We start from the raw sequence: 114,667 nt of genomic DNA, 5'->3' as shown, positions 1-114,667 counted from the left end.
TAGAATCGCGCTGCGCCGCGCCGCGAGGCGCTTAACCACTTGATGCGTCCGCCGATAAACCATGGCGCGCTTCCTGTCCCACACGCCTGCCGCACGCCCTGCGGCCGAACGCTTCGTCACGCAAAAGATGCAAATCGCCCCGCAAGGACTGAACAACTATTCAGGGTGAATGACAAGATAGGAAATGCGTGACGCGTCGCGGCGAGCGGACCGGAGCGTCAGCCAAGAGAAGGTCGCGCCGCTCTCCGGCATCGTCGACGGGACTGGCAAGTCTCGCCCAAGAGAACTGAGAAGGTGAACTGAGAAGCTTCGCACAAAAGAAGAGAGCCCCGTCGATGACGGGGCTCTCGGAAATCTCTGGTTCGTCCGGCCTTACTTGAGGCTGGTCGAGATCGAGGTGAACTTGGTGTTCAGCGTGGTGCCGAGATTGTTGACGACGGTGATGATCGCCAGCGCGATGCCGGCAGCGATCAGACCGTATTCAATGGCGGTGGCGCCGGATTCATCCTTCACGAAACGCGCAACGAGGTTCTTCATAGAAGTGCTCCAAATGAGTACACGAGGCTTACAACTGATCCGGTCTTTTCGGCTTCCCAGCGCCGCCCGACCATGAAACCGAACGTAGGGGCAAAGAATTGCGCCGCAGTTAATTCGACTGCGTAAACAGCTGGCGGGTTGCGTGTATTCGCCGATGGTAAATCGAAATCCAAAACAATCCGTTAAATTGTCGGGACATGAAACCGGCATGGCGCGGCCGGTTTACCCGAAGTTATGACCGCCGTGGTCCAATGCTGCCCGCTCGGACTGAAGCGCGACGAGACGAATGGTTCATCGCGCTTCGGGTTATTGTTGGGCACGATCTTCTCGGAAACGCCGCGACCTACTTTGCGCTAACGCGGCCCTCCGGGTCCGGATCGTGCTCGACGACAAGAACAACAGGACGACGAGGCGGCATGTCCCTTTCCTTTGCCAACAGCATCGCGGTGCAGAGTCGCGCGAGGGCCCTGGTGCCGCTGTGCGTCGGTGCCGGCGCCTATCTGTTCTACCTCTATCTCGGCGACACGCTGCTTCAGGATTCCGACTCGTTCTGGCAGATCAAGATCGGGCAGTGGATCCTCGATCACGGCGCCATGCCCACCACCGACTTCTATTCCTTCACGCGAACCGGCGCGCCGTGGATTTCGACGTCATGGCTGTCGCAGGTGCTGTTCGCCTTCTCCCATGCGCAATGGGGCTGGGCAGGTCCCGTCATCCTCACCGCGGTCGCGGTTGCGCTCACGCTCGCAATCTTCGTCTATCTGCTCGACGCGCAGATCGAGGCGCCGCGCGCCGTGCTGTTCGCGATGCTGGCGTTGCTGCTATCGATCCATCACGTGCTGGCGCGACCGCATATCCTGGCGCTGCCTGTCCTGGTGGCGTGGTGCGGCCTGCTGATGGGAGCCGCCGACCGCAGGAGCGCGCCGTCCTGGACCTGGCTGCCGCTGATGGCGCTCTGGGCCAATTTGCATGGTGGCTTCGTGCTGGGCCTGGCGCTGATCGGCCCGATCTCGCTCGAGGCGGTCGAGCATGCCGAGAAGGGACAACGACTTCGGCTGTTCATGCGCTGGGTGCTGTTCGGAGTCGGCGCGCTGATCGCGAGCTGCTGCACGCCTTACGGCTGGCGGACGCTGCAGGGCGCGACCAACATCCTCGGCCTTGGCGAGCTGCTGTCGCTGATCTTCGAATGGATGCCGGCGAACTTCGCCACCTTCACCTCGTTCGAAGGCGCCCTGCTCGGCCTGATCGCATTCGGCTATTATCGCGGCCTGGTGCTGTCGGCGCCCCGGATCTTCCTGATCCTGTTCCTGACCTGGAGCGCGCTGACCCATGTCAGGAGCATCGAGGCATTTGCGTTCATAGTGCCGCTGGTGCTGGCAAAGCCGCTGGGCCAGATGTTCCCGCGCCCGGCGCCTGACGCCACTGGTGCCGACCGCTGGCCGGCCCGCTATGTCACAGCGCTCGGCGCGCTGATGATCGTGGCGGCAAGCTGGACCTCGACGTCGCTCTACATGGGGCACCACCGCTTCACCTTCACGATGACGCAGACGCCGGTTGCTGCGGTCGACCTGCTCGAGCAACGCAAGGTGCAGCGCATCTTCAACGCCTACCAGTTCGGCGGCTACCTGATCTCGCGCGACATCCCGGTCTTCGTCGACGGCCGCGCCGAACTCTATGGCGAGAAATTCGTCATGGACTTCTTCAAGGCGACGGAGGGCAAGAAGCCCGAGCTGCTGCCGCGCCTGCTCGACGAGTACAAGATCGACGCGACGCTTCTGGTGGCCGATGCGCCGGGCCCGCAGATCCTCGACCAGCTCAAGGGCTGGAAGCGGATCTATGCGGACGACATCGCCGTGATCCATGTGCGGGATCATGCGGACAGCGCCGCCGCGACGCCCTCGAAGTGAGAACCGGCCTGAGGGGTGTTCATTCGTAACCGTGAGACATCCTGTCAAATGCGCCACGCCGCGCCTCGAACCTCAGCCATCCCATGACATGGCTCCTCTCGGCTTGACGACCCCGGCTCGCGTTGGCTCAGAACGGTCCGTGGCGATCGCCGTTCTCGCAGTGCTGGCGGCCGTCTCGTTCCTTCCGGTGCTGCTGACGCCCATTCCCGCGATGGTCGATTATCCCAATCACCTCGCGCGCATGTACATTCTGAGCCAGAGCGGCACCCCCGACGCCAATCCGCATTACGAGGTGGCCTGGGCGTTTTATCCCAACCTTGGAATGGACCTGCTGGTCCCGCAGCTGGCGCGGCTGATGAGCGTCGAGAACGCCACACGGCTGTTTCTGCTGCTGAGCCAATTGCTGATCGTCACCGGCGCGCTGCTGCTCGAATGGGTCCGGAAGGGCCGGGTTCATCTTGCCGGCTTCGCTGCGCTCGCTTTCCTCTACTGTCTGCCGTTCAGCTGGGGCTTCGTGAATTTCGAGTTCGGGCTTGGCCTCGCGCTCTGGGGCATCGCCGTCTATCTGATGCTGGCGGAAGGCCCATGGCCCCTGCGCCTCCTCGCCAACACGCTCTTCGTTGCGGCGCTATATGCGGCGCATTTTTTCTCCCTCGGCATCTACGGCGCGACTCTTGGCCTCTACGAACTCTCGCGCATCCATCATCCGCGAATACCGTACCGGGTCGCGGCCGCGCGGCTCGGCGCGCTGGCCCTGCCGGCGCTTGTGTTGTTTGGGATCATGCAAATGACCGCGGGCACGATCGGAAGCGAAGGGACGAGCTGGTTCTTTGGATTCAAGCCGGTCTGGCCGCTGCGCATCCTGAATGGCTACAGTCTGACGGCTTCGGCCGTGACCGGGCTGGCGCTGATGATCGCGTTGCTTTTCGCCGCAAGGCGCGGCGTCCTCAAGCTCGAGCCGACCGGAATCTGGCTCGCGATCGGCTTTGCGCTGCTCTACTTGGTCATTCCCTCGAAACTGTTCGGGACCTCGTTCGCCGATCTTCGCGTGATCCCCGCCGCGGCTTTGATCCTGCCGGCCTTCTGCTCGCTGTCGCTGCCGAGCCCGGCGTGGAGAATGGCTGCGCTCGCCGCGATCAGCGGCATCATACTGATCAATCTCGCCATCGTCCTCGCAGTATGGCTGCCTTACCGCGCCGACTATGCGGCCATGATCCAGTCGTTCCACAAGATCGATCGCGGCTCCCGCATCCTCGTCGGCGATAGCGGCGACAATGGAGACCCGCCGTTCGCCGATCTCACCTCGTACCCAATGTACTATGCGCCGACGCTGGCCGTGCACTATGCCAACGCGTTCGTGCCCAATCTATTCACGGAAGCGGGCAAGCAGCCGGTGCGGGCACGCGAGGCCGTGCGCCGTCTTGCCATTCCCTACGGAGGGCCGGTGCCGTCGGGTCTGCTCACCGCGATTGCGACACGTCAACCGCCGGCGGATGTTCCGCCGTTCATCCGCACCTGGTACCTGGACTACGACTATCTCTATGTGCTCGGACCGCCGGCGGCGAATCCGCTGCCCGAGCTGCTGGAGGTGTTGGACATCTCAGAGCGATTTGTCCTCTACAAGATCCGCCGCGGGTCCTAGGCCAAAGCCGCGGCTGCACGTATGGTTAATCCCGGTTCACCTTTCGGTGCAAACGCGCCACAGCGCTTTCGATCCTTAACGTCTGCGGCAAGGCGACCTTAACCACCGGTGAACTAGGCTCAAGCCCTGCAACCGAGTTGGAATCTCTCGCATGGCGGCCAATTCCAGACCGATCCGCTACAGCCTCGTCATCCCCGTGTTCAACGAGGAAGCCGTGCTGCCGGTCCTGTTGCGCCGGCTCGACCTGGTCATGTCCCGGCTCGACGGACCGGCGGAAGCGATCTTCGTCGACGACGGCAGCAGCGATTCCAGCTCGATCGTGCTACGGGCGCTCGCCGCGCGCGATCCGCGCTTTCGCTACATCGGCCTGTCGCGAAATTTCGGCCATCAGATCGCCATCACCGCTGGCATGGACGCGACGCAGGGCGACGCGATCATCGTCATGGATGCCGATCTGCAGGACCCGCCGGAAGTGATCGAGCAATTGATCGCGAAGTGGAAGGAGGGCAACGACATCGTCCACGCCCGCCGCCTGTCGCGCGAGGGCGAAAGTCGATTCAAGCGTGCGACGGCTCACCTATTCTATCGGCTTCTCGGCAAGATGTCCTCTGTCGGCATCCCCGCCGATGTCGGCGACTTCCGCCTGATCGATCGCAAGGTGTTGGAGGCCCTTCGGCAGATGCCGGAGCAGGATCGCTTCGTACGCGGCATGATCGCCTGGCTCGGTTTCCGGCAGGCCGAGGTCGCCTTCCACCGCCTCGAGCGCGCAGCGGGCGAAACCAAATATCCGCTGTTCAAGATGGTGCGGCTCGCGATGAACGCCGCGCTCGGCTTTTCCGATTTGCCCTTGCGGCTTGCAATCTGGTGCGGATTGACGGTCTCGGGACTGGCCCTGCTCTACGGCGGCTGGGTGATCCTGTTGTGGCTCGGCCAGGACAGCCATCTCGTCACCGGCTGGTCATCGACAATCGTCGTCATATCCCTGCTGTGTGGAATCAACATGCTGATGACCGGTATCGTGGGACTCTATGTCGGCCGCATTCATGCCGAGGTGAAGCGCCGCCCGCTCTATGTGGTGCAGACGCGCGCCGGCTTCGACCGCAACGAGGCGGCGGCAGCACCCGCGATCCACGCCGTCAACGAGTGACCCGGCGCATGAGCGAGCTCTTCGACGGTTATCACGACAACTACCGCGATGTTGTCCAATCCTCGATCGACTTCTCCGGCTTGCCGCATCATTTCTTCATGCGCGCCAAGGCGGATCTGTTGCGCGATCTGATCGCGCAGCGGCTGGACGCGGCGAGGCCCGACATGCTGGACGTCGGCTGCGGCGTCGGCAGCCTTCATCCCCTGCTGCACGGCATGGTCGGTCGCTTGAGCGGCATCGACGTCTCTTCGGCCAGCCTGGCGCAGGCCCGCGCGGTCAACGGCGGGGTCGACTACCGCGAGTTCGACGGCCGCACTTTTCCCTTCGACGACGCCAGCTTCGATCTGGTCACGGCCATCTGCGTGATGCACCATATCGTGCCGACCGAATGGACGCATTTCATCGCCGAGATGCGGCGGGTGGTGCGGCCGGGGGGACTCGTCTGCGTGATCGAGCACAATCCGTACAATCCGCTGACACGCCTTGCCGTCTCGCGCTGTGAATTCGACCGGGACGCCGTCTTGCTCGGTGCCGGCACGACGCGAAAGCTGATGGCCGCGGGCGGCTTGCGCGAGATCGGCGCCCGCCATTTCCTGCTGCTCCCCTGGGACACCAAACCGGCGCGTCGCCTCGAACATGCCCTGAGCGGCGTGTCGCTCGGAGGTCAATACGCGGCCTTCGGGACCGCCTGACTTATCTCGGCGGCGTATCACGCCGCTTGTGCACGACCGCCACATCGTCGCCGTAGACGCGTTGCCACTGGGGCAGCCGATCCAGCATCGCGACCGCCGGTGTCCGCGGCGCGAGCAGCGTCGCGCCGATGTCGTATTCGTCGAGCAGCTTGAGAAAATCTGCGAGGTCAACCAGCGCCAGGGCACGATTATAGCGGTCGATGAAAGGCCCCCCGTATAGTTCGCCGCGACCATCGACAAAGGTGGGAATGCCGGCAAAGATCAAATAGCCGCCGAAGGAGTAATCGTTGAGGATGCGCCCCGTCTTGGCGAGGCCGGCTTGAGCGATCGCAGCCTCGGGGGTGATATTGGAAGCCGGCCGTATGTCGCGCGCCAGCGCCGCGCCGCTCATTGCGATCAAGACCCCGAACGCCGCCAGACTAAGGCCGCGAGACCAGCCCTCCGCATCGTCCGCGGTTCGCTTGCCGAACTTTTGGCCCAAGGGCGCCGCCAGATAGAGCGGCGCCAGCATGGCCAGCAGATCCGCATTGCGGACCTGCGCCAGTGCGAAATGGAGCAAGCCGATCACCACCAACGTCCGTACGACCGGCAGCGTCACGCCGCGCGACAGCGCAAAGATGCCAGCCAGCAGCAGCAATTCGAAGCCGCCGATATGGCTGAAATCCTGCGGCCGCCATTCCGCGATCCAGGCGAGCGCGGAGCCGAGGCCGAGCGTCGTCAGCGGCATCAGCAGCGGTTCCGGCCCGTGCGGCGTCAGGCAGGACGCGGCGAGGGCAAGGGCCGCAAATGGCAGCCACCGCAGGAGCACGCGCGGCCATTCGCTTCGCTCCTCACGCAGCAGCGCCTCGAGCACCGCCGGGCCAATCAGCCCGAGCGCCAGCACCACGCTGCCATGCAGATTGGCCCACAGGACCAGCAGCGGCAGCGCCCAGTATGGCGGCGGCCCGCCGCGATCCATGCAGCGCACCAGAGAAGCCGCCCAGGTCACCATCACCGGCAGCACGAGGGCGTGTGGCCGCGCCAGCATATGTGGCGCCAACAGGACGACGGCCGCGATCACCATGAGCAGCGTCAGGCTTGGCGAAAGCTCACGCAACAGGAAGAAGGTGAACAAGCCGAAGGCGAGCGCGATCGCGGCGGCTGCGACAACGACGACGCCGGGCCAGCCGGAAAGTGCGTAGGCTCCGGCGTAGACGACTTCCGAGAGCCATTCGAACGTGATCCAGGGCGCGCCAAGCTTCGAAAACGAAAAGGGATCGCTCTCCGGCAGAGTGCCATGCGCTATGATCCAGCGTCCGACCTCGATATGAGAATAGCTGTCGGGATCACCGAGCAGCCGCGGCCCGACGATCAGCAGCAGGCCATACACGCTGAGGCCCACGGCCCAAGGGAGCACTGCACGTGCCGAAAACGGTTGAACCGCGCTATGGACGGCCTGGTCAGTCATGGCGGGCCAAAGTAGGACGCAAGCGTTAAGTTCTTCTTTAATGTTTCTGGCATTTGCCCCATCGCTGCGGCGGAGTTCCGGACTTTCCGGAGCGAATCGAGGCCGTGTCGAAGCCTGACCTGGACCGTCTGGCGCGTGCGCAAATGAGACGAACGCGCGCCACACTTGAAGTGCCGCGACGCTATCGAAGTGGGAACGTCGCTGCAGCGAGTGTCATCATGATCAAGTTGTCGCGCCGTGCTGCGCGACGAACTGGAACCGGGCAAGGACCGCCGCAGCTCCATGCAGGCAATCAAACTCTCTCCCGATTTCCTACAAATCTCCGCCATCTACCAAAGGTAGATTTCTCCCGGTGAAGCGTGGTCAACAACGCGACTTGCAAAAAAACTGCAGGCGTCAGGCGCGCTTCCGACAATGAAATGGGAGTTACGCCATGCAGCATCTGCCGAACGATACGTTCGACGTCACGCTCGACCAATTTGGCCAAATCGCGACCGTATATGGAGATCCCGGCTTTCCGGCATCCACCGACGTCGTAGGCGGCAACGACACCGTGACGGCCACCGTCGCTGCGCTCAATGCAAAGCTCACGATCTTCGGCGACGACAACACGATGCTGCTTGGCCACTCCCAGGGCGGAAACGACACGCTGATCGCCGCGATCGACGGCGGCTGGGACACCGCCGTCGTGGTCGGCGATACCCAGTCGATGATCGATGACGCCAAGGGCGGCAACGACACCATCGTCGCGGATGCCGGCCGCACCGTCTACACGACGATCTCGGCCTTCGGCGATGTCGCAGGCGACATGTCCGGCAATGCGCAGGGCGGCCATGACGACATGACAGGCTCAGTCGCGTGGCGCGGCGGCGCCAACCTGTTCGCCGGCGATGCCGGCGGTTCCATGATGGACACCGCGCACGGCGGCAATGACACGCTCGATGTCAGCGTGCTCACGACGGACGGCGGGGCGACTGTCAGCGGCGATGCCATCGGTTCCCTGAGAGGTCTCGCGCATGGCGGCAACGACAACCTGACCGTAACCTTGAACGGGGACAGCGCCATCTCGGCCGGAGCCTTGTTCGGGGATTCGGCGACATCCCTGATGGATCTCGCCCAGGGCGGCGACGATGTGCTCACCGTCAAGCTCGACGGCCAGTATACGGATGCCGGCTCGCAGATGTACGGCGACGCGCCGACCATGGTGGGCAATTCCCATGGCGGCAACGACATCCTCAATGGCGGCGCGGGCCGCGATTTCATGTATGGCGATGCGCGGATCTATGAACCGGCGGCACCAGGCTCGATCACCGGCGGCGCCGACACGCTGAACGGCGGAGCCGGAGACGACCGGATGTGGGGCGGCGGAAACAGCGACTTCTTCGCCTTCAACACCGGCTCCGGCAACGACACGATCGTCGACTTCGATCAGGGCAACAAGGCCGTCGGCAGCACCGCGGTGGAACACGATCTGATCGACGTGCAGGACTACGGCTTTGCAGACTGGACGGCGCTGTCGAAACTGATCAGCGACAACACCGCCGGCGATGCCGTGATCCATCTCTCCGCCAACGATTCGATCACGCTGGACGGGATTCAGGCAGCGAACCTGCATTCGACCGACTTCATCATCTGAGGAAACAGAGCAAGAGCGACGTCGCCCCGCGACGCGAGGCGACATCGCGATTGACCGCGCGACGACGAGCGTCGCCGCGCGGCGCAGCGGAACTTGCCGCGATCCAACTCTGTCTCGAATTCCAGCAATGAAATGGGAATTACGCCATGAAATATCTACCCAACGACACCATCGACGTCCTGCTCGACCAGTTTGGCCAAATCGAAACCCTCTACGGAGATCCGGACTTTCCAACCACGACGGATGCCTGGGGCGGCAACGACACCGTAACGGCAACCGTCACCCAGCCCGAAACAGAGGTCACGATCTTTGGTGACGCCAACACGACGTTGCATGGCCAGTCTCGCGGCGGCAACGACACCCTGACCGTCAATCAGAATTTCGGCTGGAACGCCTTCCTCGTCGTCGGCGATGCCCAGGCGATGACCGACGACGCCAGGGGCGGCAACGACACGATCAATGTCCAGGCCGACTCGTTGTACACCGACGTGCACGTTTTCGGCGATGTCGCCGGCGACATGTCGGGCAACTCGCACGGCGGCAGTGACACCATCACGGGCGCTGTGGGCTGGCGAAGCTACGACCACGTGTACGCCGGCGATGCCGGAGGTTCCATGAGCGGCACGGCCCAGGGCGGCAATGACACGATCGACATCGACGTGGACACCCTGCAGGGCTTTGCGAAGGCCAGTGGCGATGCCATCGGCTCCATCGGCGGCGATGCGCATGGCGGCAACGACAACATCACCTTCACCTTCGGCACTGACGTCGCCATGACAGGCGGATTCGGCTACGGGGATTCGGTGACGGCGCTGACCGACAATGCCCAAGGGGGAGATGACATTCTCACACTCGCGTTCGATGGCATCGACACCGTCCAGTTTGCGCACCCGGAGCTCTTCGGCGATGCGCGGACCATGTCCGGCAATGCACAAGGCGGTAACGATATTCTCACCGGCGGGGGGACCAACGATCACCTCTATGGAGATGCCGCGAACTATGCCCCCGCAACGCCGGGCTCGATCACCGGCGGCAGGGATATCCTCAACGGCGGCACCGGCGATGATCAGCTTTCGGGCGGAGGAAACAGCGACACCTTCGTCTTCAACACCGGCTCCGGCAATGACCTGATCACCGACTTCGATCAGGGCAACAAGGCGGTCGGCAGCATCGTGACGGAGCGCGATCTGATCAACCTGCACGACTACGGGTTTGCGGACTGGACGGCGCTGTCGAGCCTGATCAGCGACAATGCCGCCGGCGACGCCGTGATCCATCTGTCGGCGAACGATTCCATCACGCTCGACGGCGTCAACGCGGCGAACTTGCACGCGACCGACTTCCTCATCTGAGCAAGTTGCTCTGGGAGCAACGATCTCGCCCCGTCTGCAGCGGGGCGAGACGCGGATCATCATTTCCCAAGCTGCTGAAGCACCGCGAACCACAACGCCAGCGGCTCTCTCAGGGCTCCCGGCTCGGACGGTGTTGGGCGGACGGCCGTGTGCACCATGACGAGTTTCGAGGCCGGATCGACCAGTATGATCTGCCCGCGAATCCCGAGCAGGGCAAATCTCCGCTGCTCGCCAGGAAGAAGCCAGACCTGATAGCCGTAGCCGAAATAGGATGTGGCCACGCCCGGCGCGAGATGACCATCAGCCGACCTGACGGTCGTGGCATCCAAGAGCCATTGCCGCGGAATCAACTGGCGACCTTCCCAGGCGCCGTCATGCGCGAGCAACCGGGCGAAGCGTGCATAGTCGCGCAAGGTTGCGTTGACGCAGCAGAAAGCAATCTCCTGCCCACTGCCGTCGATCGCCCATGAGGCGTCGGCTTCCGTGCCGATCGCATCCCAAATCCTGTCGTGGAGATAGTCGGCAACCGAAGTAGCCGTGGCGGACCGCAGCACCAAGCCAAGGATCTCGGTTTCCACGCTGGCATAGTGCCATCTGGTATTCGGCGGCGCGCCGCGCGTGTTGAATTGCGCGATGGTGGCGGCGGGATCTTTCGCCTCTCCGACGAACAAGGCTCGCCCGAGCCGGGCGATGTCGTCGTGCCCGTCATAAACTTCGGAAAACTCCACGCCCGAGGCCATGTTGAGCAAGGCGCGGATCGATGTGTTTCCGTATTCCGTTCCTGCAAGACCGGAGACATAGGTCGAGACGAGGTCGTCGATCGACTTGATCCGGCCTTCAGAGACCGCGATGCCGATCAGCATGGCCACCATGGTCTTGGCCATGGACTGCGAGAGAAAGCGGTCGCGGTCGGTCCGCGCATATTGATAGTGCTCGTACAGGATCGTGTCGTCCCGGGCGATCAGGAGCCCCGTCACCGGGTTGCGCTTGAGGTAATCGGCAATGGTCAGCCGGTCCGGGCCGAAACTGTAGGCGATGGTCGGCTCTGGTGCGCGCTTGAACTGCCAAGGTGTCGCCGCGCGCCGTATCACACGCGACGGGTAGAGCTCGTCGAAATGGCTGTAGACCCCGACGAGTTTGTCGCGTTCGGTGGCGGTCCCGCGCGAGCCGACCGCATAGCCCAACGCCGCGCCATATGCCGCCGCGTCGGGGCCGCTGTCCGAAAACACCGGTCCAGCTTCCCTTGCGGCAGCCGCGTCCGCCGAACCGCGGGCCTCCTGTGCGTATGACGGCCGCGTCGATATCGCCAAGACGAGAATGACAGCCAGAAAAAGCCTGCCGCGAGCGCGCGGCTTGCAGAGCGCTCCCCAACTCATGGCACATGCCCTCATACGTCCCGGCTGTCCAGTTTCTAGGACAACCTCTTGGGGCTGTGAAGAGATACTTGCTATCACGGCGCGTACAGGACGCCCTCTCGCGCCTGCAAACACCGCCAACAAAAAACGCGGCGTTTCCGCCGCGTTTTTCAATCTCATCTGTCGCCCCGCGATTACGCCTGCGGCTGCGGCTCCAGGCCGGGATCCGCATCGGGCCGCGGGCGCGGCGACTTACCGGCCGGGGGCACTGCGGAGGCGCGCGGCGTGGTCGGCTCGAGCACGGATTCGCGGTTCGGCTTCTTGCCCTTGAGCAGATCGACGATCTCATCGCCGCTCAGCGTCTCGAACTCGAGCAGGCCCTTGGCGAGAGCTTCAAGATCGGCGCGCTTCTCGGTGAGAATACGCGTCGCTTCGTTATAGCCCTCTTCCACGAAACGCCGTATCTCGGTGTCGATCTTCTGGACCGTCGCCTCCGATGCGTTCTGGGTGCGCGACACCGACATGCCGAGGAAAACCTCGTCCTGGTTTTCGCCATAGGACACGGTGCCGAGCGCCTCGGACAGGCCCCAGCGCGTCACCATCATCCGGGCCAGACGCGTGGCCTGCTCGATGTCGGAGGACGCACCCGAGGTCACCTTCTCGCGGCCGAAGATCAGCTCTTCGGCGACACGGCCGCCCATCATGATCGCGAGCCGCGAGGTCATCTGCTCCAGCGACATCGACAGCTTGTCACGCTCGGGCAGCTGCATGACCATGCCCAGCGCACGGCCGCGCGGAATGATCGTCGCCTTGTGGATCGGGTCGGTCGCGACGACGTTGAGGCCGACGATGGCGTGGCCACCCTCGTGATAGGCCGTCAGCAGCTTCTCTTCCTCGGTCATGACGAGCGATTTGCGCTCGGCGCCCATCATCACCTTGTCCTTGGCCTCCTCGAACTCGGCCTGAGTCACCATCCGCTTGTTGCGGCGGGCAGCCGTGAGCGCAGCTTCGTTGACGAGGTTCATCAGATCGGCGCCGGAGAAGCCCGGCGTGCCGCGCGCGATGGTCTTGAGGTTGATATCCGGCGCCAGCGGAACCTTACGGACGTGCACCTTGAGGATCTGCTCGCGGCCGACGACGTCGGGGTTCGGCACGACGACCTGACGGTCGAAGCGGCCCGGACGCAGCAGCGCGGGATCGAGCACATCAGGGCGGTTGGTGGCGGCGATCAGGATCACGCCCTCGTTCGCCTCGAAGCCGTCCATCTCGACCAGCAACTGGTTCAGCGTCTGCTCGCGCTCGTCATTGCCGCCGCCGAGACCGGCGCCACGGTGGCGACCGACCGCGTCGATTTCGTCGATGAAGATGATGCACGGCGCGTTCTTCTTGGCCTGCTCGAACATGTCGCGCACACGGGAGGCGCCAACGCCGACGAACATCTCGACGAAGTCCGAACCCGAAATGGTGAAGAACGGCACGTTGGCTTCGCCCGCGACCGCACGCGCGATCAGGGTCTTACCGGTGCCGGGAGGACCGACCAGCAGCACGCCGCGCGGAATGCGGCCGCCGAGGCGCTGGAATTTGCCGGGGTCGCGGAGGAATTCGACGATCTCCTGCAGGTCCTGCTTGGCTTCGTCGACGCCGGCGACGTCCTCGAAGGTGACGCGGCCATGCGCCTCAGTCAGCATCTTGGCGCGCGACTTGCCAAAGCCCATCGCCTTGCCAGCGCCGCCCTGCATCTGCCGCGACAGGAAGATCCACACGCCGATCAGCGCGATGAACGGCAGCCAGGAGACCAGCAGCGAGACGAACCACGGCACGTTGTCGCCCGGCGGCTTCGCGGTGATCTGGACCTTGCTGTCGTACAGGCGCTTCACCAGCGTCGGGTCGCTCGGCGCATAGGTCTGGAAGCTGGAGCCGTTGGTGAAGGTGCCGTGAATGTCGGGGCCCTGGATCACGACGTCGCGCACATTGCCGCGGTCAACCTCGCTCAGGAGCTGCGAGAAGGCGATGTCCTGCGAGGAGGCCCGCTGACCCGGATTCTGGAAGAGCGTGAACAACGCCAACAGCAGCAAAACAATGATGACCCAGAGGGCGAAATTGCGCAGATTGGCGTTCATCGATCTTCCTTCGTGGTCGCGCGGATCGCGGCCTGGTCCTTCAGGAGTTACTTGGGCAAGCCAGAGAAAATCCCCAAGGAATTCTCTCGGTTAGACGCATACAATTTAGGTGCCGCCCCGGTCGCTGCCAAGGGAACGAGATGGGACTATTTAGCCCATCTTAGAGCGATTCCCGCTGAAATAATGGCGCCCGATGCGGGGTTTTTCCTGCCTGGTTAAGGTGTCCTGACGGGGCGGGGCCGAAATGGCCGGTGTCATGATCCGACCTCCTGCGGCCCTGGGGGCGCCCTTCAAGCACCCTTGCGGCGCCGGGCCGGCGCCGGTGCGATGTGGATACGCCCACCGGCAAGGCTGATCAAGGCTCCCGCAAGGGTCTGCCGCAAGGCCGGCCGGCCATTTGCGGCCGCGCGAGGACTTGCGGCGATGGCCTGATCGAGCACGGCCATGAGGGATTCAACCTTGCCGAGTTCCGCTGGCCCTTCATGTCCGAGCGCGTTGACGGCCCGCAGCAGGAGCCGCAGCCGGACCTCCTCCGGCAGGAGGGCAAAGCTTGAGGCCTCGAAGCTTCGAACGCCCACCTGCGGCGCAACGTCGCGATCCCGCAAACGGAGGAAGCGCTCGGCGCCGTCGGCGAGCACCTCGACCGCCGCATTGGCCCGCGCCAGCCTCGTCGCGAGTCGCACGAGCGTGCGGGCATCGCCGCCCTCGGCCGCGAGTTGCGGCAGTAGCGCGCGCAGCCGCGGCCGGGTGAAAGCGGTGTCGCGGTTGGTGGGGTCGTCGGCAAAGCCGATCTTCGCCCGCCTCAAGGTCGCGATCAGCTGTGCCTTGGGAACGTCGAGCAGCGGACGCGCCAGCACGATCCCGTCGCGCTCGCTGAGGGAAGCCATTGCCGACAGCCCGGCAAGTCCGCTGCCGCGCAACAGCCGCATCAACAGGGTCTCGGCCTGGTCATCGCGGGTATGGGCGGTCAGCACATGGCTGGCGCCGACGGCACGCGCGGCCTGCGCGAGCAGGCGGTAGCGGGCCTCGCGCGCGGCCGCCGGCAGCCCCGTCTTCGGCTTTGCGTCGCGCCAGCGCAGGGTCCGGTGCTCTAGTCCAAGCTCAGTGGCGAGCCGCTTGACCTCGCGCGCCTCACGCGCCGCCTCGCGGCGCAGGCCGTGATCGATCGTGACGACGGTGAGACGCGGGCCGCGCGTGAGGCTGCGCTGCCAGCGCGCCGCGAGCCACATCAGCGCGACCGAGTCGGGTCCGCCGGAGACGGCGAGCACCAGCGCCGGCGCGCGCTTGAGGCCGGCAAAGAGCCGCTTCGCCTCGCGCGCCGAGATCGGAGAATTGTCGTCGTCTGACATGACGCGGGCCCTGACCTCCGCAGGCGGATGGTGACGACGTCTAGCGTAGCACCATCCGCGTTGTCAGGACCCCGGACCTCAGCACTTCACCCGCTTCTGCTCGCGGTCGACCGCGGTTTTGACGCCGGCGGAGGCGCGCGGATATTTGCGGCCGACCTCGCCGAAGGCGGCGCAGGCGGCCTCCTTCTCCTTCAAGGCGGCGAGCGACTGGCCGAGCCGCAGCAGCGCATCCGGCGCCTTGGCCGATTTCTCGTATTTGGTGGTGACCGCGAGGAAGGCCTCCGCGGAATCGCGATATTGCTGGCGCTGGAAATAGCTCTCGCCGAGCCAGTATTGCGCGTCGCCGAGCAGCGGGTCGCTCGGATATTTCTGCGTGAAGTTCTTCATGGTCTGCTCGGCGAGCGCATAGTCCTTGCGCTGCATGTAGCCGATGCCGAGATCGAACTCGTCGCGCGGCGTCGCCGAGGGCGGCAGCGTGGTCAGGCCGGTGCCGCCCGCTGGCGCGGGATAGCCGGGCTGGGCCGGCGGATAGCCGGGCTGCGCGGCCGGAGGCGCGGCCTGCTGCTGATAACGGGGGCTGGTGTTGGCGAGGTCGAGCGGCTCGCCGGCGCCGCGGCCGCCAGGTGCTCCGCTCGGAGCTCCTGCCTGCATCGGCTGCTGGCCGCCGCCGAGCGCGCGTGGCGCACCCGGCGCGGTCGGGTTCTGGTTCGGATCGAAGGCATCGCCGCGACGGCGCGTGCCGGGTGCACCGGGCGCCGGTTGCTCCTGGACGATCGGCGCAGGCGCGGCGACCTGCGGCTGCTCGTAATTCGGGTGCACGGCCTGCTGCTGCGGCTGGCGATAGCCCGGCGCGACCTGACCTGGTGCGAGCTGGGCCGGCGGCATCGCCGCGACATTGGGCGCCTGCCCGGGCGCAGCTTGCGCGCCGCCTTCGAGCGCCCGCAGCCGCTCTTCGAGCTGGCGGTTGCGGTATTGCAGCTCCTCGTTCTGGCCGGTGAGCTGGCGCAGCTGGTTCTCCAGCCGCTCGATCCGCATCTCGGGATCATCGTCCGACTGCGCGAGTGCGGGCGAGCCGAAAGAGAGCAGCGTGGCCATCGCCACGGTGCCGGTAAAGACCTTAAATCTGGATGACATCTTGCCCTGACGACGAAAGCGAAATGGCCTGCGACGGAACATTCGACGCGCCACACATTGAAGGTGAGTACGCCAAAACTGTGACTGGCACCACGGGGTTTCTGTCACGGATTGCTGAAACGAAACCGGCGCCCGAGAGGGCGCCGGCATAATCGGTTTCTGAAGATGAACGGCGCCTGACTGAGTGTCGTATCTCGGCGTCAGGAACTCGCGTTCAGCACGGTGACGGCGCGACGGTTCTGCGACCAGCAGGAGATGTCGTTACAGACTGCGACCGGCCGCTCCTTGCCGTAGGAGATCGTGCGCATGCGGTTCGGATCGATGCCGCGCGAGGCGAGGAACGAACGCACCGACTGGGCTCTCCGGGCGCCGAGCGCGATGTTGTATTCGCGGGTGCCGCGCTCGTCGGCATGACCTTCGACGGTGAAGCTGTAGCGCGGGTAGGTCTGCAGCCACTGCGCCTGCTTCTCCAGGGTCACGATCGCCTGCGGGGTCAGATCGGTCTGGTCGCTTTCGAAGAACACGCGGTCACCGACGTTCACCACGAAATCCTGCTGACTGCCAGGGGTTGCCGCATTGGCCATCGCATCCGTCGCAGCATTCTTGTTGGCGCAGGCGCCCATCGACAGCGCGACGGCGAGCACCGCGACCAGCTTCAATCCCTGGAGGATACGCATAGGATGTTTCATTCCGGAGCCTCCACGCTCACGTTAGTCCACTGCTGTCCGGTCTACAGGGGGTTGGTTAAGCGAACGTTCCGTCAACCTTGACGGAACCTTGCCTCAGCCGATCAAATGCCCCCAACCAGCGAAAAGCACCCGTCATGGTTAATGGGTTGTAAATGTGGCGCGAGGGTGAAGGCAAGCCGCGCCAGCCGGCAAAAACGCCGCCTTTCGCCGGAATTCCGGGCCCAGGGCTTTGATGCGTGGCGGGCGAAAGGTCCAAGTCCCGGCTCAACACCCCAGGTCCAAGCCCGAAGCCAAGCAAGTCAGGGATCCAAGATGGGCCGGCGCGGACTCAGGCGTGCACGGCGTCCGCCACCAGCACCGGCCGCTGCGGCACCTGGCGCTGGCCACCGCGCCCGAACAGCATCCGCCGTTCGAAAGCGGTCGACCGCATGATCGGATAGCGCTCGAATACCTTCTTGCGGAAGGTCGGGAAGTCCGCCGCCATCAATCCGAACGGCTTGGTGAGGCCCGGAACCAGCCGCGGCTCGGCGACGGTCTCGTGCAGGAACACCCGCCGGTAGAAGGCCTGATGCTCGGGACGCACGATGGCAAGGCCGAGATCGGCACTGAAATGCTCGCAGGCCATGTAGGCCAGACGGGTCGTCAGATAGGGCAATTCCGGAACGCGCTTGACCTGGTCGGGATCGGCGACGAAGCGGGTCGGGTCGATCATGACCTCGCCGCGATCGAGCCGCGGCAACAGGACGTCCGGGAAGACATCGGCCGAGGTGGATTCACGCCATTCCGACGTCAGGACGCTGATGCGCACCGAGCTGCAGAGCTCGCCATGGAGATAGACGCCGAAGGTCCACGCGTTGGGCAGCTCGTCGTAGCGGTCGGTGACCCGCGCCTCCGCCGAGGGCTTGACGGCGCCTTCCCGCAGATAGGCGCGGTAGCGGAGATTGTAGATCTCCTCTTTCTCCGCGACGGTTTCCGCAAGATGATAATCGACGTCGGTCAGAAGATCCGCTCCCCGTCCAACAGCCGAAATGACAGATCTGGCTGAGGACTGCATTCCAACTCCTTACCCACACACTCACGCCTGCGGCATCCAAAGCCAATTCCTGCAAGACAACTTGCGCGGGCGAGATGATTTATTAACACCTCCTTAACAAGTATGCAAAGCAATCGAACGGTTAGGGTTAATCACCGTAGCACTACGGTGACACCACAACATTCTGAAATGATGGGACGTTTCAGGAAATGGACTTACGCGAAGCCGACCACCTGAAGCTGGCCTTCGCCGCGCCGTCCATGCGAGGCGTTGAGCAGCTGGCGCATCCGCACGGCCGGCACCGGGCGGCTGAACAGATAGCCTTGCGCCTCGGAGACGGTGCCGTCGGCGCTGATCAGATCGAGCTGCTCGTTGGTCTCGATGCCCTCGACCACGACGGCCATGCCGAGATCGGCGGATAGCCGCGCCACGCCGCGCAGCAGCGTCAGCGGGCGGTCGGTGTCGATCCCCTCGAGGAACGAGCGGTCGATCTTCACCTTCTGCATCGGGAAATTATGCAGATAGCTGAGGCTGGAATAGCCGGTGCCGAAATCGTCGAGCGAGATGCGCACGCCCAGCGCGTGCAATTGCGACAGGATGTCGTGGGTGAGCTGGGTGTTGCGCAGCAGCGAGGACTCGGTGATCTCGATCTCCAGCCGATGCGCCGGCAGGCCCGACACTTCGAGCGCATAGCGGATTTCGCTCAGCACGTCGCGCTGGTGGAATTGCTGCGGCGAGAAGTTGACGGCGACGCTGACGCCTTCCGGCCACTTCATGCATTCCATGCAGGCGCGGCGCAGGATCCAGCGGCCGAGATCGACGATCAGGCCCATGTCCTCGGCGACCGGAATGATGTCGACCGGCGAGACCGTGCCGCGCACCGGATGATTCCAGCGCAGCAGCGCCTCGCAGGTGGTGATCTTGCCGGACTTCAGATTGACCAGCGGCTGATAGAACAGCTCGAACTCCTCGTTGGCGAGCGCCTTGCGCAGATCGAGCTCGAGGATGCGGCGCGCCTCGACGGTCGCCGCCATCTCGTCGCGGAAGAAGCAGAAGGTGCCGCGGCCGTCCGCCTTGGCGCGATACAGCGCCATGTCGGCGTTCTTGAGCAGCGTGTCGGCACTGGCGCCCTCCGGCGAGGTCAGCGCGATGCCGACGCTGGCGCCGATCTCGACCAGGTGATTGTCGATGCGGTAGCGCTCGCTGAGCCGTTCGACGATACGGCGGGCAAGCGCGGCGGCGTCCTCGGGCGAAGAGATGTTCTGCTGGAACACGACGAACTCGTCGCCGCCGAAGCGGGCGACGAAATCTTCGGGGCGCAGCATCTCGCGCAGACGGTTGGCGACGGCACACAGCAGCTGGTCGCCGCAGGGATGACCGAGCGTGTCGTTGACCTGCTTGAACTGATCGAGGTCGACGAAGAGCAGCGCGGAGAGGCGCTCGGCATGATGCGAATTCTTCAGCAGCCGCTCGATCTCGTCGTGGAAGCTGACCCGGTTGGGCAGCGCCGTGAGCTCGTCGTAACGGGCCAGATGGCTGATGCGGGCTTCCGCATTGGTACGCTCGGTGATGTCTTCCAGCAGCAGCACCATGCCGCCGCCGGTCATCGGCTGGAACGTCCAGGCCAGCGTGCGGCCGCGCGAGGAATCCGGATCGGCGGTGACGATCTCGCAGACCCGCGCATGCTCGATCTCGGCCAGGATCTGGTCGCCGCTCTCCGCCGAGATCGACCCGGCGGAAACGCAGGCCGACACGATATCGGCGGCAGTGGCGCCACGCTTGACGAGGTCCTCGGGCAAGCTCATCAGCTCGCCGAAGCGGTGGTTCATCACCGCAAGCCGGCCATCGGCGCGAAACATGCACAGGCCGTGCGGCATGTTGTTGAGCGCGGTGTCGAACTGGCTCGCCAGCGCGGATTCGCGGAAACTCGAGGTCAACGCCTTGACGAAGATCGCATGCAGGCTGAGGTTGATGTTCTTGAGCCCGATGAAGAAGAACACGAGCAGGATGGCAAGACCGATGTGGTAGAATCCGCCGTGCAGCAGCAAGGCGAGCGACATCGGACCGCAGGCCAGCGCGACGTGCCACTGGATCACCCGGGGCTGTCCGTAATTGCGGGCGGCGCCGCCCGCGGTGTAGCCGATGCCGATGGCGACACAGAGCATGTCGGCGACCGGATCGTTGTTGTTGTAGATGACGACGAAAGCCCACACACCGAGCACCGCCGCATAGCTCAGCGCGCCGATCCAGTAACGCGGCTCCAGGTGCTTGGCCTCTTCGAATGACAGCGGCTGGGTGCGGTTTTCGTATCCGCGCATCTGGAATGCACGTGCGGTGCCGATGGCAATCAGCAGGAACGCGAGCGGCCACAGCCAGACGTCGCCCGTCTTCAACGCAGTCATCACCGCGGCCACGGCCGCGGAGGCCGAGCCTAGGAAGATCGCCCAGAAATTCTGCACCATGGAGTTGATGAGCGCGGCGTAGAGAATCGGCTCCAGCTCGTCTCGATCACTCTGCTTCTGGTCGGCCAGTTGCATTGGCTTGTTACGCGTCCTGTTTGGAGCGTACTTTTACCCAGCCCTAGTGAAGTCTTTCTGAGGGAACATCGTTAAAGTCGAGTTGTTTTTCGGCAACGACGAACCTGTTTCTGCTGATATTTCAAGCAACTAGGCAAGCCCTGCCGGGCTCAAGGTGAAGGAAAGCTTGCTTTCCTCCCCAAACCCGAAAAAATCTGTGCATTTTTTTCGACAACATCGCACGTTGCGGGCGCGGGATTTATTGGCCCGCGGTCGAGGACAAGAGCGGCGACCATGCCGGGTCGGAGGCGAAGCCCGGCGTCGGCACCTTCAGCTCATTGCGTCCCGAAATGTCGACGCTGTACAGCGAGGGGCCGCCGTTACCGCCGGGATCGCGGAAGAACATCAGGACGCGGCCGTTCGGCGAGAAGGTCGGGCCTTCGTTGTGGAAGCCGGAGGTGAGTAGCCGCTCGCCGCTGCCATCGGGCTTCATGACGCCGATCGCGAACTGGCCGCCGCCCTGCCTGGTGAAGGCGATGTAATCACCCTTCGGCGACCACACCGGCGTCGAATAGCTGGCGTTGGTGTCGTCCTTCGAGAAGGAGATCCGCTGCGCCTGCCCGCCGCCTGCGGCCATCACGTAGATCTGCGACCTGCCGCCGCGATCGGATTCGAAGCAGATGCGGGCGCCGTCCGGCGAGTAAGACGGAGACGTGTCGATCGCCGGCGTGTCGGTGAGGCGCGTGGTCGAGCGCGAGCGCAAATCCATCACGAATAGATTGGAATTGCCGCCTTGCTGCAGGCTCATGATGACACGCTGGCCATCCGGCGAGAACCGCGGCGCAAAGGTCATGCCCGGGAAGTTGCCGACGATCTCGCGCTGGCCGGTCTCGATGTTGAAGAGATAGACCTTCGGATCGCCCTGGCCGAATTCCATATAGGTGATCTCTTGCGAGTTCGGCGAGAAGCGCGGCGTCAGCACGAGGTCTGAGCCGCGGGTCAGATAGCGCACGTTGGCGCCGTCCTGGTCCATCATCGCGAGCCGCTTGACCCGGCGTTCCTTCGGCCCGCTTTCGTCCACGAACACCACGCGGCTGTCGAAATAGCCCTTCTCGCCGGTCATGCGCTCGTAGATCTGGTCGGAGATGATGTGGGCGATGCGGCGCCAATATTCCGGCGAGGTGAAATATTGCTGGCCGGCGAGCTGCTGGCCGGAGACCACGTCCCACAGGCGGAATTCAGCCTTGAGCCTGCCGTCCGGCTGTCGCGTCATACGGCCGGTGACGAGGGCCTGCGCGTTGAGCGTCTTCCAGTTCTGGAATTGCGGCGCGACGTCCATGTTGCTGATGCGCTCGATGAAGGCGGCCTGGTCGATCGGCGCGAACAGGCCCGAGCGCTTCAGATTGTTGGTGATGACCTGCGTGACGCCGTTGCCGACGTCGCCGTCGGACGGTGAGCCCGGCAGGAAGTTGGTGATCGCGATCGGGATCGGCTGGAATGCCGTCGGATCGATGCGGAGCCGATCCTGGGCGAAGGCACGTCCGCCCCCGAGCATCGCGAGCGTCGATCCGGTCAGGGTCATGAAGCGGCGGCGGTTCATCGATCGGACGTCATTCATTGCAAAAATCTTTTGTTCGGATGTCACAACATATCTTTCAGGCCGAAAGTCATGGGAATGAGCTTCCAGCTCTCGTACTGCTGCTTCGGCATGAACGAGTAGACCTGACACTGCACGATGGCGCGCTTGGCGCTCTCCGCCACCGCCTGCGCGATCGACCGCGACGGTCCTCGCACCGCGACGACAATCGGCTCGGAGGCGAGCGATCCATCGATCTTCATGGGAATGTCGATGTCGGCCTCGTACTGATCGGCATCCTGCCCATTATAGGTGGGCGTGAAGCAGCGCTTGACCGCGCCCTGGAATGCACCACGCCAGGTCGCGACGTTGTTGGCGGCAGTCCCGGTCGCCGATCCCAGCGCGGCCGACGCATTCAGAGCGGAGCCTGTGAGTTCGTGCCGGGTCGCAGCGCGCTTGTCGAGGTCGCGCTGAATCTGTGCGGGGTCGAAGGAGCGCTCCTTGGGCTTGGGCTGCTGCTGCGGCTGCACGGCCGCAACCTTTTGCTCCACCGGCTTCGGCGGCGGCTTCTTCGTCTCCAGCTTCTTCTGGAGCTCGGCGATCGGATCTTCCTTGGCCGGATCAGGCTTCTTTTCCTGCGGCTTCGGCTCTTCCTTCGGCTTGGCCTCGGCAACGGGCTTCGGCGGCTCGGGCTTCTTCTCGACCGGCTTCTCGACGGGCTTTGGAGGCGGCTCGGGCGTCGAGTTGGTCTTGATCAGCTCTTTCTTCTCGGTGACCTTGCCGACGGCGTCTTCCTCGGGCTTGGGCTCCGCGATCTTCTCGACCTTCGGCTTCAGTTCTTCCTTCTTGCCGGTCTTCTGCCCTGCCATCATCTTGGCGAGCTGATCACTGGAGATGATGTCGATCGGGAGCGACTCTTCCGGCGCGAGGTAGGCCTTGCTGCTGAAGGTGACGAGCCCCCATCCCAGCACGAGGACGTGGAGGGCAATCGACGCAACAAGTGTCTTGTCGACGTTCACCTTCACGGCTTACCCCTGATCCGCTTCCGTGACGAGCGCGAGCTTCTTGAATCCGGCGCCGGACAACAGGCCCATCACCCTGGCCACCGTGCCGTAATCCGCCTTCTTGTCGGCACGCAGATAGATGCGCTCCTCGAGGCCGCCGCGGGCGTCCGTGATCGCCTTCAGCTTGGGCACCAGTTCGTTGATCGCAATCTCGGCGTCGTTGATGAAGACCTTGCCCTTGATGTCGACCGACATCTGGATCGGCTTCTGGTCGTTGTTTTCGAGGCTCTTGGCCTGGGTCTGCGGCAGGTCGAGCGGCACGCCGACGGTCAGCATCGGCGCCGACACCATGAAGATGATGAGCAGCACCAGCATCACGTCGACCATCGGCGTGACGTTGATCTCGGCCACGACGGGCTTGCGCCGGCCTCGGCGCCCGCCGCCTCCGGACGAACTCGCAACGTTCATCGCCATGATGGAGTGCCCAAATTGCCCTTCACACTATACATGCCGCCCTTCAGCCCCGCTCGTCGATCTGACGCGACAGGATGGCGGAAAATTCATCGGCGAAGCCTTCGAGCCGCTGGGCCTGCCGGTTCACCTCGGAGGTGAACTTATTGTAGAAAATAGTGGCAGGAATGGCGGCGATAAGGCCGACGGCAGTCGCAAACAGCGCCTCCGCGATGCCCGGCGCCACCACCGCCAGAGAGGTATTTTTCGACGCCGCGATCGATTGGAAGCTCGACATGATGCCCCAGACCGTGCCGAACAGCCCGACGAAAGGGCCTGCGGAGCCGACGGTGGCGAGCACGAGCAGGCGGCGTTCCAGCCGTTCGACCTCACGCGCGATCGAGACGTTCATAACCTTGTCGATGCGCATTTGAAGACCTGCGACCGAGCGGGTGTGGCTCTCGAAGGAGCGCTTCCACTCGCGCATCGCCGCGACGAAACAGGCTGCCATGGAGTGCGTCGGCTTGGCCGAGAGCGTGCGATAGAGCTCCTCGATCGATTCGCCGGACCAGAATGCCTGCTCGAAACGGTCCATCGAACGGCGGGTACGGGCGAACAGGAAGATCTTGTCGATGGCGATTGCCCAGACCCAGACCGAGCAAGACAGAAGCCCGAGCATCACCGCTTTCACGATCCAGTGAGCCTGCCAGAACAGCGCGATCAGCGACACGTCCGCGGAAGCGGCAACCGGAAGGGCTGACTGAGCCACGTCGGCCGGATTCATAAGCAGTATCCTCTCAAGGCGATCGTTACCCGATGTGCCGGCCAGCAAATGGCCGCCGGTTCCCCAATAGCCGCGCTAGAACCGGCGCGGCCGGCAAGCCCGCTCAAAGCCTTGTCTTTCTGGGGTGCAGGGGCTCGTCCAAAGCCGGCCGTCTGCATTCCCTGCCAAGATGTCAAAACTATGGGCCTTTGGCCCCGGGCCTTGACGGGCCTCGGCTTCGGCTTTGGGCGCGACTGTCCGCCCTTACCAGAGCCCGCCGTTGGTTAATGCGAGGTTACCGGGGGTGAATTTGGCTACGGGAAAGGCAGGCGGCGCAGGCGGTTGGGGGCCGGTTTGCCTCGGACGCAGCGCAGCGCCCTTCGCGTTGCGCTGCAGAGCCGGGATCCAGAATCCGATGCTCTCGTGCGGGCAGATTCGGCCCCGGCTCAGCAGCGCACCGTCAAGGAGACCTGCACTGCGTTCGAAGCCACGAGAGTTCCCGCGTACACGCTGCGAGACCCGGAGGAACCACGCCCCACCCGGAAAATTGTACCGAAAATCACTTTCCGCGAGGTTCTGCCATGACCATCAACCCCAAGACGACCGCCGCCATCGGCGATCACCCGCTCCACCCCATGATCATCCCCTTCCCCGTCGCATTTCTGGTCGGCGCGCCCATCGCCGATCTGGCCTTCATTGGAACCGGCGACAATTTCTGGGCCAGGGCCGCGATGTGGCTGATCGGCGCCGGCATCGTCATGGCGCTCGTTGCGGCCGCGGCCGGCTTTACGGACTTCTTAAACGAGCCCCGCATCCGCCGCCTCAACGATGCCTGGTACCACATGGTCGGCAATCTCGCGGCTGTCGCGCTGGCCCTGGTCAATTTCTACCTCCGCTACGCGCAAGGCGCTGAGGCTGCGATCAAGCCGTGGGGCGTGGTGCTCTCCCTGGTCGTGGTCGGCATCCTCCTGTTCACGGGGTGGAAGGGCTGGGAGATGGTCTACCGGCATCACGTCGCGGTGCTGGATGCACCGGGCCAGACCAGCTCCGAGCCGGTCACGCCCCATCATGGCGGCGAGAGCCACCGCCGCGCCGCCTGAGGCAACGGGCATGTCGCCGGGGCAGACTTCGGCGAACATGCCTTCGGTATTGATCGGGCCGCGCCGCGCGCATCTCATGACGTGATGGCGCATCAGGCCGCTGAGGCGGGCTCGGAGCAGTTGGTCAATCGTGCAGGATGTCCGACCGCGGTGCAGCCGCCGGGAACGTCGGAGGTCACGACCGTGTCGGCGCCGATCCTGGCGAAATCACCGATCCGGATATCGCCCAAAATGGTCGCGCCGGCGCCGATGAAGACGCCGCGACCGATGCGCGGCGAGCGCGTCGGCAGCTCGTTGCCGCGGCCGATGCTGACATTCTGAAGGATGGTGACCTCGTCGCCGATCACGGCATTGGCGCCGATCACGATGCCCGTGGCGTGGTCGAGATAGACGGACGAGCCGATGCTGGCCGCCGGATGAATACTGACCTGCAACACGTTCGACGCCTCGTTCTGAAACAGCAGCGCTGCATCGCGATGATCATGATGCCAGAGCCAGTTCGAGACGCGCCAGGCTTGCAGCGCGACATAGCCCTTGAAATGCAGCAGCGGCGCCAACAGGCTGGCGACGGCGGGATCGCTGCGCACGATGGCCTGCAAGTCGCGCCCGGACGCTTCGACCAATTCCGGCGAGTGACGAAAGGCGTCGCTCGAAAAGGCCGTGAAATGCGTTTGCTCGGCGACGCTGCCGCCAAGCCTGCGCCCGATGAGATCGGCCAGGGCCGCCGCAAAGCCGTCATGGGCGAGGACGGGTTCGGCAAGCGACTTGCCGAAGACGAGATCGGATGCGACCGCACGCCGCGCCTCATCGCGTATCTCCTGCCAGAGGCGATCGGTCGTCGCGGTCACAGCTGCTGTCATCGCCGCCTCCGGTGTTTTGGGGCTTCCTTCATGTCTCAAATATAGCCGGTGGGCACCCCGCGCACCACGCCGCTACCTGAGCACCGTGCCGCAGCTCTCCGTGAGGCTACGAGCTTGCGTGGCGGGCATCCGCAACCATATAGTCAGTCGAGCTTTCGGGCTTTGGCCGGGGATATCCCAGGCAAAGCAGCTGGTTCAAACCCCCGCGGTGGTCCGCCATCCGCGGGTTTTTCGTACCCGGCTGCCCTCGATGCTGCCGCTGCAATCCCGGATCCCCGTTACCTAAGGTCACGCTGAAACATGTCGCCTAACGCGCCCGACGACGACCACCACGACGACATCATGTATCCCTCCGCCGTGCCGTTTCTGTTGGTCCATCTCGGATGCTTTGCGGCGATCTGGTCAGGCGTCACCTGGCAAGCCGTCGCGATCTGCGTCTCGCTGTATGTCGTGCGGATGTTTGCAATCGGAGCGGGCTACCACCGCTACTTCTCGCATCGGGCGTTTGCAACCAGCCGGGTGTTTCAGTTCATCCTGGCGTGCCTTGCGCAAAGCACCTCGCAGAAGAGCGTGTTGTGGTGGGCGGCCAAGCACCGGCACCATCATCTGCATTCCGACACCGAGAACGACGTGCATTCACCGCGTCACCGCGGCTTCCTGTACAGCCATCTCGGCTGGATTTTCTATCGGCAGCACGACGGGACCGACCTCGTGAAAGTCGGCGATCTCGCGGCCTATCCGGAGCTGATGTGGCTGCATCGGCTCGAGCTTCTGCCGGCCTTTGTGCTTGCGGCGCTCTGCTTCCTGGTTGCGGGATGGTCGGGTCTGGTCGTCGGCTTCCTGTGGAGCACGGTGCTGCTCTATCACGCGACCTTCTGCATCAACTCGCTCGCCCATGTGCATGGACGCAAGCGCTACGTGACGGGCGACGATTCCCGCAACAACTGGCTGCTGGCGCTGCTCACCCTGGGTGAGGGCTGGCACAACAATCACCACGCCTACCAGAGCAGCGTCCGACAGGGCTTTCGCTGGTGGGAGATCGACGTCACCTATTACGTCCTGAAAGTGCTGTCCTGGTTCGGAATCGTCTGGAACATGAAGGCGCCGCCCGAACAGGTGCTGCGCAACGAGCAGCCGCTCGGCGCCCGGGTCATCAATCGGGCAGCCCACCAGCTTGCCGGGCGGTTCGATGCACAGGCCCTGGCGCACGCCATCTCATCGGCGCTGCACCGGGCCGACCCGGCCCAGTTGCAGCTGCCGACGCTGCACGACATCCTCAATCGCGCACATGACGGTGTCGACGCGCTGACACACCTGCATCTGCCAAAGATACCGACGCGCGAGGAGTTTCTCGCCGAGGCCAAGGCGATGTTCGCGCGAACGCGATCGCTCAACGAGATCGTCGATCACGCCTACGAACACTTCCTGGCTTCGGTTCGCGCGCAGCTCGCCACGGCGCGCTGAAACACAGCTCAAGCGGCCACCTGGACCCAAGCACAGCCGCGCCGGCGCGTGAAAGAACGCGCCGGTCCAGAAGCGCGATGCGATCAGGATGAATGCTCATCGCGCTTCAGATAGTTGTCTAAGCACGATCTCCCCGCAAACGCGTTCCGCATTTGCTGCGCAGTTTTCCGGATCGTGCTTTAGAGTTTGACCTTCAACCGTCTTGCCGTCTGCGGCCCTACCTGTCCGTCGACGATGAGTCCTTTGGTCGCTTGAAAGGCCGCTACCGCCGCCACCGTCAGGTCGTTGTATTCACCGTTGATCGGCCCCGGATTGAACCCCAGCTGTTTCAAGGCGCGTTGAATATCGAACGACGGACGCCTTCATGCCCGGCTGCCCGAGCGCATACAGCTGGCTCGGCCCAGCCAGGTCGAGCTCTTCACCCGCCTCCCCATACGTAAAGTCTGGTAGAAAGACGCCCGTATCCCAATTTCGGCCCGACACCTTGCCGCGACGAACGCCATAGGCCGTGCCCATCGCCTCCACGGTGCCGCCCTCGCCGTCACACACGACGATGTGTCCCACGGTTGCGGCCGAAGTCTCACCATGCTCCTCTTCCGCGCGCGGACATTGAAGCAGATGCCCCAAAGCAAACCGCCCGCCTGCGTGCTGCGCAGACGGGCGGCTCGGGGCCATCAGGACTTTGGGGGCATGCGCCTGAAGGCCTTGAGAGGTCAGCCTTGAAGGTCAGCCCTGCTGCTGATCGGTCGGCGGCGGGGTCGGACGCGTCTTGTGCTGCGCCATGAACTGGTCGAACTCTTCCTTGTCCTTGGCGTGACGCAGACGGTCGAGGAAGTTCCTGAACTCGACCTGCTCCTCTTCGAGGCGCTGCAGTGTCTCAGAGCGGTATTCGTCGAAGGCACGGTTGCCGGAGGACGGCGGGCCGAAGCCAAAGCCGAAACCACTGCGCTCCATGCGGCCACGCATGCGATCCATCTTGTACTGCATCCGCTCCATCTTGTTCTGCCAGCGATCCTGGTGGCTCCAGCACGACATTCTTCTGCTCCCGAGTGTGAAAAAGAGAAGGGCAAGTCCGATCGGCCACCAGATGATGAAGCCGAGGATGGTCACGGCGATCCAGCCGGGATGCCATGGCGTATCGAGCATGCGGGGGCGCTCGTAGTTTTGATCCGAAGGGCCGCGCCATCGATTGACATCAGCGGTGTAGGCCATTTCCCATCTCCATCACGGCATCCGCGCCGTTGTAAATGTAAATAACATTTACATAGCTAGACCATCCCGCGATTTTGTCAAGCCGGCCGCCTGACACGCCCGCGTGATAATTTACGCAATCTTATTTCGGCTTGCCCCAGGGACCGCCGGGCGGCAGGCCTGAACCGGAGGGCGCCTCCGGTGGCACCGGCGGAGGCTCGGCGCTCTTGGCTGGCGGACGGCGATCGGTCGGGAAGCCGAGGCCACGCAGATAGATCAGCACCTCGGCCTCTAACAGCTCATCCGGCGACATCGGCAATTTTCGTCGCGCGGCGTCCCCTCGCGAAAACAGCGAGGCCACGCCGTGCGCCATCGACCAGATGTGCAGCGCCATCATCATCGCCGGCGGCCGCGGCGTGCCGGGCGGCGCCAGCGCCGCGAGCCTCTCGGCCGCGGCGCGCATGATGTTGAAAGCGCGCTCGCTCGCAGCCTGTAGCGCCGGATTGGCATCGACCGGCAGGCCGGACTCGAACATCGCGTTGTAAAATGCGGGCTCCTCGCGGGCGAAAGCAAGATAGGCCCTGCCGACGCGCTCGAACGCGGTGACCGTGTCGGGACGCCCGTCGTCCCAGGCCGCGGTCAGGCGCGCCTCGAATTGCTCGAAACCGCGCTGGGCGATCGAGGACAGCAGCTCGTCGCGGTCGCGGAAATGCCGATAGGGCGCCGCCGCGCTGACGCCGGCCATGCGCGCGGCATCGGCGAAGGTGAAGCCGGCCGCGCCCTTCTCGGCGATCAGGCCGAGAGCGGCCTGCAGCAGGGCCTCCTTCAGATTGCCGTGGTGATAGCCGCGCTCGGCGCGGCGCTGCTCCTTGCGCCAGCTCATGTGAACGATCCTTACATGAGCCGGGCGTGAAGGTCACTAGCGGGAATCGAGCGCAATGAATCCCGTACTTCCCCGGGTGATGCCGGGCCGGAGCGACGACTTGCGCCCGGAAACGGCGCCTTGGCCGCAGCTACATCTGCGGAATCGGCAGCACGGGCATGACCTCAATCGCCTCGCCCGGGAAGATCGCAAAATGCGGATGGTTCTCGAACAATTTTGCAGCTTCCTCTTGCGAGGCAGCGCGCACCACCGTGAAGCCGGTCAGCGCATTGCTGATCTCGGTGATGCCGCTCGCGTCGATCCTGCGGGTCTTGCCGAGCGGGCCGCCCATCTCGACGATGACGTCCTTGTGCTTCTCGACCCAGCCGTGCCAGGCGGCCATGCCCTCGCGCTCTCTTGCCTTCCTTTCCGCTTCGGGCATCGCATGCCAGGCCTTCATTTTTTCGCCGCTCATGCTGCCGAGATAGACGGCAAGGAATTGGTGCTCGGTGCTCATCGGTCTCTCCCTTGTTGATTTCTTGCTGACGGCCGGGAACTCATCGCGGCCACGGTGGCTAGGTCTTCAGGCTGTCAAACCCCGCGGCGGCCGCTTGCACGTCGGGCGGAAAGTCGCAGATCTCCTGCACCTGCCTGATCTCGATGATTTCATTCGGCGAGGCCGGGCACTGCTTTGCCCAGGCAATCGCCTCGGCCCGCGAGGCCACCTCGATCATCCAGTAGCCGCCCAGAACTTCCTTGGCCTCTGCGAAGGGTCCATCCGTCACGACGGGTTCGCCGGTTGCAAACGAGACGCGCGCGCCCATCGACGGGGGGTGCAAGCCGTCCAGCGTAATCAGCACGCCGGCATCCTTGAGCGCCTCGTTGTAGCGCATCATCGCCGCGACGCGCTCGGGATCGAGTTGCACGTCCGGCGGCGCGGTCTCGTAGCCGAGCGGAATCATCAGCATCATGAATCGCATGAGGTTCCTCTGTACTCCCGTCATTCCGGGCGCGCCGAAGTTGCGCCGCTGGAGTGACGACGGTGCCGCTGTAAGACGAACGCGGCTGCCCAAGACCGACAAGGACGAGGAATTTTTCTCAAGGAAATCTCCGCGGGGCCGACAGAGCCGTCATCAGCGATGCCGAACCCGCTGCGCCTGGGGAACTGCGTCAACACGCCGCGAAAAATAATTCCCGCTCGGCCCGTACAAATACGGCCACCATATGAACTCCGCCGTGCATATGGAGCCAGAACGCTCGCTGGTTGAAATAGATGGCCGACGCACGTGAAATTACGGAATGGGCCGTGCGGTCCGCCTGAGTTTACAAACGCTCAACGAGAGCATGCAATTTTTAGATCGGTAGAAACCGGTACGTCACTGCCGATTCGCGCTACAAATTGCGGGGCTCACGTGTTCAATTTTCAAAGCAAGAAGGTCAGGCACGCCATTGCCGAGGTCGAGGCGCTCGACCGGTCGCAAGCCGTGATCGAATTCGGTCTCGACGGCACCATTCTCGACGCCAACGAGAACCTGCTCAAGATGAGCGGCTATACGCTGGCCGAGATCAAAGGCAAGCACCACAGCATCTTCGTCAGCCCGGCCGAGCGCGAGAGCGCTCGCTACCGCGATTTCTGGGCCAGCCTGAACCGCGGCGAATTTCAGACCACGCAATACAAGCGTTTCGGCAAGGGCGGCAAGGAAGTCTGGGTCCACGCCTCCTACGCCCCGCTGCGCGACAAGACCGGCAAGGTCGTCAGCTTCATCAAGTTCGCCACCGACATCACGGCCTACAAGACCAAGACCATGGAGGATTCCGGCAAGATCGCCGCGATCAACCGCGCGCAGGCCGTGATCGAATTCAACATGGACGGCACCATCGTGACCGCCAACGAGAACTTCCTGAGCGCGATGGGCTATTCGCTCGACGAGATCAAGGGCAAGCATCACAGCCTGTTCGTGACCCCCGAGGACCGCGCGAGTTCGGCCTATGCCGCGTTCTGGGCCAAGCTGAACCGGGGCGAGTTCGAGGCGGCCGAATACAAGCGGCTCGCCAAGGGCGGCAAGGAGATCTGGATCATCGCCACCTACAATCCGATCCTCGACGATAACGGCAAGCCGTTCAAGGTGGTCAAGTTCGCCACCGACGTCACCGCCCAAAAGATGAAGGCGGCCGACAATGACGGACAGCTCGCCGCCATTCAGAAGTCACAGGCGGTGATCGAATTCAACATGGACGGCACGATACGAACCGCCAACGAGAATTTCCTCGAGGCGATGGGCTATTCGCTGGCGGAGATCAAGGGCCAGCACCACTCGATGTTCGTCGAGCCGAATGAGAAGAATTCGCCGGCCTATCGCCAGTTCTGGGAGACCCTCAACCGCGGCGAATACCAGGCCGCCGAATACAAGCGGATCGCCAAGGGCGGGCGGGAGATCTGGATCCAGGCCTCCTACAACCCGATCATCGATCTCAACGGCAGGCCCTACAAGGTAGTGAAATACGCCACCGACATCACGGCACAGGCCATCGGCCGCAAGAAGGCCGACAATGCGCGCGGGCTGATCGAGGCGGTCGCGGCCGGCAGCGAACAGATGAGCGCATCGATCCGCGAGATCTCCGAGACCATGGCGAAGTCGCGCGAGACCTCCAAGGTTGCGACGACGAGGGCCGAGTCCGCGGACAGTCAGGCGCAGAAGTTGGCCGCAGCCGCGCAAGCCATGAGCGGCATCGTCGAGATGATTTCGGGCATCACCAGCCAGATCAACCTGCTCGCACTCAACGCCACGATCGAATCGGCGCGTGCGGGCGAAGCCGGCCGCGGCTTCGCAGTGGTCGCCTCCGAGGTGAAAGGCCTCGCAAACCAGGCCAAGCAGGCGACCGACACGATCACCTCCGAGATCGACGCGCTCAACGTCATTTCGGGCGACGTCGCCAGCTCGCTCACCGCCATCAAGGCCGCGATTGCCGGCGTCAACGAGTTCATCGCCTCCACCGCCGCCGCAGTCGAGGAGCAGAGCATCGTGACATCCGATATGTCGGCAAATATGCAGCGCGCATCGGCAGAGCTGGCGTAGACACCATCTTCATCTCTATCTCCGTTATCCTGAGACGCTCATACTGCAAAGCACTCGAAGGATTGATCGGCCCGGTTTGCGGCCGTCGTCCTTCGAGGGCCGCTGAAGAGCGGCCACCTCAGGGTGACGGTTTGAGCGCTCGACTCCATTGCCAGTGATCGAGCCCTTTGTTCTCCGGGCCAAAGCGCAGTAAAAGGAGCCGCGCTCACGCGCCGCCCTCCCCGGAAACAGGACAAATCAGCCAATGCCGCAAGCCCCGCTAAAAACCGCCCTCGTCACCGGAGCCGCACGCGGCATCGGGCTTGCGACCGCGAAGAAGTTTTTGGCCGAGGGGTGGCGCGTGGCGCTGCTCGACATCGAGGGCGAGTTGCTCGACCGGGCGGTCGCCGAAATCGACCAAAGCGAGACGACGCTGGCGCTGACCTGCGACGTTTCGGACGCAGCCGCAGTGAGCGCTGCGATGACGGCGATCGAGCGGCGGTTCGGCCGGCTCGATGCGCTCGTCAACAATGCCGGCATCGCGGTGTTCGCGCCGCTGATGGAGACGTCCGAGGCCGATTGGCGGCGTGTGCTCGAGGTCAACCTCACCGGCCCGTTCCTCTGCACCAAGGCGGCGGTGCCCTTGATGCGCGAGGCCAATGGCGGCGCCATCGTCAACATCACCTCGATCTCGGCGGTGCGCGCCTCGACGCTGCGCTCGGCCTACGGCACCAGCAAGGCCGGGCTCGCACACCTGACCAAGCAGCTCGCAGTCGAGCTCGCCTCGCTGGGCATCCGCGTCAACGCCGTCGCGCCAGGGCCGGTCGACACGGCGATGGCGAAGCAGGTGCACACCAAGGAGATCCGCGCCGATTATCACGACGCGATTCCGCTCAACCGCTACGGCCTTGAGGAGGAGCTTGCGGAAGCGATCTACTTCCTGTGCTCGGCGAGCGCGAGCTACATCACCGGACAAATTTTGGCCGTCGATGGCGGTTTCGATGCGGCAGGTATCGGCCTGCCGACGCTACGCGGTCAGCGCCGCAACGGGTAGGCACGGAAATTGTAGGTACGGAAATCGTAGGGTGGATTAGCCGCAGGCGTAATCCACCTCTTTGCGATCGCCGGAACGAGACAGATGGTGGGTTACGCCTGCGGCTAACCCACCCTACAAGAGTAAGTTGGTGGAGAGCCCCATGGGACGCATCTCATTGCTCAAAGCCCTGATGCTTGCATGCGCACTGCTGGTCATCACGCCCGCCGCCGCCGAAATCCGCATCATCCAGTCTCCGGGCGGGCAGGTCGGGCCGTTCCTCGATTTGTTCGAAAAGGTGCGCGAGAGCGGCGAGCGCGTGGTGATCGACGGCCCCTGCCTGTCTGCCTGCACGTTGGTGCTGAGCATCGTGCCGGGCGAGCGCATCTGCGTCACCAAGCGCGCCGTGCTCGGCTTCCATGCGGCACGTTCGGTGGACCGGCGCGGGCGCTTCTATGCCGAGCCCCAGGCATCCGAGGCAGTGCTTGCCGCCTATCCCGGCCCGGTGCGCGACTGGATCAGCCGCCACGGAGGCCTGAGCTCCCGGCTGCTACTGTTGAAGGGGCGCGATCTCGCCGCAATCTATCCGCGTTGCCGGTGACGATACCGCGTTCACGCGCGATCGCCGCCGGTGACGATCACCGATCGGAACCGCTGCACAATTCAGCGAGGGAACTTGCCGCCTAGAAAAAAACCTGGACGACCGGCGCAAGCTTCATGCTGACGCAGATGAGCATTCCCCAAAGAGCAAAGTTGATTTGTAGCGCCGCCGCCATCGGTCGCTCCCTTCCAAGTCACGTCCACCCCAGTTTGTACTTATTGTGAAATAGAACTAGCGATTTTGGCGCGGAGTTCACAGCCTAATGTTACGCCAGTTGTTGTGCGATGCGATCCGCATCATTTCACGAAGCGGCCTCACTGCGCTCGCAAAGTGATGCGAGAGCAAGTCGCCATATTCAGCCGTGCCGGCCACGCCGTTTCCCTTGAGTTCCATTTCAACCGACGCGAACGCAAACCTTCTCACGCGCATTTTGCGCGCCGCGTACCGCGCCAAGGGGTCCGGCATGATTCGATACGGCTTCGTCTTGCTCACTTTTTGCGCAGCGCTCATGGGATGCGCAGTCGCGCAGGAGCGTCGTCCGATCGCATGGGACGGTCTCGGCCGAGACCCCAACGTAGCGCCGAACCGCCCGCACGTCACAAAGGAGCACGTGACGAATCAGGCAGCTGCGACAAGCGATCCCAATCAGGAGCGGGAGAGAGTACTCGGCACATTGCGGCCATACTCCGAGGCCTGGTGGGCGGTGCATGACGAGATCGAAGCGGAGAACGACAAGCAGCTCGGCACCAAGCTCGTGATCTGCCCCAGCTGCGTTCAGTCGCCGCGGCAAGGCGAAGACGTGACCGGATCGCTCCGCTGAGGCAGCTCACGATCGATCCGGACATGACGCGTTGCATCCCCTCTCCCGCAAAATGGAGAGAGGGGACTGCGACTCGTTAGATCAGGCAGGCGGTCGCGACCGTCACATTCCTTCCGCCGGGCAGTTCACCATCCATGGAATGCCGAACTTGTCGACGCACATGCCAAAGCCCTTGGCCCAGAACGTCTTGCTGAACGGCATGTTGACGGCGCCGCCGTCGGCGAGCGCGTTGAACTTGCGCTCGCCATCCGCGGGATCCCTAACCGTGAGCGAGATCGCAAAGCCCTGCGGCTTGTGAAAATGCTCAGGCGGGGAATCGGAAGCCATCAGCACGCTGCCGTCGGGCAGTGACATCCGCGCGTGCATGATCATCTTTTCGCGCCCCGGCGTGGCGGGAACCTCCGGCGGTGCGTCCGAGGCGCGCATCATCGCATCGACCTTGCCGCCGAGAACCTTGGCGTAATAGTTGAACGCTGCTTCGCAATTGTCCTGGTAGAACAGATAGGGATTGAGCATCGTTTCTCTCCTTTTCGTTGGTCGTGAGGCTTATTGCTTCTCGGTGAGCTTTTTCAGGCTGGCGAGGCCGGCCTCGAAATCCCTGCCGATCATGCTGTCCATATTGATGAACACCTGCATCACTTTCGACAGGAACGGGGCCGGACCGTACATCGCCCATGTGACCAGTGTGGCATCGCCTTGCGGCACAAAGGTGAACTCGGCGGTGTTGTGGCCTTCGAAAGGTCGCTCGAAATCGAGCTTGATGCGAAGCTTTGACGACGGGTTCGCCTCGAGGATCTCCATGTGGCCGGCCCCGACATTGTTGTTGCCGTCCCAGGCATAGGTCGCGCCCTTGCCGACCGCAGTTCCTCCAAAGATCCGCTTCATGGCGGGATCGCGAGTCTCGTAGGGTGACCAGGCGGTCCAGCGGTGGAAATCGGCGACCACCGGATAGATCGCGTCAGTCGGCGCCTTCACGGCGAGGCTGCGTTCGACGCGGAAAGTGTCGGGTTTCGTCAGGGCAAAGACAAGGATGCCGGCAAGTCCGGCCGCGAGGACGATGGCAATGACGGCAATGGCTCTCAGCATGAGGGGCTCCGTGGATACGGGCTTAGGACGAACGGGGAGCGGTTGGGCCGACAAGTTGCCGGAATGAATTTTTCGATCGTCATTCCGGGGCGATGCGAAGCATCGAACCCGGAATGACGCGTACCGCGTCACTTCGCCTTCGCGCTTTCCTTCGGCTTCGGCTGGCTGTCCCGGATCAGGCGATCGAGATGCATGCGGATGTGGGCGGCCTCCGCGGACGTGTTGGCGAGGGCGATGGCGCGATCGAAGGCGATGCGGGCTTCATCGTTGCGGCCGAGCTGCATCAGGAAGGCGCCGCGCACGCCGTAGAAATGGAAGTAGTTGGCGAGCTTCGGTGCCAAGGGCTCGATCAATTCCAGCGCGGCTTGCGGCCCCCGCACCTTGGAAACCGCGACCGCGCGGTTGAGCGTCACCACGGGAGACGGCTGCACAAGCTCGAGCGCGCCGTAGAGCAGGTCGATCTGCGCCCAGTCGGTCTCCTCCGGCGTCGCCGCTCGCGCATGCAGCGCGGCGATTGCGGCCTGGATCTGATAGGGCCCGCTGCGGCGGTGGCGCATCGCCTTGTCGATCAGCGCAAGCCCTTCTGCGATCATGGTGCTGTTCCACAGCGAACGGTCCTGGTCGTCCAGCAGGATCAGCGAGCCGTCCGCGGCAAAGCGCGCGGCACTGCGCGCGTGCTGCAGCAAGATGAGCGCCGTGAGCCCCATGATCTCCGGCTCGCTCGGAAACAGCCTGAGCAGCAGGCGCCCCAGCCGGATCGCCTCCTCGCAGAGCGGCTTGCGGATCTCGGCGGTGTCGCCGCTCGCCGAATAGCCTTCGTTGAAGATCAGATAAATCATCGCCGCGACACCGGCGAGGCGCTCGGAACGCTCGACCGCGCCGGGCGCTTCGAACGGCGTCCCCGCCTCCGCGACCTTCGCCTTGGCGCGGGTGATACGCTGCTCCATCGCCGCGTCCGAGACCAGGAAGGCGCGCGCGATCTGCTTCACGGTAAGGCCCGAGACGATGCGCAGCGCCAGCGCGATTTGCTGCGTCGCCGGCAATTGCGGATGGCAGCAGATGAACATGAGTCGCAAGATGTCGTCGCGGTAGTGCGAGCCGTCGAGCCGCTCGGCCAGCGCGCCTTCGGCGTCGTCGAGATCGGAGATCGCCTGGTCGTCCTCCGGCAGCGGCTGCTGCTTGCGGGTCCGGCGGACCTCGTCGATGGCGGCATTGCGGCCGACCATGATCAGCCAGGCCGCAGGATCGCGCGGCGGCCCGTTCTGCGGCCAGGACTTGAGTGCGCGCAGCGACGCGTTCTGGAACGCCTCCTCGGCGCTGTCGAGATCGCGGAAATAGCGCAGCAGCGCGCCGACCGCCTGGGGTCGCGCCGAGGTCAGCGCGGTTTCGATCCAGGCGGTGTCGGCCTCGCTCACGTCAGATTCCCTCCGGGCCGGAACACGCCGACGGGACGCACCTCATAGGCGCCGCCGGGATTGGCCGCGCCGAGGTCGCGGGCGACGTCGAGCGCGTCGTCGAGATTCTTGCAGTCGACGATGTAGAAGCCGAGCAGCTGCTCCTTGGTTTCGGCATAGGGGCCGTCGAGCACCAGCGGCGGGTCTTCCTTGCGCAAAGTCGCCGCCGCGGTGGTCGGCAGCAGCCGCGCGACCGGCCCGAGCCGGCCCTGCTTGGTGAGATTCTCCTGCACCACGGCGAGTTTCTTCATCACGGCCTCGTCCTGCTCCTTGCTCCAGGAGCCGACGAAGTCCTCATCGTGATAGCAAAGGATTGCATAAAGCATGGGCGACATTTTCCTCGTCTGTTCTAAAGACGCGCCAATATGCCTCGCCCCGACAGGGCTGCGGAAAGAATTTGCAAGAAAAAACCGTTGGATCGTGCCAAGGAGGGCGCTTCTTCAGCGGAACCCGACGAGGCACTTCGAATGACCATGGGCACACTCGCCGTCCTGATCAACAGCACGCAGCAGAACTGGCTGCCGGAGCGCTGGAAGGCCCGGTTCGACGCCGTCTGCGGCGGCCGCCGCGTGGTGCTGCTGCCGGATGCAGGGCTCGACCCGGCCGAGGTGCACTATGCCACGGTATGGAAGCCAGTCCTCGGCGATCTCGCCGCCTTCCCCAATCTGCGCGCGATCTTCAATCTCGGCGCCGGCGTCGATGCGCTGATGGCGGACAAGAGCCTGCCAAATGTGCCGCTGGTCCGCGTCGCCGTGCCCGATCTGACCGGCCGCATGACCGAATATGTCGTGCTGCACGTGCTGATGCATCACCGCCAGGAACTTTATTTGCGTGACTCGCAGCGAGCCAAACGCTGGGAGCCGAAATATCAATGGCCTGCGAGTGCCGTCACGGTTGGCGTCATGGGACTTGGCACGTTAGGGGCGGATGCCGCCGACGTGCTGCGGCGGCTCGGCTTCCGCGTCGCCGGCTGGAGCCGCAGCCCGCGCACGATCGAGGGCGTCGAGTGCTTCCACGGCACGGACGGAATGGATGCCTTCCTGCGCAAGACCGACATCCTCGTCAGCCTGTTGCCGCTGACGCCCGACACACATGGCATTCTCAACCGCGACGTCTTCACCAAGCTCAACCGCAACACTCCGCTCGGCGCGCCGGTGCTGATCAATGCCGGCCGCGGCGGCCTTCAGAACGAAGCCGACATCCTGGCCTGCCTCGACGACGGCACGCTGGGCGCCGCCTCGCTGGACGTCTTCGTGCAGGAGCCGCAGCCGGCGGACAGCCGGTTCTGGACCCATCCCAGGGTGGTGCTGACGCCGCACAATGCCGCCGACACCGACGCGGACGCGATCTCGGCCTATGTCGCCGAGCAGATCGCGCGGTTCGAGGCCGGCGGTGCGTTGGAGAACGTGGTTGATCGGGCACGGGGCTATTAGACTTAGCCGACTGGTTTTCGCTAAACCTGTCCCTCGAGTTATGATCCCGGATCAGCGCTCGCTACGCTCGCTTGTCCGGGACGACAGCTAGGATTTGGCCCCTACCATCACATCGATCGCGCCCTTCACGATGGCTTCGAGATCCTTTCGTGACACACGCGCGCGCGAGCGTATGGCTATGCTGTGCACGGTGGCTGATGCGATCTGTGCCAGCACGACCGGATCGGCGCTCTCCGGCAACTCGCCCTTCTCCCTGGCGCGGCGGAAGCAGTTCGCAAAGGCCTTGTCGAGCTCGGTGAGCCCGTCAAGCACCATGGCGCGGATCTCGGGATCACCGACGGCTTCCGACGCCGCCGTCACCACCGTGAAGCAGCCACGCGGGCCGGTCTCGCCGGACAGATAGATGTTCAGCGCGGAGGCGAAGATGCGTTCCAGCCGTTGGCGCAGCGGCATCTCCTCGCGAAAGATCGCCGCCATCGATGCCCCCGCCTCCTCGCGATAGCGCTGATAGCTTTTGATGTAGAGCTCGCGCTTGTCACCGAAGGCGCCATAGAGGCTCGGGCGGTTCATGCCGGTGGCCTCGCTGAGATCGTCGAGCGAAGTCGCGGCAAAGCCCTGCCTGCGGAACAGGTCGAGCGCCTTGCCGAGTGCGACCTCGGGCTCGTAGGCCCGTGGGCGGCCGCGGCGCTTGGGCTGTTCGGGCGGCATCGCTGGCGGCCCTTTCGATTTTTGTACCATTTCGCAAATAATCCTTGACCGGCCCCATATTATGCAAGATAGTACAAAAATCAATCTGGCCAGGTTGAGCGAAGATTCAAGAATTGCCCCAAGGAGGCTACAGATGGATCTCTTTTTCTCGCCCCTCGCCTGTTCGATGGCAACACGCGTCGCGCTGTACGAAGCCGGCGCCGCAGCGAACTATCTCGAGGTCGACCCGCCGACCAAGACGGTGCTGAGCGACGGCTCCGACTTCCGCGCCATCAATCCGATCGGCCTTGTGCCGACGCTGCGCACCGACGAGGGCATGGTTCTGACCGAGAACGCAGCGATCCTGCAATATATCGCGGACCGTTTCCCACAATCCGGGCTCGGCGCTACCCAGGGCATCGAGCGAACGCGCCTGCATCAATGGCTGTGCTTCATCGGCACCGAGCTGCACAAGGGCTTGTTCATTCCCGTGCTCGATCGCAAGGCGCCGCAGGAAGCCAAGGCCTATGCACTGGAGAAGAACCTGTCGCGGCTCGACTATCTCGACAATTACCTGAAGGGGCGCGACTTCCTGCTCGACCATTTCAGCGTGGCGGACGCCTATCTCGCCACGGTCATCAACTGGACCATGGCGACGCCGCCGATCGAGCTTGCGAAATGGCCGAACGTGAAGGCGTATTATGAACGCATGCGGCAGCGGCCCTCTTTTGCCAAGGCGATTGCGGAAGAGTTCGAGCTGTACAAGGCCGAGCAGGCACGGAAAAAGGCGGCGGCATAGTTCGGGTTGAACGCCGCATCGCTCTTCGATCAAGACGTCGTCCCTGCCGACAGGACCGGGACGACGTTTGCGTTTCGCAAACTCGTCATTGCGAGGAGCTCTTGCGACGAAGCAATCCAGGATCCTTCCGCGGAGGGATTCTGGATTGCTTCCGCCTTCGCCAAGGCTTCGGCGGACAAGCTCGCTTCGCTCGCAATGACATGCTGCTGATCCCGTCATCCTGAGGTGCGAGACATGGGACGCAACGCGTCCCATGGGGAGCCTCGAAGGATGAACGGCCGAGATGCAGCCGGGCCGTCGCCCTTCGAGGCTTGCTCTGCAGCGCTACGCGCAGCAGAGCGCGCACCTCAGGGTGACGGTCATAGGGTTTTGCCAAACTTACTATCGCAGACACGACTTCCCGCCCTCGCGGCTTGTTTTGCCCGAGCTTTGCTTTCGTCTGGCACCCTCTGAAGCAAGGGCGCAGAGAAGGCCGGGCGCCGGCTGGCACCCGAAGTCCCGCGTGTGCGAGTAAACGCGCACGGGGTGGACGACAGGTGACGCCGGAACGTCCCGGCCTTCCCTGCGCGATGGTTTTCACGGTGTCCTTCGTGCTCTCCTCGGGGAGCGATGCACTATTGCCCCCGTCGCCTTGCGGATGATCGATGCGCGCACCGGTTGGCCGCCACATCTCCGCAGGACTTGACGCCAGAACCCCGGGCGTCAGGACCACACGACTTCTCCGTCCGCGCACATCCCCATCCGCATTCCCGAGGCTGGCGTGCGCTCGCCGTCGGGACCGAACGAAGGACGCTGTCAGCGCCGTGTCGTATCGCGCCTGTCGCTGCTCACGGGTTTCCCCGCCCTGCAGCCACATCGCGCGCCGACGCCGTCGCGGCCACCGCATCCCGGCCCGCGTCCCGTGACGATCGCGAAACGCCCCTTGTGGCGGGCGGGATGTCTCGGCTTGTACGGCAAAACCGAACTTCTGTAAATTCGAATATTTTTGCGGAAAGCTCTCGACCCAGCGCTGGCGTGTTTTGCCCGTCGGGCAACACAACGGATGGTGGGTGGGACGGCCCGGCTCCGGGGCATATGAGGTCTTGGCGGCGCCTGTGCGCGCGCCTTGCCCTTCGAGAGGACCGCGGAGCCTGTCATCGGGCCGCGCTTTGCGCGGACCCGGTGGCGGTCTCCTCAGGGTGAGGCTAAGCGGCACCCTTGCCCGCTGAAATTGCAGTCGCGCACTCCGTCCTCATCCTGAGGGCCCGCCGAAGGCGGGCGTCTCGAAGGATGGCCGCAGCCGAGATCCCGCTGCGCTTTGCCTGCGATTGCTCTGCAATTTACCCGTACAGCACCCGCGGCAGTACCGTGACGATGCCGGGCCACAGCGTCAGCAGCAGCACGAAGCCGATCATGATCATCAGATACGGCAACGTGACGCGCGCGATGTAGCCGAGACCATCTTCGGTGAGGCCCTGGATCACGAACAGGTTGAAGCCCACAGGCGGGGTGATCTGCGCCATCTCGACGGCGAGCACGAGGAAGATGCCGAACCAGATCTCGTCGAAGCCGGCGCCCTTCACGATCGGCAGCACGATCGGCAGCGTCATCACGATCATCGAGAAGCCGTCGAGGAAGCAGCCGAGGATCAGGTAAAAGACGATCAACACCACGATCAGCATGAAAGGTGACAGGCCGAGCCCTTTGACGAAAGCGGCAACCGCCTGCGGGATGCCGAGGAACGCGGCGGCATTGCCGAGGATCGAGGCGCCCAGCACGATCAGCGCGATCATCGAGCACGTCACGACCGAGCCGATCAGCACGTCGCGCATCACCTGCTGCGACATCGAGCCCTGCGCCCAGGCGACCAGCCCCGCGCCGAGCACACCGACGGCCGCGGCTTCCGAGGGCGTGGCGAGCCCGCCATACATCGAGCCGAGCACGCAGGCGATCAGGAACAGTGCCGGCGCGAGATCCTTCAGCGCGGCAAAGCGTTCGCCCCACGGCACCTGCGAGAGCTTGGCCTCCGTCTCCGGCACCATCGCCGGCTTGAGGCTCGTGTGCAGCATCACCCAGCCCATGAAGGTTGCGGCGAGCAGCAGGCCGGGCAGCACGCCGGCCGTAAACAGCTTGAGAATAGAAACGTCGCCGAGTACGCCGTAGATGATCATGATGTTGGACGGCGGGATCAGGAAGCCTAGCGTGCCGGCGCCGGCGAGCGAGCCGATCGCGATGTCGCGCGAATAGCCGCGGCGCAGCAGCTCGTTCAGCGACATCCGGCCGATCACCTGCGTCGTTGCCGCCGACGAGCCCGAGATCGCGGCGAAGATGGTGCAGCCGATCACGTTCACATGCAGCAGCCGGCCGGGCAGCAATCCCGCCCACGGCGCAAGGCCCTGGAACAGCGAGCGCGACAGACGGGTGCGAAACAAGAGCTCACCCATCAGGATGAACAGCGGCAGCGCCAGCAGCTCCTGCGTGGTCAGGATATTCCAGGCGTATTGCGGCAGCAGCTTGTCGAGCGGGATCGAACGGAACATCGCGAGCAGTAGCGTCGCGGTGAGCGCCAGCGTGAGGCCGATCCAGACGCCGCAAGCCAGCAGCGCGAACAGGATCGCAAACAGGGCGACGACTTCGATGGTCATGCGATCTTGAATCCGGGTGCGGGCGAAGCGGTCATTCGACGGGCGAGGCCTTCATGCGGTGATCCTCCAGCGGCAGGCCGAGGACGGCCTGGATCGCGCGCGCCAGGAATTGCAGCGTCAGCAGCAGCATGCCGAAGGTGACGACCGCTTCCGGAAACCACAGCGGCGTGTCGCTCGAGGTCGAGACCTGACCGCGGACATAGGCGCCGAAGGCAAACTTCGCCATCGCCGAGGTCAGGAACGCCATGAAGGCGAAGCCCGCCGCCGCCGAGAGTATCTCGAGCGCACGCTGCACCGGCGCCGGCGCATTCTTGAGCAGCAGCACGACCCGGATGTGCCCGCCGACGCGCAGCGTCATGGCGGCGCCGAAGGTGAAGGACGCCGCCATCAGATAAGAAGAATATTCCCAGGCGATCGAGATGGTCGGCGGGAAGAACGGCAGGAAGTTCGACAGGAAGCGCGTTGCGACCTCGCACAGCATCAGCAGCGTCAGCATCAACAAGCAGCCGCCACCGATCCAGCCGTCGAGCCGGCCGAGACGGTCGATGCCGTCGAGCAGGATACGCAGCGGCACTGGCGCCGCTGCGTTGAGACTCTGCGGAGCTTCGGGCGAGACGCTCACCACGGCTTCACCCTCAACCACGCTTCATGTCGGCGAGATAGGCCTTCACGGGCTTGTCGGCGGCAGGCACGCGCTTGAGGAAGGCATCTAACTGCGGCGCGGTCTTGGCTCGGATGTCCTTCATCATCGCATCCGAAACCGGCACCACTTCCATGCCACCCTCCTTGAGGCGGTTGAGGCTGTCGACGTCGGCCTTGAGCGAGTTCGCCCAGAAGCCCGGCTCCATCTTCGCGGCGATATCCGCGACGAGCTTCTGCTGATCGGCCGAGAGCGCCTTCCACGAGTCGAGATTGACGGTGAGCATCTGCGACGACCAGACGTGGTTGGTCGGGTAGACGTATTTGAGGAATTCCCAGAACTTGCCGTCGACGCCCGATACCGACGATGTGGAGACGCCCGAGACCGCGCCGGAGGCGAGTGCGGGAATCGTTTCGCCCCAGGGGATCATCACGGCCGCCATGCCGATCGCATTCAGCATGTCGACGGCATTCTTGTCGGGCACGCGGATCTTGATGTTCTTGAGGCCGTCGACGTCGGCGACCTTCGCCTTGAGATGCAGATACTGCGTCGGCCACGGCACGATGTAGAGGATCTTCTGGTTGTTGCGCGCGGCGATCTTCTCGTATTCGGGCCGCACGTATTTGTGCAGCACCTTCAACTCGTCGACGGAACCACAGAGAAACGGGATGCTCTCGACGCCCATGAAGGGTTCGTCGCCGACCTGCTGGATGTTGAGGACGTCGGCGAGCGGCACCAGACCGTCGCGCACGGCGCGCAGGTGTTCGGGTCCCTTGAAGCCGAGCTGGCCGCCGGCCTTCACGGTGATCGCGACCGAGCCGCCCGTCTGCTTCTTCACCTCTTCCGCGAAGGCCATCGCGTTCTGGGTGTGGAAATTGCCGTCGGGCCAGACCGTCGACATGTCCCAGCTCGTCGTCGCCGCTCGCGCGCGGGTCGAGATGTGGCCGGCGGCGAGCAGCGTCGCTGCGCCCGCGGTGAAGTTCCGTCGCGTGATCATTGAGCCCCTCCGTTCGCTACGCCCAACGCCGGATGGCGTCACCGCGCATATCCATAAACTGCAGCCGCATTGTCAGCGGACACGAGGCCGCTTTCGATGTCGTCCTTGACGGCAGCCCGATCTCGCTCGGCTGGCGCACCGATGCCGGCACCGCCGGGCGTCAGCACCACGAGACGGTCGTCCGGCGGCACCTCCTGAAAGCCTTTTCCGCGCAGCTTCTTGCCGGATTTAAGCCCTACATAGCCGGCCTCGCCGTTCTTGCCGCCGTCGCGGCCGCGCGGCGGATGATCGATGCGGTCGAATGCGGCCAGGATATCGAACGGCGCATCGACGCCGCTGCCGACCTCAATGATCTGGCCGAGGCCGCCGCGGGTGCGCCCTGCCCCGCCGGAATCCGGACGCAGCTCCTTGCGCCAGAAGATCAAGGGCGTCTGCGTCTCCGCGATCTCGACCGGCGTGCCGCGCACGCCGCTGGGATAGGCGGTGGCCGACAGCCCGTCCTTGCCGAAGCGCGCGCCGGTGCCGCCATTGGACGTCACCGCCATCGAGAATCCGTAATTGCCTCCGACGCCCGAGCGGGTCTGCCCGCGCACATTGAGATTCCACAGGCAGGAGGTGCCTTCGGCCGGCACGCGCTCGGGAATGATCTGGCGCAGGCAACCGAACACGACGTCGGGCAGCATCTGGCCGATGATGTGGCGCGAGGCGACCGGCGCGGGCTTCGGCGCATTGAGGATCGCACCCGCAGGCGCCGACACCGTCAGCGGCGAGAGCGAGCCGGCATTGTTCGGGATCTGCGAGGCGACGACGCAGCCGAGGCCGAACACGGTGTAGGCCGTGGTGTACGAAAGAGGCACGTTGATGCCGAACTTCGAGGCGGCCGAGGTGCCGTCGAAATCGACGTGGATGCCGGTATCCGAAATCGTCAGCGTCGCGGCCAGCGTCACCGGGGCATCGTAGCCGTCGACCACCATGGTGTTGCGCCAGCTGCCCTTCGGCAGCTTTGCGATCTCGGCCAGCACGGCTTCGCGCGCGCGGTCGCAGATGTAGTCGCCGAGCTCGTCGAGCGTGTCGATGCCGAACTCGGTCATCATCTCGACCAGGCGCTCGCAGCCGACGTCGTTGCAGCCCGCGAGCGAATAGGTGTCGCCCTCGGTATCGATCGGCAGCCGCGTGTTGGTGCGGATCATCGCCATCAGCGTCTCGTTGACGACGCCCTGATCGATCAGCTTCAGCATGGGGATGTAGAGCCCCTCCATGAACACGTCGGTGGCGTCGGGACCGAAGCCGATGCCGCCGATGTCCATGAGATGGCTGGTGCAGGAGAACAGCGCCACCGGCTTGCCGTCCTTGAAGCAAGGCGTGGTGACGACGAAGTCGTTGAGGTGGCCGGTGCCCATCCAGGGATCGTTGGTGATGTAGGCATCACCCTCCTTCATCGTCTCGATCGGGAAGTGGTTGATGAAATGCTTGACCGATTCCGCCATCGAGTTGACGTGGCCGGGCGTGCCGGTCACCGCCTGCGCCAGCATCCGTCCCCTGAGGTCGAACACGCCGGCCGAGAGGTCGCCGCATTCGCGCACGATCGGGCTGAAGGCGGTGCGGAGCAGCACTTGCGCCTGCTCCTCGACCACGGCGATCAGCCGGTGCCACATGATCTGAAGGTCGATCAGGCTCGCGCCATTTGCCTTGCTCATGATCAGGCCGCCTTTCGTTCCATGACGATGCTGCCGGCACCGTCGATATGGGCGTCAAAACTGGTGGAGACGAAGGTCGAGGTCTCGTCCTCCGCAATGACGGCGGGCCCGGCAATGGTCGCGCCGGGCGCCATGTCCTCGCGGCGGTAGAGCGGGATCTCGATCACCTCGCCGGCGCGGCCATCGAAGAATTTGCGGCTGCCGACAGCCTTGGCCGCCGGCTTGCGCGCGACCGCCGCAACGGCAGGCGGATTACGCGCCTCCGTCGTAGCGAGCACCGACCAGCTCAGCACCTCGATAGCAGCACCCGGGATCGCCCGCTCGAACATCGCGGAATAATCCGCTTCGAACTTCTGGCGCAGGCCGGCGAGATCGGCCGCCGTCAGCCGCCGATTCGGCAGCTCGACCGAGATCTCGTGACCCTGGCCGACATAGCGCATGAAGGCAGCGCGGCGCTCGCGCACCGGTGCTCCGGCCGCGCCAGGCTCGACCAGCGCGCGCGCTTCGGTCACCATCTCCTGCAACAGGTCGGAGACCGCTTCGGTGTCGAAATCGTCGAGCCGGACATGACGGCTGCGCACCAGTTCATAGGCGATCGGCGCGGCCAGGAACCCGACGGCCGAGCCGACGCCGGCATTCGACGGCACGATCACCCGGGAGACGCCGATCTTCTCGGCAACACGCGCCGCATGCAGCGGCGCGGCGCCGCCAAAGGCGATCAACGTGTGCTGGCCGACGATCTCCCCGCGCTCGACCGCGTGCACGCGCGCCGCGCTCGCCATGTTCTCGCAGACGACTTCATGAACGGCATAGGCCGCGGTTTCCGCGGACAGGCCGAGCGGCTCGCCGACGTCGCGGAGCAGCGCCTGCTTGGACAGCTCCGGATCGAGCTTGATCGTGCCGGCCGCAAACGCATCGGGATCGATCATGCCGAGCGCGACGTCGGCATCCGTCACGGCGGGACGCTGGCCGCCGCGGCCGTAGCAGGCGGGGCCGGGCTCCGACGAGGCGCTCTCGGGGCCGACAGTGACGCGCTTCATCGCGTCGACATGGGCGATCGAGCCACCGCCGGCGCCGATCTCGACCATCTCGATCACGGGAATGCGCACCGGCAGACCGGAGCCCTTGAGAAAGCGCGCGGCGCGATCGACCTCGAACACGCGCGAGGTCTCGGGCTGATACTTCTCGATCAGGCAGATCTTCGCGGTGGTGCCGCCCATGTCGAAGGACAGCACCTTGCTTTCGCCAAGCCGCGCCGCGATCTGCGCCGCGAAAATGGCGCCGCCGGCGGGGCCGGATTCGACGAGACGCACCGGAAAGCGCCGCGCCGTCTCGATTGAGGTGACGCCGCCGCCGGAGGTGACGAGGTAGATCGCGCCGCGGAACTGCTCGACCTGCAAGGCGTCGGCCATGCGGGCGAGATAGCCGTCGATCAGGGGTTGCACATAGGCATTCGCGACCGCAGTCGAGGTGCGCTCATATTCGCGGATCTCGGGACACACGGCCGAGGACACGGTCACCGAGATGCCAGGCATCTCCTCGGCCAGAATCGCGGCTGCACGCCGCTCGTGCTCGGGATTGGCGTAGGAGTGCAGGAAGGCGATCGCGACGCTCTCGACGCCCAGCCCACGCAATTTCGGCGCGAGTGCACGCACCGAAGCTTCGTCAAGCGGGAGGCGGACGACGCCGTGGGCGTCGACGCGCTCGGGCACGGTGAAACGCAGGCTGCGCGGCGCCAGCGACTTCGGCTTGTCGATGCCGAGATCATATTGATCGTAGCGGCTCTCGGTGCCGATATCGAGCACGTCGCGAAAGCCTTCGGTCGCGATCAGGGCCGTCCTGGCACCGCGGCGCTCGATGATCGAGTTGGTCGCGAGCGTCGTGCCGTGAATGAAGACGTCGATGTCGCTGATATGCGCGCGCGCGTCAGTGAGAATGAGGCGCATGCCGTCCAGCACCGCCTGTTCAGGCCGCTGCGGTGTCGTCAGCAGCTTGCGCGTCTTCCGTACCTCGCCCACGTCCAGCACGATGTCGGTGAACGTGCCACCGATATCAACGGCAAGCCGCACCTCGGCTCCCTCAAGCATTCCAAATTCTCCGCGCTGATCGTCAAGACTGGTTCAAAAACGCAGCAATTTCCATGCCATGGCCGACGAGGAAACGCCGCGTCCGGCCATTCTGCTTGGCACCTATGCAATAGGCAAGGCGTGTTCGGCGCCCGCGCGATCAGAGCAGGAATGCAAGCGCCGCTTCGCAGCGCTCCTCGACCTTCAGTGTGAGGAGATCGTCGGCGCGGGTGCGGCCGAGATTGACCGCCGCGATCGGAATGTTGCGCTGCGCGGCAGCCTGCACGAAGCGGAATCCCGAATAGACCATCAGCGAGGAGCCGACGATGAGCATCGCGTCGGCCTGCGACAGATGGTCCCGCGCGGTGGCGACGATGTCGCGCGGGACGTTCTCGCCGAAGAACACGACGTCGGGCTTGAGGATGCCGCCGCAGGCTTCGCAAGGAGGCACCTGGAAGGACGAAAAATCATCGTGCTCCAGGTCGGCGTCGCCATCCGGTGCATCGGCGGCATCGAGCGTCAGCCACGCCGCATTCGCGCGGCCCAGCGCCTGCTGAAACTCATCGCGCGGCGTCTTCGCCCCGCAGCCCATGCAGCGCACCAGGTCGAGCCGGCCATGCAGGTCGATCACCTGCCGATGGCCGGCGGATTGATGCAGCCGATCGACGTTCTGGGTCAGCAGCATCCCGCACCGGCCGTTCGCCTCGAGCCGGGCCAGCGCATGATGCGCATCGTTCGGCTTTGCCTGCCCGAACCGCCGCCAGCCGATCAGGCTGCGGGCCCAATAGCGCCGGCGCGTCTGCTCGTCCGACATGAAGGACTGAAAGTTGACCGGCTGGGTCCGCTTCCAGTTGCCGTTTCTGTCGCGATAGTCGGGAATGCCCGAATTGGTGCTGCAGCCGGCGCCGGTCAGCACGAACAGCCGTTCGTGGCGGTCGACGAATTTTTCGAGCGCGGAGCTTGCCAGCGGAGCACTTGCCATGGCGCAGATGTAGTCTGCGCCGGGCGGTTTTGCCAGATCATTGAGGTCCGCGGCGCGCAGCAGCCCGGCCAGGCGGCTATCGCGGGGACCGGCGGCCCGTGAGATCCACCGAACGAGCCTTGTCTTGTCCTGCAATGCGGGCGGCTTGCTGCAGCGTCAGCCGGAATTCGTCCCGCTTCTCGTGCACCGACGCGATCGCGTGCCCGACCGCAACGCCGAGGCCGACCAATGCGGCTTCGGAAAGCTGCAGACTTGCCTCGATGGTTTCCGGCACCGCGTCGGTTGCGCCGATCGCATAGAGGTGGCGGGCATGATCGGCGTCCCGCGCACGTGAAACGATCAGCACATCCGGGCGCACCGCGCGGACCCGCTCGACGACCGCATCGATCGCCGGCCGCGACTGGATGGTGATGATCACACCGGTCGTCTGCATCAGGCCGCAAGCCTCCAGGAAACCCGGTTCTGTCGCATCGCCAAAATAGACCTTGTGACCGTCGCGGCGGTCACGCGCCACGGCGACGGCCTCGTGATCGACCGCGATGTAGTTCAGGCCGTGGCTCGTCAGCAGCGAGCAGACGACCTTACCGACGCGGCCGTAGCCGACCACGATGGCCTGTGCCCGGTCGCCGGGCGGCCGAACCGCGAGTTCGGGATCTGGCGTGCGCTCGCTGCCAAGCTTGGCGCCCAGCCGTCGTCCGAGCATGTTCAAGAACGGTGTCAACGCCATCGTCACCGCCGTGATGGCGACGGCAAAGCTCGACACGCGAGGCTCGATCAGGCCGCCAGCCGCCGCCATTCCGATGCTGACGAAAGCGAATTCGCCGACGGGGCCCAGCAGGAAGCCGCTCTCGATCGCCGCCGGCCACGAGAGCTTGAAAATGCGGCCCAGGACAATGAGCACGATCGCCTTGCCGGCGAGAAGGCCGACAACGGCGGCCAGCAGCCATCCGGGCTCGCGCATGAACACGCGGAAGTCGATGGCCATGCCGACAGTGAAGAAGAAGATGCCGAGCAGCAGGCCCTTGAACGGCTCGACCGTGGCCTCAATGGCCTTGCCATACTCCGTTTCCGCCAGCATCAGTCCCGCAACGAATGCTCCGAGCGCCATCGACAGGCCGGCCTGGTGCGCGGCAAGCCCCGCGCCGACAATGACGAACAAGGTCGCAGCGACGAACAACTCCGTCGAATGGGTGCCTGCAACCATCTGGAGGAGCGGACGCATCAGGAGCCGTCCGAGCAGAATGAGGACAGCGACCGCCAGCGCGGCTTTCAGGATCGCACTGGAGATGTGCGTCAGGACGGAGCCATCATTCCCCGCGCCGAGCACCGAGACGAAGACCAGAATGGGAACCACTGCAAGGTCCTGGGCCAGCAGAACCGAGAAGCTAGCGCGCCCGGTCGTGGTCGCAAGCCGCCTCTCGCTGGACAGGAGCTCGAGCACGATCGCCGTCGAGGATAGCGCAAGGCTGGCGCCAAGGATGACGGCCGCGTCGGAGCTCTGCCCGGAGAGGAGCGCCGCACCGAAAATCATCGCGGACGTCATCAGCACCTGCAGGCCGCCAAGCCCGAACACCAGGCGTCGCATCGTGACGAGCCTTCGGAAAGACAGCTCGAGCCCGATCAGGAAGAGCAGGAACACGATACCGAGATTTGCGATCCCCTCTACGTTCTCTGCGTCCGCCACCGTGAACCAGTACAGGAGCGGGAGGTCCTTTACGAGCGAGCCAAGCCCGAGCGGACCCAGGATGGCGCCGGCACCGAGATAACCCAGCACGGGATTGATGCCCCAATGGCGGACAATCGGCACCACGACACCGGCAGTGCCGAGGACCACCAGCGCGTCACTGTAGGCATTGATGTTGATATTTGTGGTCACGAGCCCTTCATGTGTCGGCGCTTGCCAATAGCGGCAGCGTCGTCCACGGTCGATAGCACACGGCGCCGCAGACCCCCAATCGGCCCGCCCGCCATCCCCACAGTCACAAACTGAAGTCAGCTCGCCCAATTCTCCCGGAATTCGGGAAACAACGTCAGGCCTCCGCAGGCGTAGAGGGTCTGCCCGGTGATGTAGCTCGCATCGTCGGAGGCCAGGAAGGCGAACACAGCGGCGATCTCTTCCGGCGTGCCGACGCGCCCCATGGGAATGTGGCTGGTGACAACGCCGCGCTTCTGGGGATCGCCGGTCCAGGCCGCGTTGATCGGCGTGTCGATCGCGCCCGGGCCGACCGCATTCACGCGGATATTGCGGCCGGCGAACTCCAGCGCCAGCGTACGCGTCAAATTGGCCATGCCGCCCTTGCTGATCGAGTAAGCGAGATAGCCGGGCTTTGGTACGATCTGATGGACGCTGGAGCAGTTGATGATGCTGCCGCCTGCGCCGCGCGCGACGAAATGGGCGAGCGCCTTCTGCGCGCAGAGCACGGCGCCGTTGAGATTGACGTCGATGATGCGGCGATAGGTTTCGATGTCGAGCGCTTCGCTGGGCGATTCCCGCTGGAAGCCGGCATTGTTGACGAGACAGTCGAGGCGCTTCCAGCGCGAAAGGATCGTCTCGAACATCGCCGCAACGTCCTGCTCATTGCTGACATCGGCCTTGACCATGATGTGATCGAGCTTGCCATGGCCGCGATCGCCCGATGCCGTCCGCGCGAGCGCAAGCGTCTCCTCGGCCCTTTCAGGATGGTCGAAATAATTGATGGCAACAGTCGCGCCTTCCTGGGCGAGCCGGATGGCGACGGCGCGGCCGATGCCTTGTGAGGCGCCGGTCACCAGCGCGTATTGGCCGACAAGGCGCGAGGGAAACGAAGTCGAGCGATCGGGTTGCGGCATGGGTTCTCTCCGGAATGCCTCATCATCGGCGGAAGGCGCCTTTTGTTCCATCTCCTCAGCGCATCGCTGGGATTCATTCCGCACGTCTCGCCAGCGGCGAGGTCAGGATCTGATACAAGATGATGGCGCCAAAGGTTGCGGTGCCGATCCCGCCGATCGTGAATGCGCCGAATTTGAGCGTCAGGTCGCCCGCGCCCGCGGTCAACGCCAGGGCGGCGGTGATCAGGTTTGCAGGATTTGCAAAGTCGACCTTATTCTCGACCCAGATCCGGCCCGCCATCGCCGCGATCAATCCGAACAGCACGATCGAGAGGCCGCCGATGACGGGCCCGGGAATCGACAGGATCAGCGCGCCGAATTTCGGCGAGAAGCCGAGCAGGATCGATACAATGGCCGCGAAGGCAAACAACAAGGTGGAATAGACCTTCGTCGCCGCCATGACGCCGATATTCTCGGCATAGGTGGTCACGCCGGTGCCGCCGCCGCAGGCTGCGACGATGGTAGCTAAGCTGTCGGCGAACAGGGCGCGGCCGAGATAGGCATCGAGGCTCCGGCCCGTCATCGCGCCGACAGCCTTGATGTGCCCAAGGTTCTCGGCGACGAGGATGACCGCAACCGGCGCGATCAGGAAGATTGCGTCGGCCTGGAAGGTCGGCGTGGTGAAGCTCGGCAGGCCGAACCACGGCGCGGCCGAAAGTTGCGCGAAGTCGACCGGCTTGCCGAAGCCGAGGCCGTTCGCGAACAGCAAATACAAAAGATATCCGCCGATTGCGCCAAGGATGATCGGCAGCCTGCGCCACAGGCCCGGCGCGGCCACGGCGACCACGCCAATGATCAGAACGGTCGCGAGCCCGATTCCCGTGTCGAACCCACCGGCGCTCACCGCCTTGACCGCCACGGGCGCGAGGTTGAGGCCGATCGCGGCGACCACAGCGCCGGTGACGGCCGGCGGCAGCAGTCTCTCGATCCAGCCGACCCCCGACCACATCACGATCAGCGCGATCGCGCCGTACAGCACCCCGGCGCCGACGATGCCGCCGAGCGCAACTGACAAATTCGGGTTCGGTCCCTGCCCGGCATAGCCGGTGGCGGCAATGACGACGGCGATGAACGCGAAGCTCGATCCGAGATAGCTCGGCACGCGCCCGCCGACGATGACGAAGAAGATCAGCGTGCCGATGCCGGAGAACAGGACCGCAACATTGGGATCGAACCCCATCAGCAGCGGCGCGATGATCGTCGAACCCGACATTGCGACGCAATGCTGGAAACCGGACACTGCGGTCTGGCCCCATGACAGCCGCTCCTCCGGCATGATCACGCCCGAGGTCTTGAGTTTCCAGCGCGGAAAATAGCCTCGCGTTTGCTGATCGGAGCCGATTGCAGTTGCCATGTTCCCCCCAATTGCGGTGCAGCGATTGATCTTCGTGCGATCCGACAAAAATGTGATTGTCACTTCTGCGGCGGCCATCACATGGTGCAGGTCATGCAAGATCCCATCCTGCAAGATCAATGCGTTCCGGGACACACTCTATGACACAAGTCGCGATCCAGCCAGCCATCCGGCGTCGGCATCAGCCCTGGTATAAGATCCTTTACGTCCAGGTCCTGATCGCGATCGTGCTTGGCGTACTCGTCGGCTATTCCTACCCTGATCTCGGCAAGGCGCTGAAGCCGCTCGGCGACGGCTTCATCGCGCTGATCAAGATGATGATCGCGCCGGTGATCTTCTGCACCGTGGTGCACGGCATCTCCTCGATGGGCGACCTCAAGCGTGTCGGCCGGGTCGGGCTGAAGTCGCTGATCTATTTCGAAACGGTCTCGACCGTTGCGCTCGCGGTCGGCCTGCTCGTCGGCGAGGTTCTTCAGCCCGGACACGGCTTCAACATCGATCCCGCCACGATCGATCCGAACTCGGTGGCGACCTACGTCACCAAGGCAAAGGAGGAAGGCATCGTCGCCCATCTGATGGCGATCATTCCCGACAGCTATCTGGGCGCGATCGCGCGGGGCGATCTGTTGCAGGTGCTGTTGATCTCGATCCTCTCGGGCTTCGCCATCGCCTTCCTCGGCAAGGCCGGGGAACCCATTGCGGACGCGATCGACAAGGCGGCGAAGATGTTCTTCGGCATCATCCGCATCATCGTGCGCGTGGCCCCGATCGGCGCTTTCGGCGCGATGGCGTTCACCGTCGGCGCCTACGGCCTCGGCTCGCTGCTCAACCTCGCGGCCCTGATCGGGACGTTCTATCTCACCAGCATGCTGTTCGTGCTGATCGTGCTCGGCGCGATCGCCCGGCTCGCCGGCTTCTCGATCCTGCGTTTCATCGCCTACATCAAGGACGAGCTGCTGATCGTGCTTGGCACCTCATCCTCAGAAACGGTTCTGCCGCAAATGATCCAGAAGATGGAGCATCTCGGCGCCTCGCGCTCGGTGGTCGGCCTCGTGATCCCGACCGGCTACAGCTTCAACCTCGACGGCACCAACATCTACATGACGCTGGCGACGCTGTTCCTGGCGCAGGCGACCAATACGCATCTGACGATCTGGCAGGAGCTCGGCATTCTCGGCATCGCCATGATCACGTCGAAGGGCGCCTCGGGCGTGACCGGCGCCGGTTTCATCACGCTCGCCGCGACGCTCTCGATCGTGCCTGACATCCCGATCCAGTCGATCGCGATCCTGGTCGGCATCGACAAGTTCATGAGCGAATGCCGCGCCCTGACCAATCTGATCGGCAACGGCGTCGCCTGCGTCGTCATCAGCATTTCGGAAGGCGAGCTCGATCGCGACGCCCTGCACGAGACCATGGCCCATCCGCTGGAGATCGGCGAAGCGCTGGAGCCGGGTGGAAGCGCAGCCTCATAGGCCCGCGCACGGGGAATGCGAAGCCCAGTCCAACGCGGTAGTTTCCCGGAGTAGAAAATTGATGCGACACGCGTCACAACACTCGGGTTGGGATCACGGATTGATACTCATTTTTTCCACCCGACGCGCTGGGGGCAGAGCGTCGGGTTTTTGATAATCACTGCCATATCCGGACCGTCAGGCGGGATCAGATGATCCCGCCGTTGGTGTGCAGCACCTTGGCGGCGACATCGATCCGCCGCCCAATCCCGATCGCCTGCAAGAACGCTTCGTCGTGGCTAACGACGAGCAGCGCGCCGTCATAGGCTCTCAAGCCAGCTTCAACGGCCTCGATGGACTCGATGTCGAGATGATTGGTCGGCTCGTCCAGGATCAGCAGGGACGGCGGCCTCGTCCCGCCCAGCACGCAGGCAAGGCCCGCACGAAACATTTGCCCGCCGCTCAGACTGCCAACGACCTGCAAGGCGGCATCGGCGCGAAACATGAACCGGGCCAGCGCGGCATGGCACGCATTTGCACCCGCCGCTGGATTGAGACGGCCGAAATTTTCCAGGATCGAGAGCGCGGGATTGAGCAGGCTGATTTTCTGGTCGAACAGCGCGAAGTCGGGCCTGACCCGGACAGTGCCCGAGAAGGGGCGCAACTCGCCGGCAATGAGTTTCAGCAGCGTCGTCTTGCCCGAGCCGTTGGGCCCGACTAACGCGACGCGCTCCGGACCGACGATCGTGAACGACAGATCGTGCAAGACCGGCTGCTCCGGCCGATAGCCGGCGGTGACGTCGTCGAGCCAAACGACCTCCCTACCCGCCGGCAGACCAGTCGCGGGCAGTTTCACCGACAGCGGCTGAAGAACTTCGATGCGGCGACGTGCCGTGTCGGCAGCTTCCAGCGCTTCGGCGCGCCGCCGCTCGGCGATTTGCGCAAGCTTGCCGCCAGTATCCTCGCTGCGGTCCTTGCGCGCGCCGGCCAGGATGCGCGGCATGTCGCCTTTCGCCCGTTTCTTCTTCCCGCCGCTGTCCTTGCGATCTTTCCGCTCGGCGGTCGCCTGTGCCTTGCCGTCGATCTCGCACAGGTGTCTCTCGGCATGCGCCAGATCGTGCCTGACGGCCGCGAGCTCGAGGGCCTTCTGCTCGCGGTAGCGGCTCCAATTGCCGCCGTATCGTGTTGCGCCCAGCGATGTCAGTTCGACGATCGTATCCATGGTTTCGAGCAGATTCCGATCGTGGCTGACGACGATCGCGCCGCCGCGCCAGGCGGCGAGGAGATCGGTCACCGCCTTGCGTCCGTCCCGGTCGAGATTGTTGGTGGGCTCGTCCAGCAGCAGGAAGTCGGGCTGGGCGAAGACCAGGGCGGCGAGACGCACCCGCGTGATCTGGCCGCCGGACAGGCATGAGAGCGGCGTCTCAGGAGAGGGATCGAAGCCGAGGCGCGCCAGCGAGCTTTGAAGCCGCGCTTCGAGCGTCCAGTCGATTGTGGCGATGTCGTCGGCCGAGACCTCGCCCCGCTCCGCACGGCGCATCAGCTCCAGTGCCCGCCGCACATCGAACAGATCAGCCACCGTCGCATCCAGAGGCGGTTGAACGTCCTGGCGCAGCAGGCCGATGGTGCCGTTGATCAGAACACGTCCGGACTGGGGAACATGCTCCCCCAGAATTGACGCAAGCAGCGTCGTCTTCCCGACGCCGTTACGGCCGACGAGACCGGTGCGCTCGGCGGCGAATGTCAGATCGATGCTGGAAAGAAGAGAACGGCCGTCAGGCGTGGATAGCGACAGATTCGACAGGATGATTGAAGCAGGCATGGAATTCCCCGTGAGCAAGGCGGATCGGCGTTGCGGTCGGGGTAAAATCCATGGCTGCGAAGTTCCTGATTGAGAGCCCTCTAACTAGTCCTGCAGAAGCGCAAGATCAAGCCACGGTTCGAGGGAACGACAGCGCGAGGAAAGCGCTGTCGCTCGATGAACCTGCAATCAGCCCTTGAATGCGGTGACCACCACTTCGATCAGCGCGCTGCCGCCGAGATCGGCGACGCCAACCGTGGCGCGGGTCGGCAGATTGTCGCCGAAGAACTCGGTCCAGGCCGCGTCCATCTCCTTCTTCTTGGAGAGGTCCGTGACGAAGATCGAGGCGCTGACGACGCGCGACTTGTCGGTTCCCGCTTCCTTCAGGTAGCCGGCGATCTTGCCGAGGATGTTGCGGGTCTGGTCGCCCATCGAGACCGAGGTGTCGTCGGCGATGGTGCCGCCGAGGAAGACGAAGCCGTTGGCTTCGACGGCGCGGTGCATGATGGGCGTGCGGATGCTGCGGGTGATGCTCATGATGTCCTCTTCTTAAAGCGCGGTGAGATTAGGTTAAGTTGAAGCGACGAAGCAGGTGCGCTCCCTCTCCCGGCCGGGGCGGGGGTGTCTCCGCGATCGAGATACTCCCCGTATGGAGAGACCCCCGGCGCTACGCGCCGACCTCCCCCGCAAGCGGGAGAGGTAAGACGAGCGCGCGGCTCGATCCGTTCAAACCTCTTCATGCGGACAACGTCGTGGGATGGAAGCGGTCGATGCCGAGATCGCTGACGCGGGTCTGGGTGCCGCCGTTGACGATCAGCTCGGCCATGACCGCACCGGCGCCGGGGCCGAGCTGGAAGCCGTGCAGCGAGAAGCCGAACTGGTGATAGAGCCCCTTGTGGCGGCTGCTCGGACCGAACACGGGGATATCGTCCTTCATCTTCGCCTCGATCCCGGCCCAAGCGCGGACGATGGTGGCGCTGCGCATCACCGGGAACAGCTCGAACACGGTGCGGGCGCTGATTGCGAGGCTCTTCCAGTCCAGCACCGTCTCATTGCGATCCTGGTACGGCGTTGCCAGATGGCCGCCGCCGATCAGCACGGTGCCGTTGGAGAATTGCTTGAAGGAGAGTTTGCGGCCGCGCAGAATCACGACGGGATCGATGAAGTGCGGCACGCGCGAGGTGATCATCAACATCGGCGCCACGGTCTCGACCGGCACGGGCTCGCCGAGCGCGGCCGCGATCTTGCCGGCCCAGGCGCCGGCGGCGTTGACGAGCACCGGCGCGGCATAGGTGTCCGAGCCGACGTCGACGTGCCAGAGACCGTCGCTATACCGGATGTTGCTGGCGGCCACGCCTTCGCGCACGGTCGCGCCGAGTTGCCCGGCCTTGCGACGGAATGCCGTCGTTGCCTGCGCCGGGTTGGCCGCACCGTCGCGGCGCGAGACCACCCCGCCCGGACAGGTCTCGGCGACCGCCGGCACGAGGCGCCGCAGTTCGGTCGCGTCGATCAGCTCTTCATGGGTGAAGCCGAGCGCGTTGAGCTCGGCCACGCGCGTACGGCAGACCGCGAGCTCCTCTTCGTTCTCGGCGACCAGCACCTGGCCGTGGCTCTCGAAGCTGCAATCGTCGTCGAGAAGATCCGAGATCTTCTCCCAGATCCCCATGGAGCGGATCGAGAGCGGGATCTCGGGGATGTGCCGCGCGAGCTGGCGCACGCCGCCGGCATTGACCCCCGAGGCGTGGCGGCCGGCATAGTCCTTCTCGATCAGCACCGGCTTCATGCCGGCAAGGCATAGATGCAGCGCAGTCGAGCATCCGTGGATGCCGCCGCCGACGACGATCGCATCCACGTTCTTGGTCATCCGCGCACCACCGCCTTGACGTCGGCCTCGGTCTTCGGGACGGCAGCGAGCTCGGCGAGCGTGATCGGCTTCACCGGCGCGCGCAGCCGGTAATAGCCGATCTCCTGCGGCGTCTTCCCGCGCGCCTGCGCCATCAGTTCGGTGACGGTGAGGCCGCAGAGCCGGCCCTGGCACGGCCCCATGCCGGTGCGGCGATAGGCCTTGAGCTGGTTCGGTCCGGTCGCGCCGATCGCGACGGAGTCGAGAACGTCCTTTGCGGTGACCTCCTCGCAGCGGCAGACGATGGTGTCGCCTGCGGGAATCCGGAACTGCGGCGCCGGGCGGAATAGCGTGTCGAGGAAGACGCGCCCACGTTCAGCCTTGGCGAGATCGGAGCGAAGCGTTGCCATCGGTGCGAGCCTTGCGGCCGTCGCAGGTGCCAGCGCTTCCACCGCCGCACGCGCCGCGATGCGGCCGCGCACCACGGCGGCGTTCGCGCCGCCAATGCCGGCGCCGTCGCCGGCGATGGCGATGCCGGGAACGGTCGAATTGCCGCTCGCATCCAGCACGGGCGACCAGCAGAGCTGCAGATCGTCCCAGCGATGCTCGACGCCTGCCGCCATCGCCAGATTGACGTTGGGCACGACGCCCTGATGCAGCAGCAGCAGATCGGCAGGAACGGCTTCGCGCTTGCCGCCCGCGACATAGCTTACGTTCGCGAGTTGGCCGTCACCGGATGCCGAGAGCTCGGTGACGCCGGAGACGACCTGTACCTTCGCCTTCACCTCGCGCATCATGGAGAGGCCCTTGGCGAAATAGGGCGACGTCAGGAAGGCGAAGGCATGCGGGAGCGCTGCGAAGTAATTGCCGCGCGCGGTGGTGTCGAGGATACGGTCGATGCGGCCGCCGAGGCGCAGGATTTGCGCGGCGAGCAGCCAGAGCAGCGGCCCCTGCCCTGCAATGACCGTGCGTCCGTCGGGCACGAGCGCCGACGATTTCAGCATCGTCTGCGCCGCGCCCGCGGTCATCACGCCCGGCAGCGTCCAACCCGGAATCGGAAACGGCCGCTCCAGCGCGCCGGTCGCAAGGATCACGCGCTTCGCCTTGACGAAGGCTGACGCACCGCCGATCGAGACGGCGATCTCGAGGTTGCGGTCGAGGCTCCAGACGGTGGCACGATGAATGACCTCGGCGCTGCTCGCACGCAACGCCTGCACGAGATCGGCACCGGCCCAATAGTCCGCGCCAAGCTGATCGCGATCAGTGACAGGTGTCGAGGCGATGGCGCGGAACACCTGTCCGCCAGGGCCGACATTCTCGTCGAACAGCAGCGTCGACAGGCCGGCTTCGGCGGATGTCGCGGCAGCGGCAAGGCCCGCGGGCCCCGCGCCGATCACCACGACGTCATAGGCTTCGCGCTTGGGAGCCACACTCATCTTCCGATCTCCCGCTTGCCCTTCTGGATCTCGATTTGCATGCCCTCGACGACGGGGACAAGGCAGCCCTGGCGGTTGCCGACGCCGTCGATGGTGACAAGGCAATCGAAGCACACGCCCATCATGCAGTAGGGCAGACGCGGCGCGCCGCTCACCGCGGTCGAACGACGCGCGTCCACGCCGGACGCCAGCAGCGCGGCAGAGACGGTGTCGCCCTGGCGCGCCGCAATGGCAACGCCGTCGACGAAGATCTGCACCGGTGGCCGGTTGTCCTGTTCGGATCTCTTAAACATGGATGCCCCTTGGCTCCTTGATATCTCTAGTAGCCGCTGTTGTTTGCCGCGCCCACACCGCCAAAACGGCTCGCCGAGAACGCGCCGACCAATTCGGGCTCGAGCGCGCCTTGCGCCACCATACGCGCGATCTCGAAGGCATGGTTGGAGGCGAGCGTCACGCCGGAATGGCAGCAGGCGACGAAGGCGCCGGGATGCGTCTCCGACTGGTCGTAGATCGGAAAGCCGTCCTGCGGCATGACGCGGATCCCGGCCCAGCTCCTGACCACGTTGAGCCGCGACAGATGCGGGAACATGCGCTGGGCGCGATCGGTCATCACGGCGCTGATCGAATGCTTCAGCGCGCGGTCGTCGAGCTCGTCCTCCTTGCTGTCGCCGATCATCACCGTACCCTCGTCGGTCTGGCGGATCGTCGTCAGAGGATGCGGCAAGAACGGCATGGTGCGCTCGGTCACCACGATCTGGCCACGGGTCGGGCCCATCGGCGCGTAAAGGCCGACCATGGGCGCGAGCGTCTGGTTGGCGTTACCCGCGGCGAGCACGATTTTCGCGGCGCGCAACTCGCCCTTGGGCGTGGTCAGACGGAATTCGCCGCCGCTCTTGCTGATCGCCGAGACCGGCCGTTCCGGAAGATAGTCGATGCCGAATGCCTTGAAGCCGGTGTGGAAGGCGCGGAACGTGCGCAGCGAATTGACATGGCCGTCGAGCGGGCAATAGCTGCCGCCGGACACTTCCGGCCCGATCAGCGGCAGCGACTTCTTCACGTCGGATGCGGAGAGCATCTCCATCTTGTAGTCGGCCGCGCCAACCTGGTTGTGCATGCGCTTGACGAGCTCGGTACGCTGGCCGAATTCGTCCTCGCCGAGCGTGAGATGAAAGCCGCCGTTCTGCTGAAGCGAGACATCGAGGCCGGTCTGCTGCTTCAGTTCGGAGGCAAGCCGGCCCCACGCCTGCGACGCCTGTACGGTCCAGACCGTATAGGCTGGCATGCCGAGGCCCTTGCTCTGCACCCACACCAGCGCAAAGTTCGCGCGCGACGCGCGCTTGGTGATGTCGCCTTCGTCGAGCACGGCCACGCGCTTGCCGAGCCGGCCGAGGCCCCAGGCAATGGCGGAGCCGAGCAAACCGCCGCCAACGACGGCGACGTCATATTCTCCTGACATAGGTTCTCCTATCGCCCGGTGTCGCCGCCCTTGCCGGCGAGCACGCGGTCGAGCCCGTAGAAGCGGTCGAGCAGAATGAGGGCGGTCATGGTGATCGCGATCACGCAGGCCGAGACCGACGTCACCAGCGGATCGATGTTGTCCTGGATATAAAGGAACATGCGCACCGGCAACGTCTCGGTGCCGGGTGCCGCAAGGAAGACGGTCATGGTGAGATCGTCGAAGGACTGGATGAAGGCGAGCGCCCAGCCGCTGATGACGCCGGGCAGGATCAGCGGCAAGGTCACCCGGCGGAACAGCGTCCAGCCGTTGGCGCCGAGCGAAACCGCAGCCATCTCGACTGTGCGGTCCATGCCGGTCGCTGCCGCCAGCGTCAGCCGCAGCGCGAACGGAAACACGATGATGACATGGGCGATGATCAGCGCGGCAAAACTGCCGCCGAGGCCGGCCGAGGTGAAGAAGCGCAGGAAGGCGATGCCGAGCACGACATGGGGGATCATCAGCGGCGACAGGAACAGCGCCGCCAGCGCGTCGCGGCCGCGGAAGCGATGGCGCGCGATCGCCAGCGCCGCCGGCACGGCGAACAGCAGCGCCACCAGGGACGACAGCGCGCCGAGCCCGAGGCTGACCCAGAACGCGTGGATGAATTCGGGATAGTTCGCGATGGTCCTGAACCAGCGCAGCGAAAAGCCGTTGGTCGGCAGCGACAGAAAACCCTCGGGCGTGAAGGCGACGAGGCAGACCACCAGGATCGGCGCCACCATGACGATGACGAAGATGGTATGGAAGATCAGCGCGAGCGGGCCGTTCCGTCTCATCGGAACACCTCCGCATAGCGGCGCTCGATCAGCGCGTTGCTGCCGACCACGATCAGCACCAGTGCGACCAGCAGCAGCGTGGCGACCGCAGCTCCCAGCGGCCAGTTCAGCGTGTTGAGGAATTCGTCATAGGCCAGCGTCGCCGCGACCTTGAGCCGGCGGCCGCCGATGATCGCGGGCGTCGCAAAGGCGCTGGCCGAGAGCGAGAACACGATGATCGCGCCCGACAGCACACCCGGCATGATCTGCGGCATGATGATGCGGCGGATGATGGTGGCGGGGCCCGCGCCGAGCGACATCGCGGCATTCTCGATCTGCGGATCGAGCCGCTGCAGCGCCGCCCACACCGAGAGCACCATGAATGGCATCATCACATGCGCGAGCGCGACGACCATGCCGGTTTCGGTGAACATGAAGGGAATGGGGGATCGGATCACCCCGAGCGACATCAAGAGCTTGTTGACGAGCCCGTTGTTGCCGCCGAACAGCAGCGCCCAGCCGAGCGTGCGCGCCACCACGGAGATCAAGAGCGGTCCGAGAATGACCAGCAGGAAGAAGCTCTTCCAGCGGCCGCTCATACGGTTGAGGATGTAGGCCTCGGGCGCCCCGAGCAGCGCGGTGAGCAGCGTGGTCAGGATCGCGATCCGAAACGTCCGCCAGAACATTTCCGCGTAATAGGGATCGGTCGCGATCTCGTGCCAGTTCTTGAGGATGAAAACCGGCTCGATGCCCTTGTACTGGCCCCAATCGTGGAACGACAGCATCACGGTCATCGCCAGCGGGATCAAGAGCACGCCGACGAACAGCAACAGGGCGGGCGCCGTCAGCGCCCATGGCGCACGCGCGTTACGCTCCTCGGTCGCGGCGCTCATGTGGTCGGCCTCGCACGCACGCTCATGTCCTCGGGCCGCCAGGTGAGACGAACCGCCTCGCCCTCGACCGGCTGCGCTGTGCCGTCGTTCTGCCGGATCACGATCGCCGGGCCGCATTCGCTGTCGCACTGGAATAGCCAGTGGTTGCCCTGGAAGATGCGCGTGACGATTTTCGCGCCGAGGCCCGCATCGCCAAAGCCGATGCGCTCGGGGCGGATGCTGACGGTCACGGGACCGTTGAGGCCAGCGGGCGCGGTCACGCTCCAGGAACCCGCCATCAGTTGCGCCGGCGCGACGCTCCGGTCGATCGCCCCGGCAAAATCATTGGTCTTGCCGAGGAATTGCGAGACGAAGGCCGAGGCCGGCCTCTCATAAGTCTCCTGCGGCGTGCCGATCTGCTCGATCTTGCCCTGGCTCATCACCACGATGCGGTCGGACAGCGACATCGCCTCGTTCTGGTCGTGGGTGACCAGGATCGTCGTGGTGCCGATGGTACGCTGGATCTGGCGCAGCTCGATTTGCATCTCCTCGCGCAGCTTGGCGTCGAGATTGGACAGCGGCTCGTCGAGCAGGAGCACGCTCGGCTTGATCACCAGCGCGCGCGCCAGCGCCACGCGCTGCTGCTGGCCGCCGGACATGCGGCGCGGATGACGGTCCTCGTAGCCGGCGAGCCCGACCATCGCGAGCGCGGCACGGACGCGCTCAGCCTTTTCAGCGCGCGACACATTGCGCATTTCCAGACCGAAGGCGACGTTCTCCGCCGCCGTCATGTGCGGAAACAGCGCGTAGCTCTGGAACACGATGCCGAGGCCACGTTTGGCCGGATGGATCGCGGTCAGATCCTTGCCCTCGAGGCGAATCGCGCCGCGCGTGGGATCGAGGAAGCCCGCGATCATCTGCAAGGTCGTGGTCTTGCCGCAGCCGGACGGGCCGAGGAAGGAGATGAACTCCCCCTTCCCCACCGACAGACTGAAGTCGTCGACCACAGTCTGCGCACCGAACTGCTTTGCGACCCGATCGAGCTCGAGATAGGCCATACGCTGTCTCCGCGAACGTTCAGATCAGCGCTCGACCTCGCGATTCCAGCGCTTGGTCCACTCCTCGCGCTTCTCGTTGATGACAGTCCAGTCCGGATTATAGAGCTTCGCCGCGCGCTCGCCGATCGGCGCCATCTTGCCGAGCTCCGGCGGGATCACCAGCGATTTCAGCACCGGGCCGTAGCCGTAGTCCTTCAGCATCACGAGCTGAATCTTGGGATCGAGCAGCATCTTGACGAAGCTCGCCGCCAGCGGCGAGGCGTTCGGCTTGTTGATCGGACACGCCGTCGTCAGCAGCGTCGCCGCGCCTTCCTTGGGATAGACGAAATCGACGGGGAAGCCGGTATTGGCAAAGCTCTGCACGCGGCCGGTGCCCCACACCGCGATCACGGCCTGACCGGACTGGAACAGCTCGGTCATCTTGCCGGGCGACGGCTCATAGGCGAGCACGTTCGGATTCACCTCTTCCTTGAAGATCTTGAAACCGGAATCAACGTTGGTCTCGCCGCCGCCGTTCATCTTCGACAGCATCACCAGCGCCTCCAAGCCGTAGGTGTTGTTGATTGGCGGGATCACGAGCTGCTTGGCGTACTTCGTGTCCTTCAGGTCGTTCCACGAGGTCGGCGGCGCCCAACCTTTCTCTTTAAATACTTTGGTGTTGTACATCAGGCCCGTCGCGACGATGCCGATCGCGACCGCACGATCGTCCTTGAAGCGCGCGGTGTCGTAGAGATCCGTGGGAAGACCTTCGAGCTTGCCGCAAAAGCCGAGCTGGATCGCCTGATACATCGGGCCGTCATCGACGATGGCGACGTCGATCTGCTGATTGCCCTTCTGCGCCTGGAGTTTTGCCAGCGTGTCGGTGGAGTTGCCGGCGACGTACTCGACCTTGACGCCGTTCTCCTTCTCGAAGGCCGGGATCACCTCGTCGCGGATCGTCTTCTCGAACGAGCCGCCGTAGCCGGCGACGTAGAGCGTCTTTTGCTGGGCCGAGACGGCCGACGGGACGGCGATGAGCGCTGCGATGCTGACCGCGGTCAGAAGGCGAAAAGTCTTCATGTGGACCGATCTCCATACCGGAATGAGGTGACGTGCCGACAAATCTCCGACTGGGGCGCCTTCCGCATTTCCTTCCGCGTTAATCCTTTCCGACCAGGGCTCCGGCCCCTGTTCGGTGGGTTTTGACGCGATTTGGAGGTTTGAACCCCTCCAATCTGCCGAAAAAGCGGGCTGGCTCCAGCTCTGATGAAAAAGATCGCAACCTATACTTCCATCGTCCAATGAATAATGGCAACCTCTGTATGCCTAAATATTATGAATGGGTTTGGCATGGCGCGGATCAATTCGCGGCAGGTGGAGGCTTTCCGCGCGACGATGCTCACTGGCAGCGTCACTGAGGCGGCGAAGCTGATGGTGGTGACGCAGCCTGCGGTCAGCCGCTTGCTGCGCGACTTCCAGGCGCTGCTGAAGATGGAGCTGTTCGAGCGGCGCGGCACTGGCCTCGTGCCGACCGCGGCGGCGATGGCGCTCTATACCGAGGTGGAGCGCTCCTTCGTCGGCCTCGAACGTATTACGGCTGCGGCCGAAGAAATCCGCGGCCGCCGCACCGGCTCGCTGCGCATCGCCGCGCTGCCGGCGCTGGCGAACGGCTTTCTGCCGCGACTGGCCGGACATTTCCTCAAAGAACGGCCCAACCTCAACCTCGCCTTCTTCGGCGTGATCTCGCCGATCGTGGTCGACTGGGTGTTGAACAACCAGTGCGACATCGGCTTTGCCGAGGTGCCGATCGCCCATTCCGGCCTGCCGAGCTTGCGACTGCCGGCGCCCGCGCGCGTCGCGGTGCTGCCGACAGGTCATCGCCTCACGGAAAAGGAGGTTTTGGAGCCGCGCGACTTCGAAGGCGAGACCTTCATCTCGCTGTCGGCGGGATCATCGAGCCGGCATCTCGTCGACCAGGTCTTCAATCGTCACGAGGTCCGCCGCGTGCTCAGGGTCGAGACCACGTTGTCGGAGATCATGTGCGGCATGGTCTCATCAGGGCTCGGCGTCGCGATCTGCGACCCTTTCACCGCGAGGGAATTCTCCACCCGCGGCGTGGTCGCGCGACGCTTCCTGCCGCGCATCGACTTCGAATTCTCCGCCGTCTTCCCGGCGCAGCGCAGTCCTTCACCGGTGGCGCTGGATCTGGTGGAGACGATGCGCAAGGCGCTCGCCGAGCTCGAGCACGAGTCCACACGGGATTTTGCGCCCGGTTGACTTGGACGCCCTGCGGATCCTGCTGTATCCTTCGCATCTCCGCAGGGCAGCACATGGCACGCATCACCATCATCGAGACCGGGCTGGTTCCTCAAAAGCACCGCGAGCGTCACGGCTCGTTTCCGGACATGTTCGAGCGCATGGTCCGCGCCGAGGATCCCTCGGTCACCGTGGATGTCATCAGCGTCCCGAATGGCGATGCACTTCCCGATCCGCGCAAGCTGGAGGCCGTGCTGATTACCGGCGCCGCCGCCGGCGTCTATGACGGGCTCGACTGGATCGCGCCGCTGGAAGATTTCGTGCGCAGCGCTTACGCCAACAAGACGCCGATGGTCGGCGTCTGCTTCGGTCATCAGCTGATCGCGCAGGCGCTCGGCGGCACCGTGCGCAAGTCGGAGAAAGGCTGGGGCATCGGCCGGCATGTCTATCAGGTACTGCCGGAGAACGGCGTCGTTGCCGGCGAGGAAGTCGCAATCGCCGCCTCGCATCAGGATCAGGTGATCGAGCCGCCAACCGACGCGCTCACGATCCTCTCGTCCGAGTTCACGCCACATGCCGGCCTGCTCTACGCCAACGGCACCACGCTGACCGTGCAGCCGCATCCCGAGTTCGACGTGGAATTCGCGCAAGTGTGCTGCGACCTGCGCGACGGCAAGGCGCCGGATGACGTCGTCGCGACGGCAAGGGCGTCGCTGGCGCAGCCGATGGACAACGCGACGATCGGTGGGGCGATTACGAGGTTTCTGGCGAGGCGGCCCTAGCCGCAGAACCTGCGGCGCGCGCTTCTTCCCTTCTCCCCTTATGGGAGAAGGTGGCGCGAAGCGCCGGATGAGGGGTTCTATCAACTCGCTCGACTGCTCGTGAGGATGGAGACCCCTCACCCGCCGAGCTTCGCTCGGCACCCTCTCCCACAAGGGGAGAGGGTTGATGCAGCGTCACTTGCGGAATATCAGAACGGATCGCTTCCCAATCCCGCCACATCCGCCGGCCGCGGCCCCGGCGCTGCCCAGAGAAACCGGCGATCCTTCTCCGCAATCGCGATGTCGTTGATCGACGCCTCGCGCCGCTTCATCAAACCGTGCTCGTCGAATTCCCACTGCTCGTTGCCGTAGGATCGATACCACTGGCCGCCCGCGTCGTGCCATTCGTACTGGAAGCGCACGGCGATGCGGTTCTCGTCGAAGGCCCAGAGGTCCTTGATCAATCGGTAGTCCTGCTCCTTCTCCCATTTGCGGGTGAGAAAAGCGACGATGGCCTCACGGCCCTGCAAGACCTCGGATCGATTGCGCCAGCGGCTGTCCTCGGTATAGGCGAGCGAGACGCGCACCGGATCACGCGAATTCCAGGCGTCCTCGGCCATGCGCGCCTTTTGCGCGGCGGTCTCTCGGGTGAAGGGCGGAAGCGGCGGGCGCGACATGATGAGCCTCATCGATTGGTTGGGGCCGCAATCTATCGCTGCGCAAGGTGGAGTCGAGTGGCGATCACCTATCGACCGATCACGAAATCAGATCGGCCCTCATCAGCGTCCGGATCGATTTCGGGATCGGCTGGGCGCGGCCGCCGCTGATGAAAGCGACGCGCACCTCGGCTTTCACCAGCACGTCCTCGCCACGCTTCACTTCCTGCGCCAGCATGATGGAGGCACCCTTCACCGCGATCGGCCAGGTCACGACGTCGAGCACGTCGTCCATCCGCGCGGGCTTGAGGAAGTCAAGATGCATCGAGCGCACGACGAAGGCGAAACCGGCGCTGTCGGTCTCGGGTTGCTCGAACAGCGCCTGCTGCTCGGCCCCCATCAGCCGCAGATGATTGGTCCGTCCGCGCTCCATGTAGCGCAGATAATTCGCGTGATAGACGATCCCCGAGAACTCTGGTTTGACGATATCGCAACAAGAGGCTAACAGCTTGATTCCATTGGGGCGTTGGAGGGCGATAGCGTGAACAAGCGTAGATTTCTCTAGCCCCTTCCGTGGCGAGCCGCAGGGACTTGGGGATGCGCTGCGCGTTTCGGAATTGAGCCAACGGTCAACAACGTCGGGGAGATTCTCGAACTCACCTTCCGAGTCTTCCACCCGGCAGTCCCGTTACGCCCAGATGGCGATGCCGCAGGCCGCGATCAGCCGGCTAATTGTGGCAGAACTGTTCAGAAACAGATATCTCCGGCGGCGACAGGAATCCGCGTTATTCGCGGTGTCGCGACGATTGATGTGCGGCCTGAAACCGGCTTCCGCCAAGACCCTTTTGCCTAGCGGCGTGCACCTCGAAACACGGTACCATCTGCAGCACATTTGTGATTCGAGATCAGCGGTTTAGGCAATGGCAGACGTTTTCATCAGCTACTCCAAGGCGGAACGCAAACTGACCGAAGATTTGGCGAAGATTTTGGTAGGCGCCGGCCTCAGCGTCTGGTGGGACACGGAGTTGCTGCCGATCCAGCGGTTCCGGGCGGAAATTGACGCGCAGCTCAACAATTGCTCCGCCGCGGTGATCATTTGGTCGGCCACATCCGCGAATTCCGATTGGGTACTTTCTGAAGCTGATCACGCCATACGGCAGGGCAAGCTTGTTAACGCGCATCACTCCGACATCCTGCCCGAACACCTGCCCAAGCCCTTCGGCCAGATTCATGCTGTGCCGCTGACCGACACTGACCGCATCCTCAGGGCCATCAAGCTCATCACCACCGGCAAGCCATCCAAGGCGACCGCAGTGTCCGCTGGCGAGACGAGAGCGAGCGAATTCATTACAGACGCTGTCCAAGATGCGCTCAAATACGCTCCACACCTACGCGATTTGGCCGATCGCGCGGGGTGGGAAGACGACGAAACATATCCCAATGATCTGCTGAAGCTGGCCGAGAAGGTAATGACTCCGCTCCGGCTGTTCCGCGAACGATTGCCGTATACAGATATCACCAGCTATCGCGGCAGGCGGCTTGTCGAGCATCTGGATGAGGCGACGACGTATGCGCACAGGCAGATATCAAAGGAGATCGGGTGGCTGCGGTCGCACGGCAACAGCGAGAGCGTCGTCATGGGCGCACGCGGAGATCTCTCGGTTGCGGCCGAGCGGTTGCTGGAAAAGGTGGAGCTGCCACCCAGATAAGCGTCAATCTCGAGCCATTACTCAAAGGGCGTCGTAATCTGCGATATGACACATCGCTTGCCTTGGCATCAGATAAGGGGAATGTCAGGCCAATTGTCGGGTACCAGAGCCGGTGGTTTTGTCCATGGATCCTCCACCAAGGCGACCTGAAACCAATCTTCTCTTAGATTGGCGTGTTCTGTGACAATGAGTTGAAAGCCCGGAGCATCCTGCGTGGTAAAACGCTCCAGCGTCTCGAACAGCCGCCGAACTGCCTCAAGATCCGCATCCTTTTGGCTCTCCGTTTGCTCAATAGATCCACCGGCGGCTGCATAGGAAGTCTCAGAAGGAAAGTAGACTTGGGTTGGCTGGTCGATCAGCATGAACCGGGGAATGGGATGGCCGTATGTCGCAGCAAACCGATGAAGCGCCAGCAACGCGGCGAGATGGTACGCTAAATGGTTTTCACCACCTCCGGTTCGATTCATGTAAACTGGGCGACCCGGTCGGTCGATGACAACCGTCAGATTGTGGAGATCGAGACGAGCAGGATACTCGCCGAACTCGCCGCCCAGGGCGCGAATATAGCCCGACATGTGCAGCGCGATGTTGCTGAGTGTAGAAGTGAGGCGTGTCTCGGAATCATCAGCACTCAGCCTTTCTTCCAGGTCCGCAACCCGCGCTTTGAGTCGCCGCTCTTCCGCGTGAAGTCTCAGAAGCTCGGTATTGGGCACCAGGTTCTCCAGGAACAGACTGATGCGTCCCACGACTCGTGATGCCGCGTTGTTTCTGTTGGCCATTTGCGTTGCCATTTCGCTCGTGGCAATGGCCGAGGAAAGCTCGACTTCCTTGCCCCGGATTTGGTCTCCAATGTCAGCCAATGCCTTCTGCTGATCGGTCAAATATGCGGCCAACGAAGGCCGTTCGCCTGTAACCGCCGTCAACTCATTATCAAGGGATTCCAACTCGGCCAGGAGAGCTTTCGCAATCGATCCGTCCACCCCAATGTTAGCCTGCGCGAAAGGCCACTGCCATTCACCCGTGGCTTTATCGAAGGGCAGCGCCTTTATTGAGCTCAGACGTTCACGCTGCTCGTTGACCTCGTGCTGAAAACCTGCCGCGCGCTTGTTGAATTGTTCAGCACCATCGATACGGCGTTGAATTTCGCGACGCCGTTCCCTGAGATCGAGCAATTCGTTCTCGATGCTCGATACCCGCGATCCGTCGTCTTCCGGCACAGATGTTGGTTTCCAGTCCAGTGCCCGACGAAGAAGAACGGTTGGCGGCACGTCGCTGTCACCAAGGGGAATTTCTACTGCGCGGGCCTCTGAAAGAAGGCCGATAGCCCGTTCTTCGGAGTTGTCGATCCCCTCTCGCGCCTGTTGGAGCAGCTTCGCATTGAGACGAAGTTCACGTTGCGCGTAGCGGAGTTGAGATTCGAGCGTGAACTTGTCCTTCCCGGATATGCCTAGAAGGATAGGCAATGTATCCTTGATCGCCTGAAGCTGTTGCGGCTCGTTCTGGCGATAAAACAACTGGTCTTTGTTCGTGACGATCCCTTGCTTCTGGAACAGATAATAGAAGGCGTGCTTCACATTCGCATCGAAGCTCACTCGACTGCTCTCGATCGGAACGTCGGTCGTATTCTCCGGAATTCCGAGCAATTGTGTGAGCAGCGCAACGACGCCATCATCGCTGTCATTCACGGCTAGCTCCGAGAAATCCGGCGCCTCGACCGTTCCTCCGCGTCGTACCATGGCCATGCTCACGCTCAGAGCGCCCGGAGCAGGCGCCGGCTTCGCCACAAGCACTTCTTCGCCATCGAAGCGGTAGATCACCGCAAACCAAAACACGCGGTCGCGGATGACTCCCTCCGGAACGTTGAAGGTTGAACGACCCATGCAGTATTCGATGATATCGGACAATGCTGATTTTCCCGTCGAGGATCGACCGGTAATGACATTCAACCCATCGTGGAAAATCACGTCGCGGCGTCGACCATCATTGCTGTAAACGTGAATTGATTTGATCTTCATGGTCGAACGCCCAACGTCGTGTAGATGGTGCCTCTGTCTGCAATGCGCGCGAACTCCCGCCCCATGAACGCTGCCACGCGCTGGCAAGCCTTTGATTCATCGCTGCCATTGATGGTTTTGCGCACTCCAGCGGAATTCGGAACCGGTCGCCCATCCGGACTCACCATTACCGCATCGCAGTGCATCAGGCAGCCCAAGCCCTTCGAGGGTAAATGGCAGTACATCCGTACAGCGCTTCCCGAAACCCACCAGCAACTCTGGATGGTCCGCTACCACCTTCAGGAAGTAACTTCGGTTTGCGCGTTGCAAAGTCTCCCTTGAGCTTTGCTGCAGGCACAGCGGTAAAACCAGGAGGGAGAGCGAAAATGGCATTCCTTTGTCGTCCTCGGCGTGGAACCCCGCTAACGCTCGGAAGAGAACAAGGCCACAGAAGGCTGGGTTGAAGAGGTTTGGGGGGAAGAAGCGCTTTTGGATATCTCTGTGGTCATGATTGTGGGACCGCGCCGGGCCGGCAAGACCACGCTGGTCCGCAAGATGGGAGAAGCCGGCCAAACCTGCATTACATCGACGATCAGACGATCCTCGAGGCCGCAGAGTCTCGCGTATTACCCATGGCTGGGTATTAGAGATAGAAATGTGATTGGCGTGCCCGGCAAGCCAGGTTTTGATTATGAGTTTTCTGCATAGTCAGGCTTTGTAAATTTGCAAATCTATAAACTTGCTCTTGGTTTGAAAAACTGCTATATTGCTAAGTATGGCTAAGCCTTCCGGCGGAAAGCTAAACTTCCTCGAACATACCCTGCCGGAAGGCCTGTTGGTCGATGCTGGGGTGGATGACGAAGCATGGCTATTCGACAGGCCTGCGCAGCCAGTATGTCTCGGCTGGCTGGCTGGTTCAGCCGACACGCGGAACTTTCAAGCGCCCGCTTGGCACCCTGACATGGCAGAAGGCCGTCATATCGCTTCAGACGCTGCTTGAGTGCCCCCTCATCGTCGGAGGGCGAACAGCGCTCGAACTGCAAGGCTTTTCACACTACCTCAGAGCGAGTGGACCGACCGTTATTTATCTTTACGGTGCGGATGCTCCGCCCGGATGGCTCTTCAAGCTTCCGCTCAAAGAGCACTTCACATTCCGCAAGAGCACAACGCTCTTCAAAGCCGATCCCGTGACGAAGGGGCTCAAGAACTTCGCCTGGAATGTCCAGAACAACACCGGCGCAGCTGCCGATGAGTTTCAGGCAGGACCATTCAAGCAGATATGGGGCGAGAGCGAATGGCCGCTCACCGTCTCATCGCCCGAACGGGCGTTGCTTGAACTGCTCGACGAGCTGCCGCATAGCGAGAGCTTCCACCAGGTCGACATGCTTGTTGAGGGATTGCGCAACCTCAGTCCCCGCAAGCTGCAAAAGCTGCTGGACGATTGCAGAAGCGTGAAAGTCAAAAGGCTGTTCTTCTGGTTTGCCGACCGGCACAATCATTCATGGCTGAAGCAAATAGACCGTGACAAGGTAGCTTTGGGGAAAGGAAAGCGCATGCTGGTGAAAGGCGGAAGGCTCGATCCGAAATATTTGATCACCGTGCCGGAGGATCTCAGTGCCCCTATCTGAACGCTATCGGCATCAGGTTGCGCTGCTGATCGAGACCTTGCCATTCGTTGCGGCGGAAAAGGATTTTGCTCTCAAAGGCGGGACTGCGATCAATCTATTCGTGCGCGATATGCCGCGTTTGTCAGTCGATATCGACTTGACCTACCTGCCTGTCGCCGGCCGGCCGGAATCGCTGGCCGCGATCGATGCGGGCATGAAAAGAATGGCTGTCGCCATTGGCAAGGGAATTCCGGGCGTCAAGGTGAATGAGGTCGTGAACCGCGCGGAAGGCATCGTTACCAAGCTGACACTTCAGAGGGCCGACGCCCAGATCAAGATCGAAGTCACTCCCGTCCTTCGCGGCTGCGTCTTCGATCCCGAGATGAGATCCGTGCTTCCGAACGTCGAGGAGAGCTTTGGTTTTGCGGAGACACAAGTCGTCTCGTTTTCCGACCTCTACGCGGGAAAAATCGTCGCCGCCCTTGACCGCCAACATCCTCGCGATCTTTTTGACATCCGCGATCTTCTGGCGAATGAGGGCATCAGCGACGACCTGAGGCGCGCTTTCATCGTCTATCTCATCAGCCATGACCGGCCCATTTCGGAAGTTGTGGTGCCGCGGCGAAAGGATATCCGCCAGGAATTCGAGCACGGCTTCGAGTGTATGACCTCAGATCCGGTCTCGCTGGATGAGCTATTGAAGGCCCGCGAGGACTTGATCGGCGAGGTATCTGGAAAGATGCCGAAGGAGCATCTGGAATTTCTGATTGGATTCAAGCGCGGGAAGCCAGATTGGGCTCTGTTGGGCGTCGATGGAGCGGCAGAGCTTCCCGCAGTCCGATGGAAGCAGATCAATCTTGATAAGCTGCGTCCCGCAGATCGCGAAAAGCTTGTGGCTCAGTTGATCGCAGTTCTTAAGTGAGGACCATGGCCGCTCTCACCACGCCTCAAGAATTTCTTCGCATATCGCAAAATACTCGCGAAAAGCAGGCGTCGCGTTCGAGCGCCACTTCGAGCGTGTCCATGACCGACTCGTCGCGACCGCTGTAGCCGGCCACGACGAGTCCCCACCGGCTGCAGCTATCGATCAGCAGTGCTCTGAGTTTCGCATCTTGTTCGCGCAGTTCGTCCCCGGTGTTCTTGAGCCGGCGCGATCGGAAGTCGCCGTGAAGCTTGACCCTCGACGGGCCAGCGTCCCTCGTCGATAGCGTCTCGTCCCAAACTCCCGGTCTCTATCGCCACCGTGGTCAACTGCCCGGTTCCGCCGTAAACCTTCGCGCAGCCGTCTGCGGCCAGAGGATCGAAATTGCTCGTCCAGACCAGACGGCAACGCGCACCTTTCACCAGCGTCGCCAATGCAATGTGCCCGTAGGAAGGCTTCGCACCGCTGATCTTCGCAGCCATGTACGTCCGACGGTCCGCCTCGCTCGGATAGACGGATTCGAACAGCGCCTGATATTCCTCGGGCGAACCGAGGGCGCGCAGGCTGCCGATGCCGTCGACGATTTCGCGAGCTCGCGGATGCACTGAATCTCGCCTCCCGCCGGGTTGTCGGACCTACGTGCGGCACTGGTGCTGCACAGCAACAAATCTAAATTGACGGCGTGACCTCTGAACCCCGAGTTGCCTGAAAGCGGCAGCAGACCGTAAGGCTCTTGCCTGCCAATCGGCGGCTGGCCGATTCGGCTTGCCGGCCCGGATCACGACGTTTGCATCAAGGAAAACCCGACGGGGGGCCTTCACCAGCCATTTCAGAAATCCTCGCGAAAAAAGCTCTCACATGTTTGGTGCGCGTCGCGGATAAGAATCCGTATTGCCGATTGCCTCATCATCGCAGACGTCTCAGTCCAACTTCTCCGCCGGAAGGTTGGCACTCGCCAGCATCTGATCATAGAGCCGACGCTTCAAACGTAACTCCCGAAGGTCCGTTGCCACAGCTTCAGCGAATTTGTTGATCGCCACTGACGCCTCATCAATTCGGGCCGGCAGATCTTCGCGCGCTTTGTTCTCGGCTGCGTCAATCTTCGCCCGGTCGTCGTCGGAGAGATCGTGCTCCGGATCGTCGGCATAGACAGACCCATTGTAGTCCGACATGCACTTGCCGAGCCGCCCGAGGATGTCGATGAGGTTTTGACGGGCGGCTGTTATCTCGGGAGGCCCGAAGTTTCTGTCCTGCCGTCGAATTAAACGGTCGCGGGCGCTGTCGACCGTTTGGTTCATATCCCATACCCAGTGAGGAAGCACACCATGATCATCCTCGCGTTCGTAGTAGCCACGCGCCAGTTCTTCGGACAGTTTTTCCAGCGCGGCCAATTCTGGTTTGAGCCAATTCTCCAACCGTTTTTCACGATCTGCGTGAACTTGCTGCAAGGCAACGGCGGTCTGCACTGAGGAGAGCCTGAGCTGCTTCAGAACAGGTTGGACGCTAAGCCAAGCAACGAAAATCGCGCCAAACATTGCGATCAATGTCTGATAGCGGGAAAACCACCATTCGAGACAACCAAATTGGGCATCTTTGAGTTGCTCGCAACCACCGTTAAAGGTGGCGCCATAGGCAAACCCCAACACAAGGGCCAGGATGGCAGCGGCTGCGACAAGGGCGAGTGTATTCCGATTGTCAGCCATTCGGGGCGCCAATCGTCATGCGATCACGATGGCGCGCGTCATTTCTTCCTTCTCCTGCTTTGATTATCAAAGAAGATCGGAAAGAAACTGCGCTGCTGTTTCAAGCGCAGGATGTCGCTGGTCGTGATCGTGTTGGCTTTGCGGCGCTCCCCGCCGCCTTGTTCGGTGATAACCTCCAGGTCGGGGTTCTCGATGATCGCTGAATTGATGTCTAGCATGTGAGCCGGGGTCGCGTTGTAGATGCTGGCGTAAAACTCCCCGACCGGAATTGCATCGCCGTAATTTGTGATGAGCCGTGGAATATCATCGTGAAGCTGCTTTTTCGCTTCCGCCCTTCCGGCCGCATCGAACACATAGAGCATACTGTCGGCTTCACTTGGGTCGTAGGACAGCATGTGCAAACCGGATCGGCCAAAATGTGCCTGGGCGCTGCTGTTTTGATGCAGGATATTGTTATATTCCTGACGTGCGCGAACCGAATTTGCGAAGTGGATAAGCCAATAGCGCCAGCCGTCCGGATTGTGGATGGAAAACGGACTAACGTAGTTCGCGCATCGCCGAAACGACTCAAACACGATGCGTTCCGCTGCGCCGAGCCAGGCGTCCTTGGTCATCAAGCCATCGAGCTGCGATAGATCATCTGGACTGACGCCAAACGGCGCAAGCTGCTTGGCCAGCGCGGCACGATCCGTCTGATGCAAGAACGTCAGCAGCGTCTGGATGCCGAATGTGTAGAAGATTTCAACCGACGTGAACGACGCAACGATGTCGCCGATCGTGTTGATTTCAACGCTGCCTGTTCCGCATTGATCCAGGTTGAAGAGGACGTTGTGATAACTGCCGCGCTCCAGCATTTGCTTCACCTCGGGATAGAGCTCGTCGAACTTCTCACTTCGATACTCGACGCGAAGGTGGAGCTTCGGCACGTTCTCCTTGATTTCGGCGATGAGCGAAGCGGCATTCGTTTTCAGCAGATCGACGGTCTCTTTGTCGAAGTCATTCAGGATGAGCAGGCATTCGATGTCGAGCGGCGACATCCCCTCGGCCTGACGCTTGATGTTGAATTGCTCCGTCGCGACACGAAGCTCGTTTATAAAGATCAGCGGAGATCCGGGACTGCCGCATTTGTATCGGCCGCCGCCCGCAAAACCATCGACAATGGCAAGACGAAACCGGGACTGCTGAGGAAGCTGGCAGCGCACGGCCAGATATCGCGCGACGTATTCGGCGATAACCTTATGCTTGCGTCTTGAGTGCTCCTCAAGAACCGCGCCCGTGACCCATGAATACGGTTTTTTCGACATTCGCCCCCGAATGAATCCTGCTATCCAGAGGCGTCATTCTCAGAGCGCGAGCGAAGCCTTCGGCATTTCGTCCCAGACCTGATCGCGGTATACGCGCCCATTGGCCTTTTTGGAACGGCGCTTGTTGTCTTTCCCCCATGTCCCCCACTGCTTAAAGAAGAACGCGGTGTCGTGCATTGCACACCGATCGAAGATTTCATCGATCCATTCTTCACGGATCGGCCGGGCCGATCTTCCGCTCTCCCCTCCGACGATGGCCCAATGGATGTCGCGAAGATCGACCGCCCCCACCGGGCCGATCAGCGGTTCAAATGAGATAAAACGGATCGCCGCCGGGGCGGTACGCAAATAATCGATGCGCCCCACGACGTTGGCGTTCTCGACGCTGGTGCCGAGCCATACGTTCGGCAAAACTTCGCCGATCTTGGAGCGAACCAGCGCTCCCATCCGCTCCGGACGCTTGGTAAGGATCTGATAGTGATGGTGGGGTGTGGCACGCATGACGGCCCACACTTTCAGGATGAAGGCATCCGTCACCCGATTATGAAACAGGTCAGACATCGAGTTAACGAAGATTTTTCGCGGCTTCTTCCAGCGCAGCGGAATGTCTAAGGCGGCCTTGTCTTCACGGACCACGCCGTTCCAAACGGTTCGTTTTCCGCTGCGGCGCGTGAGTCCTTCATATTTCGGGACATTCATCGCCTGAAGTCGTCTCGCCATTTCCATGGCATAGCAATTCGTGCAGCCGGCGCTGACGATGGAGCAGCCAGCAACCGGATTCCAGGTGGCGTCGGTCCATTCAATTTGCGTCTCGGCCATGACCGTTCCTATCGCGCTGTCGATGACGTCGTCTGTCGATCACAGTCAATACCAGTTTAACCCTTAATACCGAGTTGGAAGGCGCCGGTCGCGGGCGGCTACCCTGTAGCACTTTGAAGCGTCCGTATTGGACGCCCCTGATGAAACCTCGCGAGAGTTTCGCCTCCAATCGCCACGCACCAGAAGCAGGCTCCGGATCATGCGTCGCGGATCGCCATCATGCGCCGCAATCGCCTGGTCCGCGGCCATATCGAGCCGTTCAGATTCCGACATGGAATCGCCTTCCGCCGATTCTGACATTTCGAGTTCCTGATCGACCTCGCTCGGCTTATGTTCTTAGTTTGTTCTCATGGGGAGCAACGAAACACGGAGATTTGCGCCGCCCTGGCGGGTCGAAGAGGAAAATGCCGAAACATTCGTCGTCATTGACCTAACGGAACGAAGGTCGCGTGGGTTCATCATCGCGAGGCCTCGTCACGCTAATGGCCACGGCGCTGACGCTGCCGAGGCCGATCGGGACGCAGCAATGCTGATCGAAGCTGCCGTTGAAGAACGATCTTTCCATTGCACCGACGAAAATCGTGAAATCACACAGACGTGCCCACCGCGAGCGTTGCCCTCCGAAGGTGGCGGCGATGCCCTTTTCGTTTGGCGAACCATTGCCGCCGAATCTTCGTGAGGAGTTTCACGGCCTGCGTCTTGTCGAGTAGGATCGCGCGCGTCGACCATCGGTACGGAAACGCGAGCCGGTTCAGTTCATCCAGGATTCCGGGATGTGTCGCGGTCGGGAATCCGATGACCGTCAGTGCGCGCAAATGGGCGCTGCCCAGACGCGGTTCCAGCCCGCCGACCAACGGCTGATCGGTCAGCAGTGCGTCCAGGTGCATCGGCGTCTCGGCGACGCGGACGCGCTGGCGCTTCGTCGAGACGGTCGAATGGAGATAGGTTAGCGTCTCCGGATCATCGAGCCAATCGACTTCCGGTACGAGGCTTCGAAGAGCTTCAGCACGCGAAGGTGCGGACGAGAAATCGTCAACGATCATTTTGGTACCAGCAACTGGACGCTGTTTTAGCGTGCAGCCATGAAACAAACCCAACCTCCGCCCAGCAGCTCTCACGTCGGAAGCGCCAAGCCCCTGTACGATTGGCAGCGCTTTTGGATTGCCCGCACCGGCACGCTCGACCTGTCTGACGGCGGCTTCCTGGCCGATCCGACCGGCCCGTTGCATCGATCCCATCCGGCGACTCCAGCGACGTTGGCCGAACTCGCACAATATCGCGCGCTTGTCCTCCTCGGCGAGCCCGGCATCGGCAAATCCATTATCTTGGAGGCAGAGGCCGCGCGCGCGTCTGCAGATGCCGTCGCCGGCGGCACGACTTCGATCCACGTCGACCTGCGCGCCTATTCGAGCGATGCGCTGCTCCATCAGAGGGTCTTTGTAGGTCCCGAGTTCATCGCGTGGACAACGGGCAGCTCGCATCTGGTCCTTCATCTCGATAGCCTCGACGAGGCGCTCCTGCGCATTGACAGCATCGCAAACCTGCTGGCGAGCGAGTTGCCGCGCTACCCGACATCACGCATGTCGGTGAGAATTGCCTGCCGAACCGCAAGCTGGCCGGGCGCAATCCTGGAGCCGGTGCTGGGTAGCCTATGGGGCAAGGACGCAGTCGGAATTTTCGAATTGGAGCCGCTCCGTCGCAAAGACTTGGTGGCAGCCGCCACCGCGCACGGCATCGACGCCAACACCTTTATCAGGGAACTCTACGCGGCGGATGTCGTACGCTTCGCGATCAAGCCGTTGACCTTGAATCTGCTGCTCGGTCTGTTTCAGCGTGATGGACAGCTCCCGCGCAGCATCGTCGATCTCTACACCCGTGGCTGCCTCAAGCTCTGTGAGGAGACAAGTTCGAGCAGGCGCAACGCGCGACGTCTGGGAGCTCTCAATCCCGCCCAGCGCCTGCGCGTCGCCAGCCGCCTTGCGGCCGCGACGATGCTTGCCAACCCCTATGCACAATCGGACGGCGTTCCCGAAGAAGACGTCGCGCTTTCGATTCTGGCGCGGGGGCATGAAGAAGGGGACTTTCCCGCCTTCGACGTCACCGAGGATCATGTCCGCGAGGTGCTCGATACCGGCCTGTTCACCTCTCGCGGCGGCGAACTCATGGGGTGGGCTCATCAGAGTTTCGCGGAATTTCTGGCGGCGCGCTACCTCATCGAAAAGAAGGTCCCGCCCGAGAATGTACTCAAGATATTGCTTCACCCCTCGGGCGGCCTGGTTCCCCAAGTCAGCGTCGTCGCCGCCTGGATCGAGTCGCTAAGCAAGCAGATTCGCGATGTTCTCATCGCCAGCGAACTCCTGGTTCTGCTGCGCGGCGATTCGGGTGGGGCGGCAGCGATCTTGCGGCATTGACCACTTCGCTGCTCACGGCCTTTAAGCACCAAAATCTGCGCGATTTCATCCCCGGTGCCAACCGCGGATGGGCGAGTTTGGCGTAGTAGTCGGCGACCTTTGATCCTGCTGATCTCCTTTGATCGAGCTGGCTGTCCCAAGAGTTAGATATTGCCAGCCGCCAACCAACAAATTGTATAGCCGACTAAGCTGCCCGCGATTCCGTTCACGCGTCCTCCCGCGCTACTTGAGGTCGGCGTGCTCTTAGCCTTGGCGTCGCACCATCGTTTTGGCGCAACTACAAACTTTGGTTGCGCCGGGCCTCTTTTCGCTACATCCGATTTCGCTATTGTTGAACGGCAACGCCGAACGGACAAGGATTCGACTCCAATCTTTCGGTGGCAGCAAGTGGGCCCCCATCGAGCCGTAAGGTGGGGCGCTTATCCCATAGAATATGGCTCGAGACCCTCTGATGCAGAGTAGGAGAGGAAGCAGAAAATGTCCCACGGATTCAACGAACTCGGTGCTTGGGACCGCGATCACCTCTTGCACCCGGGGACGCACATCGGCGCGCATGCGCGAGGTGAAATTCAAACGCGCGTGATCAGCGGGGGCAAAGGAGTCTACATCACTGATAAGTCTGGGCGAACCAGCCTTGACGCCTTTGCGGGTCTTTTTTGTGTGAATGTCGGATATGGCCGCCAGAAGATCGCCGAGGCGATTGCAAAGCAGGCGAACGAACTCCCCTATTACCACGCATACGATGGCCACGGCACAGAAGCCCCGATCACGCTATCCAGGATGATCATCGACCGGGCGCCGAAAGGCATGAGTCGCGTCTTTTTCGGTCTATCGGGCTCGGACGCGAACGAGACAAACATCAAACTAATTTGGTACTATAATAATGTGCTTGGCCGACCGGAGAAGAAGAAGATTATCTCTCGCTGGCGAGCCTATCACGGCTCAACTGTCATGACAGGCTCGCTGACAGGCCTTGAACTGTACCACAACGCCTTTGATCTACCGCGTACGCCGATTCTCCACACTGAAGCTCCGTACTATTTCCGCCGCGCTGATGCGACCATGGGCGAGGAGCAGTTCGTCCAAGCCTGCGTCGACAAGCTTGAGGCAATGATTGTAGCCGAGGGTCCCGATACAGTCGCGGCGTTCATCGGAGAGCCGATCCAAGGTGCTGGCGGCATTATTCCGCCGCCCACCGGATACTGGGCGAAGGTGCAGTCCGTTCTGAAGAAATACGACATTCTACTCATCGCGGATGAAGTCGTCTCCGGATTCGGCCGCCTGGGCAGGATGTTTGGTTCCGACCACTACGACATCAGACCGGACCTGATCACAATCTCAAAAGGTCTGACCTCCGCGTACGCTCCTTTGTCCGGCGTCATTATTTCGGACAAGGTTTGGCAGGTTCTCGTGAAAGGCTCCGATCAACTCGGTAGTATCGGTCATGGTTGGACTTGTTCCGCCCATCCTATCTGCGCGGCGGCTGCTATTGCAAATCTTGAGCTAATCGATGAGATGGACCTGATCACGAATGCTCGCGATATTGGAGCCTATCTCCAGTCCGCACTGACTGAGGCGCTGGGCGATCATGGAAACGTCGGCGAGGTGCGCGGCGACGGGCTGATGGCGGCGGTGGAATTTGTCGAGGATAGGGATAATCGCATCCTCTTCGATACATCAAAAAAAGTGGGTGAGCAGGTCGCCGCCGCGCTGCTTGAGCGTGGCGTCATCGGCCGCGCCTTGCCGCAGGGCGACATTCTCGGGTTCGCGCCGCCGCTGTGCTTAACAAAGCACGAAGCTGATATCATCGTCGAGAGTACAGTGGACGCAGTCAATGCTGTTTTTGCCACTTTTTGAAAAGGCCGCCTTACACTGGCGACCTCGCGCAACTGCCAATATCGCTTCAAAATGCGGCGGAATTATCCTTTCCAGCGATCCTGCGAGTTTCCGTCGGTTGGCCCTTTGGAATACCACCAGCGTCGCACGGCTTCCCAAATAGTATGCAACGTATTGGTCGCAGTCGAGCTTGCCGTCTCGACTCCTAACAAGTCATGCATGCTGATGGAACCAAAACTCTTTATGTCGCGATACTGACGAGTGAGTTCTAGTGAATAGGCGTTAGTGCGACTTAAAATCCGGCGACGATTGTTTTCCAGAAATTGGAACAGAGCCGGTCGTGGATCTCAAGAGGTCATCCCCGATGAACGGTAAGAGCGTATGTCCGTCTCTGCCGATGAGATAGCTCGCCTTACACTGCGCGTCCGAGGTTGCTCGGGCGGACCGAGCCGATCCTCATCACAGGAGGACGAGCCGTGGCAGATTATAGGGAAGCATTCGTCGGAATCGATGCCAAACTGAGAAACGCCATCCGATTGCTGAGGCAGGCCGGGAGGGAGAAGTTCGTTTCTTCGGCGAGGTCGACGCTTCGGCAACCAACATGGGTCGCATCATAGCGCGGATCGCCAACCGGTTCGACCGCGTACAATTCTGCTACGCGGCCGGCCCGACCGGCTACGGCCTCTATCATCTGATCCGATTGCTGGGCCGTGAATGCACGGTGTTGGCACCATCGCTACTCCCAAGGAAGCCGGGGGATCGGGTGAAGACGAATCGCCGGGACGCCGTTTCTCTCGCGCGCCTGCTACGCGCTGGCGAGCTGACGGCGGTATGGGTTCCCCATGAAGGCCACGAGGCGATGCGGTATCTCGTTCGCGCGCGAGCGGCAGCGGTTGAGGCGCTGCGGGTTCACCAGCAACAGGTGGCGCCTTCATGCTCAAGCACGACCGCACCCGTCCTCGCAAGAAGAGTTGGACGATGCGCTATCTGCGCTGGCTTCAGGAACAACAATTCGATCACCCCGCACATCAGATCGCGCTCCAAGAAATGGTTGAAGCAGTTCGCGTCGGCAGGGAGTGGGTCGACCGGCTCGAGCGCACGATCAAAGAATTTGTCTCGGGCTGGTCTCTGGAGCCGCTCGTGCGGGCGCTTCAAACGTTGCGAGGCGTTGATTTGATCGTCGCAGCGACGTTCGCGACCGAGGTTGGCGACGTGAGCCGTAGAGCCCAGTCAACTCATGGGTTACCTCGGCCTAGTGCCGAGCGAACGATCGACGGGAGTCTGTCAGGCGCGGCCGCATCACCAAGGCCGACAACGGCCGTGTTCGCCATATGTCCGCATGTCCACCCAGCCGCGAGCTTGATCCGCAACGAGCCGGACCAGCTCGTCCGGACTGCGAGAGCGAGGACTGGCGAAAGGCGGCGCGACGAGAAGAGCTAAATCCAGGCGCTCGATCGCACCGAACCGGGTCTGCCGTGAAAAAGGGGCGCGCCGCCACCATGCCCACGACTATAAGCACAACGGTACCACCCACTATCTTTGCCGCCTTCGATGCGCTCGAAGGCAAGGTCATTGGACGCTGCGTTCAGAAGCATCGGCATCAGGAGTTCATCCGCTTCTCAACCAGATCGAGGCTCAATTTCCGGTCAAAAAGGCTGTCCGCGTCCTCGACATTTATGCCACTATAAGTACCAAAGGCCCGCAAATGCCTCGATGGCCATCCGCGTTTCACCTTCCAGTTCACGCCCACCTCATCCTCGTGGCTCAATGCCGTCGAAGGATTCTTCGCCAAGCTCTCCAGACGCGGCCTCAACGCGGGGTCTTCCGATCGGTCCGCGAACACTGGTTTGACTATGTTGCAACAGAAGCTTAATGACCTGATTTCATTGGGGCGCTGGAAGGCAAAAGCTTGAACGAGGCGGCGGATTTATCTAAGCCCTTCCATAGCGAGCCGCAGCGACTTCGGGATGCGCTGCGCCTTTCCGGCTGAAATAAACGCCACGCGTACACGCGCCGTGACTAGGAGATTGTCTCCGCGCCTGCATTCCTGCAGCAAGGCAATCGACGCTCCCCTCACCTCTTGCGGGGCTGTGACGACGTCAAGCAGGTCATCCAAGACCGCCGGTTTTAGAAAATCGATCGTCATTGAGCGGACCACGAAGGCAAAGCCGGGCGCATCGTTCTTGGCTTCTTTGAGTAGCGCTTGCTGAGTGGTTCCGAGCAGGCGCAAGTAGTTCGTTCTACCCCGTTCCATGAAGCGCAAAAAATTTGCGTGATAAACAATCTGACCGGAGTCAGTATCTTCGAAATAGACGCGAACCTGCATATGATGGCCGCCGTCGCGAATTTCGCCATCAAGAGAAGCTGTCACAGTGCGGTTCCCTTACTGCCCTTCTGGGACGAATTGTCTTGCACAGAGGCGCGTTCCGCAGCAAGTGCCAATGGGCTTGGTGCGTGCAGGTGGAGGCTGCCCGGCGCAAGGACGGTCGGAGACCGGTTGCTGTTGCGAGAAGCCGGAACCCCTATCCAGATTTCCGGCAAGTCCCGCAGCACGGATGGTTTGCAGAGCTCTTATCGCTGCTCAGCAATCCCCGAGGACCGAGGTCGCCCCAACGGCAAGCGCCTTGATCTCCGCGTACATCTGCGCTTCGCAGGCCAAAGTCGGGATTGCCCGGCAGTGCGGATTGTTCAGCAAGCAGTCCTATTCCGCGAATCCTACCATTCACAGCAGTTGTTAAACTCCGACCGGTCAGCCATCGCGGCTGGATATTCCAGGTGAGATGGTCATGGAGAATGATCCACGGCATCTTGACCGGAGAGTCGGCCGCGCCGATGCTCTGCGGTCGAGCCTCGTCGCTCGGTACGACGCGCACCGCGCCTGGCAGGTCCGCGCCGAGCGCTGCCAATAGATCGAAGTCGCTCCGTGGCCACCGCGCCGCAAGAAAGCGACGAGTTCATTTGCATATCCGTCACGTGCCGGGACGCTGCCTCCATCAGCCGAGCGATTCGGTCGTAAGGTCGCCGTTGAAGTAGATGTTCGAATTCGGCATGAGAGGCCGCCATCGTCATTCAACATTCCGCGTTGTCGTGTTCAGCCGTGTCCGGCTGAAGACGCTAATGTCCGGGACCAGACACTGAGGCGCGAGTATTCCGTCGGTGGACACGAAGCACATGGTTTTGCCCTCTTCAAGCGAGGTTCGCAAATGTCTTGAGTGGCACGTGGATTGCTGGGACACCGTAAAGGATCCGCACGACCATGACGATCTCGCATTCGCCGGCCCAGGAGTTCAAATGACACTTGCTCGACTGATCCAAATCAATGCCGTGGACGCTGCGCTATTGAGTGCGGTCCCGCCTAAAGCTTTGCCGCGTCCCTCGCGGGTGCCGCTGTCGTTCTTCGCGTTGGATAACTCTCAAGACCACCAACGACTAGCATTCAGCGCGCTTACTCCCGAGCAAATCCAAACCAGTGTGACACGTTTGGGCGGCTCTGTGGCGAATGCATGCAGTGGCATGCGAATGGCGTCGGACCGGGAGGAAACCAAATCAAGCTTGGTCTCGAGCAATGGCCGCTTCCTTTCGAAGAGGGGAGCGGACAGAAGTTGTTCAATGGCACGCCGGAGCAGATCGAGCTCGGCGCCCGACTCGGCGCGGGTCACACTCGGAGGTGGAACACCATTTTCTCGAGCAGTATTCGCACTCCTCGGCGCCTGAAGTCTTCCTCGGTGCCGTTTCGCAACGCCCGAAGGACATTCGGCCTCGGTCACGGCATCTGTCTTCTTCGCCGAACCATAATCATCCCGCCGTGTCGCCGAGCGGATGGCGACACTCGTTCCGATCTACTGTGGTTGTCTCGAGCGGGAGCCGACAAATCCGCGCCTTCGATCGAAATGCACGACTTCGGTATCGAGCCCGAGCTGAAGAGCGCAATGTGACACGAGGAACGGAGCTGCCATCGCGGCTTGCCTCCACACGAAAGCTAGAGGAGTTTAAAAAAATGCGTGCGCCGACCTATTCCGAGGCCTTGGAATTCGCGATCGACCGCTCGTACGACATTAACCTTGACATGTTGAGGTCACGGAATTTGCACCTTGACACGCACAACGATTATCTTGTCGGCACATATCCGCCTCTCAAGGCAATGGGCGACCTGAATGCCGAAAAGTTGTTGCTTCAGGTTTCGTCGTCAATTGATCTCTATTTTCACATCCCCTTTTGTGATCAGTATTGTACCTTTTGCCACTTCGCCAAGGAAATCAATCCATCTTCCGGGCGAGTGGAGCGCTATCTGGCGGCTTTAGATAAAGAGATGAGTTGGTCGGACGCGGCGCTGGCTGGCAGAGCTGTTGAGACTGCTTTTTTTGGAGGCGGCACTCCCTCGTTCTTGACCAACGGTCAACTCGAAACGCTATTTGGTATGATTAGCCGGCGCTTTGATTTGTCTAAGTCGGAAGTGAGTTTCGAATTGCATCCCTCTCTTGCAAAGCAAGTGGACGCTGCAGATCGCATATCCACACTGCTTAGAGCCGGCGTAAACCGCTTCGTATTGGGCGTTCAGAGTCTGGATCCGAGCATTTTACGCATATTGAACCGCGGGCACCACGTGGACGAGGTAGTACAACTCGTAAAGTTACTGAATGAGATGGGCGTTCAGAATCTGTCGCTTGACCTCATGTATGGGTTGCCGCAGCAAACGCTCCGGAGCTGGTACGACTCACTTATCGGCTTACTGGATATGGGAATAGAGAAGTTCAATGTATTCCCATTGATGTTTAAATCTACAGACCCCGTAGCCCGCCATTTGGCTCGGGGACGATATCAATTTGCCGGGGCTAAGGAGCGCATTATCATGCATTTTATGGCCGAGCACATCCTCACGAAACTCGGCTATCGCCATGGGCCGATTTTCTATTGGAGTAAGCAGTCGCAGCCACACTCGATTCAACAGAGCCGCAAATACGATTCCTGGAACGACAATAATCTGGTCCCGTTTGGGGTTGCCGGATTTGGTTACATGAGCCAGTGCCAGTTCTATAACGAGGCAGATTTAGATCGCTACCTATATAGGGTTGAGGCGGGCGAGAAGCCTGTGTGGAAGGGTGTTGTCCTGTCGCAAGATGATCTCATGCGCAGAACGGTAATGTTTGCCCTGCGAAGCAGTGGGGTGTTGCTCTCCCGCTTCGAGCGGGAGTTTGGGGTGTCCATCGAGAAATGCTTTGGCCGCGAGCTTGAACTCTTGAATGAGGCAGGACTCATCTGCATTTCAAACGGCCTGCTTTCGTTAACTGCCGCCGGCACTATCAATTCGGGCGCCGTATCGCTGCTATTTTTCTCGAACAATATACTCGAGCGGGTCGCGTACAACGACAGTAGGATAATAGACAAACGAACTGATCTGCTCGAAAAGCACGATTACTCACCGGCCGCACGATACGGGTCAAGTGCCGAAATGCAAGTTGCGTTTCGATGAAGTCGCGGGCGCGCTCATTTATGGTCGCTCCTTTTTCCGTTTCCACCCCGCAAGGGTCGCCCTGCCAGGCGGAGGACATATTTTCGCATCTGTCCGATAGCATTGATCGCCCGCAGCGAGAACGCCCGCTTGGGCTGGTCAGCAATTTTGTAGCCGATCAACTGCCGCACTGCATTGCGGAGATCAAATGCAGTGAACGACCAGATGAAGCGGTTAAGGCTCTTGGGCGTAATATCAACGCGATGATTGCGGAGACGGATTATGAAGCGCAGCTGCTAAGTCTGCCGCAGTCTGACTTCGAGATCGCTAAGACAGACATCCAATATCTCGTAAACTGTGCTTATCAGATGTCTGCGTTTGCCGGCCTTCATCCCGTGGACGCCGAGCTGACGGTGGGAGAGGTACTGATCCGCCTTGCGCGCTCGAGTTGTCAACGGCAGCCTGGCATTGAGGTCCTCTCCTATGAAGATATGATCCTTACGAATCCGCTGCAGAACGATCCACGCGTATACTGCCTCGGCGCGGCCGGGGTCGAGGAGCGAGATTTTTGCTTGGGTCACCAGATCATCGAGAGCGAATTGCAGTCAGCAATGGACGCTCTGCTCAAATTGCGTGATGTGGCCGACGTGGATGCGGGGCAATGTCTTGCGCTATGCCTGGAGCGCCTTGAGTCAGCAAACAATGTTCTGACGCGCTTTTATGAACATATGTCGCCGGACTTATTTGGCCAGTTTCGTGTGTTTTACGGAAAGAATCCTTACAAGAATACGCTTGGTCCAAGCGGCCGCTTCTCGGCCCGTATCGTGGCGGTCTCGGTGCTACTGGTCGGTGAAGAACTCTTCCACCAGAAACCGCAATTTTATAGGGATCTGTACCGGCTGTCCGAATATTATCCGCAGAGATGCATTCACGAGGTATTCCGCTGGTTGTCGTCAGGCAAAGGGAGTGCACCGCTCAAGCCAGGTTGGCTAAAGGGGAAAGCGGACTTTCCCAGGGTTGCGACCATTTCGCCAGTCGTGGAGCATCACGGCGGCGAAATCGGAACGCTGCGCACGTCCTGTGTTTGTGCACTGGATCGGTTTACCCGGATGCACCGTAGTACGGCTTTAAAATATACGGTTGAGCCGGGTCGTCCAGTTGTCGGAGTTGAGGTATCGGAAAGTGTTGAGGCTGTCCTTTCTCAGCGGCTGTTGACAGAGGCGCGCCCGTAAGCCGACGGTGGTCTCTGCGTGGCTAAAAACAGAGGCGCAGGCGTCCGCCACCGGTCGAGAGGTAATAGTCGATGTCTCAAGACGAACTGATCCTTCGTCGGTTCGAGTTCGGGGATAGCGATGATGCATGGCATCTGCACAGAAGCGCATCGCAGGATGTTGGTGTGTGTGGCCCGGAAGGGGTTTGGGAGGATGATTTACGCAATATCGGGGAAGTATACATCGCCTCGGGCGGAGACTTCGTAGTTGCGTATATTGGTCCCCGGTTCGCTGCCATGGGTGGGCTGAAACCTTTTGATGATGATGTCGCAGAACTAAAACGTATGCGGGTCGACCCCGTCTTTCAGCGACGAGGGTTTGGAAGGAGGGTTCTTCGTGAATTGGAGTCGCGAGCTGTTGCTCTCGGTTTCAAGTGGATAATGCTCGATACAACAACGATCCAAGTAGGGGCCCAAAGACTTTATGAGAGCGCTGGCTATGTTCGCCGCAGGGAAGGGATGTTGCACGGATATGCAGTGATCTTCTACGAGAAGCGGCTCATTTGACCAGGATGACCCCCGCTGAGCAAATGAGGTTGTGAGACCGGATAATCCAGTGAAGCTCTACGGACGCGCAACGAGCACAAATTCAATCACTTGCCCCTGACTAGCCCAAATGCCCAATCTCGCTCCTTGGGAATGACGTCGAATGCGCTCAGATAAAACCGTATCATCCGCGAGGACTTTCTCATTGAGTCTCGCGAGATCTGCGATCGGAATGAATAGTGTCACTGTAGCTGACAAGGACGTGAAGGTCTCGCGACCGATAGGCCTCGAACGCACGCACAAACTCACGTCTGGCCGAGCCAGCGTTGAATTCAAAACGAGAGCTGATACGGTGCGCCAGCGGCGGATAGGCGAAGACGCTCTGGAGTGTCGTGGGCTCGCGACGTGAGCCTTGCCAGCCGGCATACAAATCCACCTCGATTCAACCGCAACATTCTGTTGCGTATGGAATCCAAAAGTCCGCTCTTGGCGCGATGCTGGGTGGTGGATGCACGGGCGCGTCCAATCGCCCCTACGTCGGGTCAGCTTATGGTCGTCGCCCTTCCAGATCGTGATGCTACTCGGGCGTATCGACCGGTTGCGTGCCGTAGCGCTCGCAGGCTCTCAACGAAGGACCCAGCTCGCACCCTCCTGGATCACGATCGAGTACCAAACCTGCATCGAGCAGCTGCGGATCGGGTCTCACCAGCTTCGTGGTGCTCACGCCCGTATTCGGGTCAACTGCCATTCGGTAGTCTCGTTCAAGCAGCTCTCGCAGGCGCTCGATGCGAGCGAACCGGAATGGATGGACCGGTTTGATCATCGGGCCAGGCTCCTCGGGTCGAATGCGAACAATCGGATGATGAAAATGACGAGCGGGCGACGGGTGACGTTCATGAGTCGAGCTGTCGGTTCTCCGCCGAATGCCAGTCCGCGCCATGGAGGCGGATCATCTCCCGACGGGACCGCTCGATGAAGATGCGCTCAACGCAAAAGCCGGCTGTCACTGAAGCCGCCAGCGCAAGGCCGCAGACCATATAGTCATTCATGAAATTCCAAAACATGTTGCAGCCGGCAACTCCTACAAAAGTAAGTGCCATGACCGTATTGCGAAATGCCTTAACCATGTTGCCCCCCAGTCAGCGGGAACTTTACCATTGCAACCATGACGATTAGCAGCGTTTGACCCTTGTTAGGCGCCGTCTTTCTGCTCGATCAGCCTGGGTCCGCCCGCGCTGTCGACGGCCGTGGGTTCCCCATTGCCCGGCGCAGCTCATCGATCGAGCCGGCGTCGGCGCGATCCACCTGGGCGTGTCCCTCGATGACCGCCTCTATCACTTCCAGTCTGGCCTATTCCGGGTGGCGACAGCACAAGCGAGAACCGGCGTTCCTCACTGAGACAAAAGCTTGCCAAGTTTCGGATCGCTCTTCCCGCTTATGGGGATCGATCAGAAACGGCGTCTAGACTTGCGTGGCGGAGCGCGTTCGGCACCGTTGGCCGTGCGAAACGCCTGAAGCTGGCGCTCTGCCTCAGGCAACTTGCGCCGTCCCAGAAAATGACCTTCCACCCATTGGTCGATGTATCTCCGCAAATTTGGAGGCGCTTGATCCTTCATGGACCCGGGCAGACCTAAGTCTACGACCCACAGCCTCGCAACTTTACGTCGCGTAGTTTATAGGTACTCTTTTCTGATGGCCTCCTTACGCGATAGTGAAGCCAGATTTAGCCTGGGGGATAACGGTGATTAGGGCGATAAGCCGTAGATTGTGGTCGCGTCTCGGAGTGATATGGGTTTTATCTCACACCATCATGGTCCTACTGGGAGCTCTCTTTCTAGGGACATGGTCGCGTTCCTGGATGGGAGCTGGGCTTGCGGAGGGCATAGGAGGCTCCTTGATAGCCTCGGGCATAGCCGGAGTGTCGCTATTCCTCTACGTATCATTTACCGATACTCTGCGGGCGCAACTTGAAACGTGTAGTAAGGCCGGACTTTTTGCTATTTACCCGGGCCGTTCCGTTCAAATTCGAGATGCATATCAGCATCGGCTCAATGTCGCCCGAAAGATTGACCTGATCGGATACGGGCTATCCTCCTTCAGACAAGATTTCCTTGAACATTTTGTCGATTGGTCCACGACGTGCTCAAGTGCGTATTTTGCTAATTGACCCCGATTTTCCGACTTCAGAACACAGCCTCGTAGATCAGCGTGATCGCGAAGAGCACCATTCTCCGGGAAAAACCCGAGGCGACATTCTTGCATTTGAAGACGCGGTCTCGAAGCTCCCCGGTCTAAGGCGCGGCCAGTTCAAAGTGCACAGGGTGGCCTGCATCCCTGCGATCAACGTACTTCGTATAGATGATGAGATTTTTTGGGGACCGTATTTGCTGCACCAACAGAGCCGTAACACTCCGACGCTCTTGGTGTCGCGTGGCGGCTTTCTATTTGATTCTCTTGATAAGCACTTTGAGGCGCTATGGAGTTTAAGCACGCCCTCACCTCTGCGATGAGGCACGTTATTGCACGTCCTCGTGTCCATATCGGCTTGGCGGATATGGGGCATGCATCGCTCCGTTCATTTGGCGGAGTTGGCTTCTCGCTCGACTGCGAACCGACCGTCGTTGAGTTTGAGGGCTGTCAGACAGCCAAAATTGACGGAGCAGAGTAAGCGCGAATTTCTCCGCACCTTTTGCTTTTGAGTGCTCTGATGCATGAGGTGTCCACCAAAATAGGTGGACACCTTGTGATGGCAGCGGATGATCAGAAACTGCGGGTCAGGCTTGTTGGCCGGAACGGTCGCCGGCGCTACGAGGCGGCATCGAAAGAGCGTCTTGTCACGGCCTGCCTTGAGCCTGGGGTTTCGGTATCGAGGCTTGCACTCGAACATGGGGTCAACGCGAACCTCCTTCGGAAGTGGATCAAGAAGCACACCGCCACCAGGTCGCTGCCGCCGTCCTCACGCCCGGCGTTCATCCCGGTTCAGCTTGAGGGGTCCGCCGATCGAGCCCTGTCGCGGCAAGACAGCGTGGCGACGGTGGATTTGCCGGCGACTTGCGATGAAATGCGTGGTTCGGAACCCAAAGGGACTCCAGCTTTTTGTTCTCCGGCCAAAGTGAGCGTGTCGCTGCCGAACGGCGTGAAGCTCGCGCTGGAATGCGGCGATGTGGATGCATTGACGGCGATCATCGGAGCACTGGGCCATGTTCAGACTGGGCGGTGACCTGCAGGTCTATCTGCACCGTGAGCCGATCGACTTCCGGGCTGGCATCAACAGCCTTGCGGTCCTGGTCCAGGAGACGATGGCGCTCGATCCATTCACTCCGGCGGTTTTTGCGTTCTGCAATCGCCGTTGCGACCGGATGAAGTTGCTGTTCTTCGACCGGTCCGGCTTTGTGCTGGTCCTGAAGCGGCTGACCGAGGACAAGTTCCGATGGCCGCGCCGCCGGGAGGCGGTCGTCACGCTGACGACCGAGCAATTGCACTGGATCCTTGACGGCATCGATATCGATGCGATGGTCCGCCATCCGGTGCGGCAATATCAGGTTGCCGGCTGAGCTCTCGAGTTGAGCGGTTGACGCGTCGGTACGGTTCAGATTCAAGAATCCGATGAATCGAACCGGCGATCCGAGTGTTGAAGTGCTGTTGGCGCGCATTGCTGCGCTGCAGGCGGATAACCATCAACTCGCCGACCGCGTCGTCAAACTCGAGGAAGAACTGGCGCTGGCACGCCTGCATCGTTTTGCGCCACGCAGCGAAAAGCACGTCGATCGTCTCTTCAATGAAGCCGAGCAGGCCGCCGATGAGGATGACGCCGGCAGTGAAACGAACAATATCGCCGAACTTCCGGACACGGGCTTGCCACCCGTCGAAAACACAACGGGAAAGAAGCGCGGCCGCAGGCCGCTGCCGGCGAACCTGCCGCGTGAGCGCGTCGAGTATGACCTGCCCGACGATCAGAAGGCGTGTCCTTGCTGCCGTGGCCAGATGCATCGCATGGGCGAGGCTGTCACCGAGCAACTTCATATCGAGGTGAAGGCGAAGGTTTTACAGAACGTACGCTTCAAATATGCGTGCCGCCATTGCGATCGCACCGGGATCAACGCCCCTGTCGTGACCGCGCCGATGCCGACGCAGCCGCTGCCGGGCAGCGTTGCCACGGCCTCAACGCTGGCGTTCGCGCTGGTTCATAAATATGTCGATGGCACGCCGCTCTACCGCCTGGCGCAGGCCTTCGAACGCGCCGGTGTTCCGGTCAGCCGCGGCGCTTTGGGTCGCTGGGTGATCGGCTCGAGCGAGAAACATCTCTCCCGCATCTATGACGCCCTGAAGCTGCGGCTCAGATCGCAGCCTCTCATCCATGGCGACGAGACGACGGTTCAGGTCCTCAAGGAGAAGGACAAAAAGGCCACCAGCACATCGTATATGTGGGCTTATCGCAGCGGCAAGGGCAGTCACGAGCCCATCGTTCTTCTGGATTATCAGCCGGGCCGCGGCCAAATCCACCCGCAGGCCTTCCTCGGCGATTACCGCGGCATCGTGATGAGTGACGGCTATACCGCATGGCGCACGCTGGAACTGGCCACCCACATCGGCTGCATGGCCCACTCCCGGCGGCGCTTTGTCGATGCCCTCAGGGCGAGGAAGAAGGGCGGCGGTCCGCCCGAGCAGGCGCTGCGGTTCTTCGACCAGCTCTACCGGGTTGAAAGGCAGGCGCGGGACGGAATACCGGAGAAGGGTGAAACACAGGCCGACTGCATTCGCCGCTTCCGCCAGCAACATAGTGTCCCCATCCTCAATGCTCTCAAGGTATGGCTCGATGACATGGCCCCGAAGGTCTTGCCTGACAGCAAGCTCGGCGACGCCGTATCCTACACCCGAAACCAATGGGAATATCTGACGCGCTACACCGGGGACGGCAGCATGCCGATCGACAACAATCTTCTGGAGCGCGACATCAGGGTTTTTGCAACTGGCAGGAAGAGTTGGTTGTTCAGCGATACCGTGGACGGAGCCAAGGCCAGTGCCGTCGTCTACAGCCTGATGCTGACCTGCCGCGCCTCACGTGTCGAGCCGTTAGCGTGGTTGCGCCACGTCCTCACCGAATCGCCTCAGCGCGCCGGCGACGCCGATATTACCGACCTGCTGCCCTTCAACTTCCACAAAGCCGCCACTGCCTGAACGGCCCGGTATCGCCCGATACTAGGGCAATCCATCAAAACCGCCGGCGTCATCGTGCGGGGAAAATCGCGCTTACGGAGCAGAAGCGCTTGATACAAGAGCGACGAGATCGAAGATGTGTTCCTGGCCTGAGGTGCTGGCCTACGATCAGCGGCTCACGTGACGTGGTGGCGCAGCTAACGATGTCCGCCACCGAGAGAGCGTCCGTCAGATCAGCAGCCGGTTTGGCCTTGAGGCCCTGATGCTCAAGTGTGTCCGCGAGCGCTTGGAACGTTGCGCATTGCGCCCCCAGACCAGCACGGCTTCAATCGGCCTAACTGCGCGATGGGCAACGGCCAAATAGGAGGCGAGCCGGCCGGTTACAATCAGCAGCAGCGTGCGGCTGTCGGGGCGTGAGAGATGTCGTGATGCGAGCGCGGAGGCGGCGGCCGTACGCCGATTAGTGAGTGTTTCGCCATCGATCATTGCGCGCGGCCGGCCGGTTGCCGTCGAACAGCATGTAAAGCGAGGAAAAGGCAGGGAGACCGCATTCCCCGCTCTTCGGAAACACGATCACCAGCTTCACGCCGAGTGCCTTGCCCCGCTCCCAAGCCGGCATTGTCAGGAGACGACCTGGGCTTGCAGCGGTACCAACATTATAGCTCTGCCGCACTGGCATCGCTTCTCCGCCGCGCCGGACGGCTTCGCTTAAGGCATCGATCAACCTGGGATAGTTCGAGGCCGGCATCTACCTCTGGGGCGGAGAAATAACGCGACATGATTTCCTCGTTTTCATTCGAAATTCGGACGAGTTTAGCACCCGTCGCTCCGATGACAGCACGGTCTATACCGCCGCCAAAGAGAGGCCGTCGCCAGCGTTTAGAATCCCGTGTGAAGCTCGACCGAACGTACAGAACACAAAAAATCTCTCGCCTCGTAGCAACAGATCGAGGTCTATGGCCGTCAGAGCGCGAAGTTGAGCCATGAGCATGCCGATGACAGTCCCATACTTGGCGAACTCGCTTGGGTAATCAGAACCGGGACTCCATTAGGTGAACAAGTTGGGACCCCGCGATGTAGAAGGCTTCCCGCGCGGCACGAAAGCGTTGCCGTTCAACGGCAGTGACCGGCAGCGGAAGATCGTTCTCCGCGATCTGCCCCAGAACGTACGAAGCCAACACACTGCCAAAGACTGTGCCAGGTGCGATGCCGCGACCGTTGTAACCGCTGAAAGCAACGACGTTGCGGTCGAGCTCGTGAAGGCGCGGCAGGTTGTCCGAGGTCATTCCAATCATGCCGAACCAGCCGGTTTCAAACTCGACATCCTGAAGTCCCGGAAACAGCTTGCGCAACGATCTCTGAGCCCATGCCCGGTGAACGGATGCGCCAATACCCTCAAGGGCACCAACACTGCCAAACACGAGGCGCCCGGAGCGATCCAAGCGAAATGAAGAGAGGACCTCTCGAGTGTCCCACGCTCCCTGCCGTTCAGGCAGGATCGACTTCCTCAGACCATCCGGCAAAGAACCCGTAGCAAAGTTGAAGTAGGGCAGATGGATCTGCTCCTGCCGTACCTGCGACCAAAGTCCTTTACCATAGGCATCCGTCGCAACGATCACCCATTCCGCATCTACCGATCCGCTTTCTGTGCTGATCCTCCAGCGCAAGCCGTTGTGTTGCGCAGTAACAGCCTCGCTCTGTGTGAATATCCTAGCCCCCGCTGCAAGCGCGGCTCTCGCTAGACCGTGCACATAGGCCAGCGGCTGTATCGTCCCGGCGCGCTTATCGAGCAGCGCCCCGCTGTATTCGCCACCGCCCACTTTCCTGCGTGTCTCCTCTGCATTTAGCACTACGACAGGGGCGCCACGCTTCTGCCACTGTTCGGCGCGGGCCTCGATCTCTTGCAAACCCTTACGTCCGACGGCACAATGCAGGGTACCGGCACGCTCCACTTCACATTCGATGCCATGCTTTTCGATGAGGTCGAACACCTTTTGCGGTCCACGGCCGAGTTGTTCAATCAACCGTTCGCCGAACGGGGCGCCGAGCGTATCCGGAAGGGTGTCAGGCATCACCCACATGCCCGCGTTAACCAGACCGACGTTCCGGCCCGAACCGCCGAACCCAATTTCGGACGCCTCCAACAGCGCGACGCGCGCCCCTCCTTCCGCGAGATGAAGTGCAGACGACAGCCCGGTATATCCAGCGCCAATCACGATCACATCCGCTGCGGTGTCACTGGCGAGGGGAACAGTGTCTGGCGCCGGTGGCGCGGTGAGAGCCCACAATCCATGTGATGCTGAATTGTTTCGCATCCAGCAATCCTCATACTATTCTTGGTTCTTGATCAGCCCAGGTCGTGCTGCAATCAGTGCCGCCCCTAAGGGTCAAGGATGGGTACCATTTCGTCGATATGTGCATCGATCCGCTCGAGAACCTGCCCAGGCACGACGTCGCGTTCTGGAAGAACTGACCACTTGTCGCGCACGGCCGCCGCGGTCTCAGCTACAGCCGTCATCACTGCCCCCTCTGGAAGACGGCTGCGGTTCGCGAAATTGCGCCAGCGCTCTGGAGTCAGAGCCTTGAATGACTTTTCGCCCGCAAGGCTCAATGCTAGACCATCTTTCGGGATATAGGAAACTGTTGAGAGCACGTCGTAGATTGGCGCCAACGTAGGCGTCCGTCCGTCTCCAGGATACAGTAACGAGCAATTCTTGAGATGCATGTCGCTATTGCCCGTGATCGCGGTGAGCGCAAGACGACGGACAAATTCGATCGCGGAATCGAACGAGACACCGCTGTTCAGCGCGGCCGCGATATTGTGATACGCCGCACCGGTATGTTTCTCGGACGGATAGCGGCCGAAGACCTGTGCAAAGTCCTCCATATGCACGCGCGCTGCATCGGCACCGCGATCGAAGCGACGGACAACAAGCACTTTGCCCGTGGACATGGTGTTAAACACTTCCGGAATGCCGGCGAAATCCGTCTTTTCGACGAGCTCACGTGCAGGCACTTCCATCCCTAGCGCTTCCGCCAAGGCTAGGATCGCGAATTCGTTTTCCGAAAGTCCAATGTGGGTGAGGGAGGGAAATTTCGCGATGTACTGCCCTTGCTCATCGTCGACGCCGAGCGTGATCCCCCCTTCTTTTCCGGTATTTTTCATGACGGAGAGCTTCATCTGGACACCGGCGAGCGAAAAGCGCGCCTTCTTCTTGCCTTCTGATTCTGTCCCGGCCGGAACGGGGACGCCGTCGCTCGGCAACGCTCGTACCGCTCCCGGTAGATTTGTCCCCAGTGCGGCCAAGAGATCGAAGTCGTTTCCAGGTCTTACTGACGCTGCGTGGTGCTTTTCCATTGCTTCGCGCAGTTTCTCTTCGGGCAGCAAGTTCGCGAAGAACGGCGGCAGCGCGCCGCGTATGGGTTTGGGATCCCGGCGGAGGCTGCCATCCGCCGAGCGAAGCGACAGGCTGAAGATCGGAGGGTCGTTCAAGCTCCGATACGCGGGCAAGAGATTGAATGCGTTGTAGTCGCCCGGCGTTCGGACGAGCGTGCCGACGGCAAGATCGTTTAATGAGATGTCGAGCGATTGGATACGTTCAGCCGCGAGGACAGGCTTATTCATGCTCCTCCTCCTCAACATCTGACGTGAACGCAGGATGGTCATCATCGCCCGTAGCTGGCTGCAGCATTGATTGAATAGCCGGTACCATCGCTTGCGGAATCAGCATCATTTCCATGCCAAGGGCGCGGGCAACGTTGACGAGTGTCGTTGCGCGGGCTGCAGCGGCACCCGTTTCAATGTCGCGATAGCGGGGCCTGCTAATGTTCGCCCGGAGGGCGACTTGCTCCTGGGATAGGCCAGCAGCCATTCGTGCTCTGCGAAAGTGCAGGCCAAGTTCCTTGAGCAGCGGGTTTGGAGCCGAAGCCATAGATATGTTCTCGGATCATTCACACCGAAATGATATGTAAACAGACCATATATCGCGGGTCAAGCGAAACGTGAACAGATCTTTCTCGTCGATAATGATCCGTAAACATATCTTTATGGCAATGTTCCAACGGCACTTGTCGTCTGAACTGTTGACTCTGCTGCCAGCGTACCTGACGCGATGAAGGAGGCAGATCTTATCGCCAAGGTTGACCGAGATTCCCATGGCGCTCGCGTGCATTGGGCGCACAGGAACGGCCCGCCAGCGAACGAACCCCATCCTGGAACGCGGTGCGTCGCTTTTATGGAACGCCAGTTGAAAGCGGTCGGTAGAGTCGAAGTTCTTCCATGACGCGCCGTCCTAGTGGCGTCGTGCCGAGTCGTTTCCGTGAGGCGTCTTTGCGCCGAGCAAGTCTGTATCACCAAGTCAATTCCGATGTCCGCCAGCCCGCCTCGATGTAGCTGCGAAGCGTCGAACTACCTATCAGTTCGTTTTTCATTCTTCGACATGCTTCCCATGACGGTCAATAGCCTGCGGGCGTGACCGGGCCGCTGACGTGGCCACTCGCAGGGCCGCAATGCGAGCGGAATGGTCTCGGCTACCTGCCAGCAACTTTTCTTCTATTCGCGTTGATATCCAATCCTACGACGCGCAATTGACGTGTTCCTATGCAACATCAACCGGAGCATGATGGTCAAATCGGCGGCACTCGACAGGCAAAGTTCGACGACTGCGTTGATTCTCTTGACGTCCCGCCCAAGAAGCGACCAGGCGATTACACAAGAGCCTCGTTCGCTTCAATCGTGAGAGTTGGCGATGGGCCACTTGAAGGAGACGCTCCGCACCATGAAGCGACCTCGGAAGAATCGCGGCATGCCGCCGCCCGCGACGTTCGATATCGATTCGCTGCCGGGCAGCTCAAATTTAACGGCATTAGAAACGGCCGCCGTGATCCGGCGCACGCCTGGAGCCCTGGAGCTATGGCGGCGCAATCCGAACCACCCGCTGAAATGGCGCTATGTCGATGGCCGCCCGCTTTACCGAGTTGATGCGGTGCGCGACTATCTGGCCGGACGCGATGAGACAACTAAGTCGTCGCAGCCGCATAATGCTCGCGAAGACGGCCAAGCAATTCGGCCTTGATGGGATCGAGCGGATTCGTCCGCTGCAGGCGCACGACCTTGCCTCCCCGTTTCGCGCCGACCAACTCCGCGATGTAGTCATGAGCAGCTTCGAACGCCATCTTGCGGATGATCCACTGTTCGTCGTGATTGTAGACCTGATCGATCCCGCGCGGCTTTTGCCCGACACACAACCGCTGGATTTCGTTGTCATAGCCGCAGCGTGACATGATGGTTCGCAAGCTGCGCCTTAAGTCATGCATTGTGAACTTGGCGACACCCGCTTCCTTGACCAGGCGGTCGACCAAGTTTGTGAAGCCCGACATCTGGCCGCCGGTCTTCGGTGACGGGAAGACATAGTCCGACGTCGCACGCTGGAAATGTTTTGCGGCCGTAAGCACCTCGTCAACGAGGTGGGTACGCGGCACGTCGTGGTAAAGGCCCATCTTGGTCCATGCTGCATCGAAAGTGATGCGGTCATTCATGACGTGGTTTTGCCATTCGATCATGGCTGGCTCGCTGCGGCGCGGGCCACCAAGTAGGCACATTCGTGTCAATAGCCCAAACGTCCCAAGCTTGCCGGATGCGTGCCAGACTTTGATGATCTCCTCGTCGGTCAGCGCCCGGCCCTTCGTTCGGCGCCCGACCCGCTGCGCGCGCGTCTCCTTGGGCACGCGATAGCCGGCGAGCACGTTGTGCTCGACGTAACCTTCGCCGACGCACCATTCGAGGAACGTGTGCGTGTGCTTGCGCAAGTCCTTTGCTGCGCCGCGCTTGCCGGTCTTGCCGATCCTGTCCACCGCCGCCATGATTTGCCGTCGCGTGAGCTCGGCGATGGCGAGGTCGAAATGATCTTTCAGACCGCGTCGGAGTGCCGACATAGCCGGTTTCCAGTTGACGACCTGGCGCCCGGTCAGGGACATTTCGTAGGGGCCATCTTCAACGATCAAGGTCGCCAGTGTCGTGCACTGCCGCTCGGCCAGCGCTTGCCGCTTCGCCTCGCGCTTGCCCTCATTGGGATCGATCCCAATGACCACCTCCCCAGCGACGACGGTGGCGGCCCTGCGCGCGGCCTTCTCATTGAATTTGGGCCATGCACCCAGCGTCTTGCGTTGGGTGCCTTTCGTCCCAGGCTTTGTGAACATGAAGACCCAGGTCCTGCCACCAGTCGCGCGCATCCTGATCGCGAGCCCCGGCTGCTCTGTGTCGTGCAGATAGTGCTGCGATTTGCCCGGCGGCAGCGTCGCCGCACGGATCGCCGCGTCAGTGAGTCTCAGGTAATTCGTCGTTCCTTCAGCTCTGAGAGATTCTTTACTCTTTTCCATCGTTTGTGCTCTCGCTCCTTGCGCCCTGAGAAGGGTCGAGGCGATCCTAGAAAAAATGGACCACAAGCCATTGCCTCCGCGTTCCCAGTTTGTGTGCCCTAAGGGAATTCCTCCGAAGGGCACAGCAGGGACATACAAAATGTGGTAAGGCCAACCGAGGCCAAGGATGGTCCAATATGGCCGCAAGTCTTTACCTTACAAGGGCTTTTACAATAAGACTATGGCTGGATTAGGTTGGCTACAGTCCACCAATTGTGGTTCACACGGGAGAGGTCCAAGGTTCGATCCCTTGTGCGCCCACCATCCTTCCCCCTGTAAATCCAGTACTTTTCGCAATCTCATGGTCGCGCCTATTTGGCAGGTGCAGGCGGGAAATAGCAGAACTAAGCAGCAACGCGCGGGGAAAGGCGGGGGAATTTGTTCTCGCCACGTTCTGAGTCAGAGAAGCTTAGCTCCCGCCTCTTCATCCCACTCCAGTTCGCATAGCACCTCGGTATGGACGGACGTCTGCGCGGTAAAGCACTTGGCATTCTCGGTCAAAAGTCTCCGAGCCGCCTCCTCTGCTTTCGCTTTGGAATCGCAGCGCTCACTGAAGCTTGCGATCACTTCTCCAGTTCGTTGAACCGCATCCCATCGCAGTATCTCCACAAGCGCGTACCAGACACCCCGTCCGGTGCGTCGGCGAACCTGGATCTCGTGATAGCGATCCGCAGCTGCGGCAATCCCGAGCCACAGCGGCCCATCCGCTTCGATCTTGGCGTTCTCGCGCGCCTCGAACGCGGCGCCCTTCAGAGCAGGCTCGCTTAGCCATTGAAGCTTGTTGGCGATACTAATCAGGCTCGTCCTGATCTCTCGGATCGCCTCCTTTGCCTCGTAGGTGACCTTAGGAGGCTTAGGGGCGATCCCCTGGGCGCGCTCAATGCGCGGCTGGTTCGCTTCCTTGCGTCTCCAGATATCGTCTGCAATGGCGTCTAAATCGTTCTTGGATGGTGTCCAGCGGTTCTCACGCTCCCACTTCTCGCGGTTGAGCTTAGGCGTGAGATCAACGATTTTGGTCTGCGGCTTCCTCAGAGCGTCCGCGAGCGCCATACCGGTTTCGAGTGCGGCGAAGCCAGAGGCCACAAGATCACTGTGTACCTGCCCCTTGTCGTCGAAAGTTAGGTAGCTTCCCTGCACCCTCTCGATACGAACCGGCTTCCTTCCTTCGTTCTCAAGAATGACGTCCGCGACCTTCTGCTTCGTGCCAGCATACTGCGGCATGGCATCTTCGCCGCGGATCAGCCCCATCATTACGCGCTGCGAGATCGCCTGAAGCCCATCCTCAGCGAAAAGGTAGAAGCGGATAGAAAGCCCCATAGGGATCACCCTCAATGATCCCGCATATTTCCCCCGCATTGATGGAATGGGCAATGGCGAAAGGGTTGGAAATTTCCGCCGACGCTATGCCCCGATCCCGCCGGAAGCGTCTGAAGTCTCGCCATAGCCGCGACGTCCTCCTCCACCTGAAAAATTGATGCCCGGCAGTCAAAGCCTGTTCTAGCTTTGAGGTTCACCGCCGAGCGCCGGCCGTGCATCTCAGGTTCTCAAGGGACTGATAGTCTTTGGGCCGGCGTAGCCATCTACAATCAATTCCATCGCACTCGACATAACACCACTCGTGCGGGTTCACTTCTTCTTCGTCTTGGGTTGCTTCTTTGGCACCGGGGCCGCTGCGGCTTCCCGTGCCAACCGCTCTGCCTTCAGCCGCTCTCGATTCTGAGCAAAGGCCTTCTCGGCGAGCGCGTGCTCGGACATGGCCTTTTCCGCGTCGACTTGGCGGAAGGCCTTGCGAGCTTCACGCTCTGCTTTACTGATTGGTTTCGGCGGCTCGTATTCACCAAATTCTTTTGTCATCTTATCCGATCTGATGCTTCTCTCAGGGGTCAATTCTTGCTTTTGGGCCCGGCATCTCGCGCCAAGCGCTCCGCTCTGAGACGTCTATGGTTTTCCTGGAACTCTGGATCTGCTTGGCTATCCGCAATCGCTTGCCGCGCCCCATTCGGGTTTTGCGCCTTTCGGTCGGCCTGATCAGCGATCTGCTGCTCGGCGTTGCGTTTCGGTTTGGCCATAGATGATCCTTGCTCCCATTGATCACGGCCGCGCATTGTTCTGCAGCCGTGACTGCTATTTTATAAGCTGACCGCCAACTTGAAAAGCGAGCTAATGACCCCTTCATTTAGACCGAGAGGTCGGGCCGCTAGCGTTGAGTTTCGGGGACGGACCACTTCCGGCCATCGGGTCCCACCGCGAATGAGACAGCCTCGACTAACAACGAGAATGCCGGCGAATGAAACGGAGTAGAGGTCGTAGCCGGATCTTCACCGAGAGCGCCTGTAGAAGCTTCACAGCCATGCGATAGCCGAGGAAGGAGTTATCGTGTCACTTCGCGTAACCCTGTGATCGGAGCCAGGCGATCCGACGCTCTCCATTCATCCAATCGTCAATATCGGCTTTGCTCGTAAAGCCCGTGATTTCTCGGGGTTCTGCGCCTGGGTACTCGGCGATGACAGCCCAGTCGTCCTCAGACTTACGGAGTGGTTTGAAGCTCACTTTTACTTTTGCCATGCCGAACTATGCAGGAAAGTGCGCAAGAAGGGAACCTCGTGGAAGCATTTCAAACAACTTGCCGCCGTGCCCCGGCGCCGGATGTAAACGAGCGCCATTACATTTCCGCGCACCCGACGTCGCTCCCACAATCAGGGTTCGACCGGCTCTTAGCCGCCTCTACCTCGCTGACCAATGCAGTGAAGTGATCGGCTAATTTCGCATACAGCGCGCATATTTGGGTCGTCGCAAGATCGCGCGTTACACCGCCTGCGTTGCATCAGCTCGGAGCTTGTCCAGGCTGGCTTGCCTGAAGACGATCAGAGGAAAGCTGAAAGGGTAGCGGTGCTTGCGTTGGCGGCCTCTCCAACTCTCCTCGCCACCGATGTACGCTGCAGCCACAAGAATCCTAGAAGCGACCGCCGAAGCCGGCGCTGCCACCAATGGGAGAAAGAAATCGACGCACGCGATTGGGGGGTCTCGCGCCGGAGCGATTCAGTTCGTCGCCTCTTTCCCGTGCGTTCGAGCCTCTTTCTCTGAGAGCTCTTCGACATAGCGAAGCACGAGGCGACGGTTACTCTCATCCTTGATCTTCTGGAATGCCTTTATGAGGCGCAGCATCTGCAGATCTTCAATTTGATTCCTCATCACGAAACCTCAGAGGCCATCTGGGCCCGGGCTGCCCTGACGTTCCTTGCACCTCTTTGACGCCCAAAGTCGGTGCGAGAACCTGTGCTCGCCTCACCCGGTCGCGCAATCTCTCTAGGCGGCGCCGCTGCTGCTTGAGACTGGTTACGTCTCTGTCCAGCAGTTCTAGGAGAGTGTGGGTTGGCAGGGCGCAATGCTGCTGATGCGAACTCATTTGACCTCCGGCAAGGTAAAATGAACGCCGCGATTATGATCCTAGACATGGGTCTTGGCCGTTATCGAAAGGTTCAACCTCACCGAGAACGTTGCGGATCCAAGACGCGCGAGCACACAGGTGATATCCCGAGGGCCGCACCCGTCAGATCATTCTGCCGCCCTTAGTCCCTGCTCTGTGGGCTCATAGCGCTGCCCGTGCTTCACCAGCCAGCCACCTTCAACCATCTTCTGCGCCAATCCTAACGAACATGCCGGTTGGCTACCCCCCGGGTGATACATGCCGTCTCCGCGCTCGACCAGAAACCCGTAGACGCGGGCGAGCCGCAGCGGCTTCAGCATGCCGGGAATGAGGATGATGGAGCTGGTCATGGTCTCCCAAGCGCGCGCACTCGTGAATGTTCCGGCGCGCGGTCTGGGACTACGAGAACTGAGGCGGGTCTTGCACTTTAAGAAAGTTAGGGCTCTGGCGGAGAGCGGCTTCACGCGGCGGCGGACCAAAGAAACGGCCCCAGCCATTTGGCGGTGACTGGGGCCGTTGGGACTTACTCCGACCCGCAGGGGGGACATGGGGCCGGAGCACAGCACCAAGCCAGAGGCTTGCCACTAGTTCCTACGATAGAGGCCATGCGAGAGCCGACCCATCGCCAAACGCGCGTTCGAACGATGGGCCGTCCCGGGTGGATGTCGCGAAGCTGGAGTGGTCCAGGTATCGCGCCACAGACCAAAATCTTAATCTCCCCGGCCGGAGAGTCGTTCCTCGTAAGATACCCCCTGGTGCGGCGTGTAGGCGGCAATCGAGGGGCTAACTCTAACTCGCCAACGAAAGAGCATTTCGCCTGATCGCGAGGCGTTCAGCGGTTTGGGATCGAGCCAAGAGGCACCTGGCATTGCGCGTCCTATGTCGCGATGCTTGCGCGGTTCGTCGCGGCGTCCGCGGGGTCTGTCTCAAGGCAGCGCCTTGGCTTACTTTTGTAGGCACTTTCCATTCGCGGTCGCATTGATCGCGATGAGCGAACCTGATTTTGCGAGATACGTCCAGCAAGCGCAGGACTGCCTAGACGAGGCTGGGAAGGCCACGAGCGAGGTCGATAAGGAAGCTTGGCTGAAGCTCGCCGGAGAGTGGATGGAGATGGCGCGCAAAGCCCAGAGGGAGAGGCCTTCTGAGCACTAAGCGACGCAGGCTGGCTCCGAGGCGTGGCCTGGTTTCATGCTAGGAACTGAAACTGCCTGATACCGTTGCGGAGTATTCGTTACAAGGCTGAGGAACGCGCCATGACACAGCGCCGCCGAAGAGTGAAGCAAACTCGAACCCTTGAAGAACGATTGGCCGAACAGGCCGCCAAGCTTAAAGCACTGGCCGACCAATTGCCCGCCGGAAGTGAGCGCGAGGGGCTTCTTAGGAGGGCACGCTTAGCTGAGACCGGCGCCCATCTCAGCTATTGGCTTACCTCACCGGGGTTGCGGCAAACGGAGTAAGGCCACTCCTTGATCTAAGTCAAAGGGCTTCTTTGAAGCTAGTTGCACCACTGGGACATGACCAAACCCGAGGAACAGAGCGAGGAAAAAGAGGCCAAACCCTCCGACTGGGAGGAGGCACGGCGGATCGTTGAGGAGTACGCCAATGACTTGCGAGAGATAATCCGGAAGCTCCGACGCAAGATGAACTAAGGCCGCCTCAGTGGCTGCCTCGCGCGGGCATGGCCTGGTCGCTGATGCCAGATCGTTTGTTTCCGACCTCAGTAGCCTGTTTTGGTCGCCGGAACCAATCTGATTTCGAAAAGTTGCAATCCCGTGGTAATACAGCTTTGGCAGGGGGTAGATGTTGTGGACACCCAAAATAGGCGGCCATCCTGCACCGATCAATTTGAGAAGCCGTCCGAACGTAAGCCGGAGTCGGACCGCTGGATCGACGGTTTTATGAAGCGCCTGCTCGAACTCTTAGATCGCTTAGCCGGTAAAAAGTAAGGGCCGTCTCAGTTGGCGGCTTCTCAGTCATCACCGGCGCCGGGCAAGGCGAGGGCGACGGCTGCCGTTGGCGGCAATAAAGGCTTGCAAAGCAGGCGAGACCTCGGCGTCGGTATCTGCCGCTAGCTGGGCTACAGCGTCAGCAAACTCAGCTGTTGCATCCCGTGACCAGCCTTGGCTCGGATTGAAGCAAACGATCTTAACCGGATAGGTATATTGGCCGGATAGCAGATGCCGCAGGACGGTCGCATGGTCGGTGTCGGCTTCATCCGTCTCGCGCCAAGCGCACCCGGCGCCGGCTCCGAAGTCCTCAAGCACGAGGCAAATGTCACGGTCCAAGCGATCTGATGGCACGATCGATGGTGAATCACGCATACGCTTACTCCGAAATCACCAGTGGCGGAGGGACGGCCCCGATTGGCAGGCGGCAAAGGGGGCAGACCGGGGCCGCTCCGCCGGCTCGCAGGCGAGTCGGCACAGGCTAACTTTCAGTTGAATTCCCTGTTCCCGTAGCAACCTTTTCCCGATTTGAGACTGTGCTTTCCATCGAGGCTTTTGCAATGTCGAACAGAATGCCCCAAAGCCGTCCTTCGCCACACGCCGCATTCGCGACAGCTACTGTGATAGCCGACGCCCATCGTCCTTAAGCTCACCAAAATCAACGATGCCATCACGTGAGTGCTTCCGCACTATGCAACCGCGGGCCGCCGGTCTGCGCCTTCAATTCAGGACCGGATCTCGCCCTCGACCCAATGAATCCATGACGCTGCCAGATTGAGCCGCATGCTGGCGCGAACGGCGGGCGAAGTCGTGGGGGAGCCCACGATCAGGATCAACGCTGCCCTCATCGCTGCTCGGGTCCCGCACATCGTTCTCGGTCTGCTCAATCAATTAATTGTAGCACCAGCACATGACGGGAAAGAGTTAACTATCTTTTTTGGATTTTGACGTAGCTTATTAAATCGATTAAACGGTATAAAGTACCAGCGCTGCCTGAGCGAACTTTTGGTCCGGGGCACCGCACCCATGCACTGCCCCCTAGGATGCCCAAGCTCGTTCTATCCGCTTGGAGCTGGCTAACATGGATCGAGAACACCTCGACACGATGTCGATCGAGGAGTGGTGGGCGCTCCACACGAGGTCGATCGGATTCTCGCCGCGAGGCTGATTGTAGAAAAGCGCGAACTCGAAAAAGCGGTTCGCTCAGCTCAGCCAAAGAGCGAACTCGAACGGACCGGCAAAGGACTTCCCGGCGAAGCACTAAAAATGCGAAAGCCGACCTCGAGCGGGAACCCCGGGCTTGTTATATTTATTGATTGAACAAATTAACCCAATTTAATTTATTTAGAGTTCGAGGATGTTTAATTTGAATCCTAGAAAAGGGGGGCGTCATGTCCTCATACCGGCGCGAATTTTCGAAGACCTGCGGAGAATTCGCCGCCGTAACTCCTCCGGCCATAACGATGCTGCGATCGACCCACCCGATTCGCTGCGTCTGGCGGGGGTCGGCAGGGCACCGAGAAACCATCATCACGAGCGCGATGAAGATTAACTGACGGTCGCCAACCGGGGCGCGGCCTTACAGCTCCATCTTTTCTCGCGACAAAATCGGTGGGCGCGCGGGCTCGAGACCTGCCGTACGTCGCCACGCGGAGAACCCGGCCATGAGTGCTCTCCATCATCTCCAGAGTTCCCCGGCGGCTCTGCCATGGGCCGATCCCTTCCGATCGGCCCAGGGACCGGCGGGCCCGTGGGCTGATGCTGCTGCCGATCTTCTTCGTCACCGTTTCGAATCGCTCGCTTCTCAGCTCGCCGAACTGGAAGCGCTTCGCGAACGGGTGCTTGAGGCTGAGCAGAAGCTCGACCCGAGATACACCTGATGAAAAGCGGGGTCGGGCAGAAGTGAAGCCGCTCGAATAGAGCTTTCTTGCTGCGACGCATAAGTCCGCAATCGCACGTAGCTGACCTTCACGGCGATGCCGGCTGAGGGCCGCTGATGGACCCTTAGCTGACTTTGAGGCTCCCACGTTGCACTTCCTTGAAGAGAGTGGACGCTCAAGCCACGTTGTGGCTATTCGCCCTATGAGCCAAGAAGACGCAAAGCGGTTTCGCGAGCAGGCGGACGAATGCCGCCTCCAGGCGGAGAAGGCGATCAGCCAAGACGCCACCGAAGCATGGTTGCGGCTAACGGGCGACTGGATCAAGCTCGCCGAAGCCACCGAGCGACGCCGAACCCGATTGACAAAGGTCCCGAGCAATCCTGAACGGGAGACCGCCCCTTGAAAGAGTGGCTAGACGCGAACTTTTGAAGCGTTCTAAACTATCTGTCGGGACAGCAGGACAGACCAGAGCGCCAGTTGCAAGAATACAGAGCTTATGTCGTCGGTCATGACGGCCACTTCACCGCCCGGATCGATCTCGTTTGTGCCGATGATGACAGCGCACGCGAACGCGCCAAACAGCTCGTGGATGGTCAGGCCGTAGAGCTATGGCAAGGTAACCGGAAGATAGATCGCTTCGACCCGCCGTCGCATTGAAGTCCCAATCCCTGCCAATGCGGGCCAGACGCGGCGACATAGATTGGCACTTCGCCTCTATTGTTGATTCGCTGATCTGGCTAGCGTTGCTTTCTGCCACGCTTCTCGCGGTGCCCTTGCTTGGGCACCCTTGAAGGTGGCGTGACCGCTAACAAACTTTGCCAGGCCTAGGTAGGGCGCTGATCAACTGCGCCTTCGGTCGGCTGTCGGAGTTGCGCAAGCCGCTTTTCGAGCTCTGCCTTTTTAGCGACTATCCTTGCGGAGAGGATCTCATCGACGTCTGTGTGGAGGGTCCACAATTCATCGATGGACATGCTCCTGAGTTGCTCTTTATCCATGATCGCACCCGAACCAGCGCCCCGTTGGTCCGTTGACGCGAGGTCGGCAAGGAATTGCCGGTCCCTCAAATATCCCCTATGTCTGTTTTGACTGTGCGGCCAGATTCAGCCGATCTGTCGTCAAGCTGGCTCCTTGTTTCCTGCGAGCCTCATCTTCGGCTTGGGCTACTTGCTGTCGAATCTCTTCCAGTTCGGAAAGATTAGAGGCAAGCGCTTCGAGACGTTGGCGCAAGTCAGCAACGCGACTATACATCCGGCCTCCCGGCACTACAGCATAATTGTGAACACTGCGATGGCCTCGGCGTCTGGAGGTTCTGGGTCGATGCCGAGAGCGTTTTTCCGCACCGGATCGAAACCAGAGCCGGCCGATCAGAATTGCGTTGATCTACAGTTCCCGCGCCTGCATATGTGAATCCGCCCAAACGGCGATTTGATTTTTTGCCGCTGCTCACCGCACGAGCCGCGGCCCGGCGACAGGGCAAGCAGGTCGCCGGAGCGCCCTCACGAACCTTCGCAGACGCTCGCGTTTCTTGACCGCTCAGTTCGAGCTCTCGCTCACTAGCCGGACAACCCTGCGGGAACCGTCCCACACCTCTACAACAGGGTGCGCCTCCAAGAATTTCTTGGCTCTAGCTTCGGCGTCTTTGTCGGTTGGGCAATCGAGCTCGTAAGCCGCGCGAGCAACGCCGGACAAATCCACAGCGTACGCAACATATCGCATGGCATTTTCCAGGTGCGGAAAGCTGCCCATACGAGTCTCTCGCGCGCCCATAGTTCCTACGGCAACGGCAAACTTGGCGGCGGTGGTCGTTCGACAAAAAACTGCCCCAGCGTTTGGCGGCGGCTGGGGCCGTTGGAATGCTCCGGCACCAAGGGGGGCTTTGAGCCGGAGCACTGCACCAATCCGGCCAACTGCCGCTAGCTCCTACACTGCCCGCGGGAAGAGACCGCCAACTGAGGCGGCCTTACTCTTTGTCATCTGGTAGGCTCCGACCTCTGACCGCGCCCCTCCAGGTTGGGGCCGATGTGGTCTCTACTCCGCCCGATGCAATCGGCTTGATGTAGAGCAGTCGGAAGTCAGTTTAATCGGATGTCATAGCGACGTTTGAGCCGGTCGCTTGTCGTCTTTGCGGCGTATTGAACGCGCGCAAGATCGCAGCCTTCCCGTGCGACGACATGCAGCTTCCAGTCTGTGGTGCCGGGTCGGTAATCTGGCTCGAACTCAACTTCGACGGACACAACCTTTTCGTTGCCTGGAAAACTCCGGATCTCTTGCAGCGCAATTCGCTCAAGCTCGTCCTTCGAAACCGGTGATCTCGACACCGTTCGCTCCTAAGGGGTGGAGGCGGCAGTTTAAGCCGCTCGACTACTCAATGCAGTCAATGATCTCGACATTCCCCGAGGGGCACATCGCGATCGCTCCAAGCTCGCGCCGATCATATGGGCTGATCAGGGCAATTCGTATCGGGAACGAGAGAAAATCGGAGTCCTTTTGGCCTTTCCGCGACCTCCGGTGATGACTGCATTTCCCCCGCTGTTAAGCTTGCGGAGTCCTCGTCCTCGCATCGGCTGGGCGCTGCCCAGATCGCGCCTTTCAAAGCATTCCAATCAGAATAAAGAGCCCGATCTCGGCCAAGCAAGTGACGCTCATGATCGCGGCCGTAAGGAGTACGTCGTTCGCTGATAGAGGGTTCATGAATGTCTCGCATCTTGCCCCCCGGCTGAAATCCATGAAAGACGCCGGGACCCAGACAGGTCAAAAGTTTCGCCGGGTACTTCCGGGAGCCTGCGCTACGACGGCGCGGTACGAATGCCCGGCTCGTCGACCCAAGCTTCCCGCGCGAACCACGCGTGATCGGTGCGGCAGATTGGGCAACGGGTGCGCGAGAAAAACACCGGGCGGCTTCCAAAGGTCTCGCGATCAGTCTTGATGCCGGTGGGAATCGCGTGTCCAGTTTGCGGACATTTGACCATGACCATTCCCATGTTGCCCTCCCTAGCGATTTGCCTTGTTGTAGTTTGCAGAAAAACACCGGCCGGTTGGAATGCGCTTCTCGTTGGTGCGGGGGACTTGAGGGGCATCGCGCACCTTGTTGGCCGAGCATGGAGTGGGGGGGCGTGCTCGCTCAGCTGGGCGTGTTCCAACCAGCCGGATTCTCTTCAAACGAATCCGAATGTGAAATTGAACGCGCTTTTAGCCGCCTGGGTGGAGGACCCTGGTGAAGTGCCTCCTGATCGGCTCACCCGTTTCCGTCGCGAGCTTCTGGGCAAGCGCCCACAATTCCCTGTTCTGGTCAGAGGCGGTGTCGAACGCCTTGCGGGCTTGCGCCGCCGACAATGTATAGGCGTCGGTCGCGGACTTGCTGCCGAACAGATAGACGAAGAAATCGAGCGCAGAAGCGGCATTGGCGTTTGAGATTTCGAACACCTTGAGCCCGTAGTCGGTCGTGCATCTCGCATTGCTCGAATAGGTCTCACGCAGCGCCTGCGTCATCTCTTCCGATGCGACCTTGATCTTCTCGCAGCCTTCCCGTGCGCGGGCGAGGCCCTGCTCGGCGAGTTCGCGCCCCACGCCAGGAAACATGACCTTCGAGAAATCCAACCATGGCATCGCGAAAACGTTCGTTCCGTTCGGCGGCAATTTCATTTGGCTTTCAGTCACGCAACATTTCCTTTCTCAAGCGAAAGCATTCCTCGCAACGCTCGCTTGCATCACGAGAGCTCACGCTCTGTGTTCGATCAGATTTTGGATGAGCCTTGATCTAGCCCCGACCCGCCTGACTTTGTGCTGAGAGAAGCGGGAATGTCGGTTCGGTTTGTGACTCTCCCTCAAACATTTTTTGAGATTGTCAACACAGACGAAGGTATGCCCGGGACTGACGGTGCATAACAGGATATCGCAAGGGGGGATGTTCCTTCCTTAGCGTAAGCACTGCAAGGAGCCCGGCGCTGGCTGCGTTGGGATGCGCTACGGCGCATGAAGCGCCCGGCAATTCAAACCTATCTGTGCAAGGAAATGGCAGCGACCTATGCCACGCTGCCATCAAGCCGCCGCACGGCGCGGTCCTATAGGTATCCTAACCTCTGCGGGTGTCCCAATTAGGCCAACACCCTTGGGTGCCGGCTTGTCTCCGACCTCAGTGGCCTAGGTTCCTACCGGATTACCAATTTTTCCCGGTTCCAGGAACGAGTGTTCACTTTGGTACTTATGCCCATAGCTCCACTGGAGGAGGTGGAGCTATGGGGGAAATACATCACCGAGTACTATCTAAAGCAGGCTGAAATCGCGTCACGGATGGCGCTAGCCGAACCGGACCCGGAGAAAGCCCGGGCTATGCACATCAATTCACTCGGCTTCTTCGACAAGGCGTACCGGGCCCAAGGCAAAGACCCGTTCACGCCGTCTGAAAAATCCCCGCCTTCCATCATTGAACGGCGATAAGGCCGGCCTCAGTTGGCGGGTGATTTGATGCTGGGAATGCTGCTCATCACGACCGGGATCGGGACGGCGCTGATCGCAACCATAGTCATCATATTTGAGTGGCGTGCGTTGGTCGGCTACTGGCGCGCTTCAAGGAAGTAAGGCCGCCTTCGGTTGCGGCCTCTTTATCTGCTCGCAGAAAAATGGCCCCAGCTCCGGGGGGCAATGGGGGAGGAGCTGGGGCCAATCCGAGTCACCCTCGGGAGAGGGCATCGGGAAAACGATGGCAACCGCTCAACCGTTCCTGCCAAAACAAAGGGCCGCCTAAGGGACCTCGTTCGGTTCCTGTGTTCACTTCGGAACAAAAACTGCTTGCGGAACTTCCTATCCCAACCCGCACCTCGGTAAGGGGAGACGAACAGTGCAAGGCGCAGCAGTGGTGATCTTGGTCGTGGAAGACGATCAACTAGTCCGGGAGTTGGTGGCTGACGCACTGTCCGAGGGTGGCTTTGAAGCGGAAGTCACGAACACGGGAGAAGAGGCGGTGACCCGTCTGAAGAGTGACACAAACAAGTATCGAGCCCTCATCACGGACATAAATCTGCTCGGCACGCTCAACGGGTGGGAAGTTGGGCACCGCGCCCGAGAGCTAAATCACGACATCCCCGTCATTTACATGACCGGCGCGGCGGCCGATCAATGGTCCGCCAACGGCGTGCCCAACAGCATCCTGTTGAACAAGCCGTTCGCGCCTGCGCAGATCGTGGCCGCCGTCGCTCAGCTTCTGAACACTAGTGCCCCGCCAACGTAATGCCGCCTCAGTGGCGGCCCGCGTTCTTTTGCCCGCCCATCAATCATGGTCGGCTCAGAGCCGCCCCAGCCACCATTCATCCCTTGCTCTTCACACCCTCCGCAATCGCGCGCTCGACTTCGGCGGCAAGCACGCTCAGGTGATCCGCCAGCCGGCTGAAGAGTTCTCGCTTCTTAGCATCGCTGGCCAAATCGCGGATGAGGGCGCACTCCGCCGCATCCGTGCGGAGCTTTTCCAACTGAGCCTGCATGTCTTTCATTGCGGTCGGTCCGTTCCTAAACGAGAACTATACCCGGTGTGTGCAAAGCGAACAGAACTGATTGTCGTTTTCCTAGGCTCAAACCACCTTGGCGTTTCCCATTACCGCCAGGCACTCCAGCGGCCCCAGTACCATCGTGATTTTGCTGGGGCCGTTTCTCTGCCGGTGTCGATCAGCCGGGGGTGCGCATTAGGGCAGTAGGCATTCGGATTAGGAACGTGGGGTCAACGGTCCCAACAGTCCCGGGCGCACCCAAGCGCCCCTGAAGGGGAGATGGATCTCCTATTTGGGACCGAAAGCGCTCAGGAGCCCGATCGCAACGGGTATCAGGGCGACGCAGGCCCAGAAAGCTGGCGCGCCAGAGTTTAGACCGGCAATGAAAATCCCGATGCCAAAGCCGACGATAAAGGCCGAGATCGCATAAGCAACTACTGTGTCCATCGGTCGATCCA

The 114,667-nt window shown here is 61.8% G+C and carries 103 protein-coding genes and 5 pseudogenes (1 of these 108 only partly in view); 35 read left to right on the top strand and 73 right to left on the bottom strand.

What is annotated here, in order from left to right; genetic code table 11:
- Positions 1-63 carry the 5' end (the start) of a TetR/AcrR family transcriptional regulator gene (locus IVB26_RS08960; RefSeq protein WP_212088150.1) on the bottom strand. 618 nt of this gene lie to the left of the window's left edge, so 63 of the gene's 681 nt are visible here — the first part of the coding sequence; its start codon is at positions 61-63; its stop codon lies off the left edge, out of view.
- 309 nt (positions 64-372) lie between these two features.
- The gene (locus tag IVB26_RS08955; protein ID WP_027545569.1) at positions 373-537 is read right to left on the bottom strand and encodes a Flp family type IVb pilin; all 165 of its coding nucleotides are present in this window, start codon (positions 535-537) and stop codon (positions 373-375) included.
- A 416-nt stretch (positions 538-953) separates the two neighbouring features.
- Here IVB26_RS08955 and IVB26_RS08950 point away from each other — a divergent pair, with 416 nt between their 5' ends.
- From IVB26_RS08950 to IVB26_RS08935, 4 genes are all read left to right on the top strand, one after another.
- On the top strand, positions 954-2,444 hold the full coding sequence (locus IVB26_RS08950; protein ID WP_247971341.1) for a hypothetical protein: 1,491 nt from the start codon (positions 954-956) through the stop codon (positions 2,442-2,444).
- 88 nt (positions 2,445-2,532) lie between these two features.
- Positions 2,533-4,086: a hypothetical protein gene (locus IVB26_RS08945; RefSeq protein WP_247971340.1), complete on the top strand. Its 1,554-nt coding sequence runs from the start codon at positions 2,533-2,535 to the stop codon at positions 4,084-4,086.
- A 151-nt stretch (positions 4,087-4,237) separates the two neighbouring features.
- On the top strand, positions 4,238-5,233 hold the full coding sequence (locus IVB26_RS08940) for a glycosyltransferase family 2 protein (protein WP_247971339.1): 996 nt from the start codon (positions 4,238-4,240) through the stop codon (positions 5,231-5,233).
- An 8-nt stretch (positions 5,234-5,241) separates the two neighbouring features.
- On the top strand, positions 5,242-5,925 hold the full coding sequence (locus IVB26_RS08935; RefSeq protein WP_247971338.1) for a class I SAM-dependent methyltransferase: 684 nt from the start codon (positions 5,242-5,244) through the stop codon (positions 5,923-5,925).
- Between the two features lies 1 nt (position 5,926).
- Here IVB26_RS08935 and IVB26_RS08930 read toward each other — a convergent pair whose 3' ends face one another.
- Entirely contained in the window at positions 5,927-7,306 is a 1,380-nt protein-coding gene (locus IVB26_RS08930) for a hypothetical protein (protein ID WP_247971337.1), read from the bottom strand.
- A 499-nt stretch (positions 7,307-7,805) separates the two neighbouring features.
- Here IVB26_RS08930 and IVB26_RS08925 point away from each other — a divergent pair, with 499 nt between their 5' ends.
- A complete protein-coding gene (locus IVB26_RS08925; RefSeq protein ID WP_247971336.1) occupies positions 7,806-9,008 on the top strand; it encodes a calcium-binding protein in 1,203 nt (400 codons plus the stop codon).
- A gap of 146 nt (positions 9,009-9,154) precedes the next feature.
- Entirely contained in the window at positions 9,155-10,360 is a 1,206-nt protein-coding gene (locus IVB26_RS08920; RefSeq protein WP_247971335.1) for a calcium-binding protein, read from the top strand.
- Positions 10,361-10,419: 59 nt separating this feature from the next.
- Here IVB26_RS08920 and IVB26_RS08915 read toward each other — a convergent pair whose 3' ends face one another.
- The 11 genes from IVB26_RS08915 to tolQ form a co-directional block, all read right to left on the bottom strand.
- Positions 10,420-11,589, bottom strand: coding sequence for a serine hydrolase domain-containing protein (locus IVB26_RS08915; protein WP_247971334.1), 1,170 nt, complete (start codon positions 11,587-11,589; stop codon positions 10,420-10,422).
- 320 nt (positions 11,590-11,909) lie between these two features.
- Positions 11,910-13,835 carry an ATP-dependent zinc metalloprotease FtsH gene (ftsH, locus tag IVB26_RS08910; RefSeq protein WP_247971333.1) on the bottom strand — a complete coding sequence of 642 codons (1,926 nt, stop codon included), beginning with the start codon at positions 13,833-13,835 and terminating at the stop codon, positions 11,910-11,912.
- A gap of 290 nt (positions 13,836-14,125) precedes the next feature.
- Positions 14,126-15,184 (bottom strand): tRNA lysidine(34) synthetase TilS, encoded by a 1,059-nt coding sequence (tilS, locus tag IVB26_RS08905; protein ID WP_247971332.1) that lies wholly within the window; start codon positions 15,182-15,184, stop codon positions 14,126-14,128.
- A gap of 78 nt (positions 15,185-15,262) precedes the next feature.
- Positions 15,263-16,318 carry a tol-pal system protein YbgF gene (ybgF, locus tag IVB26_RS08900; RefSeq protein ID WP_247971331.1) on the bottom strand — a complete coding sequence of 352 codons (1,056 nt, stop codon included), beginning with the start codon at positions 16,316-16,318 and terminating at the stop codon, positions 15,263-15,265.
- Positions 16,319-16,518: 200 nt separating this feature from the next.
- On the bottom strand, positions 16,519-17,007 hold the full coding sequence (gene pal, locus IVB26_RS08895) for a peptidoglycan-associated lipoprotein Pal (RefSeq protein ID WP_018317777.1): 489 nt from the start codon (positions 17,005-17,007) through the stop codon (positions 16,519-16,521).
- A gap of 328 nt (positions 17,008-17,335) precedes the next feature.
- Entirely contained in the window at positions 17,336-18,061 is a 726-nt protein-coding gene (locus tag IVB26_RS08890; RefSeq protein WP_247971330.1) for an N-acyl amino acid synthase FeeM domain-containing protein, read from the bottom strand.
- Between the two features lie 194 nt (positions 18,062-18,255).
- Entirely contained in the window at positions 18,256-20,577 is a 2,322-nt protein-coding gene (locus IVB26_RS08885; RefSeq protein ID WP_247971329.1) for a putative bifunctional diguanylate cyclase/phosphodiesterase, read from the bottom strand.
- Positions 20,578-20,815: 238 nt separating this feature from the next.
- The gene (gene tolB, locus IVB26_RS08880; RefSeq protein WP_247973119.1) at positions 20,816-22,156 is read right to left on the bottom strand and encodes a Tol-Pal system beta propeller repeat protein TolB; all 1,341 of its coding nucleotides are present in this window, start codon (positions 22,154-22,156) and stop codon (positions 20,816-20,818) included.
- Between the two features lie 41 nt (positions 22,157-22,197).
- The gene (locus IVB26_RS08875) at positions 22,198-23,157 is read right to left on the bottom strand and encodes a protein TolA (RefSeq protein WP_247971328.1); all 960 of its coding nucleotides are present in this window, start codon (positions 23,155-23,157) and stop codon (positions 22,198-22,200) included.
- 3 nt (positions 23,158-23,160) lie between these two features.
- Complete coding sequence (tolR, locus tag IVB26_RS08870; RefSeq protein ID WP_092254686.1) at positions 23,161-23,610, bottom strand: protein TolR; 450 nt, start codon at positions 23,608-23,610, stop codon at positions 23,161-23,163.
- 43 nt (positions 23,611-23,653) lie between these two features.
- The gene (gene tolQ / locus IVB26_RS08865) at positions 23,654-24,370 is read right to left on the bottom strand and encodes a protein TolQ (protein WP_247971327.1); all 717 of its coding nucleotides are present in this window, start codon (positions 24,368-24,370) and stop codon (positions 23,654-23,656) included.
- Between the two features lie 560 nt (positions 24,371-24,930).
- Here tolQ and IVB26_RS08860 point away from each other — a divergent pair.
- The gene (locus IVB26_RS08860) at positions 24,931-25,449 is read left to right on the top strand and encodes a DUF2231 domain-containing protein (RefSeq protein WP_247971326.1); all 519 of its coding nucleotides are present in this window, start codon (positions 24,931-24,933) and stop codon (positions 25,447-25,449) included.
- Positions 25,450-25,541: 92 nt separating this feature from the next.
- Here IVB26_RS08860 and IVB26_RS08855 read toward each other — a convergent pair whose 3' ends face one another.
- Positions 25,542-26,309 carry a serine O-acetyltransferase gene (locus IVB26_RS08855; RefSeq protein WP_247971325.1) on the bottom strand — a complete coding sequence of 256 codons (768 nt, stop codon included), beginning with the start codon at positions 26,307-26,309 and terminating at the stop codon, positions 25,542-25,544.
- 300 nt (positions 26,310-26,609) lie between these two features.
- Between IVB26_RS08855 and IVB26_RS08850 the strand changes: the two genes are divergently transcribed.
- Positions 26,610-27,773, top strand: a complete 1,164-nt coding sequence (locus tag IVB26_RS08850) for an acyl-CoA desaturase (protein ID WP_247971324.1) — start codon at positions 26,610-26,612, stop codon at positions 27,771-27,773.
- Between the two features lie 179 nt (positions 27,774-27,952).
- On the opposite strand, the gene IVB26_RS43495 is transcribed toward IVB26_RS08850, so the two are convergent.
- The 6 genes from IVB26_RS43495 to IVB26_RS08825 form a co-directional block, all read right to left on the bottom strand.
- Positions 27,953-28,105: a peptidoglycan-binding domain-containing protein gene (locus IVB26_RS43495; protein ID WP_458309342.1), complete on the bottom strand. Its 153-nt coding sequence runs from the start codon at positions 28,103-28,105 to the stop codon at positions 27,953-27,955.
- Complete coding sequence (locus tag IVB26_RS08845; protein WP_247971323.1) at positions 28,065-28,337, bottom strand: hypothetical protein; 273 nt, start codon at positions 28,335-28,337, stop codon at positions 28,065-28,067. Before IVB26_RS08845 ends, IVB26_RS43495 begins: the two co-directional genes overlap by 41 nt.
- Before the next feature lie 162 nt (positions 28,338-28,499).
- Positions 28,500-28,985 carry a DUF2852 domain-containing protein gene (locus tag IVB26_RS08840; RefSeq protein ID WP_247971322.1) on the bottom strand — a complete coding sequence of 162 codons (486 nt, stop codon included), beginning with the start codon at positions 28,983-28,985 and terminating at the stop codon, positions 28,500-28,502.
- Between the two features lie 121 nt (positions 28,986-29,106).
- A complete protein-coding gene (locus IVB26_RS08835) occupies positions 29,107-29,847 on the bottom strand; it encodes a TetR/AcrR family transcriptional regulator (RefSeq protein ID WP_247971321.1) in 741 nt (246 codons plus the stop codon).
- 130 nt (positions 29,848-29,977) lie between these two features.
- Positions 29,978-30,343 carry a YciI family protein gene (locus tag IVB26_RS08830; RefSeq protein WP_247971320.1) on the bottom strand — a complete coding sequence of 122 codons (366 nt, stop codon included), beginning with the start codon at positions 30,341-30,343 and terminating at the stop codon, positions 29,978-29,980.
- 58 nt (positions 30,344-30,401) lie between these two features.
- Positions 30,402-30,806: a YciI family protein gene (locus IVB26_RS08825; RefSeq protein WP_247971319.1), complete on the bottom strand. Its 405-nt coding sequence runs from the start codon at positions 30,804-30,806 to the stop codon at positions 30,402-30,404.
- Between the two features lie 432 nt (positions 30,807-31,238).
- On the opposite strand from IVB26_RS08825, the gene IVB26_RS08820 reads away from it, so the two are divergent.
- The 3 genes from IVB26_RS08820 to IVB26_RS08810 all read left to right on the top strand — a co-directional run bounded on the left by IVB26_RS08820 (position 31,239) and on the right by IVB26_RS08810 (position 34,516).
- Positions 31,239-32,903 (top strand): methyl-accepting chemotaxis protein, encoded by a 1,665-nt coding sequence (locus tag IVB26_RS08820; RefSeq protein ID WP_247971318.1) that lies wholly within the window; start codon positions 31,239-31,241, stop codon positions 32,901-32,903.
- 244 nt (positions 32,904-33,147) lie between these two features.
- A complete protein-coding gene (locus IVB26_RS08815) occupies positions 33,148-33,936 on the top strand; it encodes an SDR family NAD(P)-dependent oxidoreductase (RefSeq protein WP_247971317.1) in 789 nt (262 codons plus the stop codon).
- A 142-nt stretch (positions 33,937-34,078) separates the two neighbouring features.
- Positions 34,079-34,516, top strand: coding sequence for a hypothetical protein (locus IVB26_RS08810; RefSeq protein WP_247971316.1), 438 nt, complete (start codon positions 34,079-34,081; stop codon positions 34,514-34,516).
- A 252-nt stretch (positions 34,517-34,768) separates the two neighbouring features.
- Here IVB26_RS08810 and IVB26_RS08805 read toward each other — a convergent pair whose 3' ends face one another.
- Positions 34,769-35,026, bottom strand: coding sequence for a hypothetical protein (locus IVB26_RS08805; RefSeq protein WP_247973412.1), 258 nt, complete (start codon positions 35,024-35,026; stop codon positions 34,769-34,771).
- On the opposite strand from IVB26_RS08805, the gene IVB26_RS08800 reads away from it, so the two are divergent.
- A complete protein-coding gene (locus IVB26_RS08800) occupies positions 34,980-35,336 on the top strand; it encodes a hypothetical protein (RefSeq protein WP_247973118.1) in 357 nt (118 codons plus the stop codon). The two genes, IVB26_RS08805 and IVB26_RS08800, sit on opposite strands and share 47 nt — an antisense overlap.
- Before the next feature lie 102 nt (positions 35,337-35,438).
- Here IVB26_RS08800 and IVB26_RS08795 read toward each other — a convergent pair whose 3' ends face one another.
- The 4 genes from IVB26_RS08795 to IVB26_RS08780 all read right to left on the bottom strand — a co-directional run bounded on the left by IVB26_RS08795 (position 35,439) and on the right by IVB26_RS08780 (position 38,202).
- Positions 35,439-35,852 carry a VOC family protein gene (locus IVB26_RS08795; protein ID WP_247971315.1) on the bottom strand — a complete coding sequence of 138 codons (414 nt, stop codon included), beginning with the start codon at positions 35,850-35,852 and terminating at the stop codon, positions 35,439-35,441.
- A gap of 30 nt (positions 35,853-35,882) precedes the next feature.
- Positions 35,883-36,422: an SRPBCC family protein gene (locus IVB26_RS08790; RefSeq protein WP_247971314.1), complete on the bottom strand. Its 540-nt coding sequence runs from the start codon at positions 36,420-36,422 to the stop codon at positions 35,883-35,885.
- A gap of 128 nt (positions 36,423-36,550) precedes the next feature.
- Complete coding sequence (locus tag IVB26_RS08785) at positions 36,551-37,837, bottom strand: RNA polymerase sigma factor (protein ID WP_247971313.1); 1,287 nt, start codon at positions 37,835-37,837, stop codon at positions 36,551-36,553.
- The gene (locus IVB26_RS08780) at positions 37,834-38,202 is read right to left on the bottom strand and encodes a YciI family protein (protein WP_247971312.1); all 369 of its coding nucleotides are present in this window, start codon (positions 38,200-38,202) and stop codon (positions 37,834-37,836) included. Before IVB26_RS08780 ends, IVB26_RS08785 begins: the two co-directional genes overlap by 4 nt.
- A 141-nt stretch (positions 38,203-38,343) precedes the next feature.
- Between IVB26_RS08780 and IVB26_RS08775 the strand changes: the two genes are divergently transcribed.
- Positions 38,344-39,309: a 2-hydroxyacid dehydrogenase gene (locus IVB26_RS08775; RefSeq protein ID WP_247971311.1), complete on the top strand. Its 966-nt coding sequence runs from the start codon at positions 38,344-38,346 to the stop codon at positions 39,307-39,309.
- A gap of 87 nt (positions 39,310-39,396) precedes the next feature.
- Here the strand turns inward: IVB26_RS08775 and IVB26_RS08770 are convergent, their stop codons facing one another.
- Positions 39,397-40,047, bottom strand: a complete 651-nt coding sequence (locus IVB26_RS08770) for a TetR/AcrR family transcriptional regulator (RefSeq protein WP_247971310.1) — start codon at positions 40,045-40,047, stop codon at positions 39,397-39,399.
- 103 nt (positions 40,048-40,150) lie between these two features.
- Here IVB26_RS08770 and IVB26_RS08765 point away from each other — a divergent pair, with 103 nt between their 5' ends.
- Positions 40,151-40,795 carry a glutathione binding-like protein gene (locus IVB26_RS08765; protein ID WP_247971309.1) on the top strand — a complete coding sequence of 215 codons (645 nt, stop codon included), beginning with the start codon at positions 40,151-40,153 and terminating at the stop codon, positions 40,793-40,795.
- Between the two features lie 1,319 nt (positions 40,796-42,114).
- Here the strand turns inward: IVB26_RS08765 and IVB26_RS08760 are convergent.
- The 9 genes from IVB26_RS08760 to IVB26_RS08720 all read right to left on the bottom strand — a co-directional run bounded on the left by IVB26_RS08760 (position 42,115) and on the right by IVB26_RS08720 (position 54,023).
- Positions 42,115-43,419, bottom strand: coding sequence for a TRAP transporter large permease (locus IVB26_RS08760; RefSeq protein ID WP_247971308.1), 1,305 nt, complete (start codon positions 43,417-43,419; stop codon positions 42,115-42,117).
- A gap of 31 nt (positions 43,420-43,450) precedes the next feature.
- Positions 43,451-44,044, bottom strand: coding sequence for a TRAP transporter small permease subunit (locus IVB26_RS08755; RefSeq protein ID WP_247973117.1), 594 nt, complete (start codon positions 44,042-44,044; stop codon positions 43,451-43,453).
- Between the two features lie 10 nt (positions 44,045-44,054).
- Complete coding sequence (locus IVB26_RS08750; RefSeq protein WP_247971307.1) at positions 44,055-45,056, bottom strand: TRAP transporter substrate-binding protein; 1,002 nt, start codon at positions 45,054-45,056, stop codon at positions 44,055-44,057.
- Positions 45,057-45,094: 38 nt separating this feature from the next.
- Positions 45,095-46,753 carry a hydantoinase B/oxoprolinase family protein gene (locus IVB26_RS08745; protein WP_247971306.1) on the bottom strand — a complete coding sequence of 553 codons (1,659 nt, stop codon included), beginning with the start codon at positions 46,751-46,753 and terminating at the stop codon, positions 45,095-45,097.
- 2 nt (positions 46,754-46,755) lie between these two features.
- Entirely contained in the window at positions 46,756-48,840 is a 2,085-nt protein-coding gene (locus IVB26_RS08740; protein ID WP_247971305.1) for a hydantoinase/oxoprolinase family protein, read from the bottom strand.
- Positions 48,841-48,979: 139 nt separating this feature from the next.
- A complete protein-coding gene (locus IVB26_RS08735; protein ID WP_247971304.1) occupies positions 48,980-49,801 on the bottom strand; it encodes an NAD-dependent protein deacetylase in 822 nt (273 codons plus the stop codon).
- 76 nt (positions 49,802-49,877) lie between these two features.
- The gene (locus IVB26_RS08730) at positions 49,878-51,677 is read right to left on the bottom strand and encodes a cation:proton antiporter domain-containing protein (protein ID WP_247971303.1); all 1,800 of its coding nucleotides are present in this window, start codon (positions 51,675-51,677) and stop codon (positions 49,878-49,880) included.
- Positions 51,678-51,793: 116 nt separating this feature from the next.
- Positions 51,794-52,630: an SDR family oxidoreductase gene (locus IVB26_RS08725; RefSeq protein WP_247971302.1), complete on the bottom strand. Its 837-nt coding sequence runs from the start codon at positions 52,628-52,630 to the stop codon at positions 51,794-51,796.
- A 73-nt stretch (positions 52,631-52,703) separates the two neighbouring features.
- Positions 52,704-54,023, bottom strand: a complete 1,320-nt coding sequence (locus tag IVB26_RS08720) for a solute carrier family 23 protein (RefSeq protein WP_247971301.1) — start codon at positions 54,021-54,023, stop codon at positions 52,704-52,706.
- A gap of 140 nt (positions 54,024-54,163) precedes the next feature.
- Between IVB26_RS08720 and IVB26_RS08715 the strand changes: the two genes are divergently transcribed.
- Positions 54,164-55,498, top strand: a complete 1,335-nt coding sequence (locus IVB26_RS08715; RefSeq protein ID WP_247971300.1) for a dicarboxylate/amino acid:cation symporter — start codon at positions 54,164-54,166, stop codon at positions 55,496-55,498.
- 187 nt (positions 55,499-55,685) lie between these two features.
- Here the strand turns inward: IVB26_RS08715 and IVB26_RS08710 are convergent, their stop codons facing one another.
- The 10 genes from IVB26_RS08710 to IVB26_RS08665 all read right to left on the bottom strand — a co-directional run bounded on the left by IVB26_RS08710 (position 55,686) and on the right by IVB26_RS08665 (position 65,799).
- Positions 55,686-57,299, bottom strand: coding sequence for an ABC-F family ATP-binding cassette domain-containing protein (locus tag IVB26_RS08710; protein WP_247971299.1), 1,614 nt, complete (start codon positions 57,297-57,299; stop codon positions 55,686-55,688).
- 168 nt (positions 57,300-57,467) lie between these two features.
- A complete protein-coding gene (locus tag IVB26_RS08705; protein WP_246925637.1) occupies positions 57,468-57,815 on the bottom strand; it encodes a RidA family protein in 348 nt (115 codons plus the stop codon).
- A 199-nt stretch (positions 57,816-58,014) separates the two neighbouring features.
- A complete protein-coding gene (locus IVB26_RS08700) occupies positions 58,015-59,142 on the bottom strand; it encodes an NAD(P)/FAD-dependent oxidoreductase (protein WP_247971298.1) in 1,128 nt (375 codons plus the stop codon).
- A complete protein-coding gene (locus IVB26_RS08695) occupies positions 59,139-60,557 on the bottom strand; it encodes an FAD/NAD(P)-dependent oxidoreductase (protein WP_247971297.1) in 1,419 nt (472 codons plus the stop codon). Before IVB26_RS08695 ends, IVB26_RS08700 begins: the two co-directional genes overlap by 4 nt.
- Positions 60,554-60,850 carry a (2Fe-2S)-binding protein gene (locus tag IVB26_RS08690; RefSeq protein ID WP_247971296.1) on the bottom strand — a complete coding sequence of 99 codons (297 nt, stop codon included), beginning with the start codon at positions 60,848-60,850 and terminating at the stop codon, positions 60,554-60,556. The genes IVB26_RS08695 and IVB26_RS08690 overlap by 4 nt, the downstream gene beginning before the upstream one ends.
- Before the next feature lie 26 nt (positions 60,851-60,876).
- Positions 60,877-62,013 (bottom strand): NAD(P)/FAD-dependent oxidoreductase, encoded by a 1,137-nt coding sequence (locus IVB26_RS08685; protein ID WP_247971295.1) that lies wholly within the window; start codon positions 62,011-62,013, stop codon positions 60,877-60,879.
- Between the two features lie 8 nt (positions 62,014-62,021).
- The gene (locus IVB26_RS08680; RefSeq protein ID WP_247971294.1) at positions 62,022-62,831 is read right to left on the bottom strand and encodes an ABC transporter permease; all 810 of its coding nucleotides are present in this window, start codon (positions 62,829-62,831) and stop codon (positions 62,022-62,024) included.
- Entirely contained in the window at positions 62,828-63,703 is an 876-nt protein-coding gene (locus tag IVB26_RS08675; RefSeq protein WP_247971293.1) for an ABC transporter permease, read from the bottom strand. The genes IVB26_RS08680 and IVB26_RS08675 overlap by 4 nt, the downstream gene beginning before the upstream one ends.
- On the bottom strand, positions 63,700-64,740 hold the full coding sequence (locus IVB26_RS08670; RefSeq protein ID WP_247971292.1) for an ABC transporter ATP-binding protein: 1,041 nt from the start codon (positions 64,738-64,740) through the stop codon (positions 63,700-63,702). The genes IVB26_RS08675 and IVB26_RS08670 overlap by 4 nt, the downstream gene beginning before the upstream one ends.
- 24 nt (positions 64,741-64,764) lie before the next feature.
- Positions 64,765-65,799, bottom strand: a complete 1,035-nt coding sequence (locus IVB26_RS08665) for an ABC transporter substrate-binding protein (protein ID WP_247971291.1) — start codon at positions 65,797-65,799, stop codon at positions 64,765-64,767.
- Between the two features lie 270 nt (positions 65,800-66,069).
- Between IVB26_RS08665 and IVB26_RS08660 the strand changes: the two genes are divergently transcribed.
- On the top strand, positions 66,070-66,996 hold the full coding sequence (locus IVB26_RS08660) for a LysR substrate-binding domain-containing protein (protein WP_247971290.1): 927 nt from the start codon (positions 66,070-66,072) through the stop codon (positions 66,994-66,996).
- A 53-nt stretch (positions 66,997-67,049) separates the two neighbouring features.
- The gene (locus tag IVB26_RS08655) at positions 67,050-67,757 is read left to right on the top strand and encodes a type 1 glutamine amidotransferase (RefSeq protein WP_247971289.1); all 708 of its coding nucleotides are present in this window, start codon (positions 67,050-67,052) and stop codon (positions 67,755-67,757) included.
- Positions 67,758-67,945: 188 nt separating this feature from the next.
- Here the strand turns inward: IVB26_RS08655 and IVB26_RS08650 are convergent, their stop codons facing one another.
- Positions 67,946-68,413: a nuclear transport factor 2 family protein gene (locus IVB26_RS08650; RefSeq protein WP_247971288.1), complete on the bottom strand. Its 468-nt coding sequence runs from the start codon at positions 68,411-68,413 to the stop codon at positions 67,946-67,948.
- A 79-nt stretch (positions 68,414-68,492) separates the two neighbouring features.
- The gene (locus IVB26_RS08645; protein WP_247973116.1) at positions 68,493-68,906 is read right to left on the bottom strand and encodes a YbgC/FadM family acyl-CoA thioesterase; all 414 of its coding nucleotides are present in this window, start codon (positions 68,904-68,906) and stop codon (positions 68,493-68,495) included.
- A gap of 406 nt (positions 68,907-69,312) precedes the next feature.
- On the opposite strand from IVB26_RS08645, the gene IVB26_RS08640 reads away from it, so the two are divergent.
- Positions 69,313-70,101 (top strand): toll/interleukin-1 receptor domain-containing protein, encoded by a 789-nt coding sequence (locus tag IVB26_RS08640; protein WP_247971287.1) that lies wholly within the window; start codon positions 69,313-69,315, stop codon positions 70,099-70,101.
- A 68-nt stretch (positions 70,102-70,169) separates the two neighbouring features.
- On the opposite strand, the gene IVB26_RS08635 is transcribed toward IVB26_RS08640, so the two are convergent.
- From IVB26_RS08635 to IVB26_RS42935, 3 genes are read right to left on the bottom strand one after another with little or no spacing between them, the layout of a single operon-like run.
- Positions 70,170-72,116, bottom strand: a complete 1,947-nt coding sequence (locus IVB26_RS08635) for a DUF3732 domain-containing protein (protein WP_247971286.1) — start codon at positions 72,114-72,116, stop codon at positions 70,170-70,172.
- On the bottom strand, positions 72,113-72,283 hold the full coding sequence (locus IVB26_RS42940) for a three component ABC system middle component (protein ID WP_253075753.1): 171 nt from the start codon (positions 72,281-72,283) through the stop codon (positions 72,113-72,115). The genes IVB26_RS08635 and IVB26_RS42940 overlap by 4 nt, the downstream gene beginning before the upstream one ends.
- Entirely contained in the window at positions 72,213-72,590 is a 378-nt protein-coding gene (locus tag IVB26_RS42935; RefSeq protein ID WP_253075758.1) for a three component ABC system middle component, read from the bottom strand. The genes IVB26_RS42940 and IVB26_RS42935 overlap by 71 nt, the downstream gene beginning before the upstream one ends.
- Positions 72,591-72,602: 12 nt before the next feature.
- Between IVB26_RS42935 and IVB26_RS43490 the strand changes: the two are divergent.
- From IVB26_RS43490 to IVB26_RS08625, 3 genes and pseudogenes are all read left to right on the top strand, one after another.
- Positions 72,603-72,715, top strand: a pseudogene (locus IVB26_RS43490) (AAA family ATPase); the annotation flags it as partial.
- Positions 72,716-72,870: 155 nt separating this feature from the next.
- A pseudogene (locus IVB26_RS08630) lies at positions 72,871-73,723 on the top strand (type IV toxin-antitoxin system AbiEi family antitoxin domain-containing protein).
- On the top strand, positions 73,710-74,624 hold the full coding sequence (locus tag IVB26_RS08625; protein ID WP_247971285.1) for a nucleotidyl transferase AbiEii/AbiGii toxin family protein: 915 nt from the start codon (positions 73,710-73,712) through the stop codon (positions 74,622-74,624). The pseudogene IVB26_RS08630 and the gene IVB26_RS08625 overlap by 14 nt, the downstream one beginning before the upstream one ends.
- Positions 74,625-74,782: 158 nt before the next feature.
- Here IVB26_RS08625 and IVB26_RS08620 read toward each other — a convergent pair whose 3' ends face one another.
- The 5 genes and pseudogenes from IVB26_RS08620 to IVB26_RS08600 all read right to left on the bottom strand — a co-directional run.
- Positions 74,783-75,229, bottom strand: a complete 447-nt coding sequence (locus IVB26_RS08620) for a hypothetical protein (protein WP_247971284.1) — start codon at positions 75,227-75,229, stop codon at positions 74,783-74,785.
- A 315-nt stretch (positions 75,230-75,544) separates the two neighbouring features.
- Positions 75,545-76,327, bottom strand: coding sequence for a hypothetical protein (locus IVB26_RS08615; protein WP_247971283.1), 783 nt, complete (start codon positions 76,325-76,327; stop codon positions 75,545-75,547).
- Positions 76,328-76,365: 38 nt separating this feature from the next.
- Positions 76,366-77,631, bottom strand: a complete 1,266-nt coding sequence (locus IVB26_RS08610; RefSeq protein WP_247971282.1) for a three-Cys-motif partner protein TcmP — start codon at positions 77,629-77,631, stop codon at positions 76,366-76,368.
- A gap of 39 nt (positions 77,632-77,670) precedes the next feature.
- Positions 77,671-78,450 carry a phage Gp37/Gp68 family protein gene (locus IVB26_RS08605; RefSeq protein ID WP_247971281.1) on the bottom strand — a complete coding sequence of 260 codons (780 nt, stop codon included), beginning with the start codon at positions 78,448-78,450 and terminating at the stop codon, positions 77,671-77,673.
- Between the two features lie 641 nt (positions 78,451-79,091).
- Positions 79,092-79,436, bottom strand: a pseudogene (locus tag IVB26_RS08600) (conjugal transfer protein TrbE); the annotation flags it as partial.
- Between the two features lie 96 nt (positions 79,437-79,532).
- On the opposite strand from IVB26_RS08600, the gene IVB26_RS08595 reads away from it, so the two are divergent.
- From IVB26_RS08595 to IVB26_RS08580, 4 genes and pseudogenes are all read left to right on the top strand, one after another.
- On the top strand, positions 79,533-80,861 hold the full coding sequence (locus IVB26_RS08595; protein WP_247971280.1) for an NACHT domain-containing protein: 1,329 nt from the start codon (positions 79,533-79,535) through the stop codon (positions 80,859-80,861).
- Positions 80,862-81,338: 477 nt separating this feature from the next.
- Positions 81,339-82,718: an aspartate aminotransferase family protein gene (locus tag IVB26_RS08590; protein WP_247971279.1), complete on the top strand. Its 1,380-nt coding sequence runs from the start codon at positions 81,339-81,341 to the stop codon at positions 82,716-82,718.
- A 455-nt stretch (positions 82,719-83,173) separates the two neighbouring features.
- Positions 83,174-84,031, top strand: a pseudogene (locus IVB26_RS08585) (IS110 family RNA-guided transposase); the annotation flags it as partial.
- Between the two features lie 106 nt (positions 84,032-84,137).
- A pseudogene (locus IVB26_RS08580) lies at positions 84,138-84,531 on the top strand (IS630 family transposase); the annotation flags it as partial.
- 93 nt (positions 84,532-84,624) lie between these two features.
- Here the strand turns inward: IVB26_RS08580 and ybgC are convergent.
- Positions 84,625-85,068 (bottom strand): tol-pal system-associated acyl-CoA thioesterase, encoded by a 444-nt coding sequence (gene ybgC, locus IVB26_RS08575; protein WP_247971278.1) that lies wholly within the window; start codon positions 85,066-85,068, stop codon positions 84,625-84,627.
- A gap of 1,626 nt (positions 85,069-86,694) precedes the next feature.
- Here ybgC and IVB26_RS08570 point away from each other — a divergent pair.
- The 3 genes from IVB26_RS08570 (at position 86,695) to IVB26_RS08560 (ending at position 89,923) form a co-directional block, all read left to right on the top strand.
- Positions 86,695-88,167 carry a coproporphyrinogen-III oxidase family protein gene (locus tag IVB26_RS08570; protein ID WP_247971277.1) on the top strand — a complete coding sequence of 491 codons (1,473 nt, stop codon included), beginning with the start codon at positions 86,695-86,697 and terminating at the stop codon, positions 88,165-88,167.
- Complete coding sequence (locus IVB26_RS08565; RefSeq protein WP_247971276.1) at positions 88,164-89,378, top strand: hypothetical protein; 1,215 nt, start codon at positions 88,164-88,166, stop codon at positions 89,376-89,378. The genes IVB26_RS08570 and IVB26_RS08565 overlap by 4 nt, the downstream gene beginning before the upstream one ends.
- Positions 89,379-89,449: 71 nt before the next feature.
- Positions 89,450-89,923 carry a GNAT family N-acetyltransferase gene (locus IVB26_RS08560; RefSeq protein ID WP_247971275.1) on the top strand — a complete coding sequence of 158 codons (474 nt, stop codon included), beginning with the start codon at positions 89,450-89,452 and terminating at the stop codon, positions 89,921-89,923.
- Positions 89,924-90,479: 556 nt separating this feature from the next.
- Here the strand turns inward: IVB26_RS08560 and IVB26_RS08555 are convergent.
- Positions 90,480-90,725: a hypothetical protein gene (locus IVB26_RS08555; RefSeq protein WP_247971274.1), complete on the bottom strand. Its 246-nt coding sequence runs from the start codon at positions 90,723-90,725 to the stop codon at positions 90,480-90,482.
- Between the two features lie 70 nt (positions 90,726-90,795).
- The gene (locus IVB26_RS08550; protein ID WP_247387736.1) at positions 90,796-91,029 is read right to left on the bottom strand and encodes a hypothetical protein; all 234 of its coding nucleotides are present in this window, start codon (positions 91,027-91,029) and stop codon (positions 90,796-90,798) included.
- A 984-nt stretch (positions 91,030-92,013) separates the two neighbouring features.
- Here IVB26_RS08550 and IVB26_RS08545 point away from each other — a divergent pair.
- From IVB26_RS08545 to tnpC, 4 genes are all read left to right on the top strand, one after another.
- Entirely contained in the window at positions 92,014-92,412 is a 399-nt protein-coding gene (locus IVB26_RS08545) for a hypothetical protein (protein ID WP_247971273.1), read from the top strand.
- Positions 92,413-92,648: 236 nt separating this feature from the next.
- The gene (tnpA, locus tag IVB26_RS08540; protein ID WP_247973088.1) at positions 92,649-93,122 is read left to right on the top strand and encodes an IS66-like element accessory protein TnpA; all 474 of its coding nucleotides are present in this window, start codon (positions 92,649-92,651) and stop codon (positions 93,120-93,122) included.
- Positions 93,103-93,456, top strand: a complete 354-nt coding sequence (tnpB, locus tag IVB26_RS08535) for an IS66 family insertion sequence element accessory protein TnpB (protein WP_247971272.1) — start codon at positions 93,103-93,105, stop codon at positions 93,454-93,456. Before tnpA ends, tnpB begins: the two co-directional genes overlap by 20 nt.
- 52 nt (positions 93,457-93,508) lie before the next feature.
- A complete protein-coding gene (tnpC, locus tag IVB26_RS08530; protein WP_247971077.1) occupies positions 93,509-95,080 on the top strand; it encodes an IS66 family transposase in 1,572 nt (523 codons plus the stop codon).
- 207 nt (positions 95,081-95,287) lie between these two features.
- Here the strand turns inward: tnpC and IVB26_RS43485 are convergent, their stop codons facing one another.
- From IVB26_RS43485 to IVB26_RS08515, 4 genes are all read right to left on the bottom strand, one after another.
- Positions 95,288-95,545: a hypothetical protein gene (locus IVB26_RS43485; RefSeq protein ID WP_458309341.1), complete on the bottom strand. Its 258-nt coding sequence runs from the start codon at positions 95,543-95,545 to the stop codon at positions 95,288-95,290.
- A 545-nt stretch (positions 95,546-96,090) separates the two neighbouring features.
- On the bottom strand, positions 96,091-97,374 hold the full coding sequence (locus tag IVB26_RS08525) for an NAD(P)/FAD-dependent oxidoreductase (protein ID WP_247971271.1): 1,284 nt from the start codon (positions 97,372-97,374) through the stop codon (positions 96,091-96,093).
- 65 nt (positions 97,375-97,439) lie between these two features.
- On the bottom strand, positions 97,440-98,684 hold the full coding sequence (locus IVB26_RS08520; RefSeq protein ID WP_247971270.1) for a type II toxin-antitoxin system HipA family toxin: 1,245 nt from the start codon (positions 98,682-98,684) through the stop codon (positions 97,440-97,442).
- Positions 98,677-98,991, bottom strand: coding sequence for a helix-turn-helix domain-containing protein (locus IVB26_RS08515; RefSeq protein ID WP_247326180.1), 315 nt, complete (start codon positions 98,989-98,991; stop codon positions 98,677-98,679). The genes IVB26_RS08520 and IVB26_RS08515 overlap by 8 nt, the downstream gene beginning before the upstream one ends.
- Positions 98,992-99,816: 825 nt before the next feature.
- On the opposite strand from IVB26_RS08515, the gene IVB26_RS08510 reads away from it, so the two are divergent.
- Positions 99,817-100,134 carry a hypothetical protein gene (locus tag IVB26_RS08510; protein ID WP_247296105.1) on the top strand — a complete coding sequence of 106 codons (318 nt, stop codon included), beginning with the start codon at positions 99,817-99,819 and terminating at the stop codon, positions 100,132-100,134.
- On the opposite strand, the gene IVB26_RS08505 is transcribed toward IVB26_RS08510, so the two are convergent.
- The 6 genes from IVB26_RS08505 to IVB26_RS08475 form a co-directional block, all read right to left on the bottom strand.
- Positions 100,079-101,437 (bottom strand): tyrosine-type recombinase/integrase, encoded by a 1,359-nt coding sequence (locus IVB26_RS08505; protein ID WP_247973115.1) that lies wholly within the window; start codon positions 101,435-101,437, stop codon positions 100,079-100,081. The two genes, IVB26_RS08510 and IVB26_RS08505, sit on opposite strands and share 56 nt — an antisense overlap.
- Positions 101,438-101,875: 438 nt before the next feature.
- Positions 101,876-102,793: a hypothetical protein gene (locus IVB26_RS08500; protein ID WP_247971269.1), complete on the bottom strand. Its 918-nt coding sequence runs from the start codon at positions 102,791-102,793 to the stop codon at positions 101,876-101,878.
- A gap of 309 nt (positions 102,794-103,102) precedes the next feature.
- Positions 103,103-103,330, bottom strand: coding sequence for a hypothetical protein (locus IVB26_RS08495; protein WP_247971268.1), 228 nt, complete (start codon positions 103,328-103,330; stop codon positions 103,103-103,105).
- A gap of 29 nt (positions 103,331-103,359) precedes the next feature.
- Positions 103,360-103,545, bottom strand: a complete 186-nt coding sequence (locus tag IVB26_RS08490; RefSeq protein ID WP_247971267.1) for a hypothetical protein — start codon at positions 103,543-103,545, stop codon at positions 103,360-103,362.
- A 1,486-nt stretch (positions 103,546-105,031) separates the two neighbouring features.
- Positions 105,032-105,253 (bottom strand): hypothetical protein, encoded by a 222-nt coding sequence (locus IVB26_RS08485; protein ID WP_247971266.1) that lies wholly within the window; start codon positions 105,251-105,253, stop codon positions 105,032-105,034.
- A 1,626-nt stretch (positions 105,254-106,879) separates the two neighbouring features.
- Entirely contained in the window at positions 106,880-107,224 is a 345-nt protein-coding gene (locus IVB26_RS08475; RefSeq protein ID WP_247971264.1) for a hypothetical protein, read from the bottom strand.
- A gap of 1,982 nt (positions 107,225-109,206) precedes the next feature.
- Between IVB26_RS08475 and IVB26_RS08470 the strand changes: the two genes are divergently transcribed.
- The gene (locus tag IVB26_RS08470) at positions 109,207-109,386 is read left to right on the top strand and encodes a hypothetical protein (RefSeq protein ID WP_247971263.1); all 180 of its coding nucleotides are present in this window, start codon (positions 109,207-109,209) and stop codon (positions 109,384-109,386) included.
- A gap of 1,415 nt (positions 109,387-110,801) precedes the next feature.
- Here the strand turns inward: IVB26_RS08470 and IVB26_RS08465 are convergent.
- From IVB26_RS08465 to IVB26_RS08455, 3 genes are all read right to left on the bottom strand, one after another.
- Positions 110,802-111,047, bottom strand: coding sequence for a hypothetical protein (locus tag IVB26_RS08465; protein ID WP_247971262.1), 246 nt, complete (start codon positions 111,045-111,047; stop codon positions 110,802-110,804).
- A gap of 468 nt (positions 111,048-111,515) precedes the next feature.
- Positions 111,516-111,710: a hypothetical protein gene (locus tag IVB26_RS08460; protein WP_247971261.1), complete on the bottom strand. Its 195-nt coding sequence runs from the start codon at positions 111,708-111,710 to the stop codon at positions 111,516-111,518.
- 208 nt (positions 111,711-111,918) lie between these two features.
- The gene (locus tag IVB26_RS08455; RefSeq protein WP_247971260.1) at positions 111,919-112,386 is read right to left on the bottom strand and encodes a phasin family protein; all 468 of its coding nucleotides are present in this window, start codon (positions 112,384-112,386) and stop codon (positions 111,919-111,921) included.
- Positions 112,387-113,566: 1,180 nt separating this feature from the next.
- Between IVB26_RS08455 and IVB26_RS08450 the strand changes: the two genes are divergently transcribed.
- A complete protein-coding gene (locus IVB26_RS08450; protein ID WP_247971259.1) occupies positions 113,567-113,956 on the top strand; it encodes a response regulator transcription factor in 390 nt (129 codons plus the stop codon).
- 76 nt (positions 113,957-114,032) lie between these two features.
- Here IVB26_RS08450 and IVB26_RS08445 read toward each other — a convergent pair whose 3' ends face one another.
- Positions 114,033-114,215 carry a hypothetical protein gene (locus IVB26_RS08445; protein WP_247971258.1) on the bottom strand — a complete coding sequence of 61 codons (183 nt, stop codon included), beginning with the start codon at positions 114,213-114,215 and terminating at the stop codon, positions 114,033-114,035.
- Positions 114,216-114,667 lie beyond the last annotated feature (452 nt).

Source organism: Bradyrhizobium sp. 195 (genome assembly GCF_023101665.1).
Classification (GTDB): Bacteria; Pseudomonadota; Alphaproteobacteria; order Rhizobiales; family Xanthobacteraceae; genus Bradyrhizobium.
The sequence above is the reverse complement of the archived record's forward strand: the minus strand, read 5'-3'. Positions and strand labels throughout refer to the sequence as shown.

Coding starts and splice junctions, on each gene's coding strand:
- tolB (WP_247973119.1), bottom strand. CDS start 22,156: ATGAACCGCCGCCGCTTCATGACCCTGACCGGATCGACGCTCGCGATG.
- IVB26_RS08570 (WP_247971277.1), top strand. CDS start 86,695: ATGCGTGCGCCGACCTATTCCGAGGCCTTGGAATTCGCGATCGACCGC.
- IVB26_RS08835 (WP_247971321.1), bottom strand. CDS start 29,847: ATGAGCTGGCGCAAGGAGCAGCGCCGCGCCGAGCGCGGCTATCACCAC.
- IVB26_RS08515 (WP_247326180.1), bottom strand. CDS start 98,991: ATGGCTTCGGCTCCAAACCCGCTGCTCAAGGAACTTGGCCTGCACTTT.
- IVB26_RS08665 (WP_247971291.1), bottom strand. CDS start 65,799: ATGAAGACTTTTCGCCTTCTGACCGCGGTCAGCATCGCAGCGCTCATC.
- IVB26_RS08700 (WP_247971298.1), bottom strand. CDS start 59,142: ATGACCAAGAACGTGGATGCGATCGTCGTCGGCGGCGGCATCCACGGA.
- ybgF (WP_247971331.1), bottom strand. CDS start 16,318: ATGTCATCCAGATTTAAGGTCTTTACCGGCACCGTGGCGATGGCCACG.
- IVB26_RS08640 (WP_247971287.1), top strand. CDS start 69,313: ATGGCAGACGTTTTCATCAGCTACTCCAAGGCGGAACGCAAACTGACC.
- tnpC (WP_247971077.1), top strand. CDS start 93,509: ATGAATCGAACCGGCGATCCGAGTGTTGAAGTGCTGTTGGCGCGCATT.
- IVB26_RS08720 (WP_247971301.1), bottom strand. CDS start 54,023: ATGGCAACTGCAATCGGCTCCGATCAGCAAACGCGAGGCTATTTTCCG.
- tolQ (WP_247971327.1), bottom strand. CDS start 24,370: ATGAATCCGGCCGACGTGGCTCAGTCAGCCCTTCCGGTTGCCGCTTCC.
- IVB26_RS08810 (WP_247971316.1), top strand. CDS start 34,079: ATGGGACGCATCTCATTGCTCAAAGCCCTGATGCTTGCATGCGCACTG.
- IVB26_RS08675 (WP_247971293.1), bottom strand. CDS start 63,703: ATGAGCGCCGCGACCGAGGAGCGTAACGCGCGTGCGCCATGGGCGCTG.
- IVB26_RS42940 (WP_253075753.1), bottom strand. CDS start 72,283: ATGGTGAGTCCGGATGGGCGACCGGTTCCGAATTCCGCTGGAGTGCGC.
- ftsH (WP_247971333.1), bottom strand. CDS start 13,835: ATGAACGCCAATCTGCGCAATTTCGCCCTCTGGGTCATCATTGTTTTG.
- IVB26_RS08815 (WP_247971317.1), top strand. CDS start 33,148: ATGCCGCAAGCCCCGCTAAAAACCGCCCTCGTCACCGGAGCCGCACGC.
- IVB26_RS08590 (WP_247971279.1), top strand. CDS start 81,339: ATGTCCCACGGATTCAACGAACTCGGTGCTTGGGACCGCGATCACCTC.
- IVB26_RS08790 (WP_247971314.1), bottom strand. CDS start 36,422: ATGCTGAGAGCCATTGCCGTCATTGCCATCGTCCTCGCGGCCGGACTT.
- IVB26_RS08660 (WP_247971290.1), top strand. CDS start 66,070: ATGGCGCGGATCAATTCGCGGCAGGTGGAGGCTTTCCGCGCGACGATG.
- IVB26_RS08765 (WP_247971309.1), top strand. CDS start 40,151: ATGGATCTCTTTTTCTCGCCCCTCGCCTGTTCGATGGCAACACGCGTC.
- IVB26_RS08830 (WP_247971320.1), bottom strand. CDS start 30,343: ATGAGCACCGAGCACCAATTCCTTGCCGTCTATCTCGGCAGCATGAGC.
- IVB26_RS08605 (WP_247971281.1), bottom strand. CDS start 78,450: ATGGCCGAGACGCAAATTGAATGGACCGACGCCACCTGGAATCCGGTT.
- IVB26_RS08560 (WP_247971275.1), top strand. CDS start 89,450: ATGTCTCAAGACGAACTGATCCTTCGTCGGTTCGAGTTCGGGGATAGC.
- IVB26_RS08945 (WP_247971340.1), top strand. CDS start 2,533: ATGGCTCCTCTCGGCTTGACGACCCCGGCTCGCGTTGGCTCAGAACGG.
- IVB26_RS08920 (WP_247971335.1), top strand. CDS start 9,155: ATGAAATATCTACCCAACGACACCATCGACGTCCTGCTCGACCAGTTT.
- IVB26_RS08770 (WP_247971310.1), bottom strand. CDS start 40,047: ATGGTACAAAAATCGAAAGGGCCGCCAGCGATGCCGCCCGAACAGCCC.
- IVB26_RS08485 (WP_247971266.1), bottom strand. CDS start 105,253: ATGACCAGCTCCATCATCCTCATTCCCGGCATGCTGAAGCCGCTGCGG.
- IVB26_RS08925 (WP_247971336.1), top strand. CDS start 7,806: ATGCAGCATCTGCCGAACGATACGTTCGACGTCACGCTCGACCAATTT.
- IVB26_RS08495 (WP_247971268.1), bottom strand. CDS start 103,330: ATGACAAAAGAATTTGGTGAATACGAGCCGCCGAAACCAATCAGTAAA.
- tnpB (WP_247971272.1), top strand. CDS start 93,103: ATGTTCAGACTGGGCGGTGACCTGCAGGTCTATCTGCACCGTGAGCCG.
- IVB26_RS08550 (WP_247387736.1), bottom strand. CDS start 91,029: ATGGTTAAGGCATTTCGCAATACGGTCATGGCACTTACTTTTGTAGGA.
- IVB26_RS08710 (WP_247971299.1), bottom strand. CDS start 57,299: ATGCCTGCTTCAATCATCCTGTCGAATCTGTCGCTATCCACGCCTGAC.
- IVB26_RS08695 (WP_247971297.1), bottom strand. CDS start 60,557: ATGAGTGTGGCTCCCAAGCGCGAAGCCTATGACGTCGTGGTGATCGGC.
- IVB26_RS08490 (WP_247971267.1), bottom strand. CDS start 103,545: ATGGCCAAACCGAAACGCAACGCCGAGCAGCAGATCGCTGATCAGGCC.
- IVB26_RS08750 (WP_247971307.1), bottom strand. CDS start 45,056: ATGATCACGCGACGGAACTTCACCGCGGGCGCAGCGACGCTGCTCGCC.
- IVB26_RS08680 (WP_247971294.1), bottom strand. CDS start 62,831: ATGAGACGGAACGGCCCGCTCGCGCTGATCTTCCATACCATCTTCGTC.
- IVB26_RS08860 (WP_247971326.1), top strand. CDS start 24,931: ATGACCATCAACCCCAAGACGACCGCCGCCATCGGCGATCACCCGCTC.
- IVB26_RS08445 (WP_247971258.1), bottom strand. CDS start 114,215: ATGAAAGACATGCAGGCTCAGTTGGAAAAGCTCCGCACGGATGCGGCG.
- IVB26_RS08565 (WP_247971276.1), top strand. CDS start 88,164: ATGAAGTCGCGGGCGCGCTCATTTATGGTCGCTCCTTTTTCCGTTTCC.
- IVB26_RS08795 (WP_247971315.1), bottom strand. CDS start 35,852: ATGCTCAATCCCTATCTGTTCTACCAGGACAATTGCGAAGCAGCGTTC.
- tnpA (WP_247973088.1), top strand. CDS start 92,649: ATGGCAGCGGATGATCAGAAACTGCGGGTCAGGCTTGTTGGCCGGAAC.
- IVB26_RS08885 (WP_247971329.1), bottom strand. CDS start 20,577: ATGCAACTGGCCGACCAGAAGCAGAGTGATCGAGACGAGCTGGAGCCG.
- IVB26_RS08505 (WP_247973115.1), bottom strand. CDS start 101,437: ATGGAAAAGAGTAAAGAATCTCTCAGAGCTGAAGGAACGACGAATTAC.
- IVB26_RS08935 (WP_247971338.1), top strand. CDS start 5,242: ATGAGCGAGCTCTTCGACGGTTATCACGACAACTACCGCGATGTTGTC.
- tolR (WP_092254686.1), bottom strand. CDS start 23,610: ATGGCGATGAACGTTGCGAGTTCGTCCGGAGGCGGCGGGCGCCGAGGC.
- IVB26_RS08780 (WP_247971312.1), bottom strand. CDS start 38,202: ATGCTTTATGCAATCCTTTGCTATCACGATGAGGACTTCGTCGGCTCC.
- tilS (WP_247971332.1), bottom strand. CDS start 15,184: ATGTCAGACGACGACAATTCTCCGATCTCGGCGCGCGAGGCGAAGCGG.
- IVB26_RS43485 (WP_458309341.1), bottom strand. CDS start 95,545: ATGATCGATGGCGAAACACTCACTAATCGGCGTACGGCCGCCGCCTCC.
- IVB26_RS08745 (WP_247971306.1), bottom strand. CDS start 46,753: ATGAGCAAGGCAAATGGCGCGAGCCTGATCGACCTTCAGATCATGTGG.
- IVB26_RS08800 (WP_247973118.1), top strand. CDS start 34,980: ATGATTCGATACGGCTTCGTCTTGCTCACTTTTTGCGCAGCGCTCATG.
- IVB26_RS08635 (WP_247971286.1), bottom strand. CDS start 72,116: ATGAAGATCAAATCAATTCACGTTTACAGCAATGATGGTCGACGCCGC.
- IVB26_RS08705 (WP_246925637.1), bottom strand. CDS start 57,815: ATGAGCATCACCCGCAGCATCCGCACGCCCATCATGCACCGCGCCGTC.
- IVB26_RS08740 (WP_247971305.1), bottom strand. CDS start 48,840: ATGCTTGAGGGAGCCGAGGTGCGGCTTGCCGTTGATATCGGTGGCACG.
- IVB26_RS08685 (WP_247971295.1), bottom strand. CDS start 62,013: ATGTCAGGAGAATATGACGTCGCCGTCGTTGGCGGCGGTTTGCTCGGC.
- IVB26_RS08460 (WP_247971261.1), bottom strand. CDS start 111,710: ATGGGAATGGTCATGGTCAAATGTCCGCAAACTGGACACGCGATTCCC.
- IVB26_RS08725 (WP_247971302.1), bottom strand. CDS start 52,630: ATGCCGCAACCCGATCGCTCGACTTCGTTTCCCTCGCGCCTTGTCGGC.
- IVB26_RS08655 (WP_247971289.1), top strand. CDS start 67,050: ATGGCACGCATCACCATCATCGAGACCGGGCTGGTTCCTCAAAAGCAC.
- IVB26_RS08760 (WP_247971308.1), bottom strand. CDS start 43,419: ATGACCATCGAAGTCGTCGCCCTGTTTGCGATCCTGTTCGCGCTGCTG.
- IVB26_RS08775 (WP_247971311.1), top strand. CDS start 38,344: ATGACCATGGGCACACTCGCCGTCCTGATCAACAGCACGCAGCAGAAC.
- IVB26_RS08840 (WP_247971322.1), bottom strand. CDS start 28,985: ATGGCCTACACCGCTGATGTCAATCGATGGCGCGGCCCTTCGGATCAA.
- IVB26_RS08650 (WP_247971288.1), bottom strand. CDS start 68,413: ATGTCGCGCCCGCCGCTTCCGCCCTTCACCCGAGAGACCGCCGCGCAA.
- IVB26_RS08475 (WP_247971264.1), bottom strand. CDS start 107,224: ATGCGTGATTCACCATCGATCGTGCCATCAGATCGCTTGGACCGTGAC.
- IVB26_RS08610 (WP_247971282.1), bottom strand. CDS start 77,631: ATGTCGAAAAAACCGTATTCATGGGTCACGGGCGCGGTTCTTGAGGAG.
- IVB26_RS08520 (WP_247971270.1), bottom strand. CDS start 98,684: ATGAATAAGCCTGTCCTCGCGGCTGAACGTATCCAATCGCTCGACATC.
- IVB26_RS08855 (WP_247971325.1), bottom strand. CDS start 26,309: ATGACAGCAGCTGTGACCGCGACGACCGATCGCCTCTGGCAGGAGATA.
- IVB26_RS08735 (WP_247971304.1), bottom strand. CDS start 49,801: ATGGCAAGTGCTCCGCTGGCAAGCTCCGCGCTCGAAAAATTCGTCGAC.
- IVB26_RS08825 (WP_247971319.1), bottom strand. CDS start 30,806: ATGCGATTCATGATGCTGATGATTCCGCTCGGCTACGAGACCGCGCCG.
- IVB26_RS08950 (WP_247971341.1), top strand. CDS start 954: ATGTCCCTTTCCTTTGCCAACAGCATCGCGGTGCAGAGTCGCGCGAGG.
- IVB26_RS08955 (WP_027545569.1), bottom strand. CDS start 537: ATGAAGAACCTCGTTGCGCGTTTCGTGAAGGATGAATCCGGCGCCACC.
- IVB26_RS08555 (WP_247971274.1), bottom strand. CDS start 90,725: ATGATCAAACCGGTCCATCCATTCCGGTTCGCTCGCATCGAGCGCCTG.
- IVB26_RS08595 (WP_247971280.1), top strand. CDS start 79,533: ATGAAACAAACCCAACCTCCGCCCAGCAGCTCTCACGTCGGAAGCGCC.
- IVB26_RS08525 (WP_247971271.1), bottom strand. CDS start 97,374: ATGCGAAACAATTCAGCATCACATGGATTGTGGGCTCTCACCGCGCCA.
- IVB26_RS08715 (WP_247971300.1), top strand. CDS start 54,164: ATGACACAAGTCGCGATCCAGCCAGCCATCCGGCGTCGGCATCAGCCC.
- IVB26_RS08615 (WP_247971283.1), bottom strand. CDS start 76,327: ATGGCTGACAATCGGAATACACTCGCCCTTGTCGCAGCCGCTGCCATC.
- IVB26_RS08690 (WP_247971296.1), bottom strand. CDS start 60,850: ATGTTTAAGAGATCCGAACAGGACAACCGGCCACCGGTGCAGATCTTC.
- pal (WP_018317777.1), bottom strand. CDS start 17,007: ATGAAACATCCTATGCGTATCCTCCAGGGATTGAAGCTGGTCGCGGTG.
- IVB26_RS08890 (WP_247971330.1), bottom strand. CDS start 18,061: ATGCAGTCCTCAGCCAGATCTGTCATTTCGGCTGTTGGACGGGGAGCG.
- IVB26_RS08850 (WP_247971324.1), top strand. CDS start 26,610: ATGTCGCCTAACGCGCCCGACGACGACCACCACGACGACATCATGTAT.
- IVB26_RS08940 (WP_247971339.1), top strand. CDS start 4,238: ATGGCGGCCAATTCCAGACCGATCCGCTACAGCCTCGTCATCCCCGTG.
- IVB26_RS08670 (WP_247971292.1), bottom strand. CDS start 64,740: ATGGCCTATCTCGAGCTCGATCGGGTCGCAAAGCAGTTCGGTGCGCAG.
- IVB26_RS08805 (WP_247973412.1), bottom strand. CDS start 35,026: ATGAGCGCTGCGCAAAAAGTGAGCAAGACGAAGCCGTATCGAATCATG.
- IVB26_RS08500 (WP_247971269.1), bottom strand. CDS start 102,793: ATGGGGCTTTCTATCCGCTTCTACCTTTTCGCTGAGGATGGGCTTCAG.